The organism is Micromonospora sp. CA-248212 (assembly GCF_050948405.1).
In the GTDB taxonomy this organism is placed as follows: Bacteria; Actinomycetota; Actinomycetes; order Mycobacteriales; family Micromonosporaceae; genus Micromonospora.
In genome coordinates, this window is record NZ_CP192023.1 from 4,704,942 (window position 1) to 4,820,284 (window position 115,343).

A 115,343-nucleotide genomic window follows, 5' to 3' on the forward strand; every position below is an offset into this window, starting at 1 on the left:
CCGATCGACTGGATCACCCACCGGCGTGTACACCGAGTTCGCCACGGACGCCTCGGTCGGACCGTACTCGTTGAGGATGTCACTGTCCGGAGCGAGGCTCCGCCAGCGGCGCAACGCGGAAGACGGAAACGCGTCCGCACCGACGGCGAGCACCCCCGCCAGTCCAGCCGCCTCCGCGGCGGTGAGTTGCTGGGTGAGCAGCTCCAGGTGACCCGGGGTCATCTTGAGGAAGCTGTACGGGCCACCGCGCACCAGTTCCGCGGCCAGTTGCGCCGGGTCGAGCCCTTCCGGCAGCAGGCGGACCGGTCGGCCGAGCAGCAGTGGGGTGTAGAGGTTCGGCACGATCATGTCGAATCCGACGGATGAGAAGAGAGCCGTGCCGCCGTCGCGCCCGCCCGTGTACCGATCGGCGCAGAACCGCAAGTAGTTGACGAGGCCGCGATGGTGGCAGGCCACCCCCTTGGGTCGTCCCGTCGAGCCCGAGGTGTAGATGACGTAGGCGAGCTGGTCGGCGTGCCGGGCCCCGGGCGGGTCGGTGTCGTCCTGCTCAGCTATCAGCTCGGCGTCGCGGTCGAGCAGGCATACCTGTCCAGGTGGGTCGGTCAGCAAGGTCTGGTACTGGTCCTGGGACACCACATGGGACAGCCCGGCGTCGGCCATGATGGTGCGGACCCGCGCGGCCGGGTTGTCCGGCGCCAGGGGCACGTACGCGGCTTGCGCCTTCAGCACCGCGAGCAGGGTGACCAGCAGCTCGGGGCTGCGCTCGACGATCACGCCGACCAGGCTCTCCGGACCGACACCGATGCCCTTCAGGTGACGGGCCAGCCGGTTCGCCCTGGCGTTCAGCTCCCGGTACGTCATCGTCTGCTCGCCCCAGAGCAGCGCAGCGGCGTTCGGCGTGCGGCGGACCTGTTCCTCGAACAGGCCATGGATGGTGGCATCGTCGGGGCCGGGCACCACGGTGTCGTTGATGCTCAGCAGACGGTCGTGTTCGGCCCGGCTCAGCACGGAGGTGTCGCGGAGCAGCCGGCCGGGTTCCTCGGCGAACGCTTCGGCCACCGTACGCAGGTGGTCGGCGATGCGTCGCGCGGTCTCGGGCTGCACGGCGCGCAACTGGTGGCGAAGGAGGAAGCGGATCCGGTCCGGCTGCTCCTCCACCATCAGGATCAGCGGATAGCCGGTGCGCTCGTACGTCTCGGCCAGGCGCAGACCCGCAGCGTGCGCGGCCGGACCGGTGCCCGGCTGGTTCTGGGCGATGACGATGGTGTCGAACAACGGCGTGCCCCTCGGCATGTCGCTCACCGCCTGGATGTCCGGCAGCGCCGCGTGCGCGTGATCGCGCATCCGCACCAGGTCGGTCTGCAGGTCGTTCAGCCAGCCGGCCAGGGTGTCGCTCCCGTGGTAGCAGGCACGTACCGGAATGGTGTTGATGAACAGGCCGACCATGTCCTCCACCGCGGGCAGGTCGGCCGGTCGCCCCGCCACCGTCGACCCGAACACCACCTCGTCCTGTCCGCTGTAGACCACCAGCAGCAGCGCCCAGAACCCGTGCGCCAGCGTGCTGGCGGTCAACCCCGCGTTCCGGGAGGCCGCACGCAGTCGGGCCAGCAGCGGGCCGTCGACGTCCATGGTGACCTCGCCGATCGTCCCGTCCGTGGCGGTGTCGTGGCCCGAACCGTGCACCTCCCAGGCCGTCGGCTCGGTCAGGCCGGCCAGGTACGCGCGCCAGAAGTCCTCGGTGGGTCCGCGATCCTGAGCGCGGAGCCAGTCGGTGAGACGCCGGTACGGCACGCCGTGGATCTCCGCGCGGCGCCCGGCACGCCGAGCAGCGTATGCGACGCCGAGTTGCTCGGTCAGCGTGGCGAGGCTCCAGGCGTCCAGGATCAGGTGATGGTGGCTGAGGACCAGCCGGGTGTGGGCTCCGAAGTCGATGAGAGTGGCGCGCACAGGTGGCGCCGAGACGAGATCGAACGACGCTAACCGGTCCTCCCGGAGGAACGCGGCGAAGAGAGCCGGGCGTTCGGCGTCCGGGCGGTCTCGCCAGTCGATCTTCCGGACCGGAAGCGCGAACCGCCGCAGCACCACCTGGGTCGGGTCGGCGACCCCCTCGAGCTGGACCCGGCTCCGCAGCACCGGGTGCGTGTCGACCAGGTCCTGGAGGGCCGCGGTCAGCGCCTCGTCGTCGACGGGCGCAACGGCGTCGATCACCGTCTGCTGGTGATAGTCCCCGCTGTCCTCGGACAGCTCGCTGTGGAAGAGCATGCCGGCCTGCATCGAGGTGAGCGGGTACGCGTCGGCGATGTCGGCGCGGTTGCGTAGCTCGGCCAGCGCCGGGTCCTCGACGTGACCGGCGACCGCCGGGGCACCCGTGGTCGGAACGACCTCGTCGGCAAGCCGGCGGACGGTCCGCAGACCGAGGATCTGCGCGGCAGTCGTCTGCAGCCCGGCATCCCGGGTGCGGACGATGATCTGCAGCGCGGAGATCGAGTCGCCACCCAGTGCGAAGAAGTCGTCGTCGATGCCGAGCTCGGCCAGGCCGAGCACCTCGCTCCAGACCGCGGTCAGGGTCCGCTGCGTCGGGTTCTCCGGGGGTGAGTACGGCGATCGCAGGTCGGCGCGGGTCAGCATGGGTACGGGCAGGGCCGCCCGATCGACCTTGCCGCTGGTGGTCAACGGAATGTGCGCCAGCGGCAGGTACATCGCCGGCAGCATGTAGGCCGGGAGGTCGCGGGACAACCACGACTCCAGCTCGTCGCGACCGGGCAGGGGACGGTCACCCGTACCGACGACGTAGGCCACCAGGCGGGTGTGCTGGTTCTCGCTGTGCGTCACCACGACGGCATCGGCCACCGCAGGGTGACCGCGCAGTACGGCGGAGATCTCCCCCAGCTCGATCCGGTTTCCATTGATCTTCACCTGGTGATCGACGCGACCCAGATAGTCCAACTGCCCGCCCGGCAGCGCGCGGACCACGTCACCGGTGCAGTACATCCGGTGCCCGCCGCCCGCGAACGGGTCGGGCAGGAACCGGTCGGCGGTCAGGTCGGCCCGGCGGTGATACCCGCGGGTGACGGCGACGCCGCCGATGTACAGCTCACCCTCTGTACCGGCCGGCACCGGTTCGAAGTTGTCGTCCAGCACGTACCAGGTCACGTTGTCGATCGGGTCACCGATCGGAACGCTCGTCCCGTCACTGCCCGGCTGCCAGGTGTGCGCCGACACCTCGATCGAGGTCTCGGTCGGCCCGTACATGTTGTGCACCTGCGCCGACATCAGCTTGGCGGCCCGGTCGGCCAGATCGGGCGGCAGTGCCTCGCCGGTGCAGAAGACATCGCTGACGCAGTCGAGATTCGCCACGGCGGGCTCGGTGACGAACTGGGCGAGCATGGACGGTACGAAATGGACGATGTCCACTCTCTCGGCTGCGATGATCTGCGCCAGATAGGCCGGATCGCGGTGTCCGCCGGGCCGGGCAAGGACCAACCGGGCACCGCTCACCAGCGGCCAGAACAACTCCCAGGCGGACACGTCGAAGCTGATCGGTGTCTTCTGCAGGATCGTGGTGCCGGGGCCGATGGGTCGCACGCGCTGGTGCCACAACAGCCGGTTGACGACCCCGCGGTGGGGGACCAGCACCCCTTTCGGGCGGCCGGTCGATCCCGAGGTGTAGATGACGTAGACCAAGTTGTCCGGATCGGCGGGCGACGGGGGTGCCTCGCCCGGCGGAAGCGAGTCGATGTCGAGCACCGGTACGCCGGCGCCGTTACCGTTCATCAGACCGTCGTGGGTGAGGACCACCGGCGCCGCGGTGTCGGTCAGCATGAACGCCAGCCGGTCGACCGGATAGTCCGGGTCCAGCGGCACGTACGCGCAGCCGGCCCGGATGATGCCCAGCAGGCCGGCCATCATCGCCACACTCCGCTCGGCGCACAGACCGATCGGGGTCTCCGGCCCGAACCCCCGCCGGCGCAGGGCCGCGGCGACCGCCGAAGCCCGTGCGTCGAGGTCCGTGTACGACAACGTCACACCGTCCGCGGTGATGGCCGGTTCCTTCGGCGTGGCCGCGACCTGGGCTCGAAACAGACTGTCGACCGTGTCATGGGGGTTCGCTCGCATGGCCGCACCATCCCGAGGCCGGCTATCCACGGTCTATCGGCGCCCTATCCCCCCGGGACCGGAGCGGCATCCGGCGCCGACAGGGATCGAACAGGGCCTCGATAGGTCGACCGGGCAACGTCGCCGGCATGACCAAGCCAAGGGCCATCCTGCACTCGGCCGTCGTGGCGCAGAGTGACCGGACGCCGGATGCGATCGCCGTGATCGACGGGAACACCGCCCTCACCTACCGCGACCTCGTCTCGGGAGCGGATCGGATCGCCGGCGCCCTCGTCGCCGGGGGAACCCGTACGGACGACGTGGTGGCGATCGTGCCGGACCGGTCGGCGGCCATGGTGACGGCGCTGCTCGGGATCCTCCGCGCCGGCGCGGCCTACCTGCCGATCGAGCCCGGCACCCCACCGGCCAGGACCCGGCAACTGGTCGCCGACGCGCGGGCCCGGATCTGTCTGGCCGGGCCCGGCGAGATCGCCAGCACGGCCGAGGCGCTCCGGTCGGTCGCCGTCGTCCTGCCGTTCAGCGTCGCCGGGCCCACCCCGGGACCCGCACTGCCGGACGTCCACCCGGACGGCCTCTGCGCCGTCTACTACACGTCCGGCTCGACGGGGCACCCGAAGGGGGTGGCCTGCACGCACCGGGGCTGGACGAACCGGATGGACTGGATGCAGCGGCACCACCCGCTGAGTCCCGCCGAGACGGTTCTGCACAAGACGACGTTGACCTTCGACGACGCCGCGGTGGAGCTGTTCTGGCCACTGGCCGCCGGTGGCCGGACCGCGATGCTGGCGCCGGGCGCGCACCGTGACCCTCGCGCGATCATCGACGCGGCGATCAGGTACGAGGCGGTACACCTGAACTTCGTACCGTCGATGCTGGAGCTGGTCCTCGACGAGCTGACCGACGCCGATGTCCACCGGTTGCACCGACTCCGCAGCGTGCTGTCCAGCGGCGAGGCGCTGCCCGCCCGGCTGGCCGAGCGGTTCCTGGCCCGCTTCGGGGACACGGTGACCCTCGACAACACCTGGGGCGCCACCGAGGTCTCGATCGACTCGACCTGTCATACCTGCACGCCTGAGGACCGCTCCGGGCCGGTCGCCTCGGTCAGCATCGGCCGTCCGATCGACCGCAACGAGGTCCTGGTCCTCGACGACCGCATGCAGGCTGTCCCGGACGACGAAGCGGGCGACCTCTACATCGGCGGAATCGGCCTGGCCCGCGGTTACCTCCACGCGCCCGGGCGCACGGCGGCAGCCTTCCTGCCTCATCCGTGGCGGCCCGGCGAACGGGTGTACCGCACCGGCGACCGCGGCCGCCGTGACCGTGCCGGCCGGCTCCACTATCTCGACCGTCAGGACCGGCAAGTCAAGATCCGCGGGGTACGGATCGAGCTGGGCGAGATCGAGGCCGTGATGCGGGGATGCGACGGAGTGTCCGATGCCGCCGCGACCACCTGGCGCGGGCCGTCCGGCGACGCCCGTATCGCGTTGTTCCTGGTGGTCGACCAGCCTGGCCTGACGGCCGCCCGGCTGCGCGAGCATGCCGCCGCGACCCTTCCGGGATATGCCGTGCCGTCGGCCATCGAACTGCTCGACCACCTACCCCGACTGCCCAGCGGCAAGCTCGACCGGCAGGCACTGCCGACGCCTGCGGCGGTCGAGCAGGACGAGCACGTGGCCCCCCGGACACCACCGGAAAAGGTGGTGGCCCGGATCTGGGAGGACATGCTGGGTGCCCCGCGGGTAGGCGCCACCGACAACTTCTTCGCTCTCGGCGGGCACTCCCTGCTGGCCATCCGGACCACCAGCCAGATGATCCGCACCTTCGGCACCGACATCCCGATGAACCTGCTCTTCGAGCATCCGACGGTGGAGGCGGTGGCCGCCCGTATCGAGGAGCTGGTCGAGCGCCAGGTCGCCGCCCTGAGTGACGAGGACGTGCTGCGCATGGCGCGCAGCTGACCGGAAGGACAACGAGATGAGCACCACGGAGCAGTTCCAGGTCGTGATCAACGACGAGGAGCAGTACTCCATCTGGCCGCTGCACCGGACCCCTCCGGACGGCTGGCAGCCCGACGGCACGACCGGCACCAAGGATGACTGCCTCAGCCACATCGACGAGGTGTGGTCGGACATGCGCCCGCTGTCGCTGCGCCGAAGCATGGACGGATAACCGACCCGGCGCGCGAAGGGGAATCCCGAATGACCGACACGACGAACATCCCATCGCCAGAAGCCACGGGCCCCAGCACCGTGGCCGCCGAGGGCTGGCTCCTGCGGCGACGACCCGGTGTGCCGGACGAGGATCGTGTCGTGGCGCTCGGACGCGATGCGGCACATTGCACCGAACTGCTCGACGGCGGGGATTCGTGGCTCGTCGCCCGTGGCCGGCCCGTCCCGCCTGCTTCGGTGGTGCTGATGTTCCCCGGCGTGGGCGACCAGCGTCCCGGTCTCAGCCGCGACCTTTATCACGCCGTACCCGCTTATCGGGCCGAGCTCGACCGGGTCAGCGAGATGCTCCGCCCCCTTCTCGATCAGGATCTGCGCGAGCTGCTGCTCACCGACGAGTCGGGCCCGACCGGGTGGTCCCTGCGGGAGCTCCTCCAGCGGGATGCCGGCGGTCCTCTCAGCCGGACCAGCCTCGCGCAACCGCTGGTCTTCGCCCTGGAGTACTGCCTCGCGCGGCTCCTGCTGCATTGGGGCGTCCGACCCGCCGCGCTGGTCGGATACAGCATCGGGGAGTACGTTGCGGCCTGCGTGGCCGGAGTGCTGGACATCCGGGACGCACTGACCCTGGTCACGCGCCGAGCGGCGTTGATCGAGGAGGTACCGGCCGGCGCCATGCTGGTCGTGATGCTGGATCCGGGCGACCTGGCCGAGCATCTCGGAGACGACCTGTGGCTCGCCGCAGTGAACGGCGCCGGGCTGTGTCAGGTGTCAGGGACGCCCTCGGCCGTCGCCCGGCTGGCGGAACGGCTGACCTCTGCGGGTGTCGCCACTCTTCCGGCGCCGGCCCGGCACGCCTTCCACTCCCCGCTGATGGATCCGGTCGCCCGGCCGCTGGAGCGTCTGCTGGAGAACATTCCCCTCACGCCGCCGAGCATCCCGGTGCTCTCCAACGTCACCGGTGACTGGCTGACCGACGAGGAAGCCTGCTCGCCCGGCTACTGGGCCCGGCACCTCTGCCAGCCGGTCCAGTTCGCCGGCAACCTGGCGCGCATGTGGGGGATGCCGCGCGTGCTGGCGGTCGAGGTCGGTGCCGGGCAGATGCTCACCTCGCTCGCCAACCAGCACCCCGCGCGTCCCCGCGGCCCGGGGACACCACCGGTCGTCGCCACCCTGACCAGCCGCGGCAACGACCATGGCGAGGTGGCCGCGATGGCCCGGGTGCTGGCACACGCCTGGGCGAACGGCGCCTGGGAACCCACCGCGGCCGGATCCGGGCCGGCGGACGCCGAGAGGGGAAAATCATGGACTTCGCGCTGAACGAGGACCAACGCCGGCTGCGCACCGAGATCATCGAATTCGCGCAGGCAAGCCTGGGCGAGCAGGCCGGTGCGAACGACCGCGAGGCACGGTTCGACCGTGCGGGGTGGGACGAGTGTGCCCGGTTCGGGGTGTTGGGCTGGCCCTTCCCGGCCGAGTACGGAGGCGCCGGACTGGATCCACTCAGCTGCGTCGTCGCCTTCGAGGCGCTCGCCTACGGATGCGCCGACAATGGTCTGGTCTTCGCGATCAACAACCACGTCTGGGCCTGCGCCGTGTACATCGCTGAGCACGGCACCCCGCAGCAGCGCAAGCAGTTCCTGCCGGGCCTGATCGACGGCTCGACGATCGGCGCACACGCGCTCACCGAGCCGGACGTGGGCTCTGACGCCCTGTCGGTGACCACCAGGGCCGTCGAGGAGAACGGTCAGTACCTCCTCACCGGAACCAAGTGTTTCATCAGCAACGCACCGGTGGCCGATCTGTTCGTGGTCTTCGCCGTTACCGAACCCGATGCGGCGCCGCAGGGGCGGCTGTCGGCCTTCATCGTCCCGGCGTCGACGCCGGGCGTCCGGGTCGTCCGCGAGATCGGTAAGGCCGGTCTGCGCGGGACCCCGATGGGCGAGGTCAGGTTCGAGGATTGCGTGATCCCGGAGGACTACCTGCTCGGCGCTGCCGGTGGCGGATACCGGCTCTTCACGTCGGCGATGGAGTACGAGCGCGGCTTCATGTTCGCCGCCCAGGTCGGCGCCCTCCAGCGGGTCATGGAGCGGTCCGTGGCGCATGCCAGTGCGCGCCGGCAGTTCGGCCGACCGATCGCCGCTTTCCAGGGCGTCTCACATCCCATCGCTGACATGCGAGTCCGTCTGGAGCTGGCCCGCCTGCTGCTGTACAAGGTCGGCTGGCTCAAGCGGGAGGGCCGGATGGCGATGCTGGAGGCGGCGATGCTCAAGCTGTACGCCAGCGAAGGTCTCGTCGATTCCGCTCTGGCAGCCCTGCAGATCCATGGCGCCCGAGGCTATGTCGAGGACCAGCCGATCGAACGTGAAGTACGCGACGCGCTGGCCGGCACGGTCTACGGCGGCACCTCGGAGATCCAGCGCAACATCATCGCTTCGCTGATCGGCCTGCCCGCATGAACAGCCGGCTCGCGACCTGTCATGCCCGAGGAGGCATCTCTTGACCACCCTCACCATCGCCATGGAACAGCCGCTGTCGTCTGTTTCCGCCGAGGAGTTCGGCCGCCGGATCTTCTTCGCCACCGCTGACATCCTCAACTTCCGCTTCGTCCGGAACGGCGATGAGGTCACCGCCGTCGACCTGACAGTGGCCGACCAGGGAGACGTCGACCAGGTCCGGCGCAAGGTCAACGCTGTACTGAACGACGATGTCCTGAGCCAGCTGACCCGTCCACCGAAGGTCATCTGGTCCTCCCCGGCCGAGCGTCCCGTCCCGGACGGGACCTTCGACCGGCTCATGGCCGACGGGGAGGCGTCGCCTTCCGGCCAGGGCCAGGTGGCGCTGGGCCCACAGATGCTGCACCTGATGGACGCCCTCGACGACACGATTCGCGACATCGTCGTGGACGAGTTCCGCGCGCGCGAACAGCGTTACCCGACGCTGATCCCGGCATCCGTGATGCACCGCTGCGGCTACCTGACGTCCTTCCCGCAGTACCTGATGTTCGTCAGCCGCCTGCACAGCGATCGAGACGTCTACCGCGACTTCGTGACGGACACCAGCACCGGCGGAGCGATGGTGCCCGATGTGCTCGACCGGTGCACCGGCGTGGACTACTGCCTCCCTCCGACCATGTGCTATCACACCTTCCACCAGCACGCCGACGGAACGCTGCCGGAGGACGCCGGCGTGGTGACCGCCCGCGGCAAGTCGTTCCGCCACGAGGAGAAGTACCACAGCGGTCTGGAGCGGCTCTGGGACTTCACCATCCGGGAGATCGTCTTCCTGGGCGACCGCGACCATGTGACAGCCGGCCGGCAGCGCCTCCTCGACCGCATTCTGGGTCTCACCGAGGATCTCGGCCTCAGCGGCCGGTGCGAGGTGGCGAGCGATCCGTTCTTCGGCGATCTCGACGTGGCCGCCCGCGCCACCTCGCAGCGTCTGCTCGAGCTCAAGTACGAGCTGCGGCTCGACGTCGGCGGCAGCCGGGACATCGCGGTCGGGTCGTTCAACCTCCACGAGCGCACCTTCGGATCGGCCTTCGGCATCCACATGTCCGACGGGGAGGTCGCGCACTCCGCGTGTGCCGGATTCGGCCTGGAGCGGCTGGCCTATGCCGTCGTGTGCCAGCACGGACTCGACCCGGCCGGCTGGCCCGCCCGGGTCGCCGAGTTGCTCGCCGCGCCTGACGGCCGATAAGTCATGACAACTGACAGGGGATTACCCGTGCGAGAGAACATCGCCGTCATCGGGGCGGGAACCATGGGGATCGGCGTCTCGCACGCCTTCGCCGCCGGCGGCCACCACGTGACCCTGGTGGACATCGGCAAACCCGCTCTCGACCGAGCGGCCGAAGAGATAGCGCGTAACGTGCGGCTCTTCGGCATGGTCGGTGGTACGCCGGAGAGCACACCGGGCGCAACGCTGGCGGCGATCACGTTCAGCACCGAGCTCGCTGACGTGGCCGACGCCGACTTCGTGGTCGAGAACATCACCGAGAACTTTTCGCTCAAGCAGCGGGTGTACCGAGAGCTGGACGAGATGTGCAAGCCCGCCGCGGTCTTCGGGGTCAACACGTCCGCGATCCCGATCACCCGCATCGCCGGGCTGACCGAGCGGGCCGACCGGGTCGTCGGCACCCACTTCATGAATCCGGTGCCGCTCAAGCCGCTGGTCGAGGTCATCCGCGGTTTCCACACCTCGCCCGAGACCATCGCCTTCACCCGTGACCTGATCTCCCGGCTCGGCAAGGACACTGCGGTGGTCGAGGACTCGCCCGGCTTCGTCACGAATCGCGCCATGATGCTGATGGTCAACGAGGCCATCTGCCTGTTGCAGGAGGGCGTGGCACCGGCGGCCGAGATCGACCGGCTCTTCGTCCAGTGCTTCGGGCACCGCATGGGACCACTGGCCACCGCCGACCTCATCGGCCTGGACACCGTGCTCTATTCGCTCGACGTCCTCCTGGAGAACTTCAACGAACCCAAGTACCGCCCGAGCCTGCTGCTGCGGAAGCTCGTCGACGCCGGTCACCTGGGCCGCAAGACCGGGCAGGGCCTCTTCGACTACCGCACCACGGACCCCACAACCGTTCCGGAAAGGAACTGACATGCAGAACCACCTGGACACGATCCGTGCGTTCGTCCGGCGGCAGGCCGACGGCATCGCCGACGACGAGGACATCTTCGCCAACGGTTACGTGAACTCCCTCTTCGCCGTGCAGGTCATCATGTTCGTGGAGCAGACGTTCGGCATCACGGTGGCCGGGGACGACCTCGACATCCGCAACTTCCGGTCCATCGCCGCGATCGACCAGTTCGTGGTCGACCACGCCGGTGATCGGCTGGTCGCCCCGCTGTAGCCCTCGTCCCGCACGACGAACTGGCCGGCTGCCCGTGGGCAGCCGGCCAGTTGGTCTGTGGCGGTGAGGTCACCCAGCCGGCGGGGAAACCGGGGTGGCGACTGCCAGTAACGACCGCATCACCGCCCTGGACGAGCGCATCCGGGCGGCCAGTTCGTGCAGCGCCAGCAGCAGGTGCGCGTCACCGGAGCGGTAACGCAGCACACTGATCCGGATGAGCGGGCCCATCACCGGATCCAGCGGGCGGTCACGCTCGAGGTTCAGCCGCGTGCGGGCGGCCTCGTCCTCGATGTCGATCTGATGGGTCTCCACATAGACCTCCGGCGCTACGGGGCACGGCTCGTAGCGCCAGCCACCCTGGTCACGACGGACCCGATCGGCCAGTTCGGGTACGTCGTCGATCAATCGCTGTTGGGCCGCCGCCAGACTGTCGACACTTATCCCGTCGGACGCATAGCGGACGACGACCCGGCGGAACCGCCGCGACGGCCCGTCCCGCAGATCCTGCAGGAATAGATCGACCTCCGGCGGCTCCAGATAGCGCATACGGTGGTCACTCCCCCTCGGCGATGCGGTCCGACGCGGTGGCCGGCGGTCGCTGCTGAAGCCGTCCCACCGACACCACGACCGTCACGACTGTTGTACGAACCATGGCTTTCGCCGGGCTTCCGCCTCGGTCGACCGTCGGCCTGCGATCGCGTCCTCATGACGGCACGAGCCGACAGCACGCCGATAGGCCCGGCAGTGAGTATCGGTGCTGCACCACCCACCGGCTGGTGTGAACCGGCTTGTCGAGAGGGCGGCGGATAGACATGTTCACTATGGCGGCAGCAGCACCAACGCCGTTGTCGGTCTGCGTACTCGGCGGCGCGAACAGCAGTCAGGACCGCAGCGCGCCCGCCGCCGCCGACCGATTCGGGCGCCGGTCGGGTGGACGCGGTCACCGCATCACCTGTGGCGGCAGGTCCGGGCTGACGGATCTCGTGGCGTGGTCCGCGCACCTGGCCGGCCCCGACACCACCTCCGCGCTGACCGCGGTCGAGGGAGTCCAGGCGGCTGGAGGTGCACGGTGCTGAAACTCAACCAGACGGCTTCCATGATCGACCGTCGGCGGTTCCTGTCCCACCTGGCGGAGCTGGCCCGATTCGGCGGGGACGAGCTGGGCGGAGTGTCTCGGACCGGCTTCAGCGAGGCGGATCACGCCGCCCGGCGATACCTCTGCGAGCGCTCGCGGATGCTCCGGTTGCGCGCCACCGTCGACGCGGCCGGGAACCTCTTCATCGGACGCCGGGAGGCGGACCGGGACCGGCCGGTCCTGCTGTTCGGATCGCATCTCGACAGCGTGGTGCACGGCGGCCGGCTCGACGGGGCATACGGCGTCGTGGCCGCCCTGGAGACCTTGGCACGGCTGGACGAACGAGACGGCTCCTTTGCGTACGAGCCGGTGGCGGTCGCCTTCGCCAACGAGGAGGGCGCCGAGTTCGGGTACCCCTTCTTCGGATCGAAGGCGATGGTCGGTCCCATCGAACATGCCGAGCGTCTGGTGGACAGCGCCGGGCTTCCCCTGCGCGACGCCTTGCGGGCTGCCGGGGGCGATATCGACGCCCTGTCCTCGGCCGTGTGGCCGGCCGGCCGGCTCGGCGGCTTCCTCGAGCTGCACATCGAACAGGGCCCGGTGCTGCAACGGGCCGGTGTCCCGCTCGGATTGGTCGAGGCGATCACCGGGCGCCACATCTTCGAGATCACGGTCACCGGCGAGCAGAATCATGCCGGAACCACCCCGATGGACGATCGGCACGACGCGCTCGTAGCCGGTGCCCGCCTGACGCTCGCCATCGAGGACATCGCCCGGGTGCGCCGGCTCTGCGCCGTCTCGACGGTGGGCCGTTTCGATGTCCGGCCGAACGTGACCAACGTGATCCCGGGCGCCGTCACCTTGACCGTGGAGATCCGGGACGGCTCACTCGATCGGCTGGCGAACGCCGAACGCGCCGTCCTGGCGGCGGTGGCCGCGCTGGGACCCGGCATCGACGCGCGGGTGGACGTCCGCATGCGCGCCGCTCCCGTCCGCACCGACCACCGGCTCAGCGCCGCGATCACCGACGCCGCGGCCGAGCACGGACTTCCCGTGCTGACGATGCACAGCGGCGCCGGTCACGACGCGCAGATCGTCGCTGCGGCGGGCCCGGTCGGAATGATCTTCGTACCCAGTCGGGACGGGATCAGCCACTCCCCCCGTGAGCACACCGAGCCGGAACATCTGCTGGCCGGGGCGGACGTACTCCTGACCACGGTGCGTCGCCTGTTGGAGGGGGCGGACCGGTGAGGTTCACCGGGCGTGTCGACGCTCCCCCGGCCGACGTCCTGCACGAAGAGATCCTGCGCCCGCAGTTCGAGAAGGAAGCCCGCACGCTCCTGCCCTGGTACGTGCTGATCGAAAAGGTCCTGTTGCTGGAGTACCGGCGAATGGGGTTGATCGACGACACCCAGTCGGCCGCGCTGGTCTCTCGGCTGAACGAGCTGACCCCGGAACAGATCACCGCCGATCCGGAGGGCAACATGTCCGACCTCGCGTTCGCCATCGAACGGTACGTCCAGGGCGGACCGGAACCTGTGCCGGCCGCATGGCACGTCGACCGCAGCCGCAACGATCTCCAGGCCTGCGCCCAACTGCTGTACGGCCGATCGCAGCTCGCCGCGCTCATTGAGAGTCTGGTCGGTCTGGCTCGGGCCGCCGCCGACCGCGCGGCGGCCGGCGTCGACCTGCCGATGCCCGGATACACACACCTGCAGGCCGCTCAGGTCGTCACGCCCGGCTTCTACCTTGCCGCCCTGGTCGAGGAGTCGCTGCGGACCATCCGGCAGATGCGTGCGACCTACGACGCGGTCGACGAGTGCCCGCTCGGCGCCGGTGCGATGGCCGGTCAACAGCTGGACTGGGACCTGCCCCGCATGGCGACGCTCCTGGGTTTCGATCGGCCGACCCGGCACGCCCTGATGGCGGTGGCCTCCCGTGGGTGGGCGCTGCGTGTAAGCGGGGATCTGTCCGCCTACGGGGTGGTCCTCAGCCGCTTCGCCACCGACCTGATGGCGTGGGCCAGCGGCGCCTACCGCCTGGTGGACCTTCCGGACTCGATGGTGGGCATCTCCTCGTCCATGCCGCAGAAGCGCAACTTCCCGGTGCTCGAACGGATCCGTGGCCGGAGCGCACACCTGACGGCGCTGCACCTCGATGTGGCCATGGTCCAGCGCGCGACTCCGTACGCCAACATGGTCGAGGTTTCCAAGGAGGCTGGTAGTCACCTGAATGCGCTGTTCGCCCAGGCTGGATCGGTGTTCCGGCTGACCAGCACCGTGCTCGCCGAGCTCCGCTTCCGGCCCGAGCAGATGCGGGATGCGTGCGCCGGTGACCACCTCGGCGGCTTCCGGCTGGCCAATCTGCTCACCCTGAGAGCGGGACTGCCATGGCGGCACGCGCAGGTGGTGGCCGGCCGGTACATCGCGGCGGCCGTCGACGCGGGCCGCTCCCCCGGCGAGCCCGACGGGCCGCTGTTGCGCAGGCTGGCCGCCGGCTACCCGGTGACGGAGCCGACGGACCTGCTGACCGAGGCGTTCGACGTGGACGCCGACCTGGCGTCACGGACGTCCGACGGATCAACCGGTCCGGACGCGGTACGTCGCCTCCTGGCCGTCCAGTGCGCCGAACTCGACGAGCACGCGGCATGGGGACGGCACCGCCGCTCCGCGACGACCTCTGCGGTGAACGCCGTGGAAGACCAACTGCGAGGACACCATGTTGTTTGACTCGGTGACGGCGGCGATCGGACATACCCCGCTGGTCCGGCTGCGGATTCCGGCAGCCCCCGGGGTGCGGGCGTACGCCAAGCTCGAGATGCAGAACCTGATGGCGATGAAGGACCGGGTGGCCAAGGAGGTCGTCCTGCGCGCACGCGAGGCCGGCACGCTGGTCGACGGCGCGCCGATCGTGGAGAGCTCGTCCGGCACCATGGCGCTGGGGCTGGCGCTGGTGGGCAACCATCTCGGTCATCCGGTCCACATCGTCACCGATCCCCGGATCGATCCGATCACCCTGACCAAGCTCGAGGCGCTGGGCTGCGCGGTGCACGTCGTCGAGGCGATGACCGGAGCGGGCTGGCAGAGTGCCCGGCTGGAACGCCTCGCTCACCTGATGGACGACCTGCCCGGTGCCTTCTGGCCGCAGCAGTACCACAACCCGCACAACCCGCTGGCGTACCGCGCCCTGGCGGACGAGCTCCTGAAGGACATCGATGGCCTCGATGTGCTCGTCGGCGCGGTGGGCAGCGGCGGTTCGCTGTGCGGGACCACGGCGGCGCTGCGCGCCGACCGGCCGGAGCTGACCTCCGTCGGCGTCGACGCCGTCGGCAGCATGCTGTTCGCCCAACCGGACCGTCCCGAGCGCCTGCAGAGCGGACTGGGCAACAGCCTGCAACCGGACAACATCGACTACGCCGTGCTCGACGAGGTGCACTGGCTGTCCGATGACGAGGCGTTCGCCGCGACCCGGGCGCTGGCCCGGGAGCAGCAGATCTTCGCCGGCAACACTTCTGGCTCGGTGTACCGGGTCCTCACCCACCTGGCCCGGCAGGCCGCCGAAGGGACGACGCTGGTGGGCATCTTCCCCGACCGCGGCGACCGGTACGTGGAGTCGGTCTATCGGCACCGGCCGGAGACGCAGCCTCGTAGCCACCCGGTGCAGGTTCCGTACGGCACCGTGGTGACCGCCTGGTCGTTCGCCGAACTCGGGCGGAACCACCGCCGTCAGCTCGGCTTCATCGAGGCGAACACCACGGGCACCGGCATGACGGCCATTCGGACGGCCGCCCGCCTCGACGTGGAGCCGGTGTTGTTCACCAGCTCGCCCCAGCGTTACCGCGGGCTGCCCGACGTCCGCGTCCGCACCGTGGTCTGCGACACCGACGACACTGCGGAGCTGGCCCGGACGATCAAGGCGAACCTCTCGTCGCCCGCCGGCATCGCGACCACCAGCGACTTCTACCTGCCGCAGGTCAGCGAGCTGACCGCCTCGTTCGACCTGCCGGGCAACCCGCCGGAGGCGATCGCCGTGTGCCGCGACAAGGCGGCGACACGGCGGATGCTGAGCGCGGCCGAGGTGCGCCAGCCCGGGTACGCCGTGGTCGCCGCCACCGACGAGATCCCGGCCGCGATCGCCGTGACCGGCCTGCCGTGCGTGGTGAAGCCGATCGACGACTCCGGCTCGAACAACGTCCGGCTCTGCCACGACCTCGCCGAGACGGCGGACCAGGTCGAGTGCATCCTGGCGGTCACCACGAACGTGCGCGGCCAGGCGACCGCCAGGCTGGCACTGATCGAGGAGTACGTGGCGGGGCCGGAGGTGTCGGTGGAGATGTTCAGCCACGACGCCACGGTCACCTGTCTCGGCGTCACGGCGAAGTCCACGCTCGCACCGCCGCACTTCGTCGAGGCACGGCACGTCTTCCCCGCGGCTCTTCCGCCGGCCCTGCACGCCGAGGTGCTGACCTTGGTCACCCGTGCCCTGTCCGCGGCGGGTATCCGGGAAGGCGCGACGCACACCGAGGTACGGCTCGGCTCGGCAGGCCCGTCCATCGTCGAGATCAACGCGCGCCCCGCCGGCGGCATGATCCCCGAGCTCGTGCGGCTGGCCACCGGGGTGGACATCGTCGAGCAACACCTGCGCGCGGCGTGCCGGCTCCCGGTCCAGCTCAGTCCGGCACGGGACCGCACCGCCGGGATCGCGTTCCTCACCGCCGGTCGCACCGGCCGGCTCACCGCCGTCGAGGGCACTACTGCGGCCCGCCGGACGCCGGGCGTGGTCGACGTGGCGGTGACGGCCGCACCCGGGACCGCCGTTCGTCCGCCGCGTAACGCCTATGACCGGCTCGGGCACGTCATTGCGGTGGGCAGCTCCGGCCACGAGGTCAGCAAGGCGCTGGACGCCGCACTCGGATATCTGCGAATCGAGGTCAACCATGATCGAACTGCGTAGTGACACCTTCACGCTGCCCTCTGCCGCGATGCGCTCGGCGATGGCCACCGCCCCGCTCGGTGACGACGTCTACGGCGAGGACCCCACCGTGCTGCGACTGGAGCGACTGGCCGCCGACCGCCTCGGCAAGGCAGCCGCCTGTTTGATGCCGAGCGGGACGATGGCCAATCTGGCTGCGCTGATGGCTCACGCCCCGCGCGGGGCCAAGGCGATCGTCGGGTCGGAATCCGATATCTATCTGTACGAGGCGGCCGGCGCGACGGTATGCGGTGGCATCTCCTACGAGCCGATCCGCAACCTTCCCGACGGCACTCTGCCACTGGCCTCGATCGCCGCGGCGTTCCCGGAGGACGACGAGGATCCACAGTTCGCCCCGGCGGCGGTCATCTGTCTGGAGAACACGCAGAATCGCTGCGGCGGGGTGGTGCTACCGGACGGGTACGCGGCCGAGGTCGCCGCGCTGGCCCGGACCCGCGGCGTCGCGGTGCACCTGGACGGTGCCCGGATCTTCAATGCCGCGGTGGCGCGCGGCGTACCGCCGGCCGAGCTGGCCCAGCACGCCGACACGGTGCAGTTCTGCCTGTCCAAGGGGCTCGCCGCACCCATCGGTTCAATGGTGGCCGGCGACGAGGCCACGCTGCTGCGGGTCCGCCGGATCCGCAAGATGCTCGGCGGCGGAATGCGACAGGCGGGCGTGATCGCCGCTGCCGGCATCCTGGCGATCGACGAGGCGGCCGAGCGCCTGAGCACGGACCACGCCCACGCGCGGCTGATGGCCGAGGGGCTGGCCGCGATCCCGGGTGTCACGCTGGACCCACCACAGACCAACAGCATTCTTTTCCGGGTCGCGGGACGGGACCCGGAAGAGGTCGTGCGGATGGCCGCCAGTGCCGGCGTCGCCGTCAACACCTTCGGGCACGGCCGGATCCGCGCGGTCATCCACTGCGGCGTCACCACCGGTGACGTGCACGAGGCGGTGAGCCGCCTCGCCAAGGTGATCACCCATTCCGAGCCGAGGCTGAACGGCGCCGGGAGCCCACGGTAGACAGTCGTGCGATCACACCGCCCCACCCGTCGAGGAGTGACGACCATGTACTCGATCCCGAACACCCCGGCCCGCTCGCACCACGCCACCGCCCCGGGCCGCACTGACACCAACTGGGGGTGACCGCAGATCTGCCCGGCCCCGCCGGACCGCTCAGGAGGCCTCGCCGACCTGGAACGCCAAGGAGGCCGAGGTGAGCCTGCGTACCAGTTCCTCGGCGAGGTCACGGGCATCTTGTGAATCGACCTTACCGAGTATGGTCAGCGCCTCCCGCCAGGCCGCCATCGCCGTCGCGGTGTCCGCGATGGTGTCGCCGAGCAGGCGCAAACCTCGGGCCTGCCACACCTGGTCGCCCAACTGACGGAAGCTCTGCAGCGCGGCGCCGGCCAGGCGCGCGGCCATGTCCCGCGAACCGATCGCGTACTCGGCCTCTGCCCAGGCGAGCTGGATGCGGGCACTCACCATCCGGTCGCCGCTCTCCGCGGCGACCTTGCCCGCCTGGCGCAGCGTGCCGACGGCACGATCCGCATCGCCGGCCGCGGTCTGCGCCAGGCCCTGGCCGTAGCGCGCGTAGGCCTCGCCGATCCGGTCGCCGTACTCGACGACGATCTCCAGGACATCGTGAAAGCAGTCGAGCGCGGTGCCGATGTCGTCACCCTTCAGGGCCACCTCGCCGAGGCGGTACCGCAACTGTGCCTCCATCCGGCGGCTCCGTCCCTCGGTGAGCCGGATCGCCTCGGTGAGATGCCCGAGCGCAGCACGCCGGTCGTGGGCGATGACGGCCAGCTGGGCCAACCCGGACAAGACGTGGGCCTCCCCGATCACGTCACCGGCGAACCTGAACCACTCACGCGCCTGCTCGTACTTGCGCCGGGCCTCCTCGTGGCGGCCTTGCGCCCGATCGATGAAGGCCAGGTTGCGCAGGACGAGCGCCCGGCCGTACAGCACCCGTTGGTCGACGAAGAGCTCGTCGGCGGCACGGGACAACCGGGCCGCGTCGTCCAGGCGGTACTCCGCGGCAGCCAGGGCGCCCATGGAGTAGAGGACCGCGGCCTCGCCGTACTTGTTGCCCGATCGCCGCACCGCGGCGAGCGCGCTGTCGTGCGTGGCCCGCCACTCGACGAATTCCGACCGCACCTCGAAAATGGTCACCAGCGTCACCGCGAGGTCCCAGCAGAGGTCGTCGGCGCCGAGGTCAGCGGCCTGACCGACCATCGCCACCAGGGCATCCTTCTCGACCGCGAACCATTCGAGCGGGTCGGCCAGTAGTTCTTCGCAGAGAGTCTCATCGACCTTCCAGCGAACCGCGTCACTGTGCAGGACGGTGTGGTCGCCTCCGTACTCGCTGCGGTGGGCCTTTTCCGCGACATACAGCCACGCGCCCAGAGCCCGGCGCAGCGCCTCGGCCCCATCCTCGGCTCGGTCCTCCGCGTCGTGGCGTTCTGCGGCGAAGATCCGGATCAGGCCGTGCATCCGGAACCGGGCTCGGCCGCCGACCGGGGTCTCGACCTCCAGCAGCTGCGCCGTCACCAGCTCGCTGAGCGCCTCCGCACCTGCGTCGTCGTCCGAGCCGAGCAGGGGTGCGCAGATCCATTCCGGGAAATCGCGTGCCTCCAGCACGCCGAGCAGCCGAAGCAGTCGGCGTGCCGGGTCGCTGAGCCACTCGTAGCTGGGAGCGATGTTGGCCCGGAGGCTCTGTTCGCCATGCGACAGTTCGTCGAGGCGCCGGCTCGTGTCGGCGAATCGCTCGGCCATCCGAGCCACTGTCCAGTGGGGCCGGATGAGGAGTCGCCCGCCTGCCGCGCGCAGCGCCAGCGGCAGGTGGCCGCACATACTGCTCAGTCGCAGCGCCTGGGTCGGCTCGGCATAGATCCGACCGGGCCCCGCGATCTGTGCCAGCAACTCGACCGAGTCGCTGGGTTCGAGCAAGGGACATTCCACGTGGTGAGCCGCCGGCAAGGCGGTGAGCCGGCGGCGGCTGGTCAGGATGACCACGCTGGGGGCGGAGTTGGGCACCAGCATGCGGACCTGCTCCTCGTCCGCGACCTCGTCGAGAACCATGAGCACGCGCCGCCCGGAGAGCAGGGCTCGCAATGTCTCGGCACGCTCCTCGATGCCGCCGGGGATCATCACGTGCGGTACGCCGAGGGCACGCAGGAACCGCTCCAGGACCTGGGCGGCGCCCAGCGGGGTGTTGTTGCCGTTGAGCCGGGCGTAGAGCTGCCCGTCGGGAAAGAAGTCCTTCGTCGCGTGTGCCACCCGGATCGCCAGGGCGGACTTGCCGACACCGCCGGTGCCGGAGACCGAGATGATCCGGGGCGCCGCGTTCCCGTCATCCGGTTCCGCGGTGACTATCTCCTGGAGCCGGTCGAGCAACGGCCGGTTGCCCGTGTAGTCACCGATGTCGGGCGGGAGCAGCCGGGCCGGGCGGTAGTCGGCCGGCGTGACGTCGGCAGGCTGGGTCGCGGCCCTCGGATCCAGCTCATAGTCGGTTTCACCGCCCAGGACCGCACGTTCGACCTCGCGCAGCTCGGCGCTCGGCTCGATGCCCAGCTCGTCGACGAGTGTCTGGCGACCGTCGCGGTAGCAGGCCAGGGCCTCCCCCTGGCGACCGCTGCGAAACAGCGCGAGCATCAATTGCGCCCGCAGGTGTTCGCGCAGCGGGTTGGACGCCACCAGGTCGGCGAGTTCGGCGATCATCTCCTGGTGGCCGCTCTGGCGCAGTCTCAGGTCCATGAACTCCTCGACCGCCCGCAACCGCATCTCTTCCAGGCGAGCGCCGGCAGCTGCCACCAGCCGGCTCTCCACCCCGGCCAGCGCGTCGCCCCGCCAGAGCTTCAACGCGCGTTCGTAGCGGCCGATCGCCTCATCGAGCCGCTGCTCCTCGGCGCTCTGTCGGCCCTCTGCCACGAGCCGCTCGAAGACGAGCAGGTCGACCTCGTCGGGCCCGGCGTGGATCAGGTAGCCCGGAGCGCAGGTCTCCAGCCGGTCCGGCAGGCCGACGTCGGCGAGCGCCCGCCGCAGCGCGGAGACGCAGATCTGGATCTGTCCTCGCGCGGTCTGCGGTGGGGCGTCGTCCCAGATGGCTGTGGACAGCCGGTCGACCGGGACGACCCGGCCCGCCTCGAGCAGCAGCATCACCAGGACGATGCGCTGCCGCGCCGCTCGGATGGTGGCTGTGCCTGTCGGGCCTTTCACCCCCAGCGTGCCGAGGATCTCGAAGTTCATCACAGCCGCAGTCCCCCGTGGTCTCGGCTCCGTCTGTTACACCTTGCGACGCGCGGCGAAATCGCCCTCGCACCCCTGGCGATGGGCAAGGGCATTGCCGTTGATCACTGTCCGAATCGTGAGCGTAACAGCTCGGAGCGGGGCCGTCGAGCGTTCAACAATCCGCTGTGTAGGACCAGCGATCACTCTCGGTCCGAATATGAGCCCTGACTACGCGGCGGCGTTATGTATTTTGAGCGGCCGGTATGCCGACCCGAAGATTCGCTTTCCAGAAACCGGGGAGGCTGAGTAGACCCATAGCGATCACCGACCTGACCGGACGACATCGGGCGGCGGACCGACCGGCGAACCGTCAACGGGCTCCCGGCCCAGAGCGGGACCCGGTGGGAAGATCGGTCGACTGCGGCATCGTCGGCATGGATCGGTCGACCCAGGCCCGGCCGGCCAGGGCGCGGCAGCCGTACCGTACCCGGGCGAGCTTGTCCGGGTAGTCGGGGTCGTCGTCGGCGAGCAACAGGCCGAGGATCGTTCCGCTGTGCGCGGCGACCACCCCGAGGGCGCCCGTCGCGGCCGAGAGGGCCACCAGGTCGCCGAGCATCGACTTGGGACGCAGCCGCTGGTTGAGCAGCGCGCTCCGGGTGGCCACGGCGCCGACCGTCGCGAGATCCCCCTTGCCGATCGCCACCGTGATCTCATCGAGCAGGCTGCGGTACTCCCGCCGCTCGGCGCGGCCGAACGGTTTGGGAATGCGGTTGAAGTCGACCGTGTCGACCTGGCCACCCTCGTCCACGCCCACGATCGTCGTTGCCGGCAAATGACCCAGCATCGCTTGCAGCCGGACCTGCCGGTGCAGGAAGGCCACCACACCGGGATACATCACCCCGTCGGTGGGCTCGATCGGGCGCAGCAGTGACTCGATGTCGGCCGGGGTGAGCGTCACCCCGATCGCCTCGCTCACCGCCCGCACGGTGGCCACCAGATCGGCCGAGGAACTCGCCTGGCCCTTGCCCTCGGTGAGATCGCCGTCGAGGGTGAGCCGACCACCGCCCCACACGCCGTACCGGCGCAGCATGGCCTCGGCCACTGCCCGTGATTTCGTCTTGCTCCGTGGTGCGACTTCGACCCTCGATGCGCCTGGGTGTAACTCGAAGTACGCCGAACATCCCCGCCTGATCGGCAGCGTTACCAGGAAATCCGTACCCGGTTCCGGCAACACGCCCTGAAGCAGCTCACCGAAGGTGCCATAGGCCCAGCCACGGCCGACCTGCACCGGCCGGCCATCGAACGCGGCGCGGGCCGATCCCGATGCGATGATCATTTTTCTCCCTTGGTCGGCGCGTTACCGGATCGTTGGTCACAGCGTCGGCGGCATGGGGAATTCCAGTTCCGCGAACAGATCGGCCAGGAATGGCCTCCCCCCGATGTTCGAGAGGACGACCAGACCCGCTCCGTCGTCGAGATCCGTCGCGGTCATGCACTGGAAGCTGTGCCGATCGCCGGGATGACCGAACCACCGGTGACCGTCGACGACCTTGCTGACGCAGCCCAGGCCGTACCGACCGCCCGGCACCTCCGGCGTGATCATGGCTTGCGCGGACGCCCGGTCGAGCACCCGCGACGGTTCGCCGGTGGCAGCTGCCCGGATCTCCACCGCTACCTTGGCCAGATCGGCGGCGGTCGTCCACAGGCCACTCGCGGCCTGCTGGGGGAAGACTCGCCAGCCGCCGGGCAGGTGCGTGCCGTCGTCCCGGTGGCCGTGCGCCACACGGCCCGGCCGCAGGTGCGGGAACGCCTGGTCGAAGCTGCTGTCACGCATGCCGAGCGGATCGAGCACCAACCGTCGCATCGTCTCGGCGAACGGCTCGCCGGTGACCGCCTGGAGGACGCTCTGCACCACGGTGAAGTTCGCTCCGGAATAGCCGAACGTCCCTGCCGCGCCCGTCATCTCGATCGGCGGTGTCGCGGCCGGCGGCCGACCCAGGATCATGTCGGCGAGGGTGGGCAGCGGGTCCGCCTGCTCATGGCCCGGGTGGCCGTACTGCACCAGCCCTGCCACGTGGCCCAGCAGGCCCCGCAGGGTGACCGGTCCCGACGCGCCGCGCAACCCGCCTGTCAGGTGGGTACGCACGTCCGCGTCCAGGTCCAGCACGCCGTCCATGGCCAGCCGCAGCACGCCCACCGTGGTGACGTGTTTGCTCACCGAACAGGCCTGGAAGATCGTTTCGGCATCGACCGCCGCACCCCCACGGGCGTCGGTCGTTCCCTCACCCCAGGCCCGGGCGACCTGCCCGTCGGCGATCACCGCGACACTCACCGCCGGCGCCTGACACCGCCGACGCGCGGCGGCCATCAGTGCCGAGCCCGGCTCGAGGCGCTGCCAGGACGCCGGAACCGGCCGGTCGGCCGGTGCCGCCAGCTTTCGAAGTCGCTGCAGGTGCTCCTGAAGACGCCGGCGGCCCACCCGCTCCTCGACGTTTCCGGCCGGGAAGGTCCAGTCGACGTGCAGCCGGCCGTCTCGCACCCACGACCTGACGTCCAGGAGGCAGCGGCGCTCACCGGCGGGGGCCCGGGCCGTCGAGTCGTCGTCCACGCCGTGGAACAGGCCCGCACCGTCGCCCTGGTCGAGCAGATGACCGAAGTGGGTCAGGCTGACCCACGACCTGGATGCCAGATCGGCCTGGCCCGCCAGGTGACGCAACAGTCCATGTCCGATCCCATGGTGCGGAATCGCCGCCAGGGTGTCGGCCAGGGCGTCCACCGCCGTGTCGACGCCACCCCGGCCGACCGGCCGGACGACCACCGGGTACCTGGCGGTGAACCAGCCGACGGTGCGGGAGAGATCCACATCATCGAACAGCGGCTCGCGGCCGTGGCCCTCGATGTCGACCGAGACCGGGAGGCCGCCGCCGGCCCATTCCACCAGCACGTCCCCGAGAGCGGCCAGCACCAGCGTCTGCATCGGCACCCCGTGCGCCGCCCTGCGGGTCAGCCGGCTCGTGTCCGCTTCATCGAGCACCGCCTCGACCGTGCGGGTCGCCGACTCACGATTGATGCCGCCTACATCAACTGCGGGCGGTGGCGCCACCGGCTCGCGAGCCACCGCCTGCCACAACTCGCGTTCCTCGTCCAGTTTCCCGCTGCTCGCGTACGCGGCGAGCCGCGTGGCCCACTGCCCGAACGAGGTCGGGACCGGCGTGAGCGCGGCGGGATCGTCGGTTCGGTACACGGTGGCGAGGTCGTCGAGCAGGATGCGCCAGGAATACGTGTCCACGGCCCAGTGGTGGACCACCACCACGACGCGGTCGTCGAATCCGTCGGCCCGGATCAGTGCCGCCCTGAGCAGGGGGCCGTCGGCCAGGTCGAGACCGGTGTGCAGCCGATCGGCGATGGCCCGGATCTCGTCCCGTCGCTCATCGGCTGTCCGGGTGCCGAGATCGACCACCCGTAGCGGATTGGTGTCCGACACCGGCGCGACCCGCTGGCGCCGGTCGGGCGCGGCGCGGTCGAGACGCAACCGCAGCGCGTCGTGCTGGGCGGTCAGCGCCCGCAGAGCCCGTCCCAGGCGGCCCGGATCGGCGGCGCCGTGCCAGTCCACCTGCACCGACTGGTTGTAGTGGTCGTGCGGCACACGTTGGTCGAGCAGACGATGCTGCGCCGGAGTGAGCGGTACCGCCGACCAGGGGTCCGGGTGCTCGGCACGCGGGGCCGCCACCTCCACCGCCGCGCCCGGCGCCACGGTGGCGGCCAGGTCTCGCAGCCTGGTGTCGCGCAGCACGTCCTGCACAGTGATCGACAGGCCGGCACGCCGCCCCAGGGTGACAACCTGGAAGGCGAGGACCGAATCGCCACCGAGGGCGAAATAGTCGTCCTCTGGCCCCACCCGGTCGAGGCGCAGCACGCCCTTCCAGATCTCCGCGAGCACCCGCTCGGCCTCCGTGACGGCGGCGGCGAGCCCCGTCCCGGCCGGCCCGGCGGCGCCCGACGACGCGGCCGGAGCCGGTTCCGGAACGACCGGCGCGGGTACGACTTCGCGCCACGCGGCGACCGGGTCGTCGGCGGGCGCAACGGTGACGGCCTCGAGCAGCATTCGGTAGTGCCCGAGGAGTTCCGCGACCGCGTCCCGGTCATAGACTGCGTGCTCGAACTTCAGTCCGAGCTCGAGGTGACCGGCGACGCTCACGGTGAGCACCAACGGGAACGCGGTCTCGCCCGGAGCGCCGTCGCTCTGGTCGACCCGCAGGCCGGCCCACTCGCCCTCCTCCTCGTCGGCGGCGCGCTCCAGGACGAACAGGTTGGTGAACAGCCGTTCTCCGCGGGGCACATCGACGCATCGGGCAATCTCCACCAGGGATGCGCCGGCATGCTCCTGTTGGGTCAGGCGGCCTCGGTGCACCTCGGTGAGCCAGTCGCCGATCGACATGTCCGGGGACACGCCGATCCGGGTGGGCAGGGTGTTCATCAGCATCCCGACCATGCGGTCGATGCCGGGCACGTCGGCGGACCGGCCGGCCAGCGTGGTGCCGAAGACGACGTCATCGGTGCCGCAATGCCGGCTCAGGAGCAACGCCCACGCCCCCTGCAACAGATTCGGCAGGCTGATCCGGTAACGAGCTGCGGTGTCGCGCAGAGCCTGGAACAGCGAATCGGCGAGAGTGCTCTCCTCGACGCCGATGCCGGTTCCCGGGCGTCGACCCGCTGCGACGGCGGGTAGCGGCGTGGGACCGCGCAGGCCGGCCAACGTTCGCCGCCAGTAACCCATGTCCCGGTTCGCCGGGTGGCGGTCGAGCCAGGACAGGTAGTCACGGAACGGTGCCGGCGGATCGGCCGGCAGGGCACCGCCGGTACGCATAGCGGCGTATGTCTCCAGCACCTCACGGCTCACGATCGACCGGCTCCAGCCGTCCAGCACCAGGTGGTGGACGTTCCACAGCAGGCGGTGGCGCGTCGAACCGGTTCGGATCAGAACCAGCCGCATCGGCGGTCCGGCGGTGAGGTCGATCCCGCGCTCCCGTTCGTCCGCGGCCAGCCGCTCCAGCCAGCCCACGCGCTCGCCGTCAGGAGTGGGGGAACGGCAGTCCCAGCGTTCGACCACGATCGGCTGGGCGCGGACGACGACCTGCACCGGGTGCGGCAGGTCCTGCCAGATGAACCGGGTCCGCAGGGCCGCATGCCGGTCGATGACCCGCTGCCACGCCGTCACGAACGTTCCCACGTCGAGATCGCCGTCGAGGTCCCAGATGAACTGGCGGAAGTACTCGTCCCGCTGCGGGTCGGCGAGCCGGTGCAGCAGCATGCCGGTCTGCAGGTGGGTGAGCCGGTACACCTCGGCCGTGTCCAACTCCCTCAGCTGGGTACGCAGGACGGCGGCAGCCTCGTCGTCCAGCCCGGTGAGCGGGTCGGGCCCGGCCACCGGTGGCTCCGCAGCCGATCGCTCCGGAGCGGGCTCCGCCGCTGCCGGCTCCGCGAGGGTCACCACGGCCGCGAGACCGGCGACGGTCGGATGGCGGAACACGTCACGCGGGTTGACGGCGAGACCGTACTCCTGTGCCAGAGCGACCAACCGCACCGAGACGATGGAGTCGCCACCGAGCCCGAAGAAGTCGTCGTGCACGCCGGCCCCGGTCACACCGAGCGCCTGTTCCCAGACACTGACCAGGCGTCGCTCGGTCTCGGTGCGGGCAGCGACGTACCCGGCTTCCTCATCCCGGGTGACCGGGCCCGGTGCCGGCAGCCGGCTGCGGTCGACCTTGCCGGCCGCCGTGAGCGGCAGCTCCGGCAGACAGACGAACTGTGCGGGACGCATGTAGGTGGGCAGGTCGCGGGCCAGCCATTCCTGCAGGTCAACGGCGCTCGGCAGCTGCCCATCGGGGCGGGGCACCAGGTACGCGACCAGCCGACGATCGCCTGACTCGTGGGCGAAGGCGGCGACCGCACCCTCGACGATGTCGGGATGAGCCAGCAGCCGGGCCTCGATCTCCCCCAGTTCGACCCGGTATCCGCGGATCTTCACCTGATCGTCGCAACGGCCCAGGAAGTCGAGGTTCCCGTCGGCGCGCCACCGGGCCAGATCCCCGGTCCGGTAGAACCGGGCGCCCGGCTCCGACGCGTACGGATCCGGCAGGAACCGCTCCGCCGTGACCGACGGCCTGCGATGGTAACCACGGGCGACACCGTCACCGCCGATGAACAACTCCCCCGTCACACCGATCGGTACCGGGGAGAGGTGACGGTCGAGCACGTACATCCGGATGTTGGCGATGGGCCGGCCGATCGGGAGCGGCAGCTCCGGATCGACTTCGTCCGGCAGGACATAGGTCGAGCAGCCGACCACCGTCTCGGTCGGGCCGTACTCGTTGATGATCCGTGCCCGTGGAGCCGCCTTACGCCAGCCCAGGGCGGTTTCCGTACGCACCTCGTCGGCGCCCACCACGAAGGTGCGCACCGAATGGACGCTGTCGGGCTGCACCATCCGACGCAGCACGTCGAGATGCCCCGGCGTGATCTTGAGCAGACTGAAGTCGGCCGGCTCGGTGAGCAGGTCGGCGAGATTTCCGAGGCCCTCGTCGGGCGGCAACAGTGTCACGCTCAGCCCGGCCGTCAGCGGCAGGAAGAAATTGGGAACGGAGAGGTCGAACGCGATGGAGCCGACCATCGGAGCGCCGTCCGCGCCGTCGATCCCATAGCCGGAACGCGCCCACCACAGATAGTTGATCAGACCTCGATGGTCGATCAGCACGCCCTTCGGCCGTCCGGTCGAGCCGGAGGTGTACATGATGTAGACCAGGTTGCGCGCCGTGACACCCGTCTGGGGCGACGTGGCCGGTCGCTCTGCGATCTGCGCGGCCTCGGCGTCGAGCAGCACCGCGGGCAGGTTCTCGCCGTCGGTGGCCAGCGCCGCGAGGTCGGCCCGGGTCACCACGAGCCGGGCACCGCTGTCCCGCAGGTAGTACTTCAGCCGGTCACTTGGATGGCCGGGGTCTAGGGGGAGATAGGCGCCGCCGGCCTTGAGCACGCCGAGCAGGGCCACGAACATCTCGACGGAATGGTCCAGGAGCACGCCGACGATCTGCTCGGGGCCGACGCCTCGGGCACGCAGGTGGTGCGCCAGCCTGTTCGCGGACTCGTCCAGGTCGGCGTAGGAGACCGAGGATCCGTCGACATCGACGATCGCCGTAGCGGCGGGATTCTCGCGAGCCGCCTGCTCGAACAACTCGTGCAGGCACGTCTCCGACGGGTACCACGCGTCGGTGTCGTTCCATGTCCGGAGCACACGTTCGCGCTCGACGTCGGGCAACGCGTCGAGCGTGTCGATCGAGCCGGACCGGTCATCGGCGATCGCGGCGAGGATGATCGCCAGGTGCGCGAGCAGCCGCCGGATGGTCTCCGCCTCGCCGCAGGTGCGTTGGTACGCCAGTTGCAGGCACAGCCCGTCCCCCGCCGTCACGTCCAGCACCAGCGGGTAGCCACTGTCCAGCGCGGTGCTACCGGGCACCGGGGACACTTCCGGCGGCAGCGCCGGTTCGCGCTCCTCGTGCTGGAACACCACGATGCTGTCGAACAGGCGCTCGTCCGCCCGCACCGCGCTCTGCCGCTTGGCGTCGACCAGCGAGCAGTGGACGTGCTCGTGCAACTCGGCCATCTGATCCTGGACTGCGCGGGCCACCGCGCCGGCGGTGATCCCCTCTTCGATCCGCATCCGGACCGGGAGGGTGTTCATCAGCAGGCCGACGACCTGTTCGATCCGAGGGAAGTCCCCGGACCGCCCGTTGACGGTGACCCCGACGACCACGTCGTCCCCGCCACCGAACCGACGCAGCAGCAGTCCCCAGGCCGCGGTCACCAGCGAGCCCAGCGACACCCGCCAGCGGCGCGACACCTCGGTCAACCGATCCAGCTGGCCCCGGTCCAGGTTCAGCAGTTCGAGCGCCGTACCCGCCCGGCCGCCTTCCTCCGTCGGCAACCGGTTGACCGGTAGCGCGGTCGGCGTGGTGAATCCGCCGAGCACCTTCTGCCAGTGCACGGCGTCCGCGTCGCGGTCGCGTCCGGCGAGCCACGCCCGATGTGCTGCCGCCGGCACCGGGTCGGGGAGGTCGACGGACGTGCCGTTGCGGAGGCCTCCGACGATCTGGAACAGTTCCCGGACCACTATCTCGGTGCTCCATCCGTCGAGCAGGATGTGGTGGGTCCGCCACACCAGCCGGTAGGACGAGTCACCGGTGCGCAGCGCGGTGAATCGGTTGATCGGACCGGTCAGCTCGATCGGTTCGGCCCGGTCCTCGGCGAGGAAGTCCTCGTACCGCCGCGGAGACGCGTCGGCGCGCCAGTCGAGGACGACCAGTTCCGGCTCTGCGCGACAGTGCACCTCCTGGACCGGATGTGGCCGCCCGCGCCAGGCGAACCGGCTGCGCAGCGCGGGGTGCCGGGCGCAGACCTCGCGCAGCGCCGAGGCCAGCGCCTCCTCGTCGAGCGGCTGGTCCACATCGAAGGCGTGGTACTGCGCGTACCGGTTCTCCGCCGGGAAGGCGATCGTCTCGAACAGCATCCCTTCTTGGAGGGCGGAGAGCCGGTGCACGGACTCCACGCCGTCCGGTAGCGGTTCGGCAGCGCGGGCCGGGGCGGCGCCGTGGCCGTCAGCGGCCGGGCCGTCCGTGGCGCGGAGCGCCGCCACCACCTCGGCCACCGTCTGGTGCCGTAGCAGCAGACGCGGGGTCACCGGCAGGCCGGCGGCGCGAGCCCGGTTGGCGATCCGCACCGCCAGGATCGAGTCGCCACCGATGTCGAAGAAGTTGTCCCGCACGCCACAGAAGTCGAGATCGAGCAGCTCGGCCCAGATCGCGGCCAGCACCCGCTCGGTCTCGTCGCGTGGCCTGGTCGGCTCCGCTCGCGATGCGGCTGCCGGTGACACGTCCGGCAGCGCCTTCCGGTTCACCTTGCCGCTCGAGGTCAGCGGCAGCGCGTCCAGGGGCACGTACGTGGCCGGGACCATGTACTCCGGCAGCGTGCCGCGCAGATGGGCCGTCAGATCGCTCGCCGACAGCACGTGCCCGGGCGTCGGCACCACATAGGCGACCAGCCGCAGAGCGCCGGCCGAGGTCTGCTGTGGCACCACTGCGGCCTGCGCGATGTCGGGGCGGGCCAGCAGGGTCGAAACGATCTCATCGAGCTCGATGCGGTGGCCGTGTACCTTGACCTGATCGTCGATCCGTCCGAGGAATTCGAGGGATCCGTCGGTACGCCACCGCGCGACGTCGCCCGTCCGGTACATCCGGCCGCCGTGGAACGGGTCGGGCACGAAGGAGCCAGCGGTCAGTACGGGCCGGCCGACGTATCCGCGGGCGAGGCCGACACCACCGATGAACAGCTCGCCGGGCACCCCGACGGGCATCGGGCGCAGGGCGTCGTTCAGGACGTACAGCCGCGTGTTGTCGATCGGCCTGCCGATCGGGACGGTCGCCTCGCCCGGCGCAGACACACAGGTGTACGCGGACACGTCGATCGACGCCTCGGTCGGGCCGTACAGGTTGTGCAACTCGGCCGTGAGCCGGGAGCGAGCCTGATCCGCCAGCCCGGCCGGAAGGGCTTCGCCGCTGCAGATGACGTGGCGCAGGCTGGGAAGGTCGTCGACCGTGGGATCGGCGAGGAACTCCGCGAGCATCGAGGGCACGAAGTGCACGACGGTCGCGGCGCTGCGGCGGATGAGGTCCGCCAGGTACGCCGGGTCCTGATGTCCACCAGGCTCGGCGACCACCAGACGCGCGCCGACGGTCAGCGGCCAGAAGAACTCCCACACCGACACGTCAAAGCTGAACGGCGTCTTCTGGACGACAGTGTCGCCGGTGCCGATCGGGTAGGCCTTCTGCATCCACTGCAGCCGGTTGACCACACCCCGGTGCGGTACACAGACGCCCTTGGGCCGCCCGGTCGAGCCGGAGGTGAAGATGATGTATGCGAGGTCGTCCGGTGACACTGCCGTCAGGCCGGAAGTGCCGTCGTCGGTGATCGCCGCCTGCCGGTCCACGTCCAGCACGACGACCTCGTCGCCGGTCCAACGACCGGCGGTCTCCTGGTCGACCAGGACGACGGACATCCCGGTGTCGGCGACGATCATCGCGTGTCGGCCGTCGGGATGATCGGGATCGAGCGGCACGTACGCGCCACCTGCCCACTCGACAGCAAGCAGCGCGGTCACCAGCCTGAACGAGCGCTGCAGGCAGACCCCGACCGGCACATCGGGTCCTACCCCGGCTCGCCGCAGCCCCGCGGCTACCCGGCTCACTCGGTGCGCCAGTTCCGCGTACGTGAGCGTCTCCTGGTCGTCGACGACGGCGCAGGCATCCGGGGTCCGGGCCGCCTGCTCGGCGAACAGGGACGCCAGGGTCGTCTCGCGCAGCGGCACCTCGGTGTCGTTCCAGGACCGGAGCTGCCGGTGCAGGTCGTCGGCCCCCAGCAGATCAAGGTCGCCGGTCCGGCGTGCGGGATCGGCGGCCATCTGCTCCAGGACGGCAACCAGACTGCGCAGCAGCCGCCGTGCGGTATCGGCCTCGAACAGATCCGTGGCGTACCGGAGCTCCAGGCGGATCGCGCCGTCGTCGTCGCGCGCCACCAGCGTGAGTTCGAACTTCTCGGTGGCCTCGTCGAGGTCGACCGGCTCGGTGGTGATACCCGGAAGGTCCCACCAGTCCTCGTGGTCGTCCAGGTATTGGAACAACACCTGGAACAGCGGGTTGCGATCCGGCGCGCGTCGCACGTTCAGCGCGCGGACCACCTCCTCGATGCTGACGTCGGCATGGTCCAGCGCCCCGGCCACGGTCCGGCGCAGGCGGATCATGAGGTCACGCAGCTCCGGCCCGTCAGCCAGATCGACCGGAACGGCGACGGTGTTGACGAAGAGCCCGACAGTCTCGTCGGTGCCGGCCGTGCCACGGCGCGACATGGGCGTCCCCACCGCGAAACGCGTTTGCCCGCTGTAGCCACCAAGGGTGGCCGCGAGCCCCGCCAGCACCGCGACGAAGGGCGTCACGCCGGCCTCGGCAGCGACCTGCCGTAGCCGGTTCGCCGTGTTCGGGGGCACGGTCATCACGACCCCGTCGCCGCGGTATGTCGGTTCGGGCGGGTGCGGCCGGTCGATGGGAAGTTCCAGGTACGGGTCGACATCCGAGAGGGCCCGGCGCCAATGGTCCAGGTGGGTCTGCCGGCCGTCGGCAGCGCCTTCGAGGGCCCGGCGCGCGTAGTCGGTGTAGCGACCCGGCGCCGCGACGTCCGCGACGCCGCGATAGAGCCGGCTGAGGTCGGTGGCCAGGATCTGGCAGGACCATTCGTCGGCGATCAGGTGGTGCAGGTGCAGCACCAGGAGGTGATCGCCGTCCGCCTCGACGAGAGCAGCGCGGAACAGCGGTCCCGCCTCGAGGTCGAAGCGCCGCGCCAGCTCGGCCCGGACCGAGGCCATCGGGTCGCCTCCGTGCTCGGTCCGGTCCACCACGGTGAAGGCGGCCGGCCCCGGGGCGCGGACGATTTGCATCGGTCCGTCCTCGGTCTCGACGACGACGGTACGTAACGCCTCGTGCCGGGCCACCAGACGATCCAGCGCGGTCCGCAATCTGCTGACCTCTACGGCCCCGTGCAGTCGCACGACCTCATGCACGCTGTAGAGCCCCTCGTGTGCGCCGAGCATCTCTCCGACGAGCCACAGAGAATGCTGCTCCGGCGACAGCGGGACGGGCTCCTCGGGCGACCGTGCGGCGTCCGGTGTCTGCACCGGGCTCGCGGTCGGCGCGGCTCCGCGCAGCAGCCGTTCCGTGACACTGCGCCGTGCCGCGGCCAGCAGATCCTCGCGCTCGTCAGGAGTGATGGTCATGGGCCGACTCTCGGCCGGTCGCCTATCGGCCCGCTGTCCCGCCGTTACCGGTTGGAGGCGCCGGTCCGGGATACGTGGACGATAGGGGGTGTCCACCGCGCTCAGGCCGTAGACTCTGGTCGATGCTCGCGACTCTGCTCCCGGCCGCCGTACGCACCGCTGAGGCGTTCTCCGACATACCCGGCGAGCCGGTGTTCCCTGGCGAGGAGGACCTGGTGGCGAACGTCGTCGACCTCCGGCGCCGGGAGTTCGTCACCGCCCGCCGCTGCGCGCGCGAAGCCCTGCGGCGGCTCGGTGTGGCTCCGGCACCGATCCGGATCGGTGCCGAACGGGCGCCGGTCTGGCCGACCGGGGTGGTCGGCAGCATCACGCACTGCACCGGCTACCGAGCGGCCGCCGTCGCGCGCTCGGCCGACCTGATGTCGGTTGGCATCGACGCCGAGCCGCACCAGACACTGCCGGCCGGAACCCAGGACTACATCGTCGCGCCCGGCGAGGCCGACATGCTGCGCGACCTGCGCAGTGCCCATCCTCGGACGCATTGGGACCGGCTGCTGTTCAGCGCGAAGGAAGCGGTGTACAAGGCGTGGTTTCCGCTGACCGGACGGTGGCTCGGACTGCCGGACGCCCGGCTGACCATCGACCCCACTGCGGGCCGGTTCAGCGCGCAACTGCTCGTCGACGGACCGCGGTCCCGGTTCTCCGGACGCTTCCTGGCGACCGACCGGTTGATCCTGACCGCGGTGGCGGTCGGGTCAGGCGATTGACAAGCCCACCCCGCCCGCTCGACGGACGCCCCGAACGGGCGGCCGGTCGACCTCTGAACGCTCCGGTACGCATTGATCGACAGTGGGCGCCGGCGGCGGACGTCCGTTGAACAGACACCCTGGGCCGACCCGGCGGCTGCCCGTGACACGGCCCTCGCGGCAGGTGACCTGGCGGCGGCCGAGGTGCCGCCGGGCGGCCACCCGAGCGGTCGGTCGCACCTCGGTCGGCGGTGTCGCTGTCGTGCAGCATGCGCGGACCGTCGAGGTACGAAGAGTGGGTCACGACCCGCCTATGGGACTCGGCAACCGATGAACTCGGCTCAGAGCCGCTCCGCGTCGACGGCGGCCAGTCCCGCGGTGTGGTTCGCGTGCCTCTCCACGCACCGCAGCGCGTCCTCCGTGGTGCCGGTCACCGAGCAGAGCGAGCCGAGGTCGGGATCGGTGAAGCCCCAGTCGGTCAGCTCCTGCGCCATTCCGAGGAACCGATCCCAGAACCCGTCGGTGTTGACCAGCACGATCGGCTTGGTCAACACTTTCAGCTGGTTGAGGCTTATCACCTCCAGCACCTCGTCGAGAGTCCCGAACCCGCCGGGCAGGGCGACGAACGCGTCGGCCTGGGTGAGGAACGCCACCTTGCGCTCGCCCAGCGTCGAGGTGACCACCGTCTGCTGCGGTGGTGCCGCGATGCCTCGCTCCTTCTCGACCAGGAACGTGGGAATGACCCCGGTCACGGGCGCACCGTGCCGCTGCGCGGACCACGCCACCTCGCCCATGAGCCCCGAACCACCACCGCCGTAGAGCAACCGGTGACCGCGTCGGCCGATCAGCAGACCCAGGTGCCGGGCCGCCTCGGTGTCGGCCGCCCGCCGGCCCGGCCGGGCGCCGCAGAAGACACAGATGGTCAGGGGACGCGCCGCAGCGCCTCGGGGATCAGGCTCGGTCGGCGCCGCCGACATGACTCGCAGGCTCATGACACTGCATTGGGGACGCCGCGTCTATCACCAAGATATCGACGGCGAGCAGGACGACAAGAGATCGCCGATAGGGCGGCGACAGGTCAGCGGTGGACGGTGATCCCACGATGAAGGAAACCCGACGTCCACGAGCCCCGTCCCTCTCGGGCGCGGTGGAGATCCACTTGGGGATCGCCTCGACTCCTACGCGTTGGCCCTGCCTCGTTGCCGTCGGCATCAGCACGAGACGGGATCCGGCGGCTCGCACCCGATCCGCGCCCCGGGTGGGGAGCTGATCGGGGACGGCCACCGGCTGGACGGCCACCACGATGCGGACATCGACAGGACGACCGACCGACACGTAGGAGGGACGTCATGGGTACCGTGCTCAGCTTCGACCAGTACGGCAAGGCCGAGAACCGCGTCGTGCGCATCTACCGGGACAACCCGCGACACGAGATCTGGGATCTGAACGTCTCCACGGCGTTACGCGGTGACTTCGCCGCGGCGCACGTCGAGGGAGACCAGCGGGATGTGCTACCGACCGACACCCAGAAGAACACCGCCTTCGTGTACGCCAAGAAGCACGGCGTCACGTCTCCCGAGGACTACGCGATCGCGGTCGGCCAACGGCTGATCGAGGCGTCCCCCAAGGCGTCCGGCGCCCAGGTCCGCGTCGAGCAGTACGCCTGGGACCGAATCGACGTCGACGGGGCCGGCCACGACCACGCGTTCCTCCGCCGCGGCGGAGCCGTCCGGACGACCGTGGTCACGCTCTCCGGGCGGAACGCCGAGCAGCTGGTCCGCGTGGTTTCCGGCCTACGTGACCTGGTCCTGCTCAAGTCGACCGGTTCGGAGTTCAAGGGTTTCCTCCGGGACGAATACACGACGTTGCAGGAGACCGACGACCGCATCCTCGCCACCTCGCTCGTCGCGAGGTGGCGGTACGCGGGTACCGAGGTCGACTGGAACTCGACGTACGGCGCCATCAGTGCGTCGCTGCTGGAGACCTTCGCCACCACCTACAGCCGGGCGCTACAGGAGACCCTCTATCTGATGGGAGCGCACGTGCTCAAGGCTCACGAAGAGGTGGCCGAGATCCGCTTCTCCGCACCCAACAAGCATCACTTCCCCGTTGACCTCGCCCGATTCGGCCTGGAGAACAGCGGCGAGGTGTTCACCGCCACCGACCGGCCGTACGGGCTCATCGAGGCCGCCGTGACCCGCGACGACGCGCCCGAGCCGGGCGACGCCTGGCTCGCCGTGCCGTCCTTCCTGTGAACTGACGAGCGACATGGCCGACTCCGGGCGTCACCGCCTCGCCATCTGTTGTCCGCTGATCGCCGGACGGCCCGACGAGGCGCGATCATGATGCTGGATCTCGTCCTTCGCAGTCGACGCGTGGTCATCGAGGGCACCGAGACCGCGGGTGTGATCGGTGTGCGTGACGGGCGCATCGCCGTCGTGGCACCACTCGACGCGAAGCTGGAAGCCCAGGAGTCGATCACTCTCGCTGATGACGAGGTGCTTCTGCCCGGCCTGGTCGACACCCATGTGCACGTCAACGAGCCCGGTCGTACCGAGTGGGAAGGCTATGCCAGCGCGACCCGGGCAGCCGCAGCCGGCGGAGTGACCACCATCGTGGACATGCCGCTCAACAGCATTCCACCGACGACCACGCCCACCGCGCTGGCCACCAAGCAGGGCTGCGCCCGCGGCCAGACCTACGTCGACGTGGGCTTCTGGGGCGGGGCAGTGCCGGGCAACATCACCGATCTGGCGGCCCTGCACGACGGCGGAGTCTTCGGCTTCAAGTGCTTCCTGCTCGACTCCGGGGTGCCGGAGTTTCCACCGCTGGACGCTGCGGAGTTCGTCGCGACGATGGCAGAGACGGCTCGCCTCGGTGCGATGCTGATCGTGCACGCCGAGGACGCCGAGGTGGTCGCACTGGCGCCACGCCCCACCGGGCCGGAGTACGCGGCCTTCCTGCGTTCCCGCCCGCACCAGGCCGAGGATCGCGCGATCGACCAGGTGATCAACGCCGCGCGCGCGACCGGTGGCCGGGCCCACGTCCTGCACCTGTCCAGCGCCCACGCGCTGTCAGGGCTCACCGCAGCCAGGGCTGCCGGTGTCGATGTCTCGGTGGAGACCTGCCCGCACTACCTGACGTTGTCCGATACCGATATCCCGGATGGAGCGACCCAGTTCAAGTGCTGCCCGCCGATCCGCGACGGCGGCAACCAGGACCGGTTGTGGCAGGCGCTCGCCGCCGGAGACATCGACATGGTCGTCTCGGACCACTCACCCTGTACGCCCGAGCTCAAGCTGCTCGAACACGGCGACTTCGGCAAAGCGTGGGGTGGCATCGCGGGCCTGCAGCTGGGACTGCCGGTGGTATGGACGGCGGCCCGCTCGCGCGGGCACTCGCTGGCCGACGTGACGCGTTGGATGGCGCAGCGCCCAGCCGAGCGCGTCGGGCTGCCGTACAAGGGTCGCATCGCCGCCGGCGCCGACGCGGATCTGTGTGTTTTCGCCCCGGACGCCGATTTCGTGGTCGATCCGGCGAGCCTACTGCACCGTCACCAGCTGACGGCGTACTCGGGTCGACGGCTGGCCGGCATCGTCCGGCAGACCTGGCTTCGCGGGCGGCGCGTACGTACGGAGGGACAGCCGCTCGGGAAGCTGTTGATGAGGGGAAGAAGATGACCGGGACGCACCATGCATTCCGACCGGACCTACCCGGTCGGCAGGAGCCGACCGCGGGCCGAGCGGTGTCGACCGACACGCCCCCGCTGCCTGACGACACCACGCGGAGCGGCGGCGACATCACGGTCAACGGCCGGATCACTCCACTCGGGGATGTCACGCCACACACCACGGCGCTGGAATGGCTGCGTGGACGAGGCCTCACCGGCTGCAAGGAGGGTTGCGGAGAGGGTGAGTGCGGCGCTTGCGCGGTGCTCGTCGCCCGACCCGGCGTTGATTCGCCCACCGAATGGGTGGCGGTCAACGCATGCCTGTTGCCGGTCGCCGCCCTGGATGCCCAGGAGATCCGCACTGCCGAGGGGCTGGGCAGCCCCGACCGCCTGCACCCGGTCCAGCACGAGATGGCCGTCCGCGGTGGATCGCAGTGTGGCTACTGCACACCCGGCTTCGTCTGCAGCATGGCTGCCGAGTACTACCGGGCCGGAAGACGGGCGTCCCCGGACGGCGACGTGACCGGACACGACAAGGGGCCCAACGGCTTCGACCTGGACGCCCTCAGCGGCAACCTGTGCCGCTGCACCGGATACCGGCCGATTCGCGACGCCGCGTTCGCACTCGGTCCACCGGTGCCCGACGACCAGCTTGTGCAACGCCAGCAGGCGCCCACGGCGCCGCCCCGGCCCGTTCGGCTGCGGCACGGGGGCCGGGAGTTCGTCCGGCCGGCCTCGCTGCCCGACGCCCTGCGACGGCTTCGCGAGCAGCCCACTGCCACCGTGGTGGCCGGCTCCACCGATTGGGGTGTGCAGGTGAACCTGCAGGGCGCCCGGGCCGAGTCGGTCCTCGCGATCGACCGCCTCGCGGAGCTGCGGAAGCTGATGATCACGCCGGAGAGCATCGAGGTCGGTGCCGGACTGACCCTCAGCGAGATCGAGCGCCGCCTCGCGGGCCGGGTGCCGCTGCTCGCCCACATGTTGCCCCTCTTCGCCTCCAGGCTCATCCGCAACAGAGCCACCATTGGCGGCAACCTGGGCACCGGATCCCCGGTGGGCGACACCGCGCCGGTGTTGCTCGCGCTTGCCGCCGAGGTCATCCTGGTCAGCGTCGACGGCGAACGCAGGGTGCCGCTGGCGGACTACTTCACCGGGTATCGGCGCAGCGTTCGTCGCTCCGACGAGCTGATCCGGGCAGTGCGGATCCCACGCCCGCTCGCCGGCCTCGTCGCCTTCCACAAGATTGCGAAGCGGCGGTTCGACGACGTCACCAGCGTCGCCGTCGGCTTCGCCCTCGACGTCGTCGGTGGAACGGTCACCCGCGCACGCATCGGCCTGGGTGGGGTGGCGGCCACACCGATCCGGGCCCGGGCGACCGAGGCGGCGCTGGAGGGCAACCCCTGGTCCGCAGCCACCGTCGCTGCCGCCGCTCGGTCTTTGCGCCGCGAGGGCACACCGCAGGACGACCACCGGTCCAGCGCCGAGTATCGAGCCGCGATGCTCGGCCAGAGCCTACTCAAGCTCTACGCCGAGAACCCGGCCCCGTACGAGATCGCCGCAGTCCCCGGCGGACGGATCGCCGCGGCCACCGAGCACCAGGCCGAGAGGAGGCCACGGAATGAGCGCGCTGTCTGAGAGGCCGGAGAGTCCCGCGGTGGGTGCAGCGGTCCCGCACGAGAGTGCGCGGCTGCACGTCACCGGTGCGGCACAGTTCACCGACGACCTGATCCCTCGTACCAAGGATGTGCTGCACGCCCACCCGGTACAGGTGCCCCAGGCGCACGCCCGGGTCACCGCGCTGCGAGTCGCCCCGGCGCTCCGCGTGCCAGGTGTCGTCCGGGTGCTCACGGCCGCCGATGTGCCCGGAGTGAACGACGCCGGGATCAAGCAGGACGAGCCATTGTTCCCCGAGGAAGTCATGTTCTTCGGCCACGCCGTCTGTTGGGTGCTCGCCGAGACGTACGAGGCGGCACGTGTGGGCGCGGCCGCCGTGGAGGTCGAGACGGAGCCGTTGCCCTCCTACGTGACCGTGCGGGAGGCGATCGCCGCCGACAGTTTCCAGGGCGCCATGCCGCAACTGGTGCGGGGCGACGTCGAGACCGGTCTGGCCGACGCCGTGCACGTCTTCGGTGGGGAACTCGAAATCGCCGGGCAGGAGCACTTCTACCTGGAGACGCACAGCTCGCTGGCCCACGTCGACGAAGCCGGGCAGGTCTTCGTGCAGAGCAGTACCCAGCACCCCTCGGAGACCCAGGAGATAGTCGCCCACGTGCTGGGCCGGGCCAGCAACGAGGTGACCGTCCAGTGCCTGCGCATGGGCGGCGGCTTCGGCGGCAAGGAGATGCAGCCACACGGCCTCGCTGCCATCGCCGCGCTGGGCGCGACGTGCACCGGCCGCCCGGTACGGGTGCGCCTGACCCGCGCCCAGGACCTGACCATGTCGGGCAAGAGGCACGGGTTTCTCGTCGAGTGGCGGGTCGGGTTCGATGCGGCGGGCCGGCTGCTCGCGCTCGAAGCGACCCTGACCTCGGACGGCGGCTGGAGCCTCGACCTGTCCGAGCCGGTGCTGGCCCGCGCGCTGTGCCACGTTGACAACGCGTACTGGTTGCCACATGTACGACTCAACGGCCGCATCGTGCGCACCCACAAGACATCCAGCACTGCCTTCCGGGGCTTCGGGGGCCCGCAGGGGATGCTGGTCATCGAGGACATCCTCGGCCGCTGCGCCCCACTGCTCGGCATCGACCCGATGGAACTGCGCCGACGCAACTTCTACCGCCGCGGGCAGACCACGCCGTACGGCCAGTTGGTCCGGCACCCGGAACGGCTGGACAGGCTCTGGCGTCAGGTCGTCGACACCGGTGACATTGCCGCCCGGCAGCGGGAGGTCGCGGCCTTCAACGCCGCACATCCGCATGCCAAACGTGGCCTGGCCGTCACGCCGGTCAAGTTCGGCATCTCGTTCAACCTCACCGCGTTCAACCAGGCCGGCGCACTCGTGCACGTGTACCGGGACGGGTCGGTGCTGATCAACCATGGCGGCACCGAGATGGGTCAGGGCCTGCACACCAAGATGCTGCAGGTAGCAGCAACCGAGCTGGGCATTCCACTGGGCCGGGTGCGGCTGGCGCCCACACGTACCGACAAGGTGCCCAACACCTCGGCGACCGCAGCGAGCTGCGGTGCCGACCTCAACGGTGGCGCGGTCAGGCAGGCCTGCGAACAGCTTCGCGAGCGGCTGACCCGGGTGGCCGCCACCATGCTGGGGCTGAACGCCGCCGACATCAGCATCGTCGACGGTGTGGCGCGGGGTACCGGGGCCCCTACCGGCGTCGAGTGGAACGATCTGGTGCGGACCGCGTACTTCCAGCGGGTGCAACTGTTCGCGGCGGGTTTCTACCGCACCGAGGGGCTGTACTGGGACTCAGCGGCGATGCAGGGCTCGCCGTTCAAGTACTTCGCGTACGGGGTGGCCGCCGCCGAGGTCGAAGTCGACGGGTTCACGGGCACGTACCGAACGCGACGGGTGGACATCGTGCACGACGTCGGGGACAGCCTGTCACCGCTCATCGACATCGGACAGATCGAGGGCGGGTTCGTACAGGGCGCGGGCTGGCTGACCCTGGAGGACCTCCGTTGGAACACCGGCACGGGAGCCGCGCGCGGCCAGCTGGCCACGCGAGGGGCCAGCTCGTACAAGCTGCCCAGCTTCTCGGAGATGCCGGAGGTCTTCAATGTGACGATGTTGGCCGACGCGGCCGAGGAGGGGGCGGTCTACGGCGCCAAGGCGGTGGGCGAGCCGCCGCTGATGCTCGCCTTCTCCGTGCGCGAGGCCCTGCGCCAGGCGGCGGCCGCGTTCGGGCCCGCCGGCATCAGCATCGACCTCGCCTCGCCGGCCACCCCCGAGGCGGTCTTCTGGGCGATCGAGCGGGCCCGGGCGTGCGGCGGGCACGGCCCCACGGCGGACGCGGACCTCGCTCCGGGTGGGGCGGCGAACGCCGGGCACCCGACGCCGGAGCGGGCCCTGCGGACGGTGAGTCATGTCTGAGGGAACCTGGCTGGCAGCGGTGGCGCACCTGCGCAGCGTCCGTGAGCCCGGTGTACTCGTCACGCTCGTGACGGTCCGCGGCCATGCCCCTCGCGCGGCCGGCGCGAAGCTCGTGGTGAGCGAAACGCAGACGTGGGGCTCGATCGGCGGCGGCAAGCTGGAAGCGGTCGCGATCGACCGGGCCCGTACGCTGCTGGCCGCAGGCGGCCCGACGCCCGAGCTGTTCACGCTCGCGCTGTCCGACAAAGCGCCCTACGAGCACGGGGTGCAGTGCTGCGGAGGGACCGTCACGGTGTTGCTCGAATCGCTACCCGTGGCGCCGGTGGTGGCTGTCTTCGGCGTAGGGCACGTGGGCCTGGAGCTGGCTCGTGTCCTGGCTCGGCATGATATCGACCTACATCTCATCGACACCCGCCCGGAGCAGCTCACCGAGGACCGGTTGGCGGTCTTCTCCGATGCGGTGGCCCGGGTGCACGTCCACCGGGTGGCAGTGCTGCCGGAGACCGTGCTCGGCGAGCTGCCCACAGGCACCTACGCGTTGATCATGACGCACGACCATGCGGAGGACCTCTCCCTCTGCGACGCGATGCTGCGCGGCGGTGAATTCGGCACCATCGGCCTCATCGGTTCGGCGGGCAAGTGGGCCCGGTTCCGCACCGAACTCGCCGCACAGGGCCACGACGCCACGGCCATCGCCCGCATCACCACGCCCATCGGGCTCGCCGACATCCACGGCAAGGAGCCCGCGACGATCGCCGTCAGCGTCGCCGCCGATCTCCTGGGCAGGATGGAACATCACCAGGCGATGGCCGACGACCGCGCTCCCTCGGCGGCCCGGCCATGACCCTCTACCGCGCTCAGGTCGTCGACACTCCCGACGACCCGTTCCGCGGCGGCGCGCTCCGCTGTGACGGCGATGCGGGGCTGCTCGTCGAGGACGGGCGGATCGTCGAGCGGGATGCCTTTGCCACGCTGCGCTCCCGACACCCGGAGGCACAGCTGGTCGAGCTCTCCGATGGAGTCCTGCTACCCGGCCTGGTGGACGCCCATGTGCACTTCCCGCAGGTCCGCGTCATCGGTGCGCTCGGGATGCCGTTGCTGGAATGGTTGGAACGCTGCGCGCTGCCCGAGGAGGCACGGATCGCCGAGATCGACTACGCGCGCGTGCTAGCCGGCGAGTTCGTCTCGGCCCTCACCTCGGCAGGCACGACCACCGCTCTGGTTTTCGGCTCGCACTTCGCGCCGGCGGTGGACGCACTGTTCCAGGCGGCCGCGGGGCACGGCCTACGGATCACCAGCGGCCTGGTCGTCGGTGACCGGATGCTGCGGCCGGAGCTGCACACGTCCGCAGAGCGCAGTTACGACGAAGGCCGCGAGCTGGCACGGCGCTGGCACGGCGTCGGACGCAGTCGGTACGCGGTGACCCCCCGGTTCGCGTTGTCGTGCAGCGACGAACTGCTCGCGTCATGCGGGGAGTTGCACCGGGATGTGGTGGGCAGCTGGTTCACGTCGCACCTGAACGAGAACCTCGACGAGGTCGCCACGGTCCGGCGACTGTCCGGCACCACCAACTACCTGGACTGCTACGACCGGCACGGACTGGTCGGCCGACAGAGCGTCTTCGCACACAACGTGCATTCGACTGACACCGAGCTGACCCGGCTGGCCGAGGCCCAGGCCAGCGTGGCGCACTGCCCGACGAGCAACGCGGCGCTGGGCAGCGGCATGTTCCCGCTCAACCGCCACCTCGCCCACGGCGTCCTTGTGGCACTCGGCTGCGACGTGGGTGCGGGCACCGGCTTCTCGCTTCTCAAAGAAGGGCTGCAGACGTACCTCCTGCAACGTTTGCGCGGCGCGGACGGCGTGCCACTCACTGCTGCCCATCTGTTGCACATGGCCACGGCGGCGGGGGCACAGGCCCTGGGCCTGCGGGACCAAATCGGCGACCTGAGCGCCGGCAGGCGGTTCGACGCGATCTGGATACGACCCCGTCCGGGCACGGTCCTGGAGATTGGCATACGCCACTCGAACGGACCAGAGGATGCACTTGCGAAGGTATTTGCGCTGGCCACGGCGGACGACCTGGGGCAGGTGTGGATAGACGGAGCACCGGTCAGGGCCAAAGCCATCGACGCTCGCACCCTACGCCCTCGCCCCGTCGGCAACCTGACCATTTTTGCGGCGAACAAGGCAGCCCAGCGCACCGACAGCGACGAGCGGACGCGTCATCGCAGTCGAGCCGGCACCGACGGTGGCGTGAGCCGATGACGACCTGGAGTCTGGATCGGTTAAACACCGCGCCCGAAGACGAGCGCCTCCGGTCGGCCCTACGCCGGTGCTGCTCGGCAGAGGCATGGGTGACCGAGGTCATCGTCGGGCGGCCCTACGCCAATGAGGACGAGCTCTGTGCGGCCTCCGACGCCGGCACCGCCATGCTCGACGAGGCCGGCTTTGCCGAGGCGTTGGCCGGTCACCCACAGATCGGCAAGCCAACGAGCGGCAGCGGTGGACAGTGGTCGCGGCGAGAGCAGGCAGGAGTCGGCACCGCGGACGAGGAGCTGCTGACGAGTCTCGGCCAGGCCAACGCGGCCTACGAAGAGCGCTTCGGGCACCTGTACCTGGTTTACGCGAACGGACGATCAGCGGCGGAGCTGCTCGCCATCTGCCGCTCCCGGTTAGCGAACGACCCGGCGACCGAGCGCCGGGTAGCGCTCACAGACCTGGCCGCGATCAACCGCCTCCGGCTGGGCAAACTCCTGCGATCGGAGGGCTGATGAGTCTCTCGACTCACGTATTGGACATCACCACCGGCCTCCCCGCGCCGGAACTCGCGGTCGTCGTCGAGCGCTGTCATGGCGACGCGTGGCAGCACCTCGCCCGGGCTTGTACCGACGCCGACGGGCGCGTCCGCGAGCTGTACGCACCCCAAGCGGGCGTACACCGACTCCGGTTCGACACTGGGCGGTACTTCGTCGATCGCGGCGTCCATACCTTCTACCCCGAGATCGTGGTCACCTTCCAGGTCGTCAACAAAGGGGCGCACCATCACGTACCACTGCTGCTCGGGCCGTTCGGCTACTCGACCTACCGGGGGAGCTGATGGGCGCGGATGGTCGTCATGAACGACACCTACAACTCAGGAGGTTCCGTGGGCTTCACGACTACTCCGGTGCGATCGTTCTGGCTGACATGGCCAGCAGGAATAATTGCTGCGATCAGCTGGGCCCTCGGCCACTTCACACGAGTTGCGACCTTTGATCTCGCGTTCGTCGCGGGTCTGTCGTGGATGCTCGGCGTGCTCCTAAGCGACGGCGCAAGTCGCTACCTCGTCGCGGGCGACGAGCGTCCTCGCGGCGACACCGACCCTCAGCCGGAGACCGAGCAGTCACCCTGAGCGATCTGGCAGCGCCTGCGGCGGCCGCCCAACAAGTGCCTGTGGGTGGCACCAAGTAGCACGTTGCTCGGCGTGACGCAGCGGACGGCACCCGCACGACCTCGTGAAGCTGTACGCCCGCGAACAGCGGGTCTTGCCGCCTCGATGAGGTAGCTGTGCTCCTCGAGGGCTTCGGGTCGTGGCGCGTAGGCGAGATGGGCGAGACCAGCGATGGTGGCCATGTCGGCAGAGGCAACCCAGGCGCCGGCGTTGTGGTCCTGGTTGGCGGCCGCAAATAGTGCGATCGGGATCCAGTGGCAGTGATCGGGATCTTGGCTGGTCTTGGCGAGCGCGGCGAGAAACCCAGGCAGAACGGCAACGCGCCGAGCAACGCCACCAAGCGCCAGCCGAAGAAGAACCCCGCATACCCGCTCGCCTCAACGAGGATCAGATCATCGCCATTGTCGAGGAGCTCGGAGACCTCGTGGACGCCCTGCGGGACGCCGAGCCGGAACACAAGCTGGAGGTCTACCGCAGCCTCGGGTTGCACCTGACCTACGACCCGGAATCACAAACGGTGCGGGCAAATGTCGATCTTGCCACGCACCGTTGGGATTCGGTTCGTGTCCGAGGGGGGAGGCGAACACATTTCTGTGGTGAGTACACCACGTAGGTGTACTCATGGCCGAAAAGAGTAGCGCCCCTCCGGCGCGCTGTCAAGATCCCTCCGATTCAATCCTCGCGCTCTCCGACTCGGGCGCGCCGCCCGCCTGGTGCGCCAATCGCGGTTCACACACGTCTCCCCGTTTACACCAGAACACCCAAGGCGCCCTCTCATCACTCTCTCGGGTCCCGCCGCGGGGGATGTCGTCGAGGCATCGAAAAGTGGGACCAACTTCATCGTCATTGCCTTCATGGTCGTCGTTGGGCTCTTCGCCGGGGCCTGGTGGGTGGGGCGGCAGGGTGACCGCTGCTTATCGAGCTGCGGATACACCCCGCGCTCGGGTTACTGCTGCGAGGCAGCCTGTTCGTGGGTGCGTTCGTCTTGGCCTACGACGAATACCCCCGTGGGGCATAGTGGATACAGCAGGCGTTTTCGTCACGCCGGCGCGGGCTGGTGGCTGATGGCCACAGACGAGTCGTAGCTGCATCGGCACCCTGCCCATCAGGCTCGGCCCGTCACAAGGCGGCGCGGCGGGCCGAAGAGCAGGTCGAGCCCTTTGCGCGCTCGACGGTGCACTGGTCCGCACCGCAGCGGAGAGACACCGGCATCACTGAGTTGCGAGACGTCCCTTAGGTACGACGAGGCCGCAGGGGTCTTAAGGTCGCAATTTTCGGGCCGATGCCGAAGGTCAGCTGAACGAGATGTGAGAGAATAAGGCAGCCTCGGCCTCAGATAGTCGGCCAGGATCTGCCTTCGCCGCGTCGAACGCCTCGCAGATTTGGCGCCACCTGACAAGAACAGGGGCATCCGCCTTCAATCTATGCAGATGCTTGCCGATGGCAGCAGCCGCCAGGTCTTCGACTAGTTCACGAGGCCCGAGTCCACAACGGAATCGGTATTGCCGGAGCTGCACCTGTTCGAAACAGAAAAGGTCGCCCTGAATCCGTATCCAAGCCCACCCCTCAACCCAACCATCCTGCCGCTGGAAGCAAATCCCTTTAATAACCGGCGAATGGATCAACCCTCCTTCCCACATCTCTTCGGCCTCCACTCGGGCCATCGCGCCGAGGTCGTTCACAAAGCCGCTCCGACCATTCGGCAGTCTGCCGATGATATTTCGGTAATCGAACGGCTCGTCGAGCGGCAGAGCCCCCGCTTCTTGTTGCTCCGAGACTTCGTGCATGAAATCTCGGGCATCAATAAGGTACTCGATAATCTTGCGGCCATGGGCGCCCTGATGTAGAGCTGTGGACTCTATGCGCAGCAGCTCAAGGCCAGCAGCTGCACAGATGGCGTCCTTCATGTCGTCACGCCTACGTGCATCGGGCGTGCGGTGGGTCGGATCGTCAAGCTCCACCGCAAAGTCGGGCATGCGAGTCGCGAGGTCACACACGATGAAGTCGAGCTGAGCCCGAGTCGCGTAGCTCCACTCGAGATCAGAGATGCCGCCGGGACGCTTTCCGATAATCTGACTCAGCTTCTGATTAGGCCATACAGCCCGACCTCTCCGCTCGAATAGGGTCTGAAGCTGAGCCAGCGCGTCGTGCTCCGACAACGAGACTACCGGTCGAAGGTACTTGTGCTCACCGCGGCGTGGGGTCACCACTTGCCCCTACCGCTAGCCACCGAAGATACTGACAGGCACCGTCGAGTCATCCAGGACAGACCACACCGTGCTTACTTGAACACGCGGATCCACGTCCCGCCGCATCCGATCAACCATCCGGTCATACTCGGCTGAGTCACGAAACGGTCGACTTGCGGAAAGCACGGCGTGAATACACAGGTTGATGTCATCACAGATCCCAGCCGGGTCGTCGACCGCAGGAAATGAGAAGCTGACGTGCGCCGGAGTAGTCTGGGAGACATATACGACGCGATCGTTCAACCTCTCGCCACGGACATATGAGTCGTTCCAGACCTGGTCAGGAAGAACTCCCCTCCCGTTCATGTAAAAATCGACGTGCCACAAGTAACCCGGAGTGCCCGTCACCGAGTCGCCAGCAGGCAAGTCGTCTGCCCAAGGCCGCCGACTGTATGAGATGCGCGTCTGGACGTCGTACTTCCGCTCGGCGTGCTCCATGATGTAGCTCTTGGGGTGCTTGCCGCGAAGCCAGCCATCGACCACTGGATCCATCCAGGTTACTGCCGGGTCATGGAGCCTGTTGTAGCTGGCAACGGCCTGGAACGCACCCCTCTCCAGGTCACGCAGCATCTGCTCGATCCGCGATAGGTCGTCGGCATGCGGCCGCCGGCAGTGCGCCATCCGGTGTCGAACCTGCTTGAGCTCGCGAACGCGCCCCTTCCAGATTTCCCGGTCGATGAGGGAAGGGCCGAAGAGTTGCCAATGATCATCAAGCATCTGCAGCAACGGCGTCACATCGAGGTGTGCGAGCACCAGGTTTGTATCAGTGCTTGTCATGTGCGTGTACCGCAGCTCAGCGTCCGCCCTGCTCGCGGCCCTACCGATAACGTCCGTCCACTCCGCTCCATAGGCGGCGCGTAGCTCGACATAGCAGAGAGACCGTAGCCAGGTCTCTAGTTGCCACCACCGGCCGTGCACGGCACTAGCCAGGCCGGGAACATCTCGTTCCCACGCCTGCAACAGCGCAATCCGGACGGTGGACGGAAGGCCGTCCCAGCCGCCGGGGATCTCGTCGGGCTCGGCGTCGAGCATGCTGCATACGGTATGCCTAAGGACCCTCGTCCTGTAGTCCCGGGCGTGTTGGCAGCGGGAGCGATCGAGACACACGGCGCCAACCGACTGGTCTCGATGTCATGACTCCTACGCAGGGCCAACCGGAAACCCGAGCTTTCGCCCGACGTCGGCCAGCGACGAGGCAACCTCCTCGGAGTCATCGTCGTCGCCTCGAACCGTCATGCCCTTACCCTCGCGGATCTGCCGGTCTTCCAGCTCTCGGACCATCCTGTAAACCTGGGCATACACGAGCTCGTAGCGGCCCAGATAGGGCTCCAGGTCCGTGTACCGCAGACCGGTGAGGAAGAATCGGTGCACGATCGCGTTGCGGTGCTCGTACAGCTCCACAACCTCCGCCTTCAACTCGGCGTCGATCAGCCCTCGCCGCAAAGCCTCGTCGTAAATCGCCTTCTCGGTGAAACGGGCTCCCCCCCGGCACCTGCTGCACGTACTTGTCGAGGTCGTCGCTCTGCCCCGCAAGTTGCTTGTCGAGGATGATCGCCGTACGCAGGAACCCGTCGATCAGCGAGACATACAGAACCATGCCCTCAATGAGACTTCCGTTCTCGTGGCTTGCTGAAGCAGGTGACGTGCCGCACCGAACGAGGCGATGAAGTCGGCCATGGGGTGCTTCGGGGAGCCGGTCATTCAGTCAGCGTAAAGGCCGGCGAGTAGCGGAGCTGGGTGGCGAGCGATCGCTAGCCACCTGCTCCAAGCCGGGGGGCCCCGACTGTTCCCCTCACCTACGGGCGCGCGGCCGCCGGCGTCGAGCTGATCGAGGTGCCAGACACCAGCGGGTTCTCGTCGGACGACCTGTCCGACGCCGAGCGTCTCCGACCGCTGCGTCCCTTCCACCCGTGCTACGTCATGTACACCTCCGGCTCCACGGGGATGCCAAAGGCGGTCGTCATGCCAGCGGCCCGCGGCCAGTTGGTCAAGCCGGTGAGCGAGGATCCCTACAGTGGGTTTGCCGAAGCCCAAGGCCTCTCCGGTGTGCACTGCAAGCCGGCGACCGTGACGGCACAGTTGCGACCGAGTCACTGAGCGTGTGCTGTCGGCCGACTGACTAGCCAGTTGCTGGCAGGGGCCAGAGGCCCCTGGGGTGTTGGCGGAAATGAGTTCGCGGTGGCGCTACGTAAGCGCGACGATGGCCCGGTGATCAATACGGTTCCTGGGCAGCAGGCTGAGGACCATGCACGGCGCTTGGCCGGCGACCTCGGTGTCCCCGACTTCGTCTATCGGCCGACCGTGGTCCGGAAAGGTAAGGGTGTTCGCGAGATCAGCGATGGTCTGCTCGTGGCCGGAGCCGAGGGGCTGATCCTCCAGGTCAAGAGTCGCGACCCGCGGGCGGCAACGTCGGACGACCCGGCGAAGGCAGGGGCGTGGTGCGTCAAGAACGCCGCCGCTGCGGTTCGCCAGGCAGCCGGAACGCGGCGCTCTCTCGCGGCTAGCGAAGTGTCGGTGCGGTCGCTCCGGGGGTTCGAGCGGATTCTGCCGGACGCATCGAACTGGGCATCGGTGATAATCGTTGATCACCCAAGGGATCCGCAGGTCGCGCTTCCGCCCACGCCGAATACCCTGTACATCTCCGTCAACGACTGGCGCAACCTTCACCGCTGGCTGAGGTCAACCTGGGGCGTGATCAGCTACGTGCGGCGCGCCGTTGAAAGCGGTGTTGAAGTCGCCCTCGGGCGCGAGCAGGACCGCTACCGCGTTCTCGCGGATGCGGACCTACGTGCCCCCGGCTCCCTAACCTCGTTCCCGACCCTCCCGCCTTACCGCATCGGTGGAGCCGAAGCATGGGACGCGGCCCTGTTCGAGGAGCTGATCGAACAGGTTGCCGACCCCGAGGGAGCGACGGGCTGGGACGCTCAGCAGTATCTGTGGATCGTCGAAGAACTCGACCGCGTTTCCCCGATCGCCCGGGTCCGGCTCGGTGCGAAGATGCGGGAGACCTTCCTGGAGATGAAATCCGCCCGTTCACGGCGAAGTTTCCTGGCGCAGGACCCGGGAAACCCGAGAACGCGCATCGCTTTCCTCTATGAATACGACGCGTCCGGTGATCCATCTGGCGACTGGTTCATGGCCCGGGTAGCCGCGTACGGCATCCTGCGAAATCAGCATGCGATCAGGGCAGGGGCGGACCCGTCGTCGGTCACCTTGGTGATCGGCGTGCTTCACCATCCGGGCCGAGGTCGCCGCCACGTGTTCTTCTACGCGACGCAGACCGATGTCTCTCTGCCGGATGAGCTTCGTGATCAACTGGAGGCGGAGTTTGGAGTGTTCGACGGCACGAGGGTGCGCAACGTTTCCTAGGGTTCGCTTGTGGTTCCGGCACGCGCCAGGATGGCGCTGAGGCAGCAAGACGGAGCCAAGCAGGTGTGCGACAGCCGTCTGCTCGCACCTGGATTTGGTCTGCGGCGGCGCCCGGTTTGCCCTGCCGCCGATGCCAATCGAGGGTTCCCCCTCGTTGCCGGAGGCGACGGGCAGTCCCGACCAGGCGGTTTGCGGCAGGTCGGGCACCACGGCGGGAACGCTCTGCCAGGCATGCGAGCCAGGCCCGCCATCACTTCCCGGCCCCCGGATCAACCAAGAGCACCGCGCTTCGCAACACTTTCTCATCTACACGCCAAACGTGATAGTCGCTGCCGTAAGACTCCGGCGACGCAAGGTAGAGCTGGGAAACGTCGCCGGTCAGCAGCAACGCCTGATTGGGGCGGGGGAGCGACGGATCGTAAAAATCGCCGTAGTAGAACCGACCGTAGCTGGCTCCCGAAACGACGCTCAACGGCGGCACTCGCCCACCAACAAACACGGCGTTGTCCACCCCGACCCGAGCCTCCACAACTCTCGGTGGCTTGCCCTTGTGGTAGTGGCCGAGATAGCGGTCACCCGGCCTCACCTTGTGGCGCAGTCGGTCGTCGCCGAAGCGGGGCGGCGGGCTGGTGAAGTCAACGAACCGACCCTCCACTGTGAGGAAGTACGGGCTGAGATTCCACCCTTCGGCGATTGTCTCCAGCACTGCGCCTCTGATCATGGCGTCTTTGCCAGCGATGGCTCTCCGTGGTGGCACACCGCGCTGGGTAAGGAAGTCGCGTGTTTCAGTAGCGAGGCGGCCGAGTCTGCGCGCGGCTTCGGCTGGTGCGGTGGCGTGAGCTTTCCGGAAGGCGTTGAGGAGCTGCGCCGCGCCTGCGGTGGCGTGATGGCGGGCTGCTGCGGCTCGGTTGATCCGTTCGTTGAAGTCCGACATGTTGGCCCCTTCGCGGGTGCGAGGTTGTGTTGTGGTCACCATGGCCCGTCGCCGTACAGGTGGCGCACGCCTCAGCCACCTTCAACGCCGCCGCCGGTTCAGGGGCCGCGACGTCGCGTCGAGGATGTGGCCGAGCCCCCACACCAGCAGCAGGGCAACGAAGCCACTAGCCAACCACTGCATCCCGCCGTCGGCTACTTCTCCGCCGGTCACGTAGCCGACGACACCGAACACCAGCAGCGCGGTGATAAGCAGTAGGGCGAGCAAGCCCAGCCAGCCCAGGAACTCCTTCACTGGCCCGCCGCCTCGTGGCACTCGGTCTGCCGCCAGGCGCGGACCAACCACGCCCGGTCTACGCGCTCAGCGGCAGCATCCCAGCAGTCCCACCCGCCGGCCGCGTAGCCGCGCGCAATGTCGTCGAGCTGCCCAGTGTCAAGCAGAGTTTGAGGGCTACGCAGGGTCCGCAGCAGACAGGGCAGCAGGCCTCGCCTTGGTCGGCGGCGTGCAACAGGTTGAGGTGCCCGGCAACCAGGAACATGGCCGCCTCGGCGGGCATCGTCACAGTGTCGGCCATGGGCCCACGTCATTGATCACGCTGGCCAAAGGTTCAACACTCGCCACGGTCATGGTAGCGGTTGACGCCTGGATCTGCTCGGTCAAGCAATGTGGATAGCAGCCGGGCGTGTAGTTGTCCAGCTCGCCCGCTCGCGCCCCCATGCTGCTGCGGTAGGTGACAGCGAAGGCGACCGGGTCGGATGGCTCGCACGGGAGGTCGCCGCGCTCAGGACGGTACGCCCTGCACGTCGGCGCTTGGGCGGGCAGATCAGTCATCGGGTTTCCTCCTTGCCGGCTTGCAGGATCGCTGCGGCGAAGCGTGGGCAACTGCGCAGGTAAGTCGGGTCGCAGCGGTAGCCTTCGTCGTCGTGGATTCGGGTGGCGCGGGTCAGCAACGTCAGTTCGCGGTCGTTCATCGGGTCACCACGGCCCGTCGCCGTACAGGGTCTCGCACGCCTCAGCCACGTTGAGTGCCACTTTGCTGATCTCCAAGTTGGCGTCCACGGCCGAGTTCCGCTGCCCACCCAGGTCCGCTGTTTCCCGTGCGGTGACCGCGTCCCGTAGGTCCCGGCCGTGCTGCGACATGATCCGGTCGGATGACTTCACCGCATACTCGGCGGCTTTACGCGTGTCGGCGAGGTTGTCGAGGGTTTCCAGCATGTCCGTGGGCAGGGTGTGGCAGGCCAGCTGGTTCCAGTCCTGGGTCGGCAGGGGTGCGGGGGCGGATTTGGTGGGTGCGGCCTGGGCGGCGGGGGTGGGCTTGCTGTTGCCGCAGCCGGCGGCGGTCACGGTCAGGACTGTGGCGAGGGCTGCAACGGCCAAGCGGGTGCGGTGCGGCATGGGCGTCTCCGTTCGTCAGGGGCGGGTCGAGGGCGGATGCGACAAGGTGATGCGGGGCGGCTGCATTGGCTCGTCCAGGAGGCGCATGATCGGCGTGGTCACCGCTGGCCCTCCGTCCACGGCCCCGGATCAACCGCCGTGAACCCGTTGCGGTCCAAGATTCGGCGCACGTTGTCCAACGTGTCCGGGCATTCCGATGCGAAGTCGGCGAAGAACCCTGGGGCGTCCGACAGCGCACTGCCAGCGCTGGTGGACAACCGCAACTGAACGGCGGTGTGCCCGCGCCCAGTGGGGTGGTTCAACACGTCAAAGACCCACGCGGGCCCGTCGTCGTCGACCAGGGCGGCGCACAGCACGTCGTAGCGGCCGGCGGGGTACGCGTACACGAGGCGACGGCCGGTCGCCGGCGGTTCCCTGGTGCTCGACGGCGAGGCGGGGAGGGGTCGAGTTGGGCAGGGGGCGATTCGGCACGGTAATGGTGATCCCCTTCGAGTCAGCCGTTTGCGGTGCACGGGCAGGTCGGGTTGTCAGCCCAATGCGCCTCCATCACCTGCTGAATCTCGTCCTGCCGCATGCCTTCGTCAGTCCCGCGGTAGATCGACGACGCCCACCTGTCGCCCGGCAGCTCGGCGGACGACGCGTTCTCCATCACCTGCCGCAGGCTGTCGACAGCCGATAGCGCCCGATCGGCGAGCATCGCCTGCGTGGACGTTTTGCCGTAGGTGTTCGACAGATCGGTCACGAGGTGCACGAGGTAGTCGTGGGTGGCTAGCAGGTTGGCGCCGATCTCAACGTGGGCGCAAGCGGGCAGTTGGTGGACATATCTGGTGGTCACGGTCGGGCCTCTCTTCGGGTTCGGGTCAGCCGTGCGAGACGGCAGGGCTAAGCAGTCCGTGCGGTCATGCTCACCCGGCAAAACTGTGCGGGAGAACGGCGTCCAGTCCTGACCGGATCAGACGGCGATGAAGAGTTGAGGAAGCTTGCAGAGGGTGTCCCAGGTGCGCAGGTACTCGTCGACCGGGAGATCGTCAGCGACCTCGCGCCAGTCGCGGCGGTCGCCATACTGCTCGGCCCGCTCAAACTGCCCCATCATCGACATGATGCCGCTCGGGACGAATGCATGAAAACCAACGCCGTTGTAGCGGAACCTGGCGTGATACTCGTCGTGGTTGTTCCGGTTCAACCGAGGTCCGATCGAGATGTTGGTGAGTCCGCTGAACTGGGGCGGCACAGCGCTGTTGGGTAGAGCGCCCAAGGACCGACCCGACCAATTCCCGTAGAGGCCGTCCCGGATGGCGGCGGCAAGAACGTGTCCTGCTACAGGGGATTCGATGGACGAGTCTCCCGGTGCGCCCACGGCGGATCGCAGCAGGTCGCTGCCCTGCTGCCAGACCACGTGAAGATGTTCGCTGAGGTCGGCGCACTTGTCCGGGTGGTAGTTAACCGATCCCCATGGGGAGCCGCGAAGAGTGCCGTCTTCATTCACTAGCGGCACGTCGCGGAGTTGCCGGAAGACAGCAAGGGTGACCTGCTTGCCGGAGACGGTCAGGGTCTTGATTTCGACGGATGCGGTGCGGATCTCCGCGTTCTGGACGGTGAGCTTGGACGGCATAGATAATCCTTTGGGGGTGAGCTAGTGCCTTGACCACAAACGTTCGCCGGGTTGGTTAGGCGGCCCTGGCTGCGGGTTAGGCCCAGCGGTGTTGTCGTTCGCTGCGGACGCGTGCGCGTTTGCGGCGTTGAGCGGTCAGGACGTCGGGGTGGCGGGCGTTGGCGTTGCGCCAGCGTAGGTATTGATGCAGGTGGCGGCCAAGGGCGACGTGGTTGTGGTGGTCGGATCCGGCGATCACGAAGGTGCGTAGCGGGCCGAAGTGGGCCTCGATCGGGTTGGCCCAGGATGCGTAGGTCGGGGTGAAGCAGAGCTCGAGCTTGTTCCGGGTCGCCCACTGCCGGATGGCGGCGCCGGAGTTTGGTCGGGCGTGTGTTGGCCGTCGAGACGATGAACTGCTCGTCGTCAGGACTGATCTGGCGGGGACGGCCACCTGCCCATTAGGGTCCAAGCTGGGCATCCCCATCTCATTGAACCGGTGAATGACACCACGCACGGAGTCCTCGTCGGCCTGGACCAGCCGGGCGATGACCGGCACACTGTTTCCGCCAGCGGAGGCCAACACGACCATCGCCTGGCGCAGCCGGACCGTTGAACCGGTCCCGCGACGCACGAGGCGTTGCAGCTTCTGGCCTTCTGGATCGCCTAATCGGCGTACTCGAACAGGTTCTGCCACCTACACAGCCTTGACCGTCCCCGGGTCCACGTAGCGGACCCGGCCCGGCGTGTCACCCAACCCGGCCAACGTTTGTGGTCAGAGCACTAGCAGCCGCCCAGATAGACGTTGCCATCAACCCACTTCCTTTGGGTAGGGGCTGTCTCGCTAACGGTGTTTCCGGCGATCTTGGTTAGTAGGTTTCAGCGGCTGGGAAGCGGTCGCTGAAGGTGATGGCGAAGGCGTTCAACGCGGGTTTCCAGCGCATCGTCCATCGGGTTCTGCCTGTTCCGGTGGGGTCCAGGGATCGGGTCACCAGGTACAGACACTTCAACGCGGCCTGCTCGTTGGGGAAGTGGCCGCGGGTTTTGATCGCCCGTCGGTAGCGGGCGTTCAACGACTCGATCGCGTTGGTCGAGCAGATCACCCGCCGGATCTCGACGTCGTAGTCGAGGAACGGGATGAACTCCGCCCAGGCGTTGTCCCACAGCCGGATCACCGCCGGATACCGCTCGCCCCACTTCTCTGCCAGGTCCTCGAACGCGGCCCTGGCCGCCGCCGCGTTGACGGCGGTGTAGATCGGTTTGATGTCGTGCTTGAGCGCGTCCCAGTACTTGCGGGAGGTGAGCCGGAACGTGTTGCGGATCAGATGGATGATGCACGTCTGCACGATCGTGCGGGGCCACACGTTCGTGACCACCTCGGGAAGACCTTTCAGGCCGTCGCAGACGAGGAAGAACACGTCCTTCACGCCCCGGTTACGCAGGTCGGTCAGCACGCTCATCCAGAACTTCGCACCCTCACCACCCGAGCCGGCCCATAACCCGAGGATGTCCTTCTCCCCGTCGAGCGTGACCCCGATAGCGGCGTAGAAGGGCCGGTTCGCGACCTGCCCGTCGCGGACCTTGACCACGATCGCGTCGATGAACACGGCGGCGTAAATCTCATCCAACGGGCGGTGCGACCAGTCGGTCATCTCCTCGATCACCTTGTCGGTGATCCGCGAGATCGTCTCCTTCGACACCGAAGCCCCGTAGATCTCCGCGAAATGCGCCGAGATCTCCCCGGTGGTCAAACCCTTGGCATACAACGACAACACGACTTCGTCGACCCCGGACAGGCGCCGCTGCCTCTTCTTGACGATTTGGGGCTCGAAGGTGCCGGCCCGGTCCCGGGGCACATCGATCTGGACCGGCCCCGTGCTATCGGTCAGCACCGTCTTCGCCCTGGTGCCGTTGCGGACGTTGCCCGACTCCACCCCAGCCGACTCATGTTTCTCATAGCCCAGATGCTCGGTCATCTCCTCCTTCAGCGCCGTCTCCAGGACCGTTTTGGTCAGCTGCTTGAGCAGCCCGTCCGGGCCGGTCAGCGACAGCCCTTGTTCCTTCGCGGCCCGGACCAGCTCGGCGGCGGCCTTCGCCTCAGCCGACGGCTCGGGCCGCTTCTTACGTCCGGTCTGGTCGTTCAGTGTCGCGGTCATCACGGCACCCTCCTCACCAGGCACAACGCCCGATGGGTCAGGCCGGAAACACCCTTAGATGCACAGACCCTTTGGGTATCGAGCATGCCGTTGAGGACGTCGTCGACGATGAGATGCCAGCCGTCGCGGTCGGCGATCCACCATCGGTTGTCGTATCGGACGTGATCGGTGATCAGTCGCGACAGTGGCGTTGCCAGGCCTTGGCCGTGCAGTTCGCGCATGTTCGCGTGGCTGATGAAGCCGTCGGTGGTGTCGTTGATGGTGCTGTCAGGGGTGTTCATCGCAGCCGGTCCCCTTCTCACAGCTCGAATGTTGGCTGCTGGCCGCGCTGGACCGCACTTGGCGGGTTGAGGGTCGGGGCGTGCTGTGGCGCGGGCTGGGACTGAGGGGTGGGGCTGACGTCGGGGGCCTCGCGTCCGAGCGCAGCGGCGGCGCTGAGCTGGAGCTGATTACGGACGTCTTCGACGACGAGTTCGTGGCCGATGGTGATGGCGGTGCCGTTGATGACGGTCATGGTGGCGAGTCGGGCGACGTAGGCGGCGTTGGGTTCGGGGCTGTGCGCGTCGGCGCGGTAGGTGTTGCCCCAGTTGTCGGTTCCGTAGAGGTCGGCGGAGGCGCGGAGCCGCTCGAATTCCCAGAGCAGGATGATTTCGTCGATGGGTTCGCCTTCGGCGGCGAGGGTGACGAAGGTCATGAACACCTCGCGACGCTGGTCGCTGCTGAAGGTCTCCGGTGGAACGATCTGGGAAACCGTGCGGGCCTGCTCGGGGTGAGCGAGGAGGTCTGCCAGGAGTTGGTCTTCGCGGGCGGCGCGTTCGCTGGTGGTGACCGCAGCATCGAGTTCGTCCGGTGTGCGCCAGACTCGCAGGGCCTGTTGTTCGTCGATGGTGGTGAACGCCTGGTATGCCTGGGCTTGGTGGGTGAGTGCTTGGGCCATGCCGGTCATCTCGGTGCGGGTTTGTTCGGTGGGTTGTCCGGTGATGGCGGAGACGGCGATGCGTTCGCCGTGCTCGGCGATTGTGCGTCGGAACCCGGAGACCTGGACCATGCGCGCGTACGAGGCGATATGCGTGGTGGAGGGGCATGCGCCGCGTAGTTCTTGCAGCCAGTCGGCGTCGACGCCGGGCTGGTCGACGCGGTTGGCAACGTGCCAGGTGAGTTCGTCGCCGTGGTGGTAGTCGCGCAGGTCCAGGACCGCGGTGTAGATCTGGCGCAGCACGCGGTGGCCGAACGACTCCGGGCGCAGGTAATCGAACTCGGCGGGTAGTGGCTGGTCGGCGAGCATCGCGCCGACCAGGGCTTGTTCGGCCCGTACCGTCAGGTAGCTCATGGTCGTGTCCTGTTTCCTTCGTTCTACGGCGCGTCGTGGTGGCGGTGGCTGTCGTCGACCAGGGCGTCAGCGATGGCCATGCGTTCGGCGCTGGCGTCGAGTTCGGTGCTGAACAGCGGGTCGGTTACCTGTTGCCAGCCGTCTCCGTCGGGGCGGGGCATCCACCAGACGCCCTCGTAGTGTTGGAAGTCGCTGATCTTCGCTCCGACTGGTCGGGCCTTGCCGGCGTCAATCGCGGCGTACATCTCGGGGTTGGACAGGGTGCGCGGGTTGCCGGCGATGGGGTCGGTGGCTGTCATCAGGCCGGGTGGTACGCCGAGGAGCGGGTCACCGGATAACCACTTGGTGCGCAGGGCTTCGTCGGCGGCGGCGAGGTGGCCGGGGCTTTTGTGTCCGGCGCGGCATCCCTTGGCGTAGAAGGTGGCGGCGGCCTGCACGACCTGGCGCATCTCGTTGTGCCAGTAGCGGGCGGCCTGCCCGGAGGGCTCGTCGGCGGCGTAGATCTGCTCCCGCCAGACCTTCAGCGCGAACAGTTCCTCGATCAGGCCGGGGTGCAGGTGCCAGCACGAGCGGACTCGGGTCTCGGTGGCCAGTTCGTAGCGGTCGTGCAGCCAGACGACCCATTCGACGAGTTCGACCCAGGCAGCTTTGCGCTGAGTGGGGGTCTGGGCGTGCCATTCACGCAACAGGGCGCCTGTGCCGACCGGTTGGCCGTCAACGGGAACCATCTGGCTGCGGGCGGCTACGGCATCGGCGCGTCCGCCGGGCCGTAGCCGGGCGGTGGGCAGGTCGGGGTTCATGGGGTGCCTCCGGTGCGCAGCGCGCGTGCGGCGGCGCGGGCTGCGGCGAACTGTTTGCGGTGCGGGCCTTGGTAGTGGCGGGTCATCCGGGTTTTGATCGCCGGGGTGTTGGCTTCGATGATCAGTGCCTCGCGGTGGCGTTTGGACAGGGTGCGGATCTGGTCAGGGGTGATGGTGTCGCGGTCTTGGAGACTGGGCGAGGACGTGATGCCCTGTGGTCCGCGTTGGATGGTGGTGACGGTCTCGCGGTATTTGCCGGCTAGCCGGGCGAAGTCGTCGAGTTCGTCGCCGGACAGGCCACCGAGGGCGATCTTGATGGTGGCGTTGCCCCACATGATGTCCGCGCCGTCGCGGCCCCACCGTTTGCGGGCCTGGGCGAGGCTTTGGAACACCGCGACGATGAAGATCCCTGAACCGGCGGCGGTGGACATCTGGGTCGCGAGATCCGGCAGCGGCACCACGTTGGCGACCTCGTCGAGGATCATGCCCAGCGGGGGTGAAAGCCGGCCGCCGTTGCGCTCGGCGAGGGTCTTGGCAGTCTCGGTGACCTCGTCGACGAACGCCGACAGCAGCGGCGCGAGGTCCGCGGCGTCCTTCTCCGAAACGGTGATGTAGATGGTGCCGCGTTCACGCAGGAACGCCTCGATGTCGAACGATTCCCAGGCGGGTGGGCAGAACACGTCGCGTGCGGTTTCGCCGACCAGTGGGGCGACCGCGGTCATGACGGTGGCCCACATGTTGGAGCGGGTCTCGGCCGGGGCGGCGTAGATACCTTCCAGCATCGGCGCGACGTTCGGGTTCGCGCCCGAGTGGTCGGCCAGGAGCTTGATCGGTTCGTCGTCGCCTTCGTTGAGCGCCCACGTCAGGACGTCGGTCATGGTGCGGCCGGTGATCGCCGCGACGTGCATCCAGCCGCCGAGCAGGTTGGTGGCGGTCATGCCGAAGAAGGCCGCGTTGGTGGAGTCCCCGGCGCCGTCCTTGCCGACCCGCACCATTGTGTTGGCGCGCTCGCGGGCTTTGTCGTAGCTGTCGCAGCCGGCCAGTGGGGACCAGCGCAGCCGGTAGGGCCAGCCTTCCCGGGCGAAGTCGATGATCGCCACCGGGCCGAGGTCGCGGCGGATGGTCAGGGTGTTTTCGATGACGTCCCCACGGACCGAGGTGACGAGCGCCGGCCCAGCCCAGTCCCGTAGCCACGGGATGATCACCTGGGAGGTTTTGCCCTGACGCGGCGGAGCGAACAGCATCACCGCGTGCTCGACAGAGGCAAACAGGCGCATCCGCGACGGGATCGCTCTACCGAGCTGCACGGCCACGTCGGTGATCTGCACGGCTTTGCGCGGCAGGTCGGGCCGGATCACTGCGGCGCTCTCGAGCGCGGCGGCGGCGCTGAGGTTTTCGGCCAACTGCGCCTTGGAGGCGAATCCGCGCTGCTGATGGCCACTGGCGACCTGCCGGCCGATGAACACTCCCGCCGACACGAGGACCGCGAGGACGAGCAACGCGGCGAGGTAGAACCCGACCGGGCCGGGCAGGTCGGGTTGCGCGTGTTCGGGCCAGGCCAAACGCGGGTCGTCCCAGTGCTTTGGCAGCCGGGAGGCGATGCCGAAGGCATCGGTGAACGGCACGTCGGGCCAGGTCCGTGAGAACAGCAGCCCGGCGACCTGGCCGCTGCCCCAGGTCCCGACGGTCAGCAGCCCGAGACCGCCGATGAGCACGACAATGAGGTAATCGGAGGCATTGGTGAAGGTGCCACTGCCGGTCGTGGTGGTGGTGTTGGTGCTCAACGCGCACCTCCTCGTTCGTGGTCTGGCCAGGCTCGGACGCGTTACGGGCGCAACCGTGGTCCGCCGTCGTCCGGTAGGACCGGACCCGCGGGCTGGTTGGGCGGTGCTGGATCGGCGGTACCGGTTGGTAAGCGCAGATTCTCGGTGATGTCGCGGGCGAGCAGATCGCGCGCCGTGGCGGCGCACTGCGCCGGGTCACCGGTACGGCGGCGACATCGGCCAGCTCGCGGTGTTCCTGCTTGCAGATCGCGGGGCGTCACCGCGGGGATGTCCCCGGAGGTGCGCGGCGTCTTCTCGATGCGCGTCCACACGGTGTCGAACATGCTCGCGCCGGCCGAAGCTTCGTGCTGTGCGGCGTAGAGCAGTACCTCGAACGTGTCCTGGAACAGCGGAACCGAGAACGTCCTGTTGTCCAGCCAGCCGCCGATCGACCAGACGAGCTGCGGGTGCTGGACGAGCCCGGCCACGATGGTCCGTTCCGCGTTGGCCCACTCCGGGTCCGACTTCGCAGGCACCACGACATCGCCAAACTCCCTCTATCCACCAGGCGGTTTGTCTAAACGGCCATGCGTTCGTTGGTGTAGAACAGCTGCCGCTCCTGGGCGGAGAGGATCGTCTGCACGATCTGGCTGGGCTGGCGTCCGACCTTCCACAGCGCGCGGCCGACGTGTTCGCCGGACCAGGAGGCGATGTGGGCGCATTCGGTGTCGGTGAGCCCGATCTGCTCCTTCGTCATGGCGAGGGGTGCGGTGTCTTGGCGCAGGCAGACCCGCACGTCGCAGGAGGCGATCAAGTTGCTGGCGATCATGACTTCTTCGCTGCCGGCGGCGCCGACGGCTTCGAAGTCGGCGAGCCGGTGGGTGCTGAGCATCTGCAGGGTGCCCTGGGCGCGGGAGAGCCGTAGGTCGGAGTCGACCTTGCGGATCATCGCGGGGACGCGCATGGCCCGCCAGAGTTCGTCGCGGATGACCATGCGTACCGGGCCGCCGGGTTCGTCGATCGCCGCCTGCCCCCACGACGACACACACGCGAGGGTCATCGCCACGGTCTCGTCACCGCGCCCGTCGATCCGAGACAGGTCAACGGTCTGGATCGGTGCGTCGAAGTCCAGGTTGACCGTGGTGGGTCCGTCGAACAGGCCGCTGAGGGAACCGTGGATCATGTTGCCAAGCGCGTCGGCGGTAGGCCGGATCATCTCCCGCAGTTCCGCGGTGTCGTCTCCGCGGATACGCAGTTCGGTCGCCATCTCCGGCAGCGGATCACGGAGCAGTGCCCAGACGGCAGGGATGGTCGGATCGGTCAGATCGCTGTGACCAGTGGCCTCGCCGGAGGCGTGTTTGATCGCCAACGACAGGGCCGCTTCCTCGGTCGGTGACAGGGCACGGCCGAGGCGCATGACCAGCAGCGAGGACAACAGAGTGATCCGACGGCGGTGGATCTCGTCCAGTCGCTCGCGTAGCTGTTCAGGGTCGGCGGGCAGGTTGCGGCCGAGGGGTCCGCTGTCGAGGGGGTTGAGCCGGTTGCCGAGGCCTGGCCCGAGTTCGAGGGGTTCGACGCCGAGGTGCCGGGCGAGGGTGGCGTATTCGTTCTTGATGTCGCCGAGGACGAACGCTTTCACCCCATACGCCATCAGCCGGTAGCAAAGCAGCTTGATGGTGGCCGACTTACCCGACCCGGGTACGCCGGTGATCAGGAAGTTGGGGTTGGTGATCAAGCCGAGTCGTAGCCATTCGATGGGGTGGCAGGAGAAGCTGCCGCCGGATTGGGTGTCGATGCCAATGTAGGTGCCGGTCGGGGGCATGGTTTGCCCGTACAGCCAGGGGTAGAGGCCCTGCATCTGGCCGGTGGAGCTGCGGAAGACCGGGACCTGCGGTGCACGGGCGGTGCGGCCGGCGAACGGGCGGGCCCAGCCGCGTCGCGGTGGTGTCGGCTCAGGCCGGACCCGCTCCGGTGCCGCTTGCGGTGTCCGGACCGTGGTTGGGGTGGGCAGGCGTCCGAGCACGTCGGCCAGGTCCACGACGGGCAGGTCGTCGCCTCGCTTACGCCGCAACATGCAGATCACCGCCCTCGGTTTCGGTTGGGGTGGAGGCACTGCGGGGTGTGGTGTTCATGGCGGCTTACCACCTCTTCTTCGGTAGGCCGAAGCCGAGCGGGAGGGCGCCCATGACGAAGCCGACGTCGTGGGCGTACCACATGCGGCGGATTTCGATCCGGGCCGCGGCGGCGTCGGCTTCCAGGGCAAGGCAGGCGTCTTCGAGCTGGTCGGCGTCGGTGACGGTCAACGTCACGTAGCCGGTGAAGCGGACCAGTCCGTGGCCGGCGGCGAGTTCGGCGTCCTGCGCCTCCGCGCGGGCCAGTGCCTGGCGTTCGTGTTCGGGCACGATTTGCTTGGTTCGTTGGCGCATGCCGACGGCGACGGAGCGTTTGGTCCGCTCCCCCATCACCTTCCGCGACGCCTCCCGAGGGCCGAGGGGTTCGATGTGCATCGAGAACGACCGGCGGTGCACACCCTCACCGAGCAGTGGCGCGAGGACGGTGGCGTACACCTGGTTACGCGGCCAATCGTGAATCCAATAAGTCACGGAGTGGGCGCCGTCGTGGGCGTAGGCGTGCGGTTTGGTCTCCGCTGCCGCCGGGCCGGCGACGGCCGGGTCGACACCAGCGGCCAGGCCATCTGCGTTCACGGCGTTCGCGTTGGCGCGGCGTTCGGCCAGGTGCCGCCCCGAGTGCGGGTCATAGGCGGTCCGGATCACCTCGGCGAGATCACGTGGGCCGAGCCACGATTCGATTTGCAGGTCCGCTCCGGCGATCGACGCGCCCAGGGCACGCAGGTGCCGGGTGAGGATGCCGGCGGCGGCGGCGCTTCCGCCGCCGGCGCCCTTGATCGCCCCGGCGGCGCGGCGTTCGTCCATGGTGAACGCGAGGTACGCCTCCCGGCCGCTGGTCGACAGGGTGGCGCCGGCGAGTAGACCTGAGGTGACCTCGACCGCTTGCCGTGGTGCTCCGTCGGCGATGTGGTCGGCGTGCCAGCGGCGCAGCGCGGCGCCGGACTCCGGCACGATCCGCTGTAACGCCTGCACCCGCGTGATCGGGTTCCCTTCGGTGCACAATCCGGCGAGGAGTGCCCCCCAGCTCGCGACGCGTTGGTCGCGGCGGCTGGAGTCGACCAGGCTGATGCCGGAGTACCGCACTCGGGCGACTGCGGTGTAGGTGCGGTCGAGGCGGTGGTAGGCCACGGCCAGGGGTGCGCCGGTTGGCCCTCGCCCTTCCATGATTTTGATGGGGGCGAGGAGGCCGGGTAGGTCCATCGGTTTCGGCGCGGTCTTGTCTGCCGTGGCCTCGGGGGCGAAGGCGGCGGACAGGAATCGGTGGCGGGTGCGGGATCTGCCGAGGTGGTAGGAGGTGAAGGCGAGGACCCACTCGTCGACGGTGCGTCCACCCAGGCGCAGGAACGCCAACGCTGTCAGGATCGCGGCGACGGGCCAGAGGGCCACGCCGGCCTGCATCCGCGCGGACGCGAGGGGCCAGATCGCGGCGAGTACCGCTGCGGCAACCATGACGACGCGTTGGAGTGTCATCCCGAACAGGAATGCGACCTTTTCGTGCTGCCACCCGAAGTAGGTGCGGGTGCTGTGGTCGGAGTTGGTGCTCACTTGCCGACCTCCTCAATCGGGCTGGTGTACGTGGGCTGGTGAGGGACCGGCGGCGGCCCGGGATCCGTCGACACCGGTTCCGTGCGGGTTTCCGGCATCGCTCCCGGCGCGACGGGATGCTGGACGTCGGCCACGACAGAGTTGCTGCGGTCGGTGTCGACTGGCGGAGTCGGCTGCGGACTGCCGCCGGAACCACCGCGAGTGGCGGCACCGGTCCAACTTCCCCCGTACTGCGGGTAGCCGGCGGGTCTGGCGTGCGGATTCGCCCCGTGGATTCCGGCGTGCCCGGCGGTCTGCTCCATTCGCCCGGCGAGGGAGTTCACGGCGCGTTGGGCCATGTCGATACCGGCGGCGGCGACCGCGATCGGCAGAGCAACCGCTCCCAACGCCCCGGCAGCCCCAGCCGCTCCGGCACCAGCCGCGGCGGATCCCCCGGTCGCAGCAGCGCCGGTCGCACCGGCTCCCGTCGCTCCGGTGGCGCCGGCCGCGCCGGTTTCGGTGCCGGCGGCGGCCATGGTGCGGGCCTCGGTGGCCTGGCTGAACTGGGCCGGGTTCACCCCGACCGGGGATCCGCCGCCGCTGTTGGTGCGACCGGCCGCGAACCCAAGTAGCCCGGCCATGCCTCCGCCAGCGGCGGCCTGCACGGTGGCGAAGGTGAAGAAGCGGGCGATGACCGGCCACGCCACGACCGCGAGCAACAGGATCAGCATGCCGGTCAGCAGGGTGGTGAGGTCCTTGGCCCGGGTGGGGTCAGTCGGGTCACCGAAGACCCCGAATCCGATCGCGAACACCATCGCGATCACGGGCTTGAGGCCGATCAGCTGGATCGTCGCCGCACAGAGCTTCGGCCACCAACTCCTCGTGGTCTCCGAGATTTCCCCGACCGCGGCGATCGGTGAGGTCGCCAGCAGCACCGCGATCGCGGCGTTGCGCAGCAGCATCTCGAACCAAAGCACCAGCGTGAGCACGATCCCGACCAGGGCCAGGATCAGCACCAGCGAGGCGGACGTGCCGTTGACGCTGCTGAGCTGGAAAAGAACGGTCAGCTTGGCCTTCAGTCCGTCGTTGCCTCCCAGGGATCTGTCGACGATGCCCTTGGTGATCTCGTCAGAGGCGATCAGTGCCGCGTTCGCGACGAGCATCGTCGCCAGGAACGCCAGCACCGCTTTGCCGGTGCCGACCAATCCCTGGGCCAGGGCGGAACCGTCCTGGGTGACCGCGGTCCGGATGATCTGGATCAGCAGCAGCAGCGCCCCGATCCCCATCGCGAGCCACTTCGAGATCGCGTACGGCCCGTCGATGCTCATCAGGTCGATGTTCGGGAAGGCCACGAACGCGTCCGCGAACGTCTTCAGCAACGACGTCGCCGCGTCAGCGAACGACTTGCAGACCGACTCCCACGCGTTGCCCGCGACACCACCGACGATGCCGCCGATGATGTCCCCGGGGTTGCAGCCGCTGGCGCCGGTGTCGAGGGGGTCGCAGGCGGCGATCATGGGGTGAGCACCTGCCACCCCTTGGCTGCGGCGTCGGCGGTGTTGGGCCGGGCAACGAGGCTGTTGTAGTCGGCGTACTTGCTCGCCCCGGCCTTGAGGGCCTTCCAGTCGGTGCCGTCCCAGTGCAGTTCTATGGGGTACGCGCCGAGCGTGGACGTGACCTGCCCGCCGGTGGTGGTGGTGAGGTAGGCCAGGATCAGCACCGTGACGGTGTCCGGTGAGGCGTCGCGCAGCTGGTAGGCGGCGGGTCCGAAGGTCATCGACGCACCGGGCGGGACCGGGCCGGTGGTCGGCAGTCCGAGGGAGTGGCGGGTGTTGAGCCTGCCCCGCGCCAGGGAGTCCTCGGCGTCGTCGTAGGAGGGGTCCGCGATTACCGAGGCGATCTCCCGGCCCCGCTGCGGGTCGAGGGTCGACATGACCTGGGTCAGGTACTCCACGCCCGCTACCGCCGCACCCTGCATGGAGTGGGGATAACCCACCGAAATCCCCGCCTTGGTCCGCTTACCCTTGACCAGTTGGAGCGGGCCTGCGGGAACCTGCTGGACCGGGGGCTGCGGAGCCGGGGACGCCGACGCCGCACTGCCCCTCGGTGGGGCACCGGCGGAGCGGGAGAGCGTCCAGGTGATCAGCACGGCCGTTGCGGCCACGACGATCGTCACGGAGACGATCACTGTTACGCGTCGTGTACGACGGGTTTCGTCCAGGAATGTGTTCATAAGCGCTGGTGGTCAGCCGGCCGCACCGAAGACGGTGTTGACCAGGGGAATCGCGATCGCGGTAGCGATCACACCGGCGAGCGACCAGATGAAAGCGCTCTTGCCCTTCTCGGCCGTGTCGGGCCGGTTGGAGAGCTTGCCGGCGGCCATCAGGCCACCGGAGGCAAGAGCCGCGATGGCGCAGGCGATCAATGCGCCCCACTTGACGTAGGACAGCAGCAGCGTGACTCCGTTGCTGCCACCGGTCGGATCGGCGGGGGCGGGATTGGGCACGTCCGCGAACACGGACAGCGCGGAGGCAAGGTGGTGCATGGGGTCTCTCCTCGCGAGCAGGGGTGTCGCCGCCGCGTGTCTTCCCTGGTCAACCCAGGTCGTAAACAATCACGAACAGCGGGGGAACTGTAAGCGGTCCCCCACCCCGGCGCGATAGTCTCCAGCGGAGTGACATGGCTCATAGGCCATGGAGTTGCGTCTACGATCGTGAACAACGCATCCTGAGTCGGAACGTCAACAGTCGAGAGGCCAACCACTGGGATGACCACCGACGATGACGGGCCAAACTTCGTCGCGGCGCGCTTGGACCACCTGTTCCGGACGGTCTATCCCGCCTCGCTCGGCCGCCCCTACAGCTACCGCGAGGCCGCCGCGAAGATCGCGGAACTCGCCGGCCACCGGGCCGTCTCCCCGGTGTATCTGCAGCAAATCCGCACCAGCAAGCGCGCGACCCCAAGCCTGGACAAGCTGATCTGGATCGCCCGCCTGTTCGGCGTCCCGGTGACGTACTTCGCCGACGGCGTCATCGCCGATCGTGTCGACGCGCAGTTGGCGATCGTCACCGAGCTGCGCGATCACGGCGTGCGTGAACTGGCCCGGTTGGCCACCGGACTGTCCGCCGAAGCCTTGGAGCCGATCAAGGCTCAGCTGCGCTACGCCCGGCGTTCGGAAGGGCTGCCGGAGATCACGGACGACCCGGCGGAACCGTCCGTCTGATTGTGAGATGTTCCTCTGACCTGCACTTTCCCCCTGGTCGACACTCACATTTCCTCGCTACTCTCCCGAATGCGGATATTCCAGCCCGGTGGCTTCTGTCGCCGGGCTTACCCATGCGACACGGGGAGAAGCTGTGCGCCGACCACGCACCCCACAGCACAACACCGAACCCCGCCCACGCGACCTCCGGCGCCGGTGCGAACGTCTGCTCGACGACAACGGGATCGTGGTGCCGTCGCCGTTCGACCGGCACACCCTGGCCGCCGTCATCGCCCACCACCGCGGGCGCCCCGTCGAGGTACGGGAACTGCCCGTGCCCGTACGGGCAGACCAGCACTCCGGCGTCTGGGTACACACCACGACCCGGGACCTGATCTTCGTCGACCCGACGCGCAGCCCCTGGGAGCAGGACCACATCACCGCCCACGAGGTCGGCCACATGCTGTGGAACCACGAGGCATCCGACGTCGACCTCGGCGAGATCCTGCTACCTGACCTGGACATGAGCGTCGTACGGGCCATGCTCGGCCGGCACGACTTCAGCACCGAGCAGGAACGCGAGGCCGAGATGATGGCCACCGTCATCATCGACCGGGCCGCCCGCACCACCCCCGCCGCTCGCTCCCCCATCGACCGGGTCACGTCCGCCCTGTCGCTCGACGATGTCTGAGATCTCGGGTTCCGAACTCGTCGTCGTCGCCGTCCTGTGGCTGGCCTCCGCCGCCCGCGTGCACACGGTGCGCGCCGGCCCGGCCCACCGCGCGCTGTTCGTGGCCATCACCGCCCTGGCGCTGTCGATGACCGCCCGCGTCGACGTCATCGCCCACGACATCGACCAGGTCACCGGGATCCACGGCGCGGGGGTACTGATCAAGCACGTCAGTGGGCTGATCGCCGTGGCCGCGCTGTTCGACCTCGCCGTCCTCGGCACCACGACCCGAATTCGCCGGCACGGCCTGCCCCTGGCCGGACTGGTGGTCACGACCGTGACCATGACCGCCCTGTTCTGGGCGATGCCCCGCGACGATTCCGCCGACTTCGCCGACCGCGCCGCCGGTCACACCCTCACGACCTGGTACATCCTGATCTGGACGACCTATCTCGGCGTGGCGATGGCCCTGTCGACCCGGCTGTTCCACCACGGCCACACCGCCAGCCGCAACCAGGTCGTGCGCGCCGGGCAACTCATGCTCACCATCGGCTGCGCCATCGGCACCGGATACGCCCTCTACCGCCTCGCCTACTTCGCCGCCCGCCTCGACCACGGCCCACCGGCCCGAGGCGACACGTTCTACGTCGACCTGTCCGACGACATCAAATATCTCGCCATCCTGTTCATCGCGGGAGGTCTCAGCACCGCTGGTATCCCCGCGACCCGGGCCAGCCTCCGCGCCCGCCGTCACCTGCGCGCCCTGCAACCGCTGTGGCAGGCGCTCGTCCCGGCCAACCGCCGCCTCGACCAGCCCGGCCTCACTCCCCGCGACCGGCTGACCCGACACACCGTCGAGCTCTACGACGCCATCCACGTGCTGCACCGCAACGCCGCCCCACACCTCGCTCCCCTCGCCCGCACCCGACTGGCCGGGCGTGGACTCGTCGGCGACGACCTCGACATCGCCACCTACGTCTGCGTGCTCCGCGCCACCTGGCTACAGACCACACGGCGGTCCACCGTCATCCAGACCACGTCACCACCGCTGTCCGCCGACCCGGCCAGCGGACTCGCCTGGCTGCTCGACCTCGCCCACCTCTGGGACACCCCCGCCGTCAACGACACCCTCGCCGACCTGTTCACCGCACCGGAGGCCGCCCGATGACCACGGTCACCGCCACCGAATCCCGCACCGCCCGCCTGCTCACCGACTGGCTCGACCCCAAAACGTGGATCATCGCCGTCAGCCTCATCACCGGATGGACCGCCGAGCGGTGGCCCGGCCTCGGTTGGGGAGCACTGAGCGCGTTGTTCGCCGCGATCATCCCCGTCCTGATCATCAAGCGCGGTGTGCAGGCCGGACGATGGGCCGACCGGCACCTCGGCGTCATCCGCGCCCGACTCATCGTGATGGCCCTCATCCTCACCTCAGTCGCCCTCGGCATCGCGATCATGCTCCTCGGCGGCGCGCCCACGTCCCTCGTCGCGCTCACCGTCGCCATGTTCGCCACCCTCGCCGTGCTGACCGCCATCACCCCACGCTGGAAAATCAGCGTCCACGCGGCCGTCTCCGCCGGAGCGACCACCATGCTCGCCGGCCAACTACCCCTCGCCGCGATCCTGATCCTCAGCCTGGTCGTGGCGGCCGTCGCTTGGTCCCGCGTCGAGCTCCGTGATCACACCCCAGCCCAAGCCGTCGCCGGCGGCATCATCGGCGCACTCATCGCCGGACTCGTGTTCACCTCACTGAGCTGACCAACCGGGAAACATCCGTTAACAATAGTTGACAGCCCTGCTTCCGCAGGGGTTACCCTCGGCCGCGCGCCTTGCCGCCAGCAATCGCGTACACCCTTGATGGCTTGTCCCCGAGGTAGCCCGCAATGACCCCACGCCCCCGGCAGCCACGATGAGGCGGCTGCTCACACTCGCACCCCTCGCCCCCGTAGCGCTCGCGCTCGTCGTCGCCGTCTCCGCGACCGGCAGCGGCGCCCTCGACCCCGTCGCATCCACAACCGGCTGCCTCCCCGCCGTCGCGGAGGGCAGCGAAGCGCAGAGCGCCCTCAAAGCGCTCACCCCGACCGCCCTGGCCAACGCCAAGACCATCTACGACACCTCAGCGCAGATGAAACTGCCCGCGCGGGCCGCGGTCGTCGGCATCGCCACCGCGCTGCAGGAGTCCTACCTCAAGAACATGGCCAATTCAAACGTGCCCAGGTCACTCACCCTGCCGCACGAGGGCGTTGGCTCCGACCACGACAGCGTCGGACTGTTCCAACAACGCCCCCTACCGCCGGATGGCGAAGGCGGATGGGGCACCGTGCAGGAGCTCATGACCCCCACCATCTCCGCCACCAAATTCTTCTCCAAGATGCGCACCATCGACGGCTGGGAAACCATGCCCCTCGCGGTCGTCGCCCAACGGGTCCAGGTCAGCGCCTTCCCCGACGCCTACGCCAAACACGAGCCCCTCGCCACGGCGATCGTCAACGCCATCACCGACGGCACCCTCACCTGCACCGCCCCCGGGTCCCCCTCGACCTCGGGATGGATCAAACCCGTCAACGGCACCTTCACCAGCGGCTTCCGTACCCCCGACCGACCAGACCACGACGGCGTCGACGTGGCCGCACCCAAGGGAACACCGATCTACGCCGCCGGCGCCGGAATCGTCATCACCGCCAAGTGCGACAGCGCCAACTGCGACATCGACGGCTCACTCAACACGCCAGGCTGCGGATGGTACGTCCAGATCCGCCACGCCGACGGCACCGCGACCCGCTACTGCCACATGCTCCACCGCCCGTACGTCACCGTGGGCCAAGCCGTCAGCACTGGCCAGCAGCTCGGCGTCGTCGGCACCAGCGGCCACTCCAGCGGGCCACACCTGCACTTCGAAACCCACACCAGCAACCCACCAAGTAGCACCAACGCCACCGAACCATTCACGTTCATGGCCGCTCGCGGCGTCCGCTTGAGTTGATCATGATAATTGTAGGTTCTCACCGCCGACGGCGATTCTCCCGATCTTGGCGGCCGCGTCGGCGGTTCCGCCATGATCACGAGAATTCGACGGCTACCGGCGAGAAGCGAGCGCCTCCATCAACGCATCGGCCTGAGCCGGCGAAAAACGAACTCGACATAGTCCGCCTCCTCCGGGGGCCCACCAGCCGCCCCGACCCCGAGGCTAAACAACACGCTCCCATCAGGGTCGCCGATGACCTCCAGATCCCCTGACACAATCCCCGGTTCGCCATCGATACTGGAACCAGGCCAAGAATTCGCAACCTCAAGCAACACGCGTCGTTCCGTCACCCGGGGCACGCTATACGCCTACAGGCCGGGGTCCAAGACGCAGGCCCGCGACGGCCAGCCCCGCGCCCGGGCTTGGCACCGCCCGCCACAAACGCCTGGTCACCCACGCTCTCAATGGCGACCCCGTTCCTACCGAGACGGCCGGACAGGTCGGCCATGGTCTATGTTCGTGGAGTCGCTCCACGGTGATCGTTCAGCCAGCCTCCTGCGGCACCAGCCGATCAGGATGAGGCGGCAGGTTCCTTTGAATTCTCCTTGACCCTGGTGTGACCATGGAAACGTGCCCGCTCAGCCTCCTCTTGACCGCTTCGCCGCAGCCCGGCGTATCGCTGAACTTCGCCTGCAAGCCGACGACAACATCCGTGAGCAGCACGTTGTCTCGCGCGTCGTCTTGAAACAATGGACGGACCGCACACGGTGCCTGCACGCGGTGAGCGTTACGGACAGGACGGCGAGGGTCATCGCTCGCGGTCCAGGAGGACTGGGTAAAATCCCGAGCTTCGTGCCGCGGGCCTCCCGATCGGCGGAGGAACGATGGGCCATGACCGAACGGCACGTGCCACGGCTGGTTCGGCTCTGTGATACCGATGCGATCCTGGACGACCCAGATGCGGCAGCGACACTGCGCGATCTCGTGGCCCTGCACCTGGTACGAACCCGGAGTTTCTGGCGGGTCCACGTCCAGGGCTTTCGGCACGAGAGGGAGGCTTTGAGGCAACGGGCTCGGACCTTCCCTGGGTACGCGAACGACTTCCAGCGCCGTTTCGGCCGGCCGCCACGAACCGACGAAGATCACGACTTCTACTTCGAGATGGTGCTGGCGCAGCGTTCGGACATCGACTTCCACAGCGGCCTGACATTCCGGTACAGCGTCGAGCGAATGTTCGACAGATGCCGTGCGTGGATGGCGGACCGCCAGATCCAAATCGTTCACCCGTCATCAGGAGAGTTCCTCGTCGGCGACGCCCCGGTGGTGCTACTCGATCGAAGAGGGCGATTGGAACCAGGAGTGGGAGTCACTCTCGGCAACGCCAGTCAGATCTTGATGCCCGTCACTCCGCAGTCGTTGGTGGCGTTCGGCCCAACTGCGAAAGGTGAGGTGGCGGCACACGTGGTCGACGAACTGAATACGTACCAAGTCCGGGCGGCACACACGCACGTCTTCGTCCGCCCCGGCAGCGGACTCGAGAATTTCGTTCGCAGCACCCGGTTTGACTCCATCGCTGCCACGGCGTAACTCCAGAGGTGTCTGCGGACCCTTGATCCGATTCGTCGAGACCGGCTGCCAGGCCACTACCGAGTCCTTCCCGTCAGGAGCTTGTGCCCCGACAGGAAGAGCGATTTCACGTACTCAAATCAGCACGTCGCCGGATCAGACACCGTCACGCTCCGCATTTGCGTTCTTCGCGCGCGGCCGTCGTCTCGCCTGACCGCGCGGCGGTCCCCGACGGGGCGGGTGGCTCAGGGTCGTGTGGGGGGTGTGGCAGTGTCGTTGGCGGTGTGGCCGCGTTCGAGGATCAACACGTAGGAGAACAGTCCCGGCTTCGCGCCGGATACTTGTTCGTGCGCGGCCAGGATCTCGCCCGTGTGTGGGTGAACGACGAGCTGGGTCGTTGAGCCGCCCGCGATGACGGTGAGGCTGATGCCGATTCGGCCGGCGAGGTCGGCCTGTTCGCCCTGGTAGGTGATGTTTGGTACGTCGGCCAAGACGCGCAGGGTGGCCGCGCGTTGGGTCTGGTTGAGGTACTGATTGGTGGCCAGTCCGATGATTCCGTGGACCAGCATCCGCGGGTAGGCGGGCTCGCCGGCCATCTGGCGTGGGGCCAGCATGCCGGCGAGGGCGGTGGGTTCGGTGGGAAAAGGGTCCGCGAGATACGGCCGTAGGTCCCCGCGCAGGTAGGGCGTGTCCGTCGCTCGGGCTGCGGTGAACTGGTCGCGCTCGCGAGACGTCGGTCGGTAGGCGAGGCCAGGCACATCGGGAAGCCGGCGGGTGACCTCGCGACCGGAGTCGTCGGTGTCTCGGCGCCAGCGCTGCAGGTCGATGCGGGCGATCACGTTCGTGGCGCGGGCCCACGACTGGGTGTGCAGGTAGGTGTAGGGAAGGTCGGTCGAGGCGTCGGCGGGAGTGGCCTCGACGCTCGCGGCGAGAGCCATGAGGCGTTGCCGCGCGCTGAGGCGGACCTGGGCGGAGGCGGTGGGCGTGGTCATGGTGGGCTGCTGTCCTGGTGCTGGGGATGTGGGCGATGCCGGGGCGTGGTCAGCGGGGGTGTGTGGCTGGCAGGCGGCGAGCAGGATTCCAACAACGCTCGCAGCGGCCAAGTGGGCACGCATGGGCAGTCGGGGCATGGGCATCGGGGCGTTGATTCCTCGCTGGGTAGCGGGTCGTGTGGACGTTGGTTCGCATCGACGATGCGGCGGCCTGGCGTTGGTGATGTCGGTACGTCGGCCGGGACGTCACTTGTTCTCGGGCGGACCTGGGCACGTCGACCGCTGGCGAGGCTTTCGCCTCCGCGCGGGTGCGGGATTTGTCCGGTCGGGCTGCCCGCAGTTGGAGTTGCGGCATGGGCGGCAGGAGACCGTCCGCTCCCCCGTCGCAGCAACTCGCGGGCCATCAGGTGACACCGCGCAGCAGCCTGGTCAAGGATTGTTTGCCGTGGTCGGTAAGCATGGCTGTCAGGGCCCGCCGGTAGGGCACCGGCCGCAGGAACCCGTCGGCGAGCATGCGGTTGAAGGTGTCGCGGACGGTGCCTTCGCCAACGGTGTTCACCGCGGCGGTCAGCGCCCGCACCGTCCACTCCCGCGCGGGATCGTCCAGCAGCACCATGTAGATGCGGCGCCGGTTGGCCTCCGCTGACTCGCCACCAGAGTGCATGCTCGCCCGCCTTAGCTCAGATGTACCCGCCGCACGGGGCCGGGCCGCAGTCGCCGCGTGCCTCGACCGAGGATGTGCGAGAGCACTGGATTCGACCGGCCGGCATCAGGGGCCCATCTGGGCGTGGAGGGTGACGGTGTTGCTGAGGCGCAGCACGACTGCCGGGTCCTCAAGGATTCGGTCGAACTGGCTGAGTTCCGCGGTAGTGAATCCTGCGACGTCGGTGAGCTGGTCGTTCAGGTGGTGGGCGATGTGGCGGTAGAGGGTACATCCCGGGCCGCCGCCGCGGCTGGTCTCGGTGTGGGTGGTGGTGCAGACGTGGTCCATGCCGAGGGCGATGAGGAGTCCAATGGTGTCGTCCACCGAGGGAGGCGCCGCCGGAGACGAAAGAAAGGTGTGGATCGCCCGGATGACCCGGTCGATGACGCTGGTGCCACCCGGGACAGAGGTGTAGACGACAGGCGGGGCAACGACGGTGCCGGCGAGGATCAGCCATCCGCCGCTGCGGAGCAGATTGGCCATCGGTGCGAGCGTGTCGATGTGGTCCGGTTGCCGGTCAGCGAGCACGACGTCATAGCCGCCTGCTCCTGCGAGCAGGTGTGCCTGCTCGGGATTCTCGACGACGTCGACGCGTCCGCTCGGTCCGACCAGGCGAGTCAGCTGTGCGATGTCGGCGACGCCCGTGATGTCCACGACTTGCTGACCGGCGCTGACCTGGACTCGGCCAAGCTCGTCGGTCAGTAGCCGCGTGAGCGTTCTGCGCGCCGCCGTACGCCACTGCTGGTCCCCGGTCACGTCGGCGCCGCTGGCCGGATCGGTGGGGCGGGTGTCATCGGTCATGTGGACGGGCTCCTATCGGTATCTGCGGTCGGGGGATCGAGTGGCGGGTTATCGACTTCTGACGAATGGCGGTGGCCTTGCGCTGTGCAGCTGGCACGCATGCGGGCGAGTTCGTGGCGCAGGCGCGGGCCGTCGCGGTGACCTGCGTGCGCGGCAAGGTGGTCGGCGGCGGTGCGGGCGAGGAGTTGACGCGCTTGGGCGCAGTGCCCGTCCTGGTACAGGACGAGAGCGAGAGTCGCTTGGGCAGCGAGGGTAGGCAGCGCCCGAGGACCCTCCGCGGTGCTGTGGTGGCAGGCGAGGTCGCGGTAACAGTTCGCGGCTTCGGTGAGGTCACCCGTGCGGCGGTGCGCGTCGGCGAGGACCTTGAGGGCGGCGCGCGCCTGCGGTGAGGTGGCAGCGAGCAGGTGGCGCAGGAAGCGGTACGCCCACCGGGCCCACGGAAGCGCAGTGGCGAGGTCGTCGGCGGTGAGGGTGAGTTCCGCGAGCAGGGCTGCGGCGCTTGCGGTGGCGACGTCCAGAGGAGGATTGCGATCGGTGGGATCGACGTAGAGCAGTCCGGTACGCAGGGCTCCGACGGCGCGCTCGTAATCGCCGCGGCCGGCGCGGCTGTGGGCGTAATCGAGGCGCTGTGCCATGGCCATCCGGGGTCCGACGAGCTGCCACGGGCTGGACCGCCAGATGATGTGCAGGTCAGTGGGTTTGGCGCCGACGGCGACGCGAAGGATGCCACCGGGGGCATAGGCGGCAGCATGATTGATCATGCCGCGTGGCACGAGGTGCGGAATGTGGTGCAGGACCGTCTGGGCGACCGCGTTGCCCAGCGGCTGCGCCGGGACGGGTGTCCGCCCGCAGGTGGGCATGCAGAGGTAGACCGGCGAGCTCTCGGGAAGCTGCACCAGGATCATCGGATGGTCACAGGTGTGGCAGGTCGCCAGACCTGGCGGGACCGGGGCGCCCGGCACCGCTCGTGCCCGCGCCACCCACTCTCCGATCGTGGCGGATGACACGCCCAGCTCGCTGGCCACCGCGCTGATCGCCCTTAACAGGCCGTGCTCGACGGCACGATCGAGCGTGGCTGCCACCGAATCGACGACGAACGCCGGCGTCCACGAGGCCACCGGCACGGACCGCGTCGGCATAGTGCGCTCCCCCCTTTCTGATCTGATCGCTATGCGGCCAATGAGGTGGCCCGCACCGACCACGACGGCGTGAGCTGCATGCAGACGGCGCGATGGTTCTCGCTGGCCGGAGTTCGCGCGATGTCGCTGATGTGGGTGCGAAGAGGGTCGCCGATCCTCAGGTAGCGGGCGGCGATGGTCGCGGCGACCCTGAGGCAGCGCTTCGAGATGTCGGGTGATCCGCAGTCGCGGTAGAGGCACGCGAGCCGGGTGAGCGCTTTCAGGGTGACGGATGCTTCTGGTCCGTGGCGGCGTTCGGCGGTGGTGTAGACGTCGGCGAGGTCCCGGATTGCCTGGTCACAGCAGCCGATGCGGTGGTGTGCGTCGGCCAGGCCGGCGCGGGCGTGCAGGGTCCGCTCGTGGTCGGCGCCGAGTGCGGCGGTGGCGAGGTCGACCAGGTCGCGGTAGGCGGTGACGGCCTGATCGGCGTGTCCGGTCAGCACCGCCAGGGGTGCCAGCAGCACCACCGCGTCAAGTTGCTCCGCCGCGGACGTGCCGGGGTGGGCGAGTGTCCGGGCGTAGACGGCCCATTGGTAGGCGTCCGTGAGGTCGCCGAGCGTCTGCCGCGCTGCGGCGTAGTCGATCGCCGCGCGCGCCGGCGTCTGGTGTGCTCCGCGCGCCGGTTGACGGGTCCGGGGCATCGGCGTCCGCGTTGGCATGTCGTTTGGCTCCCGATCATGTTCGGCATTAGGCAGGGGTGGGTCTGCGGGGTTGGTGTGGCCGGCGGCGGCAGTTAGGGCTGGTCACCGCCGGCCACGTCGATCGCCGCTGCCCTCCCCTTGCTGGGCGGGCGACCGGCTTGTGCACCCCCCAGGCGCGGACTGAGCGCGACGGGCGGGCAATGATGCCGACGACGGTGAGACGTAGGCATGGCGGCTGGCTTGGCCTGGCGCCTCAGCGTCGGCATCCGGGTCTGCCGCCGGTGACCTCAACGGGCAGGGTCGTGAAGCTCACCAGCGGCGCTGTCATGACGGGGCGTGCGTCGGTCGGTGGGTGGTGTCGGCGGAGGCGAGCTGCCGCAGGGGATGAAACTGCGGGTGGGGCCTCGGTGGGCGGCGCAGGAAACGCTTGGCGAGGCTGATGGGCATGCTGGGAAGGTGCCCGACGGTGTGCCATCGCGGGTCGCCCTGTGGGTAATAGCCGTGCTCGGCGAGTGCGGTGGCGATGCCAAAGCGGTGTGCCGCGCCCCAGACCAGGACCGCCGGGCGTTTGGTCGCGAGGGCGGCAGCAACCACGACCGCCTCACGCGCGTCGAGGAGAACCCGGTCGAAGGCTTCCACCTGAGGATTGCGGTGCGGCCGACGGGTGCCAACGCCACGGGCCAACATGCGGTTACTCGCTGCGAAGACGACACGCATCGAGTTATCGCGCCAGGGCCGCTCGTCGGGCCAGTCGAGCATCTGCCGCCTGCGGCGAAGGAAGTAGGTCATGGCGTCGGCGCCGGCTGCGCGCAGGATGTCCGGGTCGGTCAAGTCACTGGCCTTCCACGACGGACGCCGCAGTTCCTCGCGCTGGGACACCCAGCCGAGCGCTGTCGTCATCCGACGCTGTTCAACGTCCCGCAACCTCTTCATCTCGGTGAGGATCGCCTGCTCCCCCGCTGTCGGCGCGCCGACAGCAGGGTCGTGTTCGGTGCCCTCCAGGTAGACCTCGAACTCGCGCTGCTCGTAGTCGGTGACGTCGTCGACTATCTGTTGGAAGTAGGTGCGCTCACCGAAGTGGGCGGTCGACACCACGACGACCTGCCGGCCGGATTCGGTGTGGATGAACGTGGTGACGGGTGTCTGGACGACCGACAGGCTCCCGTCGACTTCCTGGATCCTGAGCGGCTTCATGAGGTGCATCCCTGTTCCCTTGTTTCCTTGCTTTGGTTGATGATCGGTGGGGAGCTGCCGCCGCGTGACTCGCCGGTCAGGTGCCGGCCGCGGCGGCGGTGGGGTTGGCGGCGACGATCGGCCGCGATTCGCGGGCCGTGCGTGGAGGGCGGTACATCAGGGTCACCGTTGGCCCGTCGGGGAGGGTGAGCGTCGCTCGGGGTAGGTATTTATGCCGGAGGTACATGTCCTGGGTGTCGGGAAGGGTTTCGGTCCAGGCGGGCAGGTTGATGCGGTCGAGGCGGGCTTCGTGGTGGGTGAGTATCGCCGCGCCGAGGCCACGCCGCTGGGCGTCGGGGCGCACGGCGAGGATCGCCAGGTGGTGGTGCGGGTCGAAGGGACGCTGGTTGGTGAGCAGTTGGTCGAGGACGGCGAAGCGCTGCGCGTGGGTGCTATCGACGGTGTCGAGGCGGCTCTGGAAGTTCGCTGGTGGCGCGATGGGCCGATAGCGGTGAAAGGCGACGGCGGTAGCGCTCAGGTCGTCGGTGATCTGGATGTCGCCGTGGAACATGGCGTGCTCTACCCAGATCGCCGCGACGCCGGCCAGGATGCGGCGGCGCGCGGCCGGGTCGGGCACCAACCATTCGCCAAGCGAGCTGGGGTGCATGGCGTCGGCAATGAGGGCGGCGACCGGGTCTTTGTCCACCCAGCGGGCGGTACGGATGCGCGGAATGACGTCCATTGAGTTCTCCAAGCGCGGCGGGGCAGATGGAACTGCCGGTGGTGTCCGGGAGGTCAGCGGTATGCGGCGGTGGCGAGATCCCCCACGGCGGCGTCAACCGCCGCGGTGATGTCGCGTACCGGCTGGTAGTGGCGTTCGGCGATGGCGCGTAGCTGTGCGGCGAGCACGGCGACGTCATCGGCGAGGTAGAGATGGTTGAGCAGCCCGAGGGTCGTGACCAGCCCGGCGAGAGCGGCGGTGTGGTTGTCAGGCTGGTCGCGGCCAGTGGCGATGTAGTGCAACCGTGCCCGAGCGACAACCGGCCACTTGACGTCCAAGAGCAGGTAGCGGTCGCTGCGGGCAAGCCCACCGAAGCGGCGGCGCTGCTCGTGGCGCAGGATCCCACCGGCGACCAGGCCCGCGCGGGTGCGGTCGTAGAGGCCGGGGGAGAACCCCCGCAGCCACATGCGCAGCAGCGGGTGAGCGTTGCGGATGGTGGCGGCTGCGGCGTCGGCGATTAGGTCCCCGACCGGGCGGTCGACGTTCGGGTGTACCCGCTGGTGGCCTGCCGCGCGCGCCTCAGCGTTCAGGTCGAGAGCCACCCGCCCGGCGAGATACAGGTCGATCAGGACCGCGCCGGCGAGCCCGAGCGCGAGGGCCTGCCGGTGCACGTGGAGATGTCCGGTGTCGTCGTCGTGGCCGAGGAGGAACAGCTCATCGCGCAGCGGCAGGCGCGGGATCGACGCGGGCATCGGCGGGGCTCCTACCGCAGTCCGGCGGTGAGCCGCCGCAGCCGCTCGTGTGCCCCGCCGTACGCGGGTCCAGGGGCGGGGAGCAGCGTTTTGTCGACGGCGGCGAGGACGGTGTAGTTGGGGTCGCACACGTTGCCGATCGGCGCCCGCCCCGCCTGCGACACGAGCTGGTAAGCGTCCAGGGCTTCCAGGCCGGTCAGGCCGCTGGCCCAGCCGACGAGGTCGTGCTGGGCGATGCGGTACGCGTCCTCCAGGGGCCTCGCGCAGCCGATCGTCAGGATGTCCCGGTCGGTCTCCAACCGCGGCCAATGTGTGGTGACGCCTTTGATGACGTCGATGGCGAGGGTGGTGGCCGTGGCGATCTCCACGCCGACGCCGCAGGCCTCGCCCTCACCCTGGCGGGCGTGCCCGTCGCCGAGGGCCAGCATCGCCCCGTGAACGTTCACCCCCAGGTAGAGAGTGGTGCCGGCGCGCAGGTGCGGGGTGTCGAGGTTCCCGCCGTGTGTGTCCGGCACGAGTGTGGAGCGGGCCTCGAAACCGCCGGGGGCGACACCGATCGTGCCGATCATCGGGTCCAGCGGCAGATCCACGCTGTGGTCGCTGCGGGTAGCCTCGAACCGGACGGTCCCGGCCTGCCGGTCGATGCCGTACACCCACACCCGCTCCTCCAGCGGCGACTGCAGGGTGGCGGTGTGGGAGGTGGACGTCAGCGCTCCGAAGTGCGGGAACGTCGATGACACGCCCCAGTCCCGCGCCGGCACGATCGACACGACATGGACGGCGAGGGTGTCCCCCGGTTCGGCGTCCTCGACGAAGAACGGCCCTGACACCGGATTCAGGTACGGCATCCTGCACACCTGCGACGGCAGGTCCGCCGGACCGCGCACGAGACCACCGAAGCAGTCCTCGGTGTGCACCTGCAGGATGTCGCCGGAGCGCACCTGAGCCACCGGCAGCCGCCCGCCGAAGGTGTAGGCGAACTCGTCGCGAACCGGCCGGTAGGTGATCGTGTCCACGGCCGTCACACCCGCTCCACGTCACGCGTCGGCACCTGCGTGGGCGCCAGACCCGACAGGGCAGGCCGACGCCCGGACGCGTACAGGCCGGCGAGAACGACGACCCCGAGCGCGAGCCACGCCAGGCCGAGGCGCTGCGCGGCGATGTTCGCGTTGACCACGACATAGGCGAGGATCGCGAACCCGACCCCGGGCATCACCAGGTGCGCCCACCAGTTGCCGCTACGCGAACGGATGAGGTGATGCACCACCACCGAGACATGCAGGACCAGGAACGCGACCATCGCCCCGAAATTGATCAGCGACGACAACAGGGTGATCCCGTCCGCTCGGGTCGCCAAGTACAGGCCCAGGGTGAGGGACACGAACCCGGTGAGCAGAGTCGCGTTGATGGGCACGTTGCGCCGGATCGACACCTTCGCCAGGAACGCCGGCAGTTGCCGATCCCGGGCCATCGCGTACAGCAGCCGAGACGTGGCGACCTGCGCGACCATCGAGTTCGGCAAACCCCACGCGATCGCCGTCGCGACCGCGCACAGGGTCGCCAACCAACCGCCACCGGCCACCCGCGCGGCGTCGTAGAAGGCAGTCCCGTTCGGATCCCCCTCCGCAAGAAGACCAGCGGGGTCGGGGACGAGCATCGCGGCCAGCCACGTCTGGGCAACGAACAACACCCCAGCCAGAACCAGAACCGCGGCCATCGCGCGACCGATCTGCCGGGAGCCGCCCTTGGACTCCTCGGCCAACATGCTGATCCCGTCGAAGCCCAGGAACGACAGCACCGCGATCGACACCGCGCCCGCCACCACCGACCAGGTGAACGTGTCGGCGTTGTAGAACGCCTCCCAGCTGAACCGGCCCTTTCCGGTCGCGAGGGCCCAGCCGGCGACGGCCAGGAATATCGCCAGGACGATCAGTTCACCGACGAGCATCACCCGAGTCACCACCGCCGTCATCCGGATCCCCACCGAGTTGACGACCGTGTTGACCGCGACGAAACCGAGCAGCCACAGCCACACCGGCACCGCCGGCACGGTGGAGTGCATCGCCACCGATGCCACCAGATACAACAGCCCCGGTACGAGAACGTAGTCGAGCAGGATCACCCAGCCGGCGAGGAACCCGACCGGTGCGCTGATCCCCCGCCCGGCGTAGTTGTAGACGCTGCCCGACATCGGGAACGCCCGCACCATCTGCGCATAGGAGAACGCCGTGAACACCAACGCCACCACGCCGATCACGTACGCCAGAGCGACCATGCCGCCGGAGCCGGCGTAGACGCTGCCGAGGATCGCCATCGGTGCGATCGGCACCATGTACACCAGGCCGTACGCGATCAGATCCCGGAACCGCAGTTGCCGACTCAGCTCTTGGCGGTAGCCGTAGCGGGCCAAATCCTGCTCGTGCACAACATCCTCCGCGGGTTCAGGTATCAGTGGGATGGAGATTTGCGCTTGCTAAACACGCCGGCCGGGCGAAGGAGCCTCAGCGGCCCTGCCTGCTCGACGGCAGCAGCTGTGGCGCGATGACCGAATGCGCCGCCAGCGGTGTGATCAGCAGTGGCATGGAACTCCTGGCGACAGGCACGGTGAATCTTTTTCGGTGAGCGGTTTCGCTGGCTGGTGAGTACCGGCAGCAGCGATGACGCCGACATAGACCGACCTAAGACGAGGTCGATCAATGTCGGCCAGCCCCGTCAGACGGTTCTGACATTCCGTTGACATTCACGGCACCCCCAACATCCTCCGTAGGTGAATGTCAGCGGATTGTCGGAGATGGACGGCAGCCCTTATCGACACGGTCAGCGGCGACTTTTGATGTTCTAGTCATCGCCCGCGTCGATGTCGCAGGCGATGAGGGACCGCAGCCGCGATGCGGGGCGACGGTCTGCCGTGTCCACGACCGCTTGGGAGGGCATGCACCATGACCAGTTCATCCATGCCGGAGGTCGGAGAGGTTGGCCGTCGGGCTGCCGAGATCCTCGACAAGATGCAGGCGCACCCGGCCTACGGCCGGCTGCAGAGCTCGTCGATGAAGTACTCCACCTGCTGGGCCACGTTCACCGGCTACCCGGCTATCAGCCGTTGGTCGCTGGAGCGCGATGCCGCTCCGCTGCTGGACGAAGCGCTGCGCGTGCTGGCGCTCAAAGCTGCCGTGTTCGAGCTTTCCGGCGGGGACGAGCACGCCGCCGAACTGCTGGTGCCGGCGCCGGTGGACGAGATGATCCACGCCGTGCTGGCCCAGTTCACGCTGATGACGCGCCTGCAGAGCGACCTGGACGTCGCCTTCCCCCATGCCACCGAGTTGGAGGAGTTCACCTACACCCGCGGCGGCATCACCGACGCCTACTACGCCGCCGCCGGGTGGGGAGAGCAACCACTGCGGTACTGGCTGGACTCGGCCGAGGTGAGTCGACGTCTCGGCCTGCTCAACCAGCACTACCAGGCGGCCGGCCTCGGCCGGGACGGACGCAGCCACGACTTCGACTTCGACCGGAACGAGCCGGTCGCCGCCGGGGTCAGCGCTTAACCAACTCCACCGACAGCACCCGCCGCAGGGCCGTCACCGCTTCCTTCGCTCCGAACCGTTCGGCGGCCAGCCGCTCGGCGCGGGCAACAGCGGCGAAGATCCCTTCGGCGGGTGCCTCCCGCAAGACGGCTACGAGCCAACCTTCCAGGTCCACCAGGTCGTCGGGCAACTCCAGCGCCGCCGCCGTCGGCGCCGGTCGGGGCGCCTGATCGGGGACCAGTTCCCCGGCCGAGGTGTACCGGCCGGCGGGAAGGCCCACCCGGAACGGATGAACACAAACGGCGACACCGTCCGCGGTTGCCCGCCAGCCAAGGTCAGATCGGTACGCGAATTCGGGTCCCGGCCGGTCAATGACATCGAACTGGCCCGGCCCGAGCTGCTGAGCCGGACACACCACGCAGGTCTGTTCACACCACTGCGGAAGGGGCCCCGACATGCCGCCGATCGTACGGCAATCAGGAGGTATCAGGGTATGACGGTCTTATCGCTTCCCCGCACCGCCGACATCGAGCGCGCCCTGCGCGACGCTCGGACGTGGTGCGCGGGGCACACCATCGACGACCGGCCGGCCCTGGTCCACGCGCTGCGCGTCGCCGTGACCATCGGGCAACACGTCCCCGCCCCATCGCAGGACGTCATCGTCGCCGCGCTCCTACACGACGCACCAGAGTTCGCCCCGATAGAAGCGGACGTCTACCAGGCCCTCACCGCCGCATACGGGATCGAGGTCGCCCGGATCATCGCCGTCCTTCAGGCCGAACATCGTTCCCTTGATGAACCCAACCCGCCCATCCACGTCGACGACCAGTCCGTCTTGCTGGCCTCGACCGCCGACAAGATCGTCGCCCTGACCTCGCTGCTACGGCGGGCCCAGAGCACCGGCAATGCACCAGACTTCTTCGACCGGCGCCCTGTGTTACGCGGACTACTGCCGTACTTCCGGGCCTTCCAACGCGCCGCACATCCTCGGGTGCCCGCCAGCATGTCGGCGCACCTCGACGCCGCCCTCACGCCGCTCGAACGCGCCAGCGCATATCCGCAGCGAGTGGGTGCGCGGTGAACAGCACCATGCTCGACGAGCAGCTCCGCACGCGACTACGAGTCGACCTGCTCGCCGCATCACGACGAGTACCGACGCGGCGACACATCATCCAGACATGGGAGCTGTCTTCGGTCGAGCGCTGGTTCTTCCCCGATGGCAGCAGCTTGGTCTGCAAGCTCGCCACCGCACCGTTCACCGGCGAAGCGACCGTCCTTCGCGCGCTCAACAACCGGCAAGCCCCAGTCCCGCTGCTGGACGGCTACACAATGCGCCCCGACGGGGTGGGCATGCTGATGGAAGACCTTGGCGAGCCTCGCCGGCCCGCGACGTCCGCAGAGGTTGCCGCCACGGCCCGATGGGTTCACGCCACTGCCGGCATCCCCAACCTCCCGACCTTCGACGAAGCGGGACTGGCGCGGCTGCCAGAGCAAGGACTCGACGCGTTAGACGAGCTCCGTCGACAAGGGCGCTTCATCCACGACGCGAAAGGGATCGAAGCGGTGCTGCAGCGACTCGCTGCCACCGCACAACACAGGGCCGACGGTGCCGAGCGGCCACCGTTCGGGCTGTGCCACGGCGAGTTCCACCGCACGTCGCTGCACGTCAGCCGCACCGGCTGCCGCCTCGTCGACTGGGCCAAGGCATTCACCGGACCGGGCCTCCTCGACCTGGCCACCTGGTTCGGCACCCGCACATCCACCGAACCCCGACTCCTCGCCAGACTTATCAAGGCCTACGTCGCCGCAGGCGGGCATCCCGACGCCGAAGTCCACCGGGGCGGGCTTCCCGCTGTCCGATGGGCGCTGGGCTGGCACCGGGTGTGGGCAGCCTGGTGGCTGCTGACTACCGCCGCCGCTGGCCACTACCAAGCTTCTGCCGATCGGCGCCATACCGAAGTCGTCCTCCGGCAACTCCGAGCCGCAGTGGACCTACTCGGAGCACCGCCGCTCATCAGCCCCAGCCGCCCATCGCCTACTGCAGGAAGATCCTCGTGAAGCGCCTCGTCGTCGACACCCACGCCTCGTCCTGCTATTTCCGCACCTCCGTCGGTGGCGACGGACGCAAGGCGTTGGTGCAGGTCACCGAACGGTGCAACCTGCACTGCGCCCACTGCTTCGTTTCGTCGACTGCCGCCGGGTCCGACCTGTCCCTGGCAGATTTCACCACCCGCGTGCTGCCGCGGCTGCTGGACGCCCGCGTCGAACGCCTCACGCTCACCGGGGGCGAGCCGTTCGTGCACCCCGACCTGATCGCCATGTGCCAGGCAGTAGCCGACCGAGGACTGCCGGTGGGCCTCTGCACCAACGCGACGCTGACCCGCGACGCGGACATCGACGCCCTGGCCGCACTCGGCAACGTACACATCAACGTGTCCTTCGACGGATTCCGGCCCGAAAGCCACGGCAAATTCCGCGGCGACCGGTCGTCGTTCGACACCACCGTCGCGACCACCCGCAAGTTCGCCGACGCCGGCTTACTCAAGGGCCTGCTGTCCACGCCCAACGCGCTAACCACGCCGGAAGAGTTCGCCGATCTGTGCGCTTTCGCCGTCGATATCGGCGCCGAATACGTCCTGATGAACCCGCTCTCCTCCTTCGGCCGAGGAGTGAAGAGCCGCGGCAAGCTCGCCGCGACCACGACTGCCATGGACGCGATCCGGGCGGTAACCGACCGTTTCGCTGACCAGCTCGATCTCGTACGTATTCGCTTCCCCAACGACAACCTGCCGCTGGGTGGCTGCGACGCCGGCAAGCTGATCTACGTCTTCGTCGACGGGCAGGTCGCTGTCTGCCCCTACCTGGTCTTCGCCGCCCGCACACCCGCTTCAACGCACCGTGACACCGAGTTCCTGACTGGCAACATCCTCGATGGGGAGGCCGCCCCCAGCCTCGACGCCTACGACTTCCACACCCGCTACCAGCTCGGCGCCAACCCGACCTGCGGCTCCTGCGACATGGCCGGGCAGTGCGGCAAGGGCTGCCCGGCCGCGGTCGTCGCCGCTGGTGGCCGCATCGGCGACGTCGACACCGAGCAGTGCCCCATCACGGCACCCAACGGCCGTCGCTTGCTACCGCTGTCCCTGTCGAAGGGGTGAGCAGTCTGTTCATCGCCGTCGAGGGCCCAAATGGAGTCGGCAAAACCACGATTGCCCGCCTCCTGGCCGACCGCCTCGCCGAACACGGATCGACCGGGGTCCACCTGACCGGCGAGCCCACCCGCACACCCCTGGGCCAACTGCTGCGCAGGCAGGAGTCCTTCCTACATGGCAAGGCCCTGGCCCTCGCCCTGGCCGCCGACCGTGCAGCGCACATCGAAACAGAGATCATCCCCCGCCTCGACGACGGACTGCACGTCGTCACCGACCGGTATGTCGCCTCATCGCTGGTGCTGCAGCGGATCGACGGGCTCGACCTCGGCGAGATCTGGTCCTACAACCGCTACGTCCTGCCCGCCACCGTCGTCTACCTCGAAGACCACCCAGAGGTCATCCGCACCCGCCTGGCAGCCCGACAACAACTGACCAGGCTGGAGCTCGCCGGCTCACCCGAGAAGGAGCTCGCCCTCTACCGCGAGGCCGCAGCTCACTTACACCGGCAGCAGTGGCGCCAGCACGTTGTCGTCTGCCACGGCCTCACCCCCGAGCGGGTCGTGGACACTATCCTCGGCCTGCTACCCGCCGACGGCCCCTGACCAGCGAGGCTCACCGTGCTGTCCATCCTGACGATCAACGTGCAGGCCGCCGCGCTCGCACGCGCGCAGAATTTGCTGACCTGGCTGCTCCAGCGCGACGACCACCTGGTCATCCTGACCGAAACCAGCAACGGACCCGGCACCCAGCACCTACTTGCCGGCCTTCGTGCGGCCGGCATGTCCGTCACCCACCAGCCCTCACTCGACGGCGACCGAGGCTGCGCTATCGCCAGCCGCATCCCGACCCGGCCTGCCCCAGACCTCAGCGCCGGACTCAGCCTGCCCGGCCGCGCCCCCGCCGTCACCCTCGACACCCACCCAGCCGTCACGATCCTCGGCCTCTACGTCCCCTCCAGCGACCGGGCACCAGCCAAACTCGCCAAGAAACGGGACTTCCTCACCACCGTCACCGACGCACTCACCCGACTATCCGCCGCCGACCGCGCACACCTGGTCGTCGGCGGGGACTACAACGTCATCAGCCGCGACCACCAACCCCGCTACCCCGGCTTCCGACCCTTCGAGTACGACTTCCTCGACGCCCTCGACGCACTCGGGCTCATCGACGTTCACCGCGCTCTACACCCCGGAGTGCAGGCGCACAGCTGGATTGGTAGAAACGGCAACGGATACCGCTTCGACTATCTCCACGCCGGCGCCGCGCTCATGCCTACGGTGGTGTCCAGCACCTACCTACACCAGCCCCGCCAGGCGAAGCTCACCGACCATGCGGCACTCACCGCCTGCCTCAACGTCACCCCGGGCGCCGTTGCCGAGCGGCTAACTACTGCCGTGCCAGCACTGTTCTGAACAGTGTCGGCCTCGAATACTGTCTGCGGTCATCGCCGAGTCTGCTTCCCGCCTGCTGCGGGTATGGAGCCGAGCAGAGCGGAAGGCCGGCTGAGCCTCGTGACCCCGGACTTCCCTGGCCTGTTTCTTTACGGAATCCAGCTAGAGTCGTGACGGTAGGTCACCTCAATGCTCATGTCTTGGTAGCTTGTCCCGCTCGTCCTCCTCGGAGCGTGATCGTGTCCGTTGCCCCGCCGCCGCAGCTGGCCCAAGCCCGGGCTGACCTCGGCAAAAGACTCGCCGAAGCGCGCAAGTCCGCCGGCTACACGCAAGAGACGCTGGCGCCGCTGACGCACTACGTGCGCAGCACGATCGCGAACGTGGAGCGCGGTCGCCAGAGCATCGGCCGAGAGTTCTGGGTTCGTTGCGACGAGATCCTGCATACCGGCGGTGTGCTCGCAGCGGAGTACGACCGGCTCCGAGTATTGGTAACGCGCAACACCGCAGGACATTTCGACGGTGGACGGGCACGCGGGGCCACGTTCGCCACCCGCACAGAAACACCGGCGCCAACGGCGCTTTCCTTGCTCGCGCCCCAGACAACAAATGGCGATTTCGCCCCCCAGACATACGTCGTTGACCTGTGGGCACCCGACGGCAGGTTCTTCCCTGGACTGGCGATACCGGCCTACGTTCATCCTGCTGTGGCCGAGGACGGCCGAGTTCTCACGGCGGTACCGGCCGGCTACTGCGACGACCGGCTACTGCGCACACCGCGACGGAGTCTGGTGGTAGGGCGGATCGAAACCGATCAGGGTGCCCAACTGTTCGGCTTGGACGCCCGCCATGCCCGCCAACGCCTCGCCCAGGCGGCCCCTGACGCGCGGCTCGTCATCCCGCAGGCGTACCAGCTTGACGAACTGGTCCTCGCACTGTTGTGGGCTGTGGCGAACCTTGACGAAGCGCTTCTGGCCGACGACGCCCGTATTGAGCAGGCCACCGCTGAACTGGCCTCCTACGAGCAGATGAGCCGATCCGCAGTCAGCCACGATCTTGCCGCGGATCTCAGCGACGTCGGCAGGATGTGGCTCGGGTCGGTCTTCTGCGCCGGACACATCCACCGACACGCAGATGCCCTCACCTCGACCCCCGCCTACTGGACCCGCGAACAGCGTGGCGAGGAAGCCAGCACCTGGCTGCTGTTCGCCCATAAGCACAGGTATCTGGACCTCACCGCCGCGCGCGCCGGTAATCACCGCATCATCCGCGCCTTCTGCATTCCCCGCGCGGCAGTCGACGCCTCCCCTCGCGGAGAGCGGATTCTCCTGCTGTTGGCGGTGGCACTGATGGAGTCATACGGCATCGAGATCGTCATCACCGACGAGCCGGAGTACGCAGGCACACCCGGCTTCGTGACTGATCGCGACCGTCACGCGGTGCTCGCCAACTGGGTCGGCGCCCAGGGCATCTGGCACGTCGACGTCACCGACGACCACCGCACCGTGCGCCAGTACGGCGCGGCCATCAACCACGCCAGCGGCCGGTCGGTTATCGCCGCTGCGTCTCCGCCCGCACGCCTGCGTGTCCTGACCGAGTACCTGGATCTGAACTGGGAAAATCTCGCCAGGCGTTGCCGAGACCTCGCCGACCAGGGGTGCGCCGCCGTTGTGCAACCCCGCAGCAGACATCTGTCCACCGCCGGCATCGACCGCGCCTGCCGCTACCTCGCCGACGTCGCTGCATTGACCGACTAGTCTTCCCGCAGCGATGATCGTCGCCGTTGGGAGGCCAGGGAATTGTCATCAGGAAAGCGCGTGTCGCCGCGGGTGACGGTCTTCGGGCTTGGCGGCACTATCGCCATGACCGCGTCAGAGGGCGGCGGCGTTGTGCCCGCGCTGACCGCCGGTGATCTTGTGGCCGCTGTGCCCGGCCTTGCCGATACCGGCATCGCGGTCGACGTCGTCAGCTTCCGTAGCCGCCCCGGTGCCTCCCTGACATTCGCCGACTTGGCTGACCTGAGCCGGAGCGTCCACCAGGCGGCAGCCGCGGGCGCCTCCGGCATCATCGTCACCCAGGGCACGGACACCCTCGAAGAAACCGCCTACTACCTGCATCTCCTGCACACCGGACCGCAGCCCATCGTCGTCACCGGTGCCATGCGCAACCCCACCCTCGCCGGTCCAGACGGGCCCGCCAACCTTCTCGCCGCCACCAGGGTCGCTGCCAGCCCTCATGCCCGAGACCGGGGCGCTCTCGTCGTCATGGCCGACGAGATCCACGCCGCCGACCGTGTCCGCAAAACGCACTCCGTCAGCACTCAGGCGTTCACCTCACCCAACGGCGGCCCACTCGGCTACGTCGTGGAAGGCGAACCCCGCTTCCTCAGCCGCACCGCCCCCCGCCACGCTGTACCGACACCCGTACGCCAGCCGCGCGTGGGCCTCTACACCGCCACAGTCGGCGACGACGCGACTTACCTGTCCGCAACGGCAGCACACCTTGACGGCCTCGTCATCGCTGGCTTCGGCGTCGGGCACGTCCCGGACACCTGGGTCTCCACTCTCACTGCGCTCGCCCAGCAGATCCCCGTGGTCCTCGCCTCCCGCATCGGTGCGGGACCTGTGCTCACCAGCACCTACGGCTTCCCGGGCTCCGAGCGGGATCTCACCGAGCGGGGACTCGTTCCTGCGGGCTTCCTCGACCCCTACAAGGCCCGGATCCTGCTCCATCTCACCCTTGCCGCAGGCGCCACCGCCCACGAGACGGCAGCGGCGTTTCGCGCCGTGGCCTACCCCGGCGAGCCGTGGCCATGGCCGCAGCAGCCGGCCACCAACGCCCCGACCGCCTGAAGGAGCCCTCTTGCGCAGCCGCGAAGTCGTCCCCGGACGTACCATCGTCGCCGTCTTCGACCACGGGGAAGACTTCTACGACGCCCTCGACCGCACCTGCCGCACCTATGGCATCCGCCAGGGCTACATCCCCACGTTTATTGCGGGCCTCGCCACCGCGGACATCGTTGGCACCTGCGAACGCCTCGACAACCCCGACGCCCCCGTGTGGACCAAAGTCCACCTGACCAATATCGAGGCCCTGGGCGGCGGCACCCTCGCCTACAACCCCGACACCGAGACCGTCGAGCCGCACATCCACCTCACTGTCGGCTTGAAAGCACACAGCGCCACCGCCCACACCAGCCACCTGCTCGCCGCGACCGTTCAATTCCTCACCGAAATGATCATCGTGGAGATCGCCGAACCACCGATGACGCGCGTCCGCCAAGCCGACCTCTACGAGGTGCCACTCTTGCAGTTCCCATGAAGACAATCGAGCGCGGCGGCGTAACGGAAGCGAGTTGAGGCGCTCGATCAAGGGGGCGGTCAGCCTGAGCTGCCGCACCCGTTAATCGGGCACCGGTGTCATCAGCAGATCCAACCTGGCGGTCAGGTTCACAGCCGGGACGGCGTCCGGTGTGGGTTCGACCACGTCAGACCGGGGCCGACATCCTGGCGGCGGCGCTAACCAGGTTCCAGATCAACGTGTCGTAGGTGTCCACGACGCGCAGCACCGGCACGCTCAGTGAACGAATCATCGCATCGAGTCCGTGCTGCACCTGCTCACCCGAAAGCTGGGAGCTAACCAGGCGCTCCACTTCGACGAACGCGCCTAGGCCGTCGACTACGTCTACGCATACCGTCGCGCCGTCCCATTCGCCGGTTCGGCGCTGCTTGACGATTCGCACGGTTGGCACCCAGCCCATCGTGGCGAGGGCAGCGTGCATCGCGTCGCGGTCGGAGATCACGCATTCGTGCTCCAGACACGCCATCTCGTTGTCGACCGGCTTCTTCACGGTGAACAGATGGCGGCCCCCCTGCGTGCGCAGACGCGCGAACGGAACACCGATCTTCGACATCCCGTACGACCAGCCGGCTGGCGCGTACGCCTGGTCGTCCTGCACCGACGGCTCCGTCAACGCCACCTGCCGCTGGGCGAGCGCCGTGATCAACTCTCCCAGGTCGCTGACCTGGTACTTGGCTTCAACCTCATGATCATTCTTCTCTGGCGCACGGGTCACGAGCAGGGAGCATACGAAAGTCGCAGGTCACACGAGTTCCGGCCAACGCGAGAGCGATGTCGGAATTTTGTCGGAAGAATGTTGGAAGAAGCCGCTGAGTAACCGACGCACCACAGCTCCGCACTAGAGTGTCCTCACGCCACCACGTGTCGCCTCGTGCGGACGTTCGTCTCCATCGGGAGCTGCTGATGCCGAGCGTTCCACCGCAAGAAATTGCCAAGGCATGGATCGCTCTTGGCCAGCTGCTCGCCAGCAGCCGTAAGGCCGCCAGTTACACGCAAGAAGCGTTTGCGCCTCTTGTCAACTACGGACGAAGCACGATCGCGAACGTGGAGACTGGCCGTCAGCGAGTGGGGCGAAACTTTTGGTCCCAATGCGATGAGCTCTTGCGGACCGGCGGCAGTCTGGCCCGAGAATACGATCGGATCCGCCACGCCAGCGCCCGACACGTGCCGAGCAGTATGCCGGCACCTCAGCCGCTTGAGGTTGCTCCAGAGCCGTCGTCCTCCACCGCTCTTGAGGCGCTAGCCGGCAGGGTCGGCGGCGACTACCTGGCAGGCGAGTGGCACACTTTCTCCACGCTGACCAGCATGCTGGCGCAACAACGCCAAGCCGTGTCACCCGACGCGCTGCTGGGCCTGATCGAGGCGCACCGTGAATGCCTGTCGACGCTCTACCGCAAAGCCGGCCGTGCACCCATCCGTGCTGATATTGGGGCCATGCTCGCCGAAGCTTCCGTCGTCGCCAGCAGGCTGTGGAGTGCGCAAGGCAATCGTGCTCTCGCAATCGCTCACTGCGCCTACGCCCGCCAGTTGGGCGACAGGCTCGGTGACCGCAGGATCAGCGCCACCGCACGAATCTTCGAGAGTAACCTTCAAGCCGCCACGCTGATCGAAGCCGATGGTGACGTCATGATCGGCCTGCGGCTTCTCGACGAGGCCGACCGCGCCTCCGCAGATCTCAGCCCCGCCGCGCGAGCTCGCATAGCCGCCGAGCAGGCCCAGGCCTACGCCTCTCTGCGACTTCCGCGCGAGGCTACCGCTGCCCTAGCGCGAGCAGAGGCAGCGGTCAACGACTTGTCACCGATTGACTGTGTCGGCCTCTACAGCGACTGGAGCAACGCCCGTCTCCACGTCTACGCGGGCACATGCCATCTCCTCCTCGGCCAGCCCGAGCAGGCTGTCGAGGTGCTCGAAGGCGTAGTACAGGCCCTCGAACACAACTCCGCGAACATCAACGTCGCCCTCGCCGCAGCGGTCGACCTCGCGAGCGCCTACGCCGAGACCGGCGAGCTAGAGCAATCCTGCACTCTGCTCGGCGACACCTACGGTCAGCTGAAGGCCGGCGGCAACCAGCGGGGCATCGCCCGAGCTCAACGAGCCCGAGAGCGGCTGGCCCGCTGGCGCGCTGAGCCGGTTGTACGCGAACTTGAGGAGCAAATGGCTGCCTAAGAGGTAGCCGGCGACCCGCCCGAAGCCCACAGCGAGTTAACCGCCGCCACTACCGCCGTTGGGTCAAGACTGTCGAGTACCACGTCAGGGTGGTGGGAGGCCAACTCTTGATGTCCAATCCGGTGAGCGACAACAGCGACATGGAAGCCTGCGTGACGTGCGCAGGCGATGTCGTTGGGCGCATCCCCGATGACGATCACTCGATCAGGATCGAGCTGTTGGCCGTAGGTCGCGAGGTAGCGTCCAGCTACGACCGCCGGGAGTTGGAAGCGGTCTCGCGCGTCCGACCCGAACCCGCCGATGCGGAGATCGAGAAACTCGTCCAAGCCCGACACCTGCAGCTTCACCTCGGCGGCCGAGCGCAGGTTGCCGGTCAGCACGGTCTGGTGGAAACCACGGCCGTGCAGCTCCGCGATGCTCGCCGCAGCACCTGGATACGGTGGCTGCACCTCAGCCAGCTCCCGCCGGCCCTCTTGCATTACCGCGGCGATGGCCTCGCGGAAGGCGGGTATGCCGGCCTCCGCAGCCAACGCGTCGACGCCCGAGGTGATCGCCGTGTCGATGGCAATCGACTCGTCCGTATAGCCGTGCACCTTCTTGTCAGGGAAGACAACCTCCGACTCGGCCATGCCGTAGGCGCGAGAGATCGCTCGCGTCAGCCAGCGCAGGTCTGCGGGGATGAGCGTTCCGTCAACGTCCCAGATGACCAAGCCGGTGCCGCCGTGGTTCATCGAACCATCGTCGCACGCACGCCGAAGCAGGCAACTCGACAGCACCATCGGGTTCTTCGGAAGGAACGTAGCGGTGCTGACATAGACGCACGGTCTGCTCACGATCTCCTGGCCGACTGCAAACTGGCCGCCCTCGGCTGGCCGAGCCATCCCCTGCCCAGATCAATCACTAGTGCATCCGCCGGAGGCCTGAGGAGGGGTACGTGCGCGTGATCTGGATCAACGGTGCGTTCGGCGCTGGGAAGACGACTCTGTCGCAGCAGTTGACGACGGAGGATCCCCGGCTGCTGATGTTCGATGCGGAGTTGCCAGGCTTCATGCTCCGCGAGATCGTTCCGCCGCCCGTGAGCGGCGATTTTCAAGACCTGCGGGTGTGGCGTCGCACCGTCGCGGACACAGCTATCGCACTGCTTGAGGAGTACGGACGCACGCTTGTCGTACCGATGACCGTGGTGGTGCCGTCGTATCTTGACGAGATTTTCGGCCGGCTGCGCGCCCACGACGTGCTTGTCGACCACTTCTTCATCGACGTGCCCACCGACGTCCTACGGACGCGCATCGCGGCGCAGTCGGTCTGGCCGGATGACCCGGATCGTGATGCGCAGGTACGTGCTTGGCGGCTGGAACAGGTAGCCCGCTGCGCTGCGGCTGTCAGCATGCTGCCGGCCGACACGGTGGTGCTGGATGGTCAGCTGCCGGTGGCGCAGTTGGCCTCGGAGGTCCTGGCACGGTCAGCAACGTGATCTCTCTTAGCGGCCAACCGAGCTCATTCGGGAACGGCGACGCGGCTGACGACGGCCGCGAGCCCATCCTCATGTCGCTGAATCCCCTGTACTACGACCTCCTCTGGGCAGGCGAGAAGACGCACGAGTTCCGACGCCGGTTCCTGACCGGCCAGTCAGCGCGTTGGTACGTCTACCTCACCTGGCCCGTCGCCCGGCTCGACGCGGTGATCGACCTCGGACCCGCCATCATCGACACTCCGGAGCGAATTGCCGAGATCGCCGAACGGTCTCGCCCCGGCAACGGCGCCTCGGTGCTCGAGTACGTCCAGGACCTGGACCAGGCCTTCGCGATCCCGATCCAACGAGTTACGGAGTACCCCGGGATGTCGCTGGAGCAGCTCAGGGCTCAGCTGGGCGCATTCCATCCTCCCCAGGGGTATACCAAGCTGCGCAACCACTCTGAGCTGCTCAGCATCTGCGAGAAGATCACAGCCGGTCCACCGAGCCGCGAGATGACCGTGCCTGATCACACCTAGCTAGGCGGTGCCGTCAACCACGACCCGGGCCCTGTTACTGATCCTCGCCGTTTGACGGCCAGCCTGAATGCCATGAGCGCCGGTTGGATCTCCTGGGCGAACGAGCGGGGGGCGGGCAAGACCATCATCGCCGCATGGGCCGCATTCGGTGGCGCGCTGGGCCTGATGATCGGCTCGTACAACTTCGTCATGCACCCCGGAAACCTAGGCTGAGCCGTCGGTTCAATCACCCTGGCAGGCGGAACGCGCATTGAAGAACCGACGTGCGTATCCGCCGGGCTGGCCCCCGACGTGGGGCGTTGTGACATCCCCGGGAAGGCCAGGCCCTCAGGCTAGAGCTGCAGCGGTGTTGGCAGCGAGCCAGCCGGCAGGGTTGCCGCAGTCGTGGTACTCGCCGCTGACGGGGTGGATCAGTACGTCGTTGTCGCGGGCGAAGGCGATGACGGCGTCGGTGGCCTGGTACTCGCCGTTCGGCGCCGGGGTCAGCTTCTGAAAGTAGGCCATGGCTTCGGCGGGTAGCAGGGTGCGGCTGATGTTGATGTACGCGGTTGGCTCGCCGTAGTCGTCCGGCTTTTCGAGCAGCTGATCGAGTAGTTGGTGACCCTCGGCTGCTCGCGGGTGCAGGATGCCGTAGCGGTGGGCTTCGGCGCCGGGCACCGTGGCGGCGGCGAGTGCGGCCGGTACTCCGGCGGCGGCTCGGGCAGCGGCGAGGTCGGCCAGGTCTGACCCGCCGTCGTTGCGGAGGAGGAGGTCGTCGCCGGCCACGAGGAGGAAGTCGTCGCCTGCGATGAAGTCAGCGGCGACGATGGCGGGCAGCGCGGTGCCGTACCGGTCGTCGCGTGGTTGTTCGATGAACGTGAAGTCGGCTTGGCTGTGCAACTCGGCGAGGGGCGTGTACTTGTCCTGCCAGCCGCGTGCGGTGAAGTAGTCCTTCAGGTCGTGGTCTTCAGTGAAGTAATGACGCACCTGGCGGCCGATCTCGCCAGGGGCGGTGACGATCGCGATCTCGCGGGCGCCTGCGGCGACGCAGTCAGCGACCGCGTAGGCGACGACTGGTTGGTTGAGGATCGGCAGCATGCACTTGTTGATGGTTTTGCCGATGGGGAAGAAGCGGCTGCCCATGCCGGCGACAGCGATGACGGCCCTCACGTGCTTACCTTTCGGTTGGGTTGCACCGGCCGTCAGAGTAAGGCGACAGTGAGCCGGGCGGATCTGTGCAGTTTACGCATCGCACTGGTCCGATTCGGGGCACATGAGGAAGGCGCGCACAGGTGCAGGCCGCCGGCGTGTCGACGCCGGCGGCCCGCGATGATTCGTCAGCGTGAGGTGGGTGCCTTGAGCATGGTGGTGGTCGTGGGTTCGGCGGCGGCTGCGGCCAGGGAGCCGGCCTGACGGATGCGGTCCCACGTCGGGGTCCGGCGTGTGTCGGGGTCGAGGCCGTGGCGCAGAGCCTGCCGGTAGACGCCGTTGAGCATGGTGTCGTAGTCGTGCGGGCTGCTCCGGTGACCTTCGACGTAGTGGTGGAGGGCGGCGACGCCGACCTCGGCCACGGTGTGTCCGCTGCGCGCGATGGCGGCGAGCAGGTCGGTGTCGAACGCCAAGCTGTGGTCGGCGGTGAGGGGCAGTGCGGTGCGCAGGGCGGTGGCTGGGAAGGCTTTGAAGCCGGCCTGCGGGTCGGTGGCGTCGAGGTGCAGGAGTTCCCGGACGGCTCGTTGGTAGAGCCAGGTGGTGGGGGTCGGGCCGGTTGGCGGGTAGTAGCCGTGGGAGTCGGGGCGGCGGCGGGAGCCGATTGCGGCGCCGACGCCGGGTTGGTCGAGGGCGGCGACGTGGAGACCGAGTTGCTCTAGTGGGTAGGTGAGGTCGAGGTCGGTGTAGGCGAGGGTCGTGCGGCCGGCGCCGGCGAGCTCGGTGAGGCCCCAGAGCACGGCGCCGCCTTTTGCGCTGGTGTCGTCGGGGCGTTGGGCGACGGTCACGCGGATCTGCGGGTGGTCGACGTCGATCGCGTGGGCGGCGCGGGCGGAGGCGCCGTCGGTGCTTTCGTCGACCAGGAGGAGGTCGGCGTGGGCGTCAGGACAGGCTTGCAGGAGCCAGCCCAGTTGGGCGACCTTGACGGTGAGCGCGTCGTCGCAATGTATGGCGGTGAGGCGGTGGGCTTCGGCGCGCATCGGCACGACGATGCCGAGGTCGGCGGGGACCGGCCGGGTCAGGAGGGCGGCTTTGGACCGGGCGGCCTTGATGGCGGCGATCAGGCCGTGCAGGTGTAGGTCCGCGGGGATCTTGTCGTGGCGGTTCTTGGCGAGGCCGTGCACGAAGGCGATGAGGAGTTGGTCGTTGTAGTGCGGGAGGGGGCTGTGTGTCTGGTGGCCGGTGAGGTGGTCGGCGACCAGGTGCAGCAGCGCGCGGCCGGTGGGGTCGGCGGCCCAGTACTGGTCGGGGGTGGGCGGGGTGTGGGGTGATCCCCAGGTTTTCCGGACATGGTCGGCGAGCAGGTCGTAGCCGGCCACGAGGGCGCGTTGGGTGTCGTCCCACCGAGCGCCCTCGTCGGTGAATTCGGCTGCCTGCCACGCCTGCTTCCAGCCGCCCGGCTGGGCTTCGGCGGCGCTTGCGGCGGCGGTGACGTGCAGCCAACGGCGACGGACGGCGGGCCAGGCGCAGGACTGGTCTTCTCCCGAGGCGAGGGTGTTGGTGGCGTTCTCGGCCAGGGCGAGGGCCTGGCTGGCTTGAGTGGGGGTGTCGGCGGTGGCCGTGAGGGCGGAGTACCACAGCTCGGCGGCCAGGGTCAGTCCGGCGGTGTGGTCGGCGAGGTCACGGATCGTCTGTTCGCGCCGTGTGAGAAGCGCGGCGCGAACCTGCTGCTGGCGGGCGCGGTCGAGGGCGGTCGCGCCCGCCAGGTCGATGGGGGCCATCGGGACGCGGCCTGCGCGGGCGCCGAGCAACGCGAGCAGCCCGGTCTGGGCTGGAGCGGCCAGGGTGCCCCCGTCCAGGATCGGAGCCAGCAAGTGACCCAGGACCACCGGGTCCGCTGCGGCGGCGGATGCGCGGAATCGTTCACTGTCGAGGTACGCATCGTCGACCGATGCGGGCTGATGGACGAGGGTCGCCATGGTGCGGGCGAATCGATGACACGCCCCGGGTGAGGTGCTGTTGGGGAAGAGTCTGCCCCGCAGGGCACCGATCGCCTGCTTAGCGTCGGGTTGGTGCGCCACGAGCAGCGCGAGTGAGGTGAGGGGCAGGTCCGTTCGCTCGTCGAGCGCGCGGGCGATCCGGTCGGCGGCCGGCACGGCGGTGATCGACAGCAGCGCCCGTACGGTGGCCGGTTCCGGGTCGGCGGTCGTGGCAAGGAGCACGGCGAGGTCGACGTCCTCGTCGTGGCAGTGGTTCAGCAGCGGGGACTCGGCCAGGGGTAGGAAGTTCCGCTTAGGCGCGGGACGTGCTGGGGCGGTCATCGGGTGATCCTTCCGGCGACGAGTTCGGCGGCCTGCCGGGCGGTGTGCACCGGGTAGAGCAGGTTCTGGCGCAGGAACGTTCGTTCGAACGGGCTCAGCTCGGCGTGCACGACGACGGTGGTGCCGGCGATGTCCACCCGGGCGTCAGGCCTGCCGATGCGTGCCAGGAGGTGCCGGACTGTTTCCTCGTTCGGCGGCTGCGCTGCCGCGCACACCTCATGCTGGGCTGCGGGGCAGCGCAGGCGGCAGTTCGTGGTGGGCTGGTCGTAGTGGCCGTTGTAGTCGGGGATGTGGCTGCCGCGTTCCACCGCTCGACCGCACGAGGACCGTTTCAGGACCGCGGGGCGCCGGTCGGGGGCCACGTCGGCGTACACCTCGTCGAAGGCAGCCATGATCCGCGCCTCGGTGCCGGCGGTGAGCAGCTTCTTGCCGGGGGTGAAGGACCCTGCCGGCAGGGGAAGCCCGTAGGACATGAAGGAGTGGACGTGGTCGTCGGCGAACTTCAGCCCGCCGAGGACCACGGTGCGGGCGTCGGCGTCCTTGAAGGTCTGCCAGACGTGACGCAGGTGGGCGTCGGTGGTGTTGAGCCCTTCGGCGATCGGCCGGTAGTACGCCAGGACGTTGATTTTGTCGGAGTGCAGGATGCGGCGTAGGAACCGCAGGCGGCGCCCACGGTTGGGCGGCTCGATCGACTCGGGCATGGCTGCGTAGCAGACGTTGATGTCGAGGTCGACGTGGACGAGGGATTCCAGGCAGTCGATCTGCTCATCGGAGAGGGTGTACTTCGTGATGCACGAGACGCGGTTGGTCAGACCGAACTGGTCGAGCAGCTGCAACGCGCGCCAGGTTCGCGGCCACAGCTTCGGCAGGAACGTCTCGGAGGTGGACATGTGCAGGCCGATGGGCGTGTGGTGCGGGGTGAACCACGGGTGCGACAGCAGCCGCGCGACGACGTCCTCCGGTTCGAGGAACCCGGTCGGCTCCCAGGAGCCGAGGTAGCCGTCGACGGTGTCGCCTTCGCGCCGGTAGCAGTAGGCGCACATTAGCGGGCAGCCGATGCCGAAGTCGGCGGACATGCCGCCCTTCATCTGCGAGATCATGTAGCTGGTGTTCAACCCGTCAGGCCCGGCGGTTGCCTGGCTCGCGGCGATCTGCTCGACCGTTGCTTTCGGCGCGAATCCGGCAGGGAGCACCGACTTGAGCGCGTGCGGCGCGTCCGGGGTTCCGACGACGCCGGGCCACGCGAAGGCGCAGCGCAGCGCGAATCCCAGGGCGTCGCTCTGGTCCGCGTCGAGGTGGTGGGTGCGGGTGAGCGCAGCGATCGTGCGGGCGGGCAGTTCCTGTAGCGGGATGCGGCGGCCGGTGGGCTCGTGCAGTAGCCGGCCCGCAACGACGTCAGCCAGAACCCGCTCCAGCGCCCCGGCGGCGAGTTCGCGCGCCGCGTTCACGACCGGGTAGGGGTCGGCTAGGTCGAGGATGGCTTGCAGGCGGTGGGCGACCTCGGCCCGGGCCGCACCGCGGTAGAGGGCCGGTTGGTCGGCGGCCGGTGGGCCGCCGAGGGTCGGTGTGCTGGTCGGACTGCTCACATCTGCTCCTTCTGTGATCCGGTGCTGGCGTCCAGGGGTTCGGGTTGGATCCATCCGTGGGGAGCACGGACGTTCACGCGGCGACCGGCCTCAATGAGCGCGGCGAGATCGTCGGCGTCGAGGGCGATGCCGTCCTGGTGAGCCCGGTCGCGCTGGGACCAAGCGCGGTCTCCGGGCATCCGGGCGCCCTGCTCGCGCACCGCGTGAGCGACAGCGGCTACGCCGGTGGCCAGCGACTCGGCGACGGCGAGGCTGCGAGGGTCGACCGCTACGACAATCAGCCCGCGGCCGTCGTCTCCTGCCGGCAAGGGGGCGCTCCCGGTCAGCGCGCCGACCAGCAGTTCCAGGACGATCGCCAGGGCTTGGCCGCGCTCGCCCGCAGGCAACAGCACCTTGGCGAGATTCGAATCGTGGACCCGGTGCCCGCTCGCGTCGAGGGCGGACCCGGTGGGTAACGCTTGTCCCGTGCGGGCCAGGTGGTGCAGGCGGCCCCAGGACATCGCGGCGGCGGCCAGGTCCACTAGCACCGGGCGCTGCGGGTCCGGACTTGGAACGGCGACCGCCAGCGCGCTGCTGCCCAGGACCGGCGTGCTAGTGCCTCCGCGCAGGGCCACGCTGCGTGCGGACGCCTGCGCGGCGGCCACGCCCACCAGGCCGCGCCGGGCCAACTGCGCGGCGGGAATGCCGAGCGCGCCGACGTGACCGGCCCGGCGAACGGTCACGGCGGCGATGCCACAGCGCCGCGCACGGAGCATGGCTGCGGCGACCGCCAGGCGGGCGGCTACCGGTCCCGGGGCCAGGTCGGCGTCCACGACCAGGACCGCTTCCTCGTCCTGCATGATCCGAATCAGGGGCCGCGGGTTCAGGTGCCTGGTGCGCAGCTTGTCCAGGTAGCCGGGGGCCAATCGGCTGCCGTGGCCGGGGATGCCGCGAAGGTCGGCCTCCACGTGGGTATCGGCCATCACTCGCGCCCCGACTCGGGTCATCCCCGCTGCCTCATACAGGCACCGCAGGAAACTGGCGAGCTGGCCGGCCGGAACCCGAGTCACCACGACACACCAGAGACGGGCACGACACCGTGGGCGCGGCCGTCGCCGAGCAGGACTCGGGCCACCACCGCGACCGAAGCCCAGTGCGGGCTGAACGCGGCTACCAACACCGGCGCGGGCGAACCGCCCAGGTCGTCGACATCACCGAACGCGACCTGAACCACCGTCCGGCCGCACTCGACCAGCCGGGTGGCTTCCTGTGCAGCTCTACTCGGACCCGCCGTCGTGGTGCGGGTGTTGTAGCCGTAGACGACGACCGGGCCGGCGGTTGGCACTGGAGCGCCGACCGGCACCTGCACCACGCGGTGGTGCGCGGCGAGCAGCGCGGGTAGATAATCCGGCGTGTAGCGGGCACTGTCGGCGCGCCGCTGCCCCTCGTCAGGCACCCGCACCAAGGCCAGCACCTTGCCGGACGGCACGTCCAGCGGAAGGAGCCGGTCTCCACGCACGACCGCCACCGAACGGTCGGCAATCCCTTCCGCCGCACGCCAGGCCGCCGGGTTCGCTGTCGGCCAGTCCGGCCGGACCGAGCCGGGCGTCAGGCCGTACCGCCGGTGCAGCGTCTGTACACGGTCCACGGCCTCACCGATGCGGCGGCGGTCGATCACGCCGTGCTCGACCGCCGCAGTCAGCGCCTGCACCACCTCCGCGCGGCGCCGAACCGCCGCCGTCTGTGCCGCCGGCGAGCTATGCCCCCGGGATACCTCCGAGTCCAGCATCACGATGTCCACCCCGGCGGCCACCGCGGCGACCGCCGTCCGGGCCGGACCGCCGAGCGGCTCGTGCACCGCCCGAATCGAAAGGTTCTCGCTCACCACCACACCGCCGAAGCCCAGCTCGTCGCGCAGCAGGCCAAGCACGCGCGGCGATGCCAACGCCGGCTTGTTGTCCACGGCGAGCACGGTGTGACTGCCGACCATCACGCACGCCACCTGCGCGCCAATCGCCGCTCGAAACGGCAGCAGCGCACCCGGGCTGAGTCGGTCGACCACCGGCGCGACGTGGTGCGGGTCCCCACCAACCCCGCCCAGCCCCGGGAAGTGCTTGGCGGTCGCCGCGACGCCAGCCGCCTGCACTCCGCGTACGAACGCTGCCGCCAACAGCCCAACCCGTTCAGGATCGGAGCCGAAGGCGCGAGCGCCAACCGCAGCAGACGCCGGCCACCCCGTGGTGTCGCACACCGGCGCCAAATTCCAGGTCAACCCCACCGCCCGGAGCTGCTCACCGATCGCCGTCCCTGCCAGCTCGGCCAGGTCCTCGTCCCCCGCCGCCCCAAGCGCCAGATTCCCTGGCAACTGGGCCACGCCTGGCCAGTCCAGCGCGTTCAACCGGCCGCCCTCCTGATTCACGCTCAGCAACAGCGGCAGCGAGCCAGCGGATTTCTCGCTCGCCGTCCGGGTGACCTGACTCAACCGCGCCGGGCCGGCGACGACGGCTTTACTGATCCGGCCCGGCTCACTACCGGCCTGCTCGTGCAATGACTGAGCGCAATCGTCGGGCCGTAGGAACATCCGGCCGGGACGCACCAGCAGATCAATGTCAGCGGCAAGGACGGGATCGACTCCTACCGGCAGGCCGGGAAACAGACGTGGCATGGCAGCTCTCCCTTGCGACCGCAGGTCGACTAGCGGGCATCAACTGCAGGAATCCCGGAGTGACAATCGAGGCCCTGACCGTGCCCACACATCGACCTTTGTCGGTGCCGAGCGCCTGGGGCAGGCATCGACGCAGTGCCATCGGTGCCGCTCGCTCGGAACCTGGTGCGGATGGTGCGCTTCGCTCCCCGCCACTGACCCTGGCCGCTACTGTCAGGCCCGCGGCTGCACTACCGGCACCCGGAAGGGGGATCCCACCGTGGAAGCCGAACCCACAACATCCCGCGCCAACCAACGGCTGGCCGGCCTCCTCCGCGATGCGCAATGGGGACCCGAGGCCCTCGCCCGACGAATCAACTCCGCTCTGGTGACCCGAGGCAGCACCCGCAGAATCCACCCCAAAACCCCCTACAAATGGGTCGCAGACGGCGCGGTGCCGCACGGTGACATACCCGAACTCGTCGTCGAGGTGCTATCCGCCAAGCTCAGAACCGATCTGATGTTCGAGGATGTCTGGGGGGTAACCGCCCCACGTTCGCATCCAGCGATGCCGGCGAATCACGCGATGGATCTACCCTGGGACAGCAACGGACTGCTCAGCCTCGTAGGAGGACCCGTGCCGACCCGTCGCACCGTCATCGCAGTCACCGGCGCCGCGCTCACCGCCCACGCCTGGACCGCGCTGCACCAGCCAAACCCAGACCTGATCGCGGCTGCCGGAGACGGCGGACCGGTCACCCCACCGCTACTCGACATGATCGACACAGTCGTCGCCCACGCACAACAGCTCGACGACCACCAGGGCGGCGCCGCCCGCGGCTTCGTCAGTGACCAGTTCACCGCCGTGGCCCGGCTCCTGCGCCGAGCTTCCTACAACGCGGAGGCCGGCCGCCGCCTTGCCGCCGCACTAGCGCAACTCGCCCAGACCGCGGGGTTCATGGCGTTCGATGCCAACGAGGACGGCCTCGCCCAACGCTGGTACCTCACCGCTCTCCGCGCCGCACACGCCGCTCGCGACCCCGGCCTAGCCGCCAGCATCCTGGCCCTCATGTCCAACCAAGCCGCCGACCGAGGACACGCCCTCGACGCCCTGCAACTCGCCTCAGCAGCCCAAGAATCAGCGGCAAAGGCCCCGCCCGCCGTCCGCTCGCTGGTAGCCGCACGCAGCACCCTTGCCCACGCCGCCGCCGGCGACCTCACCAGCTTCTTCCACACACGCGAGAACACCCTCGCACTCCTCGACACCACCCCCGACGCCCCACTGCCCCCATGGGCGTCGTACATCGATCGGGTCGAACTGGACGCGATCACCGGCCGCGGCCTCGTCGTACTGGCCGAGCAGGTGCCGACTCAACGGCCAGCACTCCTTCGCCAAGCTGAACGGCTGCTTCACGCCCGCGCGCACACCAGTCCAGCCGACTCCCCGCAACGCTCCGCACTACGCCACGGCGCCTGGCTCAGCCTCGCACACAACGCCGCCGGCGACCTCGACCTCGCGGTCAGCACAGCCCGCCTCGCCCTTGGCCGCCTACCCGCCGTCAGCTCCGTACGCAGCGTCGCACTGCTACACCGACTTCACGACGAACTCGCCCCCGCCGCACCGCGCTCACCAGCGGTCCGCGACATCCTCCGCGAACTTCGTGAGTTGCCGCGGACATCACCCGCACGGTGATCACTTCGAAGGTCGTGCATGCCTCCTACCCGCTGCATCACCCGTGCACACTCACTGGGCCACATCGGGCTCTCGTTCGCCAGCTCTTGACATCGCGCAAGCAAACCGCCGCACATGCCCTTGGCAGAGCGAATGTCCGCAGGCGGATCGCCTATGCACGGCATGGGCAGGCCATCTCACGTCACGAAAGGGGTCCCGTGACCGCCGTCGATCCGGTGTTTGATCGTGTGCCGGAGCGCTACTACACCCACAATGAGCACCGAGGCAAAACCCTGCACCGGTCCGCCGCAGAAGCTATCCAACGCGACGTGATCGCCCTCGACGTCAACGAAGGCGCCCGCGTGCTGGAGATCGGCACTGGCACGGGATACTCCGGCGCGTTGCTCGCCGCGCGAGCCGGGACCACCGGCCGCGTGACCAGCATCGACATCAGCGACCACCTAGCCGGCTGGGCAGACCGGCTCCACCGCCATCGCGGCGTCACCACGATCACCTGCCACGTCGCCGACGGGATGTCCGGCTACTCACCGCACGCTCCGTACCAGCGGATCGTGGCGTGGTGCGCGCCCCCACGGCTTCCCCGGGCGTGGGTGGATCAACTCACCCCGGACGGCCGGATCGTGGCCTGCCTGCCCATTGCCGCGCAGCCATCCACCACCCTGATCGCGACCATCACCCTGTCCGTGGGACAACCGCGTGTCGAGACGGTCACCTTCGGCGGCTACGCCCAGAGCACCGCCACCGCCGTTCACGACGCCCTGACCATTCCGGGACGCTGGGTGGACCACCACATCGACCAGCCCCAGCCGGCATGGATATCCGTCGGCTGGCGCTACCACGACGATCCGCAACACACCGGTGCCCGCACAGCCCTCAGCCTGTTACTCAACCCCGGCCATACCGAAACCTATGAGAGCGCACCCCTGGACTGGCTGTCATGGACGGCCTACTCCCTCGTCGCTGGCGGACCACGCCGGACCGTCGCCGCCCTGGGCAGTGGAATGCGCGGCATCGGGCACACCACCGTGAGCACCGCCGCCGTCATCCTGACCGACGGCACCATCCTCGCCGACACCGCGGACTCCCCGTCCCTGACCGCCCTGCGGACCTGGCTACGCCAATGGGAGCAGGCGGGACGCCCGGACGCCGCGTGGTTCGACACGAACCTTGTGCCCAACGACGGGGATGACCTGCCTGGATGGGACCTACGAATCACCGCCGGTACACCGTAATCTTATCGAGCACAGGGATCGGGTCGATCTGCGACGAGAGTGACTTCCCGTCAATTTGCTGAAAGACCCCAACCGAGGCCTGCGGTGCCACTTCGCGTTGCCCGGTACGGTGCGAGGGCAGGTTCAGGCAACGCGGATATTGCAGCGGGAGCTTGAGCGCCGGGTACTACGGTGGGACAGATGAGCTCGCCGACCAATGGTCTGGTGTTCGTACACATCGGCCAACCCGAACCCGGCTCCCAACGGGAGCAGCAGATGCTGGTGCAGACCGAGTACGACCGGGAGCGGTACGGAGTACGCTCCTTCCGCGTCCCCGGGAACCTGGACTGGCAGGGCAAGGGCCTTCAACCGCGGTGGCTCGGTATGGAGACCGGCGACTGCACCGTGGCCATCGAGCCGAGCCGCTTCCACGGCCAGGGCGCGGACGAACGTAACCGCTTCCTCGCCGGAGCGCGCCAGCGTGGGGAACTTGCCGTGGCCGTGACAACAATCGGCACCGTCAACGACGACGCCACACACCATTCGCTGTTCTCCGCCAGCGCTAGCGTTCACCTCGGCATGCAGTACACCAAGGTCAACGGTCGTCGTCTGCCGACCGGCACTCGACCCGAAATCGTCCCAAGTCTGGGCGCCGCCGACCGCGACCTCGCAATCCGGCTCCTCAGCCGTTCCCCGGACGCCCCGTGGTGGGCGCTGGAACTTGACGGCAACCGGCTCAGCCGGGCCGGTTACGGCACCGAGATTCACGAGCCGGAAGGGCAACTCCACCCGATCCTGGTCGACACTCTCGGCAAGCCGGTAGTCGCGGCCTGGACCTCGCCGGAGGACGACCAACGGTGGTATATCCTCCCGGCCTCTCCTCCCTGGAACAACGTCCTTGGATGGCTTGTCGATCGGGCGCTACCCGAGTACGTTCCCAACGCCCTTCGCCGAGCGCGCTCACCACACTTCGAAGACCCCGATCTGCGGACCATCGACGAGCTGGCCGCCCGCCAGGCCCTTGACGACCTTGAGGCGCGGTACGCCGAGGAGAAGTTGCGTATTGAGGAAGAGCTGCGCGAGGCGAAGGACCGCGCCGAGCCGGTCCGGTACGGGCTGCTCTACGGCAGCGGCAACGAACTCGTGCGCGCGGTCACAACGGTGCTCAACGCGGCCGGCATGCGGACCGTCGACCTAGACGACGAGGTCGGCACCAAGTCAGCCGATCTACTGGTGGGCGGCGAGGACTCCCTCCGCCGCCTCGTCGAGATCAAGGCGGCGGGTGGCGCCGCCCAGGAGAACCTCGTCAGCTACCTCCAGCGGCACCTCGAGACCTGGCCCCAACTCCGCCCCGACCAGCCCGTGACCGGCGGCGTCCTGGTTGTCAACCACCAACACAAGCTGCACCCATCCGAACGCACCGCGCAGGTCTACTCCCGGCCAGAGTTCGTCGCCGCGCTGCCCTTCACCGTCCTGAGCACCGTCGCCCTCTTCAACTGGTGGCGTACCGGAAACTGGGCCGAGATCCGCAAGACATTCCTCGGCAACGAGCCACTCCGAACCGCGGCCGGCGCCGTCGAGCCAGCAACCGAGCAACACGACACGAAGCCTGCTGCACAACCGCGACGTCCGTGGTGGCCGTCAAAGGCACGAACCTCGTAACAGCAGCGCCCGGAGTTCAACACCCGGTGCCCTACCACTCCGGCCAGGGCCGGCGGGGCGAGGCAGACCAGGCAGCCTGACCAGTCGATCACGTTCGAACGCGACCACGCCAACGCACCCGGCACCAGCCTCGTCCGGCTCACCTCGCCGAGGAGGTCATCGAGGACGGCACTCTCGCCTACCCCACCTCCGCCCAGCCCAATGCGAACCAGCCGCCGCCCCGACAGCGGGGCGCCCGCACCAGATCGGCGTCATCGGCTGCGGCCCCGGCGGCGGCGATCTGAGCTGATCACGTTCGACCAATTTCAGCGCCACCTGCGCCACGGGGTCTGAACTCTGTCCGTCCAGCCGAAGCTTCCAGGTTGCGTATCAGTCTAGGTTCTCGTCATGACCAAAGCTGTTCGCAGCCGCCGCTCCGAATCGGCACTACAGTTAGATGGCCAGACGCGTGAGCAGCTATTGGCGGTGGTTCTGGACGCGAATGCCTACGGCCGCGCTAGGCCGGATCTGACCGATTTGGCGCGCATGGCATTACGGCTGCACGGAATCGGCGTTGAGACGTGGGTTCCGGAGCCGGTGGCATGGGAATGGGCTCAGCACCTGGCAGAGGATTGGAAAGCGGTTGCGACTGCCGCGTCGTATGAGCGGAAGAATCTCGCCCGCGCCAAAGTCCCAGTGCCCGAGCTCCTATACAAGGACGCCGGCGAGGTGATCGAAGCATTCATGCAGGCAGTCCAGGGAGTCGAGCACGTGCGCGTGATCGCCGCGACGGCCGAGCACGCGTTAGAAGGCCTGAAGGATCAGATAATGCTACGGGCGCCGGGAAAGCATAAGGGACCGGACAAGGATCGGGTCAAGACCGGAGCCAGTGACGGCACCTGGCTCCGTGACTCCATAGCCGCCGCCGATGGCGCCCTAAATCGATTGCTGTTCCTCACCGAGGACAAGGACCTCGCACTAGCATGCGAGGCTTGGGGGCTTCCCGCGCCGGTGACACGAAAGCGGCAGGAGCTTCGGCCAACACTGTTCAACGTCACTGTCGATGACGGCCACGCGACGCCGGCGGTCGTGCGTTACATCCTTCAACGTCTCCCCATCCATCTGAACACTGAGGGGATCGGTGGCGCTGACAGCTTCGACATCGGCAGCACTCCAAGCCTGGACCAAGCGATTGAACTCGGCGGCGAAGGCACTGATGACACTCGCGTCTACGGCGCGGACGTCACAAGCCTGACCTGCCTGGTCGGCCTTGATGGCGTGACCGTTGAATCCGGAGACGCCGACGGCCTACTCGAGCCTCGTTGGTCAGGCGATCTCGGTGAGCCCCGTCGCGATCAAGTCTCGGCGACGGTGTATTTTCTCGGCAATGCAGAGGCAACGATCAACCGTCTCCATCTGGGCGACGACCCCGAGACAACGAGCGTGGAGTACAACGATCTGTTTATTCGCACGCAACTTGCGTTTCATTTCACCGACGGCGTGATAACGGAGGTTTCTTCCGAAGGCGACGCCGTCGTCTCCTTGCCGAACCCCACCTACAGCGATGCACATGATGCGGTCGACGACATCCGTGATGCACTGTCGTGCGTGCCGGGGCTGGCAGTTCCCGACGACTTTGGATCTGACTCTCAGAACGGTGAGCACCGTCTACAGATCGACGGCCACAACGTCGAGTTGCTTTTTTCGTGGCAGCCGGACGACAACTGGCGATTCACGCTGCAACTCGAAGGCGGCGACAAGCATGAACATGTGGAGATGCTCTGCGAATACGACCGCGGTTCCTGGGTCGGAGGCCGGGAAGGGTTCCACGCATACGACCCCTACTACGTCCGCGTCGAAGAGGGCGACCTGGCATCCAGAAATCCGATATGGTCGATAGGAGCTTGGGTCGTCAGGCATCTTGATTGGACCACTCGCTTGGCCAGTTCAGCTGACTCCCGTGCCGAGCGGAGCGAGGAGAGCGACGTGGAGGACTAGCTTGCTGTGGCAAGGAACTCGGCGGAAGTCCTTTCTCCCGTTTAGGCCTTCTTTCGCCTTCTAACACCCCCTCTTTGCCGCAGTTGCACGCCTGATTCCGTGAGGATCCGGTGGATATAGCCGTAGCTACGGCCGGTTGCCTCAGCGAGCGCGCGGATGGACTCGCCCGCGGTGTACCGCCTAACGAGCTCTCCAGCGAGAGTCAGCCGTTCACTTCCGATCAGGCGTCGCCCCTTCGCCGTCGGCGCTAAGACGGCAATAGCTTGCGTGTTTGTGTTGGACGAGAACGCTCGGGCGCTGGACTCGGGCATGAACCCTTGCGTTGCCACGGACGTCGCCGCTGACTCCACGCGGACAGAGTCGGTTATCACGACGACTCTGACGCCGGGACCGGGCAGGGCGATGCTCGACAGCAGGCGGTCACTAAACGGCGCCGGCCACAAAATCAGAGTTGTGTTTTCGGGCCAGCGGTCGAGTGGCGTCACTATAGGCGTGGCTACCACGCAGTCCCCCGGACCTACGGAGGCCATTGCTGATCGCCGGTCGTCGGCGCGCATCCTGCTGCTGATGACCGCGCGCGGAGTTCTGGTCGTGCCGTTTAAGTGCTCGGCGATGTAACTCGCATCCGTCGTCGTTGGTGCTATGACGACGCATCGCGCGTCCCTGGCAAGTGCTACATCCAGAACTCGGTCGAGTGCCGGCAATCGTGAGTCGGGACCGGGGAAAGCGTCCATGCGGTCGAGAACATTCCACATTCGGTCCGTCAGATCGTCTCGGGGGGAGGCGCCGGTCGCGGCGATCAGGAGCCGCGAGTGCAGCGCTGGCAAGCTGTCGCTCGGTAAGACCAGCGGTGCGCCGTCTTTACGTGCGTGTTCCGTCAGGGCGGCCACTGCGGCGCCGCGGAGTTCACGCTCTTCCGGCTCTTCCTCGTAGAAAAAGGCAGTTACGTTTATCAACCCCTTGTTGACCATGCCCTGCAGGGTCATGCGCCAGATCACCGGAAGCGCCGGGCCGCTCTCCTCCCGATCGACAAGCGTGACGGTCCGGCGAGCGCTGAGGCGCGATTCGGCTGTTTCGGTGGGAGGCGGCCCGAGAGAGTAGTCATAGATCGCGAGCTCGAATTCCATCGCCGAGAGCGCTTCGCCGCTGAGCTTGCGCTGAACCGACGCGCTTGTGGTGACGATGACTCCGTTACTTGGCACATCGAGTTCCTCAAGAATCGTCAGTGCTGCACTTGCGCCGGTCAGCAAAACGACAGGCTGGACGCTAGCTGCCTCCAGTCGTGTGGCCCACTGTGCCGCGAGCGTCTCGTTCGCGGCCACGACAAGACAGAGCGCCTCTGGCGCGATCTCCGCCAGGTGAATCTGGAGTGGTAGGCGAGCGCCGCTGCCGGGCGGGGCCACCACGACAGCACGTGTGGGGCACGCCGGGTCATGGAGCCTGTCAAGCAACTGCCGGTGGTCAGGGCGCAGAGCGGTCACTTCGCCTCCCCTCTGATCATCACGCGACGACGGACCCAGGTCAGCGCCGCAGCTAAGTTTTCCAGTTCATCGGGTGACGGCTCGGCTCGGAAGTGGAAGACTTTGTTCCTGATCTCGCGTACGGGGTCGAGGGTGCTCCGAACCAGATCGCGATTGTTGCCGAAGCGCAGACGGAAGAATCGGCCAAAGTTCTCGCCGTTCAGTAGCACTGATAGCAGCTCGGCCATCGTCAGGTCCTCCAGTCGGCTGCGCGAGCGGCCGGGATCCGCCGGGACCGAAGCCGCGATCAGACCGGGAAGGGAGCCGGCGTCGCAGGCCGAGCGCATCAGGTCGCGTACACCGAGCTCTATGTCCTGCAGCAGCACGAAGGGACGCGTCCGGTGCCACAAAAAGCGGCTCACGTCCGCGGGCGTCACGATCGCGAGTAGGCGGTCCTCGTCGCCGACCAGGAGAGCATTCCCCTGCTCAACGAAGGTGAGCACCTCACCGAGCTCTTGCGACGAGCGGACGAACCGAAGTTCCTCCAGGTGGTCCTCTACCGTCGCATTGAGGGCGTCGTTGCGCAGGAGCGGCAGCCCTCCGGCCATCGACCTATAGGTGAAGACGCCGATCACGCGCTGCGCGGCAGTGACGACCGGAAGCTGATCGTAGTCGTGGGCCCGCATTACATCGAGCGCGCTCCCGACTTTCGTTCCCACGGGGACGGTGAGGAGCTCTTGGTCGTCGGGCACAAGCTGGCCGACCCTGGCAAATCCCGGCGTCCTGAGCACGCCGTTGACATGTCGAATGCTCCGCCACCCACGCAGCCGTGCCTCCTCCAAGTCGACGGCGACTCTATCCGGCGCAGCGGCGTCCACTTCCATGCGCCTGCTGCCTAGGATTCCAGGGTGCGCCCAGCCCGTCGACCGCCCAGCATGGTGGACCGGGCGACCGTTCTCGTCGGCATCGAGGGACAGCCCTTCTGCCAGCGGTTCCAGGGACGAGCGGCGCTGGTCGATGCGCTCAGACGGGACCTTCGCCTGCCCGATTGGTGGACAGCCGCGTGGTCCGCTTCGACTAACCCCTCTCCGATGGGCGCACCGCCCTCAGAGCTCGACGCAGAGACGTACTGCCTCGCGACTCGCCGAGGCGGCGCGCGTTATCGGTGGCCAACCCGCCGGCTGAGCGCCGCTGCCACAGCGCCTAGGAACGTCGCCGTCGTGGGCGCCGCGGCCGGGGACGTGGGCGACGGTCCTTGGGATGGTCGTGCGCCGGTCGGGTTGGCCGGCTGGTTGCGTCGACTCGATGTTGCCAGGCCCGCAACTAATGCGTTGAGGATGGCCGACACTTCCCGGCGGTCGTACTGGGCGGTCAGCGCGCCGCCCGTTCGACCGTAGCGGCTCGTTGTGACATCTATCGGGCCGACAGGCGGCGCATCACGCGGCCAGGCAGGACCATCAGATATTACCGAATGCGGTCAAGATTGCGGGTGTTGAAGTTGGTGTCGGGATGTGCCGACATTGTCGGTGTGTGGCGCTGCGGGCGTGTCGGCTGCCGGGAGTTCTACCGTGCCCACATGCCCTCCGACCCCAGGAATTCACCGCTGGCCCGCCGCGTCAGCGAATGCCTCCAGGCGCGTGTCGACGGGTCGACCCGCCACCTCGAAGACGGCGTGCCCGCCTCCTGATCTCGACCTGCCGTATTCCAGCAAGGGGCCGATGCTCGTCGCGGTCGGCCGGCTGCTCACCTGATATTCGTTCGAGGGAGGAGATGTCCTCGTGGCACCTGGAAGCGGAACGACCGAGACGTTAACGGCGGAGGACGCTCGCCGGCATCTGGTCGACAAGCTGCGCAGTCAGGGTTGGATTACCCGACCGGAGGTGGCGGCGGCGTTCGCCGCAGTGCCGCGGCACCTGTTCGCTCCGGCCGGCACCAGCATCGAGAGCGCGTACGCGAATGATGTTGTCGTCACCCGACGCGGCCCGGACGGAAAGGCGACCAGTTCGATCTCCGCGCCGTGGTTGCAGGCGTACATGCTGGAGACCGCCGGGCTGAGGCCCGGAGCCCGGGTCCTTGAAATCGGCTCGGGAGGGTACAACGCGGCGCTGATCGCCGAGGTCGTCGGCCCGGCCGGAACGGTCGTCAGCGTCGACATCGACGTGCAGGTCGTCACCCACGCGCGAGCGGCGCTGGCGCGGGCCGGCTACCCGCAGGTCGAGGTGGTCCACGCCGACGGCGTCCACGGCCATCCTGGCGACGGGTTGTGGGACGCGGTGCTCATCACGGTCGAGGCCAGTGACCTCCCTCCCGCGTGGACCGAACAGCTCGCACCAGCCGGCAGGCTGGTGGTGCCGTTGCGGATGCGCGGCAACACCCGCTGTCTCACCCTGCAGACCGCGGGTGATCACCTGGCCGCGACGGCGTCCGTGCAGTGCGGTTTCGTCGCGATGCAGGGCCACGGCCGGGATCCGGCCCGCCGGGTGCCGCTGCGCGGCGATGATGCCGTTCTCACCCTGGATGACGACACCACCACCATCAACGCCGAGGCTCTGCGCGCTGCGCTTGATGGCCCGCGGGTTGAGGTGTCCTCGCCGGTGACCGTGGACATGAGCATGGGCACTTACTTTGAGAGCCTGCACCTGTGGCTGGCCAGTCAACCTCGCCCGTACGGCGTGCTCAGAGTCGATCGGGACCGCACTGCCGGCCTGCTGGATCCACAGGACCGTTTCTTCTGCCCCACCCTGCTGACCAGTGACAGCCTTGCCTACCTGACCATGCGCCGCCACGACACGACGACGTGGCAGTTCGGCGGGCACGGCTTCGGTCCGCACGCCACCAGACTGACAAGCGATCTGATGGACCTAATAGTCGCCTGGGATCAGCAGTTCCGGGCCGGCGTCGTCCCGGACGTCACCGTGCACCCGGCCGGCACGCGACTGCCCGACAGCGAACGATTGCGCCTGCTCGTGCCCCGCCGCCACACGCTGACCGCGATCACCTGGCGGGAGACCGACCGATGAGCAACACGGAGTTGCCGATCCTGGTCTGCCTTCGGGGGAACTCCGGTGCCGGTAAGAGCACGATTGCCCGTGCGTTGCGGTATCGGCACGGCCGCGGCTGCGCCCTCGTCGGCCAAGATCATATGAGGCGGATCCTTCTGCGGGAACGCGACAAGCCAGGTGGTCTCGCACCCACGCTCATCGCGCAGAACGTTCGCTTCTGCCTCGACCACGGCTACCACGTGATCCTCGAAGGGATCATGCACACCGCCCGGTACCGGAGCATGCTCACCGAACTGCGCGACACGCACCGCGGCCGAACCCTGTTCGTGTACCTCGACGTGTCGTGGCCGGAGACTCTGCGCCGACACCAGACCCGTCCCGAGGCGCAGGAGTTCACTGCCGACACGATGCTCGGCGTGTACGCCCCGCGCGACGTCCTCGGCTGGCCCGACGAACTCGTCCTCCCCGAGACCACCACCCTGGAGCAAGCGATCGAGCGCATCGCCACCACCGCCGGCCTGCCGTTGACCGGCCGCGACGACGACCTGCTCCCTGCCGTCCCATGACTTCATCCCAGACAGCCAGCGCAGGCAGTGCCGGTCTCGGGGCGGACGGGGCGGATGATGTGTTCGCGGCGCTGATCGCCCGTGCCGCTGCCGCAGGGGTGGGCACCGGCCGGGTTGTGCACCGCACCGACAAGGCCGTCGTCGCCACCGGCCGCCGCGACGGCCGACCGGTGATCGTGAAGCTGTTGACCACCGACGACCCGTACTGGGTCGGCCGGCGCCAGCACGAGCTGCGCATGTACGAGCTGTTCACCGATCAGCCGCCCCCCGTGCGCGTGCCGCGTGTCCTCCACGCCGACGCCTACCTGACCGTCCTGACTCAGCTACCGGGGCAGCGCCTGGACGACCAACGCCACCTCACTCGCGACGTCAGCCCGGCCACCGCACAGCTGGTCCTGGACACCCTCGACACCTTCGCCGGCTGGTCGCCAGCACCGCCACTACCGCAACCGCTCGACTACCACGGCCGCATCGACGCCGAACACGCCGCCGGGCTGCTCGACGACGCCGACCAGCACGCCCTGCACACCCTCGTTGACCAGCTCGGCCCGGGCCGGGTCAGCGCACACGGCGACCCCCTACCCGCGAACCTGCTCCTCGACCGCGAGCACTGCGCCCTCATCGACTTCGAGCACACCGGCAGCTACCTACCCGGCTATGACCTCGCAATGCTGCACATCATCGGCACCGCAGCCAGCCCGACCCTCACCGCCGCGATCGCCGAACGCGTGCACACCGCCAAC

General features: G+C 68.5%; 97 protein-coding genes and 1 pseudogene (2 of these 98 cut by a window edge). 49 read left to right on the forward strand and 49 right to left on the reverse strand.

Annotated elements, in window-relative coordinates; all coding sequences use genetic code 11:
- Positions 1-4,116, reverse strand: the 5' portion of a protein-coding gene (locus tag ACQP03_RS22120; protein WP_433458239.1) for an amino acid adenylation domain-containing protein. Its footprint begins 3,531 nt before the window's first position; only the first 4,116 of its 7,647 coding nucleotides appear in the window; the start codon lies at positions 4,114-4,116; the stop codon falls past the left edge of the window.
- A gap of 128 nt (positions 4,117-4,244) precedes the next feature.
- On the opposite strand from ACQP03_RS22120, the gene ACQP03_RS22125 reads away from it, so the two are divergent.
- The 7 genes from ACQP03_RS22125 to ACQP03_RS22155 are packed head-to-tail and all read left to right on the forward strand — an operon-like array spanning position 4,245 to position 11,139.
- On the forward strand, positions 4,245-6,074 hold the full coding sequence (locus ACQP03_RS22125) for a non-ribosomal peptide synthetase (RefSeq protein ID WP_091606456.1): 1,830 nt from the start codon (positions 4,245-4,247) through the stop codon (positions 6,072-6,074).
- 16 nt (positions 6,075-6,090) lie between these two features.
- Positions 6,091-6,285 (forward strand): MbtH family protein, encoded by a 195-nt coding sequence (locus tag ACQP03_RS22130; RefSeq protein ID WP_091606459.1) that lies wholly within the window; start codon positions 6,091-6,093, stop codon positions 6,283-6,285.
- A 29-nt stretch (positions 6,286-6,314) separates the two neighbouring features.
- Entirely contained in the window at positions 6,315-7,598 is a 1,284-nt protein-coding gene (locus tag ACQP03_RS22135; RefSeq protein ID WP_357128464.1) for an acyltransferase domain-containing protein, read from the forward strand.
- Complete coding sequence (locus ACQP03_RS22140; protein ID WP_357128461.1) at positions 7,583-8,737, forward strand: acyl-CoA dehydrogenase family protein; 1,155 nt, start codon at positions 7,583-7,585, stop codon at positions 8,735-8,737. Before ACQP03_RS22135 ends, ACQP03_RS22140 begins: the two co-directional genes overlap by 16 nt.
- 40 nt (positions 8,738-8,777) lie before the next feature.
- Positions 8,778-9,977: a hypothetical protein gene (locus ACQP03_RS22145; protein ID WP_433458242.1), complete on the forward strand. Its 1,200-nt coding sequence runs from the start codon at positions 8,778-8,780 to the stop codon at positions 9,975-9,977.
- A 27-nt stretch (positions 9,978-10,004) separates the two neighbouring features.
- Positions 10,005-10,886 carry a 3-hydroxyacyl-CoA dehydrogenase family protein gene (locus tag ACQP03_RS22150; RefSeq protein ID WP_091606472.1) on the forward strand — a complete coding sequence of 294 codons (882 nt, stop codon included), beginning with the start codon at positions 10,005-10,007 and terminating at the stop codon, positions 10,884-10,886.
- Between the two features lies 1 nt (position 10,887).
- Positions 10,888-11,139 carry a phosphopantetheine-binding protein gene (locus ACQP03_RS22155; protein ID WP_091606476.1) on the forward strand — a complete coding sequence of 84 codons (252 nt, stop codon included), beginning with the start codon at positions 10,888-10,890 and terminating at the stop codon, positions 11,137-11,139.
- Between the two features lie 69 nt (positions 11,140-11,208).
- Here the strand turns inward: ACQP03_RS22155 and ACQP03_RS22160 are convergent, their stop codons facing one another.
- Positions 11,209-11,685: a hypothetical protein gene (locus tag ACQP03_RS22160; RefSeq protein ID WP_141714744.1), complete on the reverse strand. Its 477-nt coding sequence runs from the start codon at positions 11,683-11,685 to the stop codon at positions 11,209-11,211.
- Between the two features lie 550 nt (positions 11,686-12,235).
- Between ACQP03_RS22160 and ACQP03_RS22165 the strand changes: the two genes are divergently transcribed.
- Genes ACQP03_RS22165 through ACQP03_RS22180 form a run of 4 tightly spaced genes read left to right on the forward strand, consistent with a single transcriptional unit; the run spans position 12,236 to position 18,212 of the window.
- Positions 12,236-13,465 carry a Zn-dependent hydrolase gene (locus tag ACQP03_RS22165; protein WP_357174173.1) on the forward strand — a complete coding sequence of 410 codons (1,230 nt, stop codon included), beginning with the start codon at positions 12,236-12,238 and terminating at the stop codon, positions 13,463-13,465.
- On the forward strand, positions 13,462-14,943 hold the full coding sequence (locus ACQP03_RS22170; RefSeq protein WP_357128448.1) for an argininosuccinate lyase: 1,482 nt from the start codon (positions 13,462-13,464) through the stop codon (positions 14,941-14,943). The genes ACQP03_RS22165 and ACQP03_RS22170 overlap by 4 nt, the downstream gene beginning before the upstream one ends.
- Positions 14,933-17,167, forward strand: a complete 2,235-nt coding sequence (locus tag ACQP03_RS22175; protein WP_357174176.1) for a pyridoxal-phosphate dependent enzyme — start codon at positions 14,933-14,935, stop codon at positions 17,165-17,167. Before ACQP03_RS22170 ends, ACQP03_RS22175 begins: the two co-directional genes overlap by 11 nt.
- Positions 17,151-18,212, forward strand: coding sequence for a GntG family PLP-dependent aldolase (locus tag ACQP03_RS22180; protein ID WP_281593044.1), 1,062 nt, complete (start codon positions 17,151-17,153; stop codon positions 18,210-18,212). The genes ACQP03_RS22175 and ACQP03_RS22180 overlap by 17 nt, the downstream gene beginning before the upstream one ends.
- 153 nt (positions 18,213-18,365) lie before the next feature.
- Here the strand turns inward: ACQP03_RS22180 and ACQP03_RS22185 are convergent, their stop codons facing one another.
- The 3 genes from ACQP03_RS22185 to ACQP03_RS22195 all read right to left on the reverse strand — a co-directional run bounded on the left by ACQP03_RS22185 (position 18,366) and on the right by ACQP03_RS22195 (position 33,294).
- Positions 18,366-21,440, reverse strand: coding sequence for an AfsR/SARP family transcriptional regulator (locus tag ACQP03_RS22185; protein WP_357128442.1), 3,075 nt, complete (start codon positions 21,438-21,440; stop codon positions 18,366-18,368).
- Between the two features lie 352 nt (positions 21,441-21,792).
- Positions 21,793-22,524 (reverse strand): kinase, encoded by a 732-nt coding sequence (locus tag ACQP03_RS22190; protein ID WP_357128439.1) that lies wholly within the window; start codon positions 22,522-22,524, stop codon positions 21,793-21,795.
- A 270-nt stretch (positions 22,525-22,794) separates the two neighbouring features.
- On the reverse strand, positions 22,795-33,294 hold the full coding sequence (locus ACQP03_RS22195) for an amino acid adenylation domain-containing protein (protein WP_433458247.1): 10,500 nt from the start codon (positions 33,292-33,294) through the stop codon (positions 22,795-22,797).
- A 122-nt stretch (positions 33,295-33,416) separates the two neighbouring features.
- On the opposite strand from ACQP03_RS22195, the gene ACQP03_RS22200 reads away from it, so the two are divergent.
- Entirely contained in the window at positions 33,417-34,061 is a 645-nt protein-coding gene (locus ACQP03_RS22200) for a 4'-phosphopantetheinyl transferase family protein (protein ID WP_357128433.1), read from the forward strand.
- Between the two features lie 320 nt (positions 34,062-34,381).
- Here ACQP03_RS22200 and ACQP03_RS22205 read toward each other — a convergent pair whose 3' ends face one another.
- A complete protein-coding gene (locus ACQP03_RS22205; RefSeq protein ID WP_091606509.1) occupies positions 34,382-35,032 on the reverse strand; it encodes a TIGR00730 family Rossman fold protein in 651 nt (216 codons plus the stop codon).
- A gap of 357 nt (positions 35,033-35,389) precedes the next feature.
- Between ACQP03_RS22205 and pucL the strand changes: the two genes are divergently transcribed.
- The 9 genes from pucL (at position 35,390) to ACQP03_RS22250 (ending at position 45,152) form a co-directional block, all read left to right on the forward strand.
- Positions 35,390-36,295 carry a factor-independent urate hydroxylase gene (gene pucL, locus ACQP03_RS22210; protein WP_091606513.1) on the forward strand — a complete coding sequence of 302 codons (906 nt, stop codon included), beginning with the start codon at positions 35,390-35,392 and terminating at the stop codon, positions 36,293-36,295.
- An 87-nt stretch (positions 36,296-36,382) separates the two neighbouring features.
- Positions 36,383-37,720 carry an allantoinase AllB gene (gene allB, locus ACQP03_RS22215; protein ID WP_357128426.1) on the forward strand — a complete coding sequence of 446 codons (1,338 nt, stop codon included), beginning with the start codon at positions 36,383-36,385 and terminating at the stop codon, positions 37,718-37,720.
- The gene (locus ACQP03_RS22220; protein WP_357174183.1) at positions 37,717-39,345 is read left to right on the forward strand and encodes a xanthine dehydrogenase small subunit; all 1,629 of its coding nucleotides are present in this window, start codon (positions 37,717-37,719) and stop codon (positions 39,343-39,345) included. The genes allB and ACQP03_RS22220 overlap by 4 nt, the downstream gene beginning before the upstream one ends.
- A gap of 19 nt (positions 39,346-39,364) precedes the next feature.
- Positions 39,365-41,758: a xanthine dehydrogenase molybdopterin binding subunit gene (gene xdhB, locus ACQP03_RS22225; RefSeq protein ID WP_357392381.1), complete on the forward strand. Its 2,394-nt coding sequence runs from the start codon at positions 39,365-39,367 to the stop codon at positions 41,756-41,758.
- Positions 41,751-42,602 carry a xanthine dehydrogenase accessory protein XdhC gene (gene xdhC / locus ACQP03_RS22230; RefSeq protein WP_281593050.1) on the forward strand — a complete coding sequence of 284 codons (852 nt, stop codon included), beginning with the start codon at positions 41,751-41,753 and terminating at the stop codon, positions 42,600-42,602. Before xdhB ends, xdhC begins: the two co-directional genes overlap by 8 nt.
- Complete coding sequence (locus ACQP03_RS22235) at positions 42,599-44,026, forward strand: guanine deaminase (RefSeq protein WP_357128414.1); 1,428 nt, start codon at positions 42,599-42,601, stop codon at positions 44,024-44,026. Before xdhC ends, ACQP03_RS22235 begins: the two co-directional genes overlap by 4 nt.
- Positions 44,023-44,532, forward strand: a complete 510-nt coding sequence (gene uraD, locus ACQP03_RS22240; protein WP_281593052.1) for a 2-oxo-4-hydroxy-4-carboxy-5-ureidoimidazoline decarboxylase — start codon at positions 44,023-44,025, stop codon at positions 44,530-44,532. Before ACQP03_RS22235 ends, uraD begins: the two co-directional genes overlap by 4 nt.
- Positions 44,532-44,858 (forward strand): hydroxyisourate hydrolase, encoded by a 327-nt coding sequence (uraH, locus tag ACQP03_RS22245; protein ID WP_281593054.1) that lies wholly within the window; start codon positions 44,532-44,534, stop codon positions 44,856-44,858. Before uraD ends, uraH begins: the two co-directional genes overlap by 1 nt.
- Before the next feature lie 18 nt (positions 44,859-44,876).
- Positions 44,877-45,152, forward strand: a complete 276-nt coding sequence (locus ACQP03_RS22250) for a hypothetical protein (protein ID WP_357174189.1) — start codon at positions 44,877-44,879, stop codon at positions 45,150-45,152.
- Between the two features lie 1,331 nt (positions 45,153-46,483).
- Here ACQP03_RS22250 and ACQP03_RS22255 read toward each other — a convergent pair.
- The 3 genes from ACQP03_RS22255 to ACQP03_RS22265 form a co-directional block, all read right to left on the reverse strand.
- Complete coding sequence (locus ACQP03_RS22255; RefSeq protein ID WP_357174219.1) at positions 46,484-47,401, reverse strand: DUF2726 domain-containing protein; 918 nt, start codon at positions 47,399-47,401, stop codon at positions 46,484-46,486.
- Between the two features lie 12 nt (positions 47,402-47,413).
- The gene (locus tag ACQP03_RS22260; protein WP_357174222.1) at positions 47,414-48,472 is read right to left on the reverse strand and encodes a Swt1 family HEPN domain-containing protein; all 1,059 of its coding nucleotides are present in this window, start codon (positions 48,470-48,472) and stop codon (positions 47,414-47,416) included.
- Positions 48,473-48,580: 108 nt separating this feature from the next.
- Positions 48,581-48,841, reverse strand: a complete 261-nt coding sequence (locus tag ACQP03_RS22265) for a hypothetical protein (protein WP_357174225.1) — start codon at positions 48,839-48,841, stop codon at positions 48,581-48,583.
- 432 nt (positions 48,842-49,273) lie between these two features.
- Between ACQP03_RS22265 and ACQP03_RS22270 the strand changes: the two genes are divergently transcribed.
- Both ACQP03_RS22270 and ACQP03_RS22275 read left to right on the forward strand, forming a co-directional pair.
- Positions 49,274-49,537: an AMP-binding protein gene (locus ACQP03_RS22270; RefSeq protein ID WP_357174228.1), complete on the forward strand. Its 264-nt coding sequence runs from the start codon at positions 49,274-49,276 to the stop codon at positions 49,535-49,537.
- 81 nt (positions 49,538-49,618) lie between these two features.
- Complete coding sequence (locus ACQP03_RS22275; RefSeq protein ID WP_357174231.1) at positions 49,619-50,809, forward strand: hypothetical protein; 1,191 nt, start codon at positions 49,619-49,621, stop codon at positions 50,807-50,809.
- A gap of 250 nt (positions 50,810-51,059) precedes the next feature.
- On the opposite strand, the gene ACQP03_RS22280 is transcribed toward ACQP03_RS22275, so the two are convergent.
- The 20 genes and pseudogenes from ACQP03_RS22280 to ACQP03_RS22375 form a co-directional block, all read right to left on the reverse strand.
- On the reverse strand, positions 51,060-51,743 hold the full coding sequence (locus ACQP03_RS22280) for a hypothetical protein (RefSeq protein ID WP_357174234.1): 684 nt from the start codon (positions 51,741-51,743) through the stop codon (positions 51,060-51,062).
- Between the two features lie 81 nt (positions 51,744-51,824).
- Positions 51,825-52,037 (reverse strand): hypothetical protein, encoded by a 213-nt coding sequence (locus tag ACQP03_RS22285; RefSeq protein WP_357174236.1) that lies wholly within the window; start codon positions 52,035-52,037, stop codon positions 51,825-51,827.
- A 264-nt stretch (positions 52,038-52,301) separates the two neighbouring features.
- On the reverse strand, positions 52,302-52,574 hold the full coding sequence (locus tag ACQP03_RS22290) for a hypothetical protein (protein ID WP_357174239.1): 273 nt from the start codon (positions 52,572-52,574) through the stop codon (positions 52,302-52,304).
- On the reverse strand, positions 52,571-52,714 hold the full coding sequence (locus tag ACQP03_RS22295; RefSeq protein ID WP_357174242.1) for a hypothetical protein: 144 nt from the start codon (positions 52,712-52,714) through the stop codon (positions 52,571-52,573). The genes ACQP03_RS22290 and ACQP03_RS22295 overlap by 4 nt, the downstream gene beginning before the upstream one ends.
- Before the next feature lie 4 nt (positions 52,715-52,718).
- Positions 52,719-53,138 (reverse strand): hypothetical protein, encoded by a 420-nt coding sequence (locus ACQP03_RS22300; RefSeq protein WP_357174245.1) that lies wholly within the window; start codon positions 53,136-53,138, stop codon positions 52,719-52,721.
- A gap of 98 nt (positions 53,139-53,236) precedes the next feature.
- Positions 53,237-53,524 carry a hypothetical protein gene (locus tag ACQP03_RS22305; protein WP_433458256.1) on the reverse strand — a complete coding sequence of 96 codons (288 nt, stop codon included), beginning with the start codon at positions 53,522-53,524 and terminating at the stop codon, positions 53,237-53,239.
- 107 nt (positions 53,525-53,631) lie between these two features.
- Positions 53,632-53,973, reverse strand: coding sequence for a hypothetical protein (locus ACQP03_RS22310; RefSeq protein ID WP_357174248.1), 342 nt, complete (start codon positions 53,971-53,973; stop codon positions 53,632-53,634).
- 117 nt (positions 53,974-54,090) lie between these two features.
- Entirely contained in the window at positions 54,091-54,750 is a 660-nt protein-coding gene (locus ACQP03_RS22315) for a hypothetical protein (RefSeq protein WP_357174251.1), read from the reverse strand.
- A 76-nt stretch (positions 54,751-54,826) separates the two neighbouring features.
- Positions 54,827-55,423 (reverse strand): annotated as a pseudogene (locus ACQP03_RS22320) (helix-turn-helix domain-containing protein).
- 172 nt (positions 55,424-55,595) lie between these two features.
- The gene (locus ACQP03_RS22325) at positions 55,596-56,882 is read right to left on the reverse strand and encodes an IS256 family transposase (protein ID WP_357175977.1); all 1,287 of its coding nucleotides are present in this window, start codon (positions 56,880-56,882) and stop codon (positions 55,596-55,598) included.
- Positions 56,882-57,163: a hypothetical protein gene (locus ACQP03_RS22330; RefSeq protein ID WP_433458259.1), complete on the reverse strand. Its 282-nt coding sequence runs from the start codon at positions 57,161-57,163 to the stop codon at positions 56,882-56,884. Before ACQP03_RS22330 ends, ACQP03_RS22325 begins: the two co-directional genes overlap by 1 nt.
- Positions 57,164-57,180: 17 nt before the next feature.
- Complete coding sequence (locus ACQP03_RS22335; RefSeq protein ID WP_357171209.1) at positions 57,181-58,212, reverse strand: DnaB-like helicase N-terminal domain-containing protein; 1,032 nt, start codon at positions 58,210-58,212, stop codon at positions 57,181-57,183.
- 23 nt (positions 58,213-58,235) lie between these two features.
- Positions 58,236-59,012, reverse strand: coding sequence for a hypothetical protein (locus ACQP03_RS22340; protein ID WP_433458261.1), 777 nt, complete (start codon positions 59,010-59,012; stop codon positions 58,236-58,238).
- Complete coding sequence (locus ACQP03_RS22345; RefSeq protein WP_433458263.1) at positions 59,009-60,511, reverse strand: type IV secretory system conjugative DNA transfer family protein; 1,503 nt, start codon at positions 60,509-60,511, stop codon at positions 59,009-59,011. Before ACQP03_RS22345 ends, ACQP03_RS22340 begins: the two co-directional genes overlap by 4 nt.
- A gap of 326 nt (positions 60,512-60,837) precedes the next feature.
- On the reverse strand, positions 60,838-61,311 hold the full coding sequence (locus ACQP03_RS22350) for a hypothetical protein (protein ID WP_357171203.1): 474 nt from the start codon (positions 61,309-61,311) through the stop codon (positions 60,838-60,840).
- Between the two features lie 41 nt (positions 61,312-61,352).
- Entirely contained in the window at positions 61,353-62,849 is a 1,497-nt protein-coding gene (locus ACQP03_RS22355) for a VirB4 family type IV secretion system protein (RefSeq protein WP_357171201.1), read from the reverse strand.
- Between the two features lie 64 nt (positions 62,850-62,913).
- On the reverse strand, positions 62,914-64,449 hold the full coding sequence (locus ACQP03_RS22360) for an SCO6880 family protein (RefSeq protein WP_433458266.1): 1,536 nt from the start codon (positions 64,447-64,449) through the stop codon (positions 62,914-62,916).
- Positions 64,446-65,945: a hypothetical protein gene (locus ACQP03_RS22365; RefSeq protein ID WP_357171197.1), complete on the reverse strand. Its 1,500-nt coding sequence runs from the start codon at positions 65,943-65,945 to the stop codon at positions 64,446-64,448. Before ACQP03_RS22365 ends, ACQP03_RS22360 begins: the two co-directional genes overlap by 4 nt.
- Positions 65,942-66,604, reverse strand: coding sequence for a hypothetical protein (locus tag ACQP03_RS22370; RefSeq protein ID WP_357171195.1), 663 nt, complete (start codon positions 66,602-66,604; stop codon positions 65,942-65,944). Before ACQP03_RS22370 ends, ACQP03_RS22365 begins: the two co-directional genes overlap by 4 nt.
- Positions 66,605-66,673: 69 nt before the next feature.
- On the reverse strand, positions 66,674-66,973 hold the full coding sequence (locus ACQP03_RS22375; RefSeq protein ID WP_357171193.1) for a hypothetical protein: 300 nt from the start codon (positions 66,971-66,973) through the stop codon (positions 66,674-66,676).
- A gap of 222 nt (positions 66,974-67,195) precedes the next feature.
- On the opposite strand from ACQP03_RS22375, the gene ACQP03_RS22380 reads away from it, so the two are divergent.
- The 6 genes from ACQP03_RS22380 (at position 67,196) to ACQP03_RS22405 (ending at position 72,852) form a co-directional block, all read left to right on the forward strand.
- Positions 67,196-67,651, forward strand: a complete 456-nt coding sequence (locus ACQP03_RS22380) for a helix-turn-helix domain-containing protein (RefSeq protein WP_357171191.1) — start codon at positions 67,196-67,198, stop codon at positions 67,649-67,651.
- A gap of 133 nt (positions 67,652-67,784) precedes the next feature.
- The gene (locus ACQP03_RS22385) at positions 67,785-68,321 is read left to right on the forward strand and encodes a hypothetical protein (protein ID WP_433458269.1); all 537 of its coding nucleotides are present in this window, start codon (positions 67,785-67,787) and stop codon (positions 68,319-68,321) included.
- A complete protein-coding gene (locus ACQP03_RS22390; protein ID WP_357171187.1) occupies positions 68,314-69,468 on the forward strand; it encodes an MAB_1171c family putative transporter in 1,155 nt (384 codons plus the stop codon). Before ACQP03_RS22385 ends, ACQP03_RS22390 begins: the two co-directional genes overlap by 8 nt.
- Entirely contained in the window at positions 69,465-70,058 is a 594-nt protein-coding gene (locus tag ACQP03_RS22395; protein WP_357171185.1) for a hypothetical protein, read from the forward strand. Before ACQP03_RS22390 ends, ACQP03_RS22395 begins: the two co-directional genes overlap by 4 nt.
- A 151-nt stretch (positions 70,059-70,209) precedes the next feature.
- Positions 70,210-71,283 (forward strand): M23 family metallopeptidase, encoded by a 1,074-nt coding sequence (locus tag ACQP03_RS22400; RefSeq protein ID WP_357171184.1) that lies wholly within the window; start codon positions 70,210-70,212, stop codon positions 71,281-71,283.
- A 612-nt stretch (positions 71,284-71,895) separates the two neighbouring features.
- A complete protein-coding gene (locus tag ACQP03_RS22405; RefSeq protein WP_433458272.1) occupies positions 71,896-72,852 on the forward strand; it encodes a DUF4238 domain-containing protein in 957 nt (318 codons plus the stop codon).
- Positions 72,853-73,076: 224 nt separating this feature from the next.
- Here ACQP03_RS22405 and ACQP03_RS22410 read toward each other — a convergent pair whose 3' ends face one another.
- From ACQP03_RS22410 to ACQP03_RS22455, 10 genes are all read right to left on the reverse strand, one after another.
- Positions 73,077-73,823: a hypothetical protein gene (locus ACQP03_RS22410; RefSeq protein WP_357171180.1), complete on the reverse strand. Its 747-nt coding sequence runs from the start codon at positions 73,821-73,823 to the stop codon at positions 73,077-73,079.
- 403 nt (positions 73,824-74,226) lie between these two features.
- The gene (locus ACQP03_RS22415; RefSeq protein ID WP_357171178.1) at positions 74,227-74,487 is read right to left on the reverse strand and encodes a hypothetical protein; all 261 of its coding nucleotides are present in this window, start codon (positions 74,485-74,487) and stop codon (positions 74,227-74,229) included.
- A gap of 105 nt (positions 74,488-74,592) precedes the next feature.
- Positions 74,593-75,282: a hypothetical protein gene (locus tag ACQP03_RS22420; protein ID WP_357171176.1), complete on the reverse strand. Its 690-nt coding sequence runs from the start codon at positions 75,280-75,282 to the stop codon at positions 74,593-74,595.
- 41 nt (positions 75,283-75,323) lie between these two features.
- Positions 75,324-76,445, reverse strand: coding sequence for a hypothetical protein (locus ACQP03_RS22425; protein WP_433458275.1), 1,122 nt, complete (start codon positions 76,443-76,445; stop codon positions 75,324-75,326).
- A gap of 50 nt (positions 76,446-76,495) precedes the next feature.
- Entirely contained in the window at positions 76,496-77,164 is a 669-nt protein-coding gene (locus ACQP03_RS22430) for a tetratricopeptide repeat protein (RefSeq protein WP_357171172.1), read from the reverse strand.
- Positions 77,165-77,470: 306 nt separating this feature from the next.
- Positions 77,471-78,340: a hypothetical protein gene (locus tag ACQP03_RS22435; RefSeq protein WP_357171170.1), complete on the reverse strand. Its 870-nt coding sequence runs from the start codon at positions 78,338-78,340 to the stop codon at positions 77,471-77,473.
- Positions 78,341-78,416: 76 nt separating this feature from the next.
- The gene (locus ACQP03_RS22440; protein WP_357171168.1) at positions 78,417-79,061 is read right to left on the reverse strand and encodes a GNAT family N-acetyltransferase; all 645 of its coding nucleotides are present in this window, start codon (positions 79,059-79,061) and stop codon (positions 78,417-78,419) included.
- A 53-nt stretch (positions 79,062-79,114) separates the two neighbouring features.
- Complete coding sequence (locus tag ACQP03_RS22445) at positions 79,115-79,792, reverse strand: GOLPH3/VPS74 family protein (RefSeq protein ID WP_357171166.1); 678 nt, start codon at positions 79,790-79,792, stop codon at positions 79,115-79,117.
- Between the two features lie 11 nt (positions 79,793-79,803).
- The gene (locus tag ACQP03_RS22450; protein WP_357171164.1) at positions 79,804-80,817 is read right to left on the reverse strand and encodes an acetamidase/formamidase family protein; all 1,014 of its coding nucleotides are present in this window, start codon (positions 80,815-80,817) and stop codon (positions 79,804-79,806) included.
- The gene (locus tag ACQP03_RS22455; protein ID WP_433461199.1) at positions 80,814-82,175 is read right to left on the reverse strand and encodes an APC family permease; all 1,362 of its coding nucleotides are present in this window, start codon (positions 82,173-82,175) and stop codon (positions 80,814-80,816) included. The genes ACQP03_RS22450 and ACQP03_RS22455 overlap by 4 nt, the downstream gene beginning before the upstream one ends.
- 556 nt (positions 82,176-82,731) lie before the next feature.
- On the opposite strand from ACQP03_RS22455, the gene ACQP03_RS22460 reads away from it, so the two are divergent.
- The gene (locus ACQP03_RS22460) at positions 82,732-83,337 is read left to right on the forward strand and encodes a hypothetical protein (protein WP_357171160.1); all 606 of its coding nucleotides are present in this window, start codon (positions 82,732-82,734) and stop codon (positions 83,335-83,337) included.
- Here ACQP03_RS22460 and ACQP03_RS22465 read toward each other — a convergent pair.
- Positions 83,327-83,596: a hypothetical protein gene (locus tag ACQP03_RS22465; RefSeq protein WP_357171157.1), complete on the reverse strand. Its 270-nt coding sequence runs from the start codon at positions 83,594-83,596 to the stop codon at positions 83,327-83,329. The two genes, ACQP03_RS22460 and ACQP03_RS22465, sit on opposite strands and share 11 nt — an antisense overlap.
- A 9-nt stretch (positions 83,597-83,605) precedes the next feature.
- Between ACQP03_RS22465 and ACQP03_RS22470 the strand changes: the two genes are divergently transcribed.
- From ACQP03_RS22470 to ACQP03_RS22505, 8 genes are all read left to right on the forward strand, one after another.
- Positions 83,606-84,397 carry a metal-dependent phosphohydrolase gene (locus tag ACQP03_RS22470; protein WP_357171155.1) on the forward strand — a complete coding sequence of 264 codons (792 nt, stop codon included), beginning with the start codon at positions 83,606-83,608 and terminating at the stop codon, positions 84,395-84,397.
- Positions 84,394-85,374, forward strand: a complete 981-nt coding sequence (locus ACQP03_RS22475) for an aminoglycoside phosphotransferase (RefSeq protein WP_357171153.1) — start codon at positions 84,394-84,396, stop codon at positions 85,372-85,374. The genes ACQP03_RS22470 and ACQP03_RS22475 overlap by 4 nt, the downstream gene beginning before the upstream one ends.
- Complete coding sequence (locus ACQP03_RS22480) at positions 85,371-86,474, forward strand: radical SAM protein (protein ID WP_357171151.1); 1,104 nt, start codon at positions 85,371-85,373, stop codon at positions 86,472-86,474. Before ACQP03_RS22475 ends, ACQP03_RS22480 begins: the two co-directional genes overlap by 4 nt.
- Positions 86,471-87,070 carry a dTMP kinase gene (tmk, locus tag ACQP03_RS22485; RefSeq protein ID WP_357171149.1) on the forward strand — a complete coding sequence of 200 codons (600 nt, stop codon included), beginning with the start codon at positions 86,471-86,473 and terminating at the stop codon, positions 87,068-87,070. Before ACQP03_RS22480 ends, tmk begins: the two co-directional genes overlap by 4 nt.
- A gap of 15 nt (positions 87,071-87,085) precedes the next feature.
- Positions 87,086-87,880, forward strand: coding sequence for an endonuclease/exonuclease/phosphatase family protein (locus tag ACQP03_RS22490; RefSeq protein ID WP_357171147.1), 795 nt, complete (start codon positions 87,086-87,088; stop codon positions 87,878-87,880).
- A gap of 212 nt (positions 87,881-88,092) precedes the next feature.
- Complete coding sequence (locus tag ACQP03_RS22495; RefSeq protein WP_357171145.1) at positions 88,093-89,613, forward strand: helix-turn-helix domain-containing protein; 1,521 nt, start codon at positions 88,093-88,095, stop codon at positions 89,611-89,613.
- 105 nt (positions 89,614-89,718) lie between these two features.
- On the forward strand, positions 89,719-90,708 hold the full coding sequence (locus ACQP03_RS22500) for an asparaginase (protein ID WP_433461201.1): 990 nt from the start codon (positions 89,719-89,721) through the stop codon (positions 90,706-90,708).
- A 10-nt stretch (positions 90,709-90,718) separates the two neighbouring features.
- Complete coding sequence (locus tag ACQP03_RS22505; protein ID WP_357171141.1) at positions 90,719-91,177, forward strand: PPC domain-containing DNA-binding protein; 459 nt, start codon at positions 90,719-90,721, stop codon at positions 91,175-91,177.
- 166 nt (positions 91,178-91,343) lie between these two features.
- Here the strand turns inward: ACQP03_RS22505 and ACQP03_RS22510 are convergent, their stop codons facing one another.
- The gene (locus ACQP03_RS22510) at positions 91,344-91,931 is read right to left on the reverse strand and encodes a class IV adenylate cyclase (protein WP_433458281.1); all 588 of its coding nucleotides are present in this window, start codon (positions 91,929-91,931) and stop codon (positions 91,344-91,346) included.
- Between the two features lie 188 nt (positions 91,932-92,119).
- Between ACQP03_RS22510 and ACQP03_RS22515 the strand changes: the two genes are divergently transcribed.
- The gene (locus ACQP03_RS22515) at positions 92,120-93,382 is read left to right on the forward strand and encodes a helix-turn-helix domain-containing protein (RefSeq protein ID WP_357171137.1); all 1,263 of its coding nucleotides are present in this window, start codon (positions 92,120-92,122) and stop codon (positions 93,380-93,382) included.
- Here the strand turns inward: ACQP03_RS22515 and ACQP03_RS22520 are convergent.
- Positions 93,379-94,215 (reverse strand): HAD family hydrolase, encoded by an 837-nt coding sequence (locus ACQP03_RS22520; protein WP_357171135.1) that lies wholly within the window; start codon positions 94,213-94,215, stop codon positions 93,379-93,381. The genes ACQP03_RS22515 and ACQP03_RS22520 overlap by 4 nt on opposite strands.
- A 101-nt stretch (positions 94,216-94,316) precedes the next feature.
- Here ACQP03_RS22520 and ACQP03_RS22525 point away from each other — a divergent pair, with 101 nt between their 5' ends.
- The 3 genes from ACQP03_RS22525 (at position 94,317) to ACQP03_RS22535 (ending at position 95,587) form a co-directional block, all read left to right on the forward strand.
- Positions 94,317-94,856: an AAA family ATPase gene (locus ACQP03_RS22525; protein ID WP_357171133.1), complete on the forward strand. Its 540-nt coding sequence runs from the start codon at positions 94,317-94,319 to the stop codon at positions 94,854-94,856.
- Between the two features lie 71 nt (positions 94,857-94,927).
- Complete coding sequence (locus ACQP03_RS22530) at positions 94,928-95,374, forward strand: hypothetical protein (RefSeq protein ID WP_433458284.1); 447 nt, start codon at positions 94,928-94,930, stop codon at positions 95,372-95,374.
- Positions 95,375-95,446: 72 nt separating this feature from the next.
- Complete coding sequence (locus ACQP03_RS22535; RefSeq protein ID WP_357171129.1) at positions 95,447-95,587, forward strand: hypothetical protein; 141 nt, start codon at positions 95,447-95,449, stop codon at positions 95,585-95,587.
- A gap of 114 nt (positions 95,588-95,701) precedes the next feature.
- Here the strand turns inward: ACQP03_RS22535 and ACQP03_RS22540 are convergent, their stop codons facing one another.
- The 5 genes from ACQP03_RS22540 to ACQP03_RS22560 form a co-directional block, all read right to left on the reverse strand.
- Positions 95,702-96,523, reverse strand: coding sequence for a sugar phosphate nucleotidyltransferase (locus ACQP03_RS22540; protein ID WP_357171127.1), 822 nt, complete (start codon positions 96,521-96,523; stop codon positions 95,702-95,704).
- Between the two features lie 167 nt (positions 96,524-96,690).
- Entirely contained in the window at positions 96,691-98,820 is a 2,130-nt protein-coding gene (locus ACQP03_RS22545; RefSeq protein ID WP_357171125.1) for a hypothetical protein, read from the reverse strand.
- Positions 98,817-100,406 (reverse strand): hypothetical protein, encoded by a 1,590-nt coding sequence (locus ACQP03_RS22550; protein WP_357171123.1) that lies wholly within the window; start codon positions 100,404-100,406, stop codon positions 98,817-98,819. The genes ACQP03_RS22545 and ACQP03_RS22550 overlap by 4 nt, the downstream gene beginning before the upstream one ends.
- The gene (locus ACQP03_RS22555) at positions 100,403-101,392 is read right to left on the reverse strand and encodes an Ldh family oxidoreductase (RefSeq protein WP_433458287.1); all 990 of its coding nucleotides are present in this window, start codon (positions 101,390-101,392) and stop codon (positions 100,403-100,405) included. The genes ACQP03_RS22550 and ACQP03_RS22555 overlap by 4 nt, the downstream gene beginning before the upstream one ends.
- A 59-nt stretch (positions 101,393-101,451) precedes the next feature.
- Positions 101,452-103,050, reverse strand: a complete 1,599-nt coding sequence (locus ACQP03_RS22560; protein WP_357171119.1) for a glycoside hydrolase family 3 N-terminal domain-containing protein — start codon at positions 103,048-103,050, stop codon at positions 101,452-101,454.
- 259 nt (positions 103,051-103,309) lie between these two features.
- Between ACQP03_RS22560 and ACQP03_RS22565 the strand changes: the two genes are divergently transcribed.
- The 4 genes from ACQP03_RS22565 to ACQP03_RS22580 all read left to right on the forward strand — a co-directional run bounded on the left by ACQP03_RS22565 (position 103,310) and on the right by ACQP03_RS22580 (position 109,572).
- On the forward strand, positions 103,310-104,722 hold the full coding sequence (locus ACQP03_RS22565) for a hypothetical protein (protein ID WP_357171117.1): 1,413 nt from the start codon (positions 103,310-103,312) through the stop codon (positions 104,720-104,722).
- Between the two features lie 86 nt (positions 104,723-104,808).
- Positions 104,809-105,954: a protein-L-isoaspartate O-methyltransferase family protein gene (locus tag ACQP03_RS22570; RefSeq protein WP_433458290.1), complete on the forward strand. Its 1,146-nt coding sequence runs from the start codon at positions 104,809-104,811 to the stop codon at positions 105,952-105,954.
- A 180-nt stretch (positions 105,955-106,134) separates the two neighbouring features.
- Positions 106,135-107,595 (forward strand): hypothetical protein, encoded by a 1,461-nt coding sequence (locus tag ACQP03_RS22575; RefSeq protein ID WP_357171113.1) that lies wholly within the window; start codon positions 106,135-106,137, stop codon positions 107,593-107,595.
- Between the two features lie 387 nt (positions 107,596-107,982).
- Complete coding sequence (locus ACQP03_RS22580) at positions 107,983-109,572, forward strand: hypothetical protein (protein ID WP_357171111.1); 1,590 nt, start codon at positions 107,983-107,985, stop codon at positions 109,570-109,572.
- 41 nt (positions 109,573-109,613) lie between these two features.
- On the opposite strand, the gene ACQP03_RS22585 is transcribed toward ACQP03_RS22580, so the two are convergent.
- Together ACQP03_RS22585 and ACQP03_RS22590 are read right to left on the reverse strand one after the other, a co-directional pair.
- The gene (locus tag ACQP03_RS22585) at positions 109,614-109,832 is read right to left on the reverse strand and encodes a helix-turn-helix domain-containing protein (RefSeq protein WP_357171236.1); all 219 of its coding nucleotides are present in this window, start codon (positions 109,830-109,832) and stop codon (positions 109,614-109,616) included.
- A 1,217-nt stretch (positions 109,833-111,049) separates the two neighbouring features.
- On the reverse strand, positions 111,050-111,916 hold the full coding sequence (locus tag ACQP03_RS22590; protein ID WP_357171109.1) for a CBS domain-containing protein: 867 nt from the start codon (positions 111,914-111,916) through the stop codon (positions 111,050-111,052).
- A gap of 894 nt (positions 111,917-112,810) precedes the next feature.
- Between ACQP03_RS22590 and fxlM the strand changes: the two genes are divergently transcribed.
- The 3 genes in view from fxlM to ACQP03_RS22605 are tightly spaced (each overlapping or abutting the next) and all read left to right on the forward strand, a layout consistent with a single transcriptional unit that may run on beyond the window.
- Positions 112,811-114,052, forward strand: coding sequence for a methyltransferase, FxLD system (gene fxlM, locus ACQP03_RS22595; protein ID WP_357171107.1), 1,242 nt, complete (start codon positions 112,811-112,813; stop codon positions 114,050-114,052).
- The gene (locus ACQP03_RS22600) at positions 114,049-114,600 is read left to right on the forward strand and encodes a kinase (protein WP_357171105.1); all 552 of its coding nucleotides are present in this window, start codon (positions 114,049-114,051) and stop codon (positions 114,598-114,600) included. The genes fxlM and ACQP03_RS22600 overlap by 4 nt, the downstream gene beginning before the upstream one ends.
- Positions 114,597-115,343: the 5' portion of a phosphotransferase gene (locus tag ACQP03_RS22605; protein WP_357171103.1), read on the forward strand. The gene runs 165 nt beyond the window's last position; only the first 747 of its 912 coding nucleotides appear in the window; the start codon lies at positions 114,597-114,599; its stop codon lies beyond the right edge, outside the window. Before ACQP03_RS22600 ends, ACQP03_RS22605 begins: the two co-directional genes overlap by 4 nt.

What these genes read in the sequence shown, in the direction of transcription:
- ACQP03_RS22125 (WP_091606456.1), top strand. Translation starts at nt 4,245, where the DNA reads ATGACCAAGCCAAGGGCCATCCTGCACTCGGCCGTCGTGGCGCAGAGT.
- ACQP03_RS22130 (WP_091606459.1), top strand. Translation starts at nt 6,091, where the DNA reads ATGAGCACCACGGAGCAGTTCCAGGTCGTGATCAACGACGAGGAGCAG.
- ACQP03_RS22135 (WP_357128464.1), top strand. Translation starts at nt 6,315, where the DNA reads ATGACCGACACGACGAACATCCCATCGCCAGAAGCCACGGGCCCCAGC.
- ACQP03_RS22140 (WP_357128461.1), top strand. Translation starts at nt 7,583, where the DNA reads ATGGACTTCGCGCTGAACGAGGACCAACGCCGGCTGCGCACCGAGATC.
- ACQP03_RS22155 (WP_091606476.1), top strand. Translation starts at nt 10,888, where the DNA reads ATGCAGAACCACCTGGACACGATCCGTGCGTTCGTCCGGCGGCAGGCC.
- ACQP03_RS22160 (WP_141714744.1), bottom strand. Translation starts at nt 11,685, where the DNA reads ATGCGCTATCTGGAGCCGCCGGAGGTCGATCTATTCCTGCAGGATCTG.
- ACQP03_RS22165 (WP_357174173.1), top strand. Translation starts at nt 12,236, where the DNA reads ATGATCGACCGTCGGCGGTTCCTGTCCCACCTGGCGGAGCTGGCCCGA.
- ACQP03_RS22175 (WP_357174176.1), top strand. Translation starts at nt 14,933, where the DNA reads ATGTTGTTTGACTCGGTGACGGCGGCGATCGGACATACCCCGCTGGTC.
- ACQP03_RS22180 (WP_281593044.1), top strand. Translation starts at nt 17,151, where the DNA reads ATGATCGAACTGCGTAGTGACACCTTCACGCTGCCCTCTGCCGCGATG.
- ACQP03_RS22185 (WP_357128442.1), bottom strand. Translation starts at nt 21,440, where the DNA reads ATGAACTTCGAGATCCTCGGCACGCTGGGGGTGAAAGGCCCGACAGGC.
- ACQP03_RS22195 (WP_433458247.1), bottom strand. Translation starts at nt 33,294, where the DNA reads ATGACCATCACTCCTGACGAGCGCGAGGATCTGCTGGCCGCGGCACGG.
- ACQP03_RS22200 (WP_357128433.1), top strand. Translation starts at nt 33,417, where the DNA reads ATGCTCGCGACTCTGCTCCCGGCCGCCGTACGCACCGCTGAGGCGTTC.
- ACQP03_RS22205 (WP_091606509.1), bottom strand. Translation starts at nt 35,032, where the DNA reads ATGAGCCTGCGAGTCATGTCGGCGGCGCCGACCGAGCCTGATCCCCGA.
- pucL (WP_091606513.1), top strand. Translation starts at nt 35,390, where the DNA reads ATGGGTACCGTGCTCAGCTTCGACCAGTACGGCAAGGCCGAGAACCGC.
- allB (WP_357128426.1), top strand. Translation starts at nt 36,383, where the DNA reads ATGATGCTGGATCTCGTCCTTCGCAGTCGACGCGTGGTCATCGAGGGC.
- ACQP03_RS22220 (WP_357174183.1), top strand. Translation starts at nt 37,717, where the DNA reads ATGACCGGGACGCACCATGCATTCCGACCGGACCTACCCGGTCGGCAG.
- xdhC (WP_281593050.1), top strand. Translation starts at nt 41,751, where the DNA reads ATGTCTGAGGGAACCTGGCTGGCAGCGGTGGCGCACCTGCGCAGCGTC.
- ACQP03_RS22235 (WP_357128414.1), top strand. Translation starts at nt 42,599, where the DNA reads ATGACCCTCTACCGCGCTCAGGTCGTCGACACTCCCGACGACCCGTTC.
- uraD (WP_281593052.1), top strand. Translation starts at nt 44,023, where the DNA reads ATGACGACCTGGAGTCTGGATCGGTTAAACACCGCGCCCGAAGACGAG.
- uraH (WP_281593054.1), top strand. Translation starts at nt 44,532, where the DNA reads ATGAGTCTCTCGACTCACGTATTGGACATCACCACCGGCCTCCCCGCG.
- ACQP03_RS22250 (WP_357174189.1), top strand. Translation starts at nt 44,877, where the DNA reads ATGAACGACACCTACAACTCAGGAGGTTCCGTGGGCTTCACGACTACT.
- ACQP03_RS22260 (WP_357174222.1), bottom strand. Translation starts at nt 48,472, where the DNA reads ATGCTCGACGCCGAGCCCGACGAGATCCCCGGCGGCTGGGACGGCCTT.
- ACQP03_RS22280 (WP_357174234.1), bottom strand. Translation starts at nt 51,743, where the DNA reads ATGTCGGACTTCAACGAACGGATCAACCGAGCCGCAGCAGCCCGCCAT.
- ACQP03_RS22290 (WP_357174239.1), bottom strand. Translation starts at nt 52,574, where the DNA reads ATGACTGATCTGCCCGCCCAAGCGCCGACGTGCAGGGCGTACCGTCCT.
- ACQP03_RS22295 (WP_357174242.1), bottom strand. Translation starts at nt 52,714, where the DNA reads ATGAACGACCGCGAACTGACGTTGCTGACCCGCGCCACCCGAATCCAC.
- ACQP03_RS22300 (WP_357174245.1), bottom strand. Translation starts at nt 53,138, where the DNA reads ATGCCGCACCGCACCCGCTTGGCCGTTGCAGCCCTCGCCACAGTCCTG.
- ACQP03_RS22315 (WP_357174251.1), bottom strand. Translation starts at nt 54,750, where the DNA reads ATGCCGTCCAAGCTCACCGTCCAGAACGCGGAGATCCGCACCGCATCC.
- ACQP03_RS22325 (WP_357175977.1), bottom strand. Translation starts at nt 56,882, where the DNA reads ATGACCGCGACACTGAACGACCAGACCGGACGTAAGAAGCGGCCCGAG.
- ACQP03_RS22330 (WP_433458259.1), bottom strand. Translation starts at nt 57,163, where the DNA reads ATGAACACCCCTGACAGCACCATCAACGACACCACCGACGGCTTCATC.
- ACQP03_RS22335 (WP_357171209.1), bottom strand. Translation starts at nt 58,212, where the DNA reads ATGAGCTACCTGACGGTACGGGCCGAACAAGCCCTGGTCGGCGCGATG.
- ACQP03_RS22340 (WP_433458261.1), bottom strand. Translation starts at nt 59,012, where the DNA reads ATGAACCCCGACCTGCCCACCGCCCGGCTACGGCCCGGCGGACGCGCC.
- ACQP03_RS22355 (WP_357171201.1), bottom strand. Translation starts at nt 62,849, where the DNA reads ATGTTGCGGCGTAAGCGAGGCGACGACCTGCCCGTCGTGGACCTGGCC.
- ACQP03_RS22365 (WP_357171197.1), bottom strand. Translation starts at nt 65,945, where the DNA reads ATGATCGCCGCCTGCGACCCCCTCGACACCGGCGCCAGCGGCTGCAAC.
- ACQP03_RS22375 (WP_357171193.1), bottom strand. Translation starts at nt 66,973, where the DNA reads ATGCACCACCTTGCCTCCGCGCTGTCCGTGTTCGCGGACGTGCCCAAT.
- ACQP03_RS22380 (WP_357171191.1), top strand. Translation starts at nt 67,196, where the DNA reads ATGACCACCGACGATGACGGGCCAAACTTCGTCGCGGCGCGCTTGGAC.
- ACQP03_RS22390 (WP_357171187.1), top strand. Translation starts at nt 68,314, where the DNA reads ATGTCTGAGATCTCGGGTTCCGAACTCGTCGTCGTCGCCGTCCTGTGG.
- ACQP03_RS22395 (WP_357171185.1), top strand. Translation starts at nt 69,465, where the DNA reads ATGACCACGGTCACCGCCACCGAATCCCGCACCGCCCGCCTGCTCACC.
- ACQP03_RS22400 (WP_357171184.1), top strand. Translation starts at nt 70,210, where the DNA reads ATGAGGCGGCTGCTCACACTCGCACCCCTCGCCCCCGTAGCGCTCGCG.
- ACQP03_RS22410 (WP_357171180.1), bottom strand. Translation starts at nt 73,823, where the DNA reads ATGACCACGCCCACCGCCTCCGCCCAGGTCCGCCTCAGCGCGCGGCAA.
- ACQP03_RS22415 (WP_357171178.1), bottom strand. Translation starts at nt 74,487, where the DNA reads ATGCACTCTGGTGGCGAGTCAGCGGAGGCCAACCGGCGCCGCATCTAC.
- ACQP03_RS22430 (WP_357171172.1), bottom strand. Translation starts at nt 77,164, where the DNA reads ATGCCAACGCGGACGCCGATGCCCCGGACCCGTCAACCGGCGCGCGGA.
- ACQP03_RS22435 (WP_357171170.1), bottom strand. Translation starts at nt 78,340, where the DNA reads ATGAAGCCGCTCAGGATCCAGGAAGTCGACGGGAGCCTGTCGGTCGTC.
- ACQP03_RS22440 (WP_357171168.1), bottom strand. Translation starts at nt 79,061, where the DNA reads ATGGACGTCATTCCGCGCATCCGTACCGCCCGCTGGGTGGACAAAGAC.
- ACQP03_RS22445 (WP_357171166.1), bottom strand. Translation starts at nt 79,792, where the DNA reads ATGCCCGCGTCGATCCCGCGCCTGCCGCTGCGCGATGAGCTGTTCCTC.
- ACQP03_RS22460 (WP_357171160.1), top strand. Translation starts at nt 82,732, where the DNA reads ATGACCAGTTCATCCATGCCGGAGGTCGGAGAGGTTGGCCGTCGGGCT.
- ACQP03_RS22470 (WP_357171155.1), top strand. Translation starts at nt 83,606, where the DNA reads ATGAACACAAACGGCGACACCGTCCGCGGTTGCCCGCCAGCCAAGGTC.
- ACQP03_RS22500 (WP_433461201.1), top strand. Translation starts at nt 89,719, where the DNA reads ATGACCGCGTCAGAGGGCGGCGGCGTTGTGCCCGCGCTGACCGCCGGT.
- ACQP03_RS22515 (WP_357171137.1), top strand. Translation starts at nt 92,120, where the DNA reads ATGCCGAGCGTTCCACCGCAAGAAATTGCCAAGGCATGGATCGCTCTT.
- ACQP03_RS22530 (WP_433458284.1), top strand. Translation starts at nt 94,928, where the DNA reads ATGTCGCTGAATCCCCTGTACTACGACCTCCTCTGGGCAGGCGAGAAG.
- ACQP03_RS22535 (WP_357171129.1), top strand. Translation starts at nt 95,447, where the DNA reads ATGAGCGCCGGTTGGATCTCCTGGGCGAACGAGCGGGGGGCGGGCAAG.
- ACQP03_RS22545 (WP_357171125.1), bottom strand. Translation starts at nt 98,820, where the DNA reads ATGACCGCCCCAGCACGTCCCGCGCCTAAGCGGAACTTCCTACCCCTG.
- ACQP03_RS22555 (WP_433458287.1), bottom strand. Translation starts at nt 101,392, where the DNA reads ATGACCCGAGTCGGGGCGCGAGTGATGGCCGATACCCACGTGGAGGCC.
- ACQP03_RS22560 (WP_357171119.1), bottom strand. Translation starts at nt 103,050, where the DNA reads ATGCCACGTCTGTTTCCCGGCCTGCCGGTAGGAGTCGATCCCGTCCTT.
- ACQP03_RS22575 (WP_357171113.1), top strand. Translation starts at nt 106,135, where the DNA reads ATGAGCTCGCCGACCAATGGTCTGGTGTTCGTACACATCGGCCAACCC.
- ACQP03_RS22580 (WP_357171111.1), top strand. Translation starts at nt 107,983, where the DNA reads ATGACCAAAGCTGTTCGCAGCCGCCGCTCCGAATCGGCACTACAGTTA.
- ACQP03_RS22590 (WP_357171109.1), bottom strand. Translation starts at nt 111,916, where the DNA reads ATGGAAGTGGACGCCGCTGCGCCGGATAGAGTCGCCGTCGACTTGGAG.
- ACQP03_RS22600 (WP_357171105.1), top strand. Translation starts at nt 114,049, where the DNA reads ATGAGCAACACGGAGTTGCCGATCCTGGTCTGCCTTCGGGGGAACTCC.